The 115,343-nt window shown below is 31.5% G+C and carries 117 protein-coding genes (2 of these 117 running past the window's edge); 81 read left to right on the top strand and 36 right to left on the bottom strand.

Translation table 11 applies throughout. The annotated features are described in order from the left end of the window. The 4 genes from ABGB03_RS04940 to ABGB03_RS04925 form a co-directional block, all read left to right on the top strand. Positions 1–321, top strand: the end of a protein-coding gene (locus ABGB03_RS04940) for an SCO family protein (protein WP_347925342.1). Its footprint begins 321 nt before the window's first position; the window shows 321 of its 642 coding nt (coding positions 322–642); the start codon falls outside the window, past its left edge; it ends in the stop codon at positions 319–321. A 69-nt stretch (positions 322–390) separates the two neighbouring features. Continuing rightward, positions 391–1,713: a DNA recombination protein RmuC gene (gene rmuC / locus ABGB03_RS04935; RefSeq protein ID WP_347925340.1), complete on the top strand. Its 1,323-nt coding sequence runs from the start codon at positions 391–393 to the stop codon at positions 1,711–1,713. Positions 1,714–1,878: 165 nt separating this feature from the next. Next, complete coding sequence (locus ABGB03_RS04930; RefSeq protein WP_347925339.1) at positions 1,879–2,490, top strand: transcriptional regulator; 612 nt, start codon at positions 1,879–1,881, stop codon at positions 2,488–2,490. After that, positions 2,487–3,191 carry a DUF3307 domain-containing protein gene (locus ABGB03_RS04925; protein WP_347925337.1) on the top strand — a complete coding sequence of 235 codons (705 nt, stop codon included), beginning with the start codon at positions 2,487–2,489 and terminating at the stop codon, positions 3,189–3,191. The genes ABGB03_RS04930 and ABGB03_RS04925 overlap by 4 nt, the downstream gene beginning before the upstream one ends. Before the next feature lie 51 nt (positions 3,192–3,242). On the opposite strand, the gene ABGB03_RS04920 is transcribed toward ABGB03_RS04925, so the two are convergent. The 6 genes from ABGB03_RS04920 to rpmH all read right to left on the bottom strand — a co-directional run bounded on the left by ABGB03_RS04920 (position 3,243) and on the right by rpmH (position 9,495). Continuing rightward, on the bottom strand, positions 3,243–3,833 hold the full coding sequence (locus ABGB03_RS04920) for a T9SS type A sorting domain-containing protein (RefSeq protein WP_347925335.1): 591 nt from the start codon (positions 3,831–3,833) through the stop codon (positions 3,243–3,245). Positions 3,834–3,956: 123 nt separating this feature from the next. Further along, positions 3,957–4,808, bottom strand: coding sequence for a T9SS type A sorting domain-containing protein (locus ABGB03_RS04915; protein ID WP_347925333.1), 852 nt, complete (start codon positions 4,806–4,808; stop codon positions 3,957–3,959). A 10-nt stretch (positions 4,809–4,818) separates the two neighbouring features. Continuing rightward, on the bottom strand, positions 4,819–5,337 hold the full coding sequence (locus tag ABGB03_RS04910; RefSeq protein ID WP_347925331.1) for an ankyrin repeat domain-containing protein: 519 nt from the start codon (positions 5,335–5,337) through the stop codon (positions 4,819–4,821). 106 nt (positions 5,338–5,443) lie between these two features. Next, a complete protein-coding gene (locus tag ABGB03_RS04905) occupies positions 5,444–6,292 on the bottom strand; it encodes a T9SS type A sorting domain-containing protein (RefSeq protein WP_347925330.1) in 849 nt (282 codons plus the stop codon). Between the two features lie 79 nt (positions 6,293–6,371). Continuing rightward, on the bottom strand, positions 6,372–9,224 hold the full coding sequence (gene carB, locus ABGB03_RS04900; protein WP_347925328.1) for a carbamoyl-phosphate synthase large subunit: 2,853 nt from the start codon (positions 9,222–9,224) through the stop codon (positions 6,372–6,374). A 109-nt stretch (positions 9,225–9,333) separates the two neighbouring features. After that, entirely contained in the window at positions 9,334–9,495 is a 162-nt protein-coding gene (gene rpmH / locus ABGB03_RS04895; RefSeq protein WP_167610921.1) for a 50S ribosomal protein L34, read from the bottom strand. A gap of 160 nt (positions 9,496–9,655) precedes the next feature. Here rpmH and ABGB03_RS04890 point away from each other — a divergent pair, with 160 nt between their 5' ends. After that, complete coding sequence (locus tag ABGB03_RS04890) at positions 9,656–10,234, top strand: DUF2892 domain-containing protein (RefSeq protein ID WP_347925325.1); 579 nt, start codon at positions 9,656–9,658, stop codon at positions 10,232–10,234. Positions 10,235–10,290: 56 nt separating this feature from the next. Here the strand turns inward: ABGB03_RS04890 and ABGB03_RS04885 are convergent, their stop codons facing one another. Together ABGB03_RS04885 and ABGB03_RS04880 are read right to left on the bottom strand one after the other, a co-directional pair. Next, positions 10,291–11,217, bottom strand: a complete 927-nt coding sequence (locus ABGB03_RS04885; protein WP_347926380.1) for a lytic transglycosylase domain-containing protein — start codon at positions 11,215–11,217, stop codon at positions 10,291–10,293. Between the two features lie 60 nt (positions 11,218–11,277). After that, a complete protein-coding gene (locus ABGB03_RS04880) occupies positions 11,278–11,940 on the bottom strand; it encodes an alpha/beta hydrolase (RefSeq protein WP_347925324.1) in 663 nt (220 codons plus the stop codon). 106 nt (positions 11,941–12,046) lie between these two features. On the opposite strand from ABGB03_RS04880, the gene ABGB03_RS04875 reads away from it, so the two are divergent. After that, the gene (locus ABGB03_RS04875) at positions 12,047–12,343 is read left to right on the top strand and encodes an N-acetyltransferase (protein WP_347925322.1); all 297 of its coding nucleotides are present in this window, start codon (positions 12,047–12,049) and stop codon (positions 12,341–12,343) included. Between the two features lie 35 nt (positions 12,344–12,378). Here the strand turns inward: ABGB03_RS04875 and mtaB are convergent, their stop codons facing one another. After that, entirely contained in the window at positions 12,379–13,704 is a 1,326-nt protein-coding gene (gene mtaB / locus ABGB03_RS04870; protein ID WP_347925321.1) for a tRNA (N(6)-L-threonylcarbamoyladenosine(37)-C(2))-methylthiotransferase MtaB, read from the bottom strand. A 122-nt stretch (positions 13,705–13,826) separates the two neighbouring features. Here mtaB and ABGB03_RS04865 point away from each other — a divergent pair, with 122 nt between their 5' ends. After that, positions 13,827–15,455, top strand: a complete 1,629-nt coding sequence (locus ABGB03_RS04865; RefSeq protein WP_347925319.1) for an ABC transporter substrate-binding protein — start codon at positions 13,827–13,829, stop codon at positions 15,453–15,455. Positions 15,456–15,484: 29 nt separating this feature from the next. On the opposite strand, the gene ABGB03_RS04860 is transcribed toward ABGB03_RS04865, so the two are convergent. The 3 genes from ABGB03_RS04860 to ABGB03_RS04850 form a co-directional block, all read right to left on the bottom strand. After that, positions 15,485–15,910 (bottom strand): hypothetical protein, encoded by a 426-nt coding sequence (locus ABGB03_RS04860; RefSeq protein WP_347925317.1) that lies wholly within the window; start codon positions 15,908–15,910, stop codon positions 15,485–15,487. A 172-nt stretch (positions 15,911–16,082) separates the two neighbouring features. After that, positions 16,083–17,258, bottom strand: a complete 1,176-nt coding sequence (locus ABGB03_RS04855) for a GlmU family protein (RefSeq protein ID WP_347925316.1) — start codon at positions 17,256–17,258, stop codon at positions 16,083–16,085. Between the two features lie 162 nt (positions 17,259–17,420). Next, positions 17,421–17,672, bottom strand: a complete 252-nt coding sequence (locus tag ABGB03_RS04850; protein WP_347925314.1) for a type B 50S ribosomal protein L31 — start codon at positions 17,670–17,672, stop codon at positions 17,421–17,423. A 156-nt stretch (positions 17,673–17,828) separates the two neighbouring features. Between ABGB03_RS04850 and ABGB03_RS04845 the strand changes: the two genes are divergently transcribed. The 7 genes from ABGB03_RS04845 to ABGB03_RS04815 all read left to right on the top strand — a co-directional run bounded on the left by ABGB03_RS04845 (position 17,829) and on the right by ABGB03_RS04815 (position 24,883). Continuing rightward, a complete protein-coding gene (locus ABGB03_RS04845; protein ID WP_347925312.1) occupies positions 17,829–18,356 on the top strand; it encodes a DUF4199 domain-containing protein in 528 nt (175 codons plus the stop codon). 43 nt (positions 18,357–18,399) lie between these two features. After that, entirely contained in the window at positions 18,400–19,347 is a 948-nt protein-coding gene (locus tag ABGB03_RS04840) for a glycosyltransferase family 2 protein (RefSeq protein ID WP_347925310.1), read from the top strand. Positions 19,348–19,414: 67 nt separating this feature from the next. Continuing rightward, a complete protein-coding gene (locus tag ABGB03_RS04835) occupies positions 19,415–21,145 on the top strand; it encodes a phospho-sugar mutase (RefSeq protein WP_347925308.1) in 1,731 nt (576 codons plus the stop codon). Then, a complete protein-coding gene (locus ABGB03_RS04830) occupies positions 21,145–22,968 on the top strand; it encodes an ABC transporter ATP-binding protein (RefSeq protein WP_347925306.1) in 1,824 nt (607 codons plus the stop codon). Before ABGB03_RS04835 ends, ABGB03_RS04830 begins: the two co-directional genes overlap by 1 nt. Positions 22,969–23,276: 308 nt before the next feature. After that, a complete protein-coding gene (locus ABGB03_RS04825) occupies positions 23,277–23,819 on the top strand; it encodes a sigma-70 family RNA polymerase sigma factor (protein ID WP_347925304.1) in 543 nt (180 codons plus the stop codon). A 33-nt stretch (positions 23,820–23,852) separates the two neighbouring features. Then, entirely contained in the window at positions 23,853–24,365 is a 513-nt protein-coding gene (locus ABGB03_RS04820; protein WP_347925302.1) for a hypothetical protein, read from the top strand. A gap of 8 nt (positions 24,366–24,373) precedes the next feature. After that, positions 24,374–24,883 carry a sensor of ECF-type sigma factor gene (locus ABGB03_RS04815; RefSeq protein WP_347925300.1) on the top strand — a complete coding sequence of 170 codons (510 nt, stop codon included), beginning with the start codon at positions 24,374–24,376 and terminating at the stop codon, positions 24,881–24,883. Positions 24,884–24,916: 33 nt separating this feature from the next. Here the strand turns inward: ABGB03_RS04815 and ABGB03_RS04810 are convergent, their stop codons facing one another. After that, complete coding sequence (locus ABGB03_RS04810) at positions 24,917–25,954, bottom strand: oxidoreductase (protein ID WP_347925298.1); 1,038 nt, start codon at positions 25,952–25,954, stop codon at positions 24,917–24,919. Positions 25,955–26,055: 101 nt separating this feature from the next. Here ABGB03_RS04810 and ABGB03_RS04805 point away from each other — a divergent pair, with 101 nt between their 5' ends. The 11 genes from ABGB03_RS04805 (at position 26,056) to ABGB03_RS04755 (ending at position 41,750) form a co-directional block, all read left to right on the top strand. After that, on the top strand, positions 26,056–27,270 hold the full coding sequence (locus ABGB03_RS04805; protein WP_347925296.1) for a methyltransferase domain-containing protein: 1,215 nt from the start codon (positions 26,056–26,058) through the stop codon (positions 27,268–27,270). A 5-nt stretch (positions 27,271–27,275) separates the two neighbouring features. After that, positions 27,276–28,331: an endonuclease gene (locus ABGB03_RS04800; protein WP_347925295.1), complete on the top strand. Its 1,056-nt coding sequence runs from the start codon at positions 27,276–27,278 to the stop codon at positions 28,329–28,331. Positions 28,332–28,480: 149 nt separating this feature from the next. Next, entirely contained in the window at positions 28,481–32,176 is a 3,696-nt protein-coding gene (gene purL / locus ABGB03_RS04795) for a phosphoribosylformylglycinamidine synthase (protein WP_347925293.1), read from the top strand. A gap of 80 nt (positions 32,177–32,256) precedes the next feature. Continuing rightward, positions 32,257–32,994, top strand: a complete 738-nt coding sequence (locus tag ABGB03_RS04790) for a pentapeptide repeat-containing protein (RefSeq protein ID WP_347925291.1) — start codon at positions 32,257–32,259, stop codon at positions 32,992–32,994. 120 nt (positions 32,995–33,114) lie between these two features. Next, on the top strand, positions 33,115–34,887 hold the full coding sequence (locus ABGB03_RS04785) for an AMP-binding protein (protein WP_347925289.1): 1,773 nt from the start codon (positions 33,115–33,117) through the stop codon (positions 34,885–34,887). Between the two features lie 144 nt (positions 34,888–35,031). Continuing rightward, positions 35,032–35,487, top strand: a complete 456-nt coding sequence (locus ABGB03_RS04780) for a MarR family transcriptional regulator (RefSeq protein ID WP_347925288.1) — start codon at positions 35,032–35,034, stop codon at positions 35,485–35,487. Then, positions 35,484–37,892, top strand: a complete 2,409-nt coding sequence (locus tag ABGB03_RS04775) for a 3-hydroxyacyl-CoA dehydrogenase NAD-binding domain-containing protein (protein WP_347925286.1) — start codon at positions 35,484–35,486, stop codon at positions 37,890–37,892. Before ABGB03_RS04780 ends, ABGB03_RS04775 begins: the two co-directional genes overlap by 4 nt. Positions 37,893–37,937: 45 nt before the next feature. After that, positions 37,938–38,297 (top strand): four helix bundle protein, encoded by a 360-nt coding sequence (locus ABGB03_RS04770; protein ID WP_347925284.1) that lies wholly within the window; start codon positions 37,938–37,940, stop codon positions 38,295–38,297. Positions 38,298–38,324: 27 nt separating this feature from the next. Continuing rightward, positions 38,325–39,515: an acetyl-CoA C-acyltransferase gene (locus tag ABGB03_RS04765; protein ID WP_347925283.1), complete on the top strand. Its 1,191-nt coding sequence runs from the start codon at positions 38,325–38,327 to the stop codon at positions 39,513–39,515. 36 nt (positions 39,516–39,551) lie between these two features. Next, entirely contained in the window at positions 39,552–39,905 is a 354-nt protein-coding gene (locus ABGB03_RS04760; protein ID WP_347925281.1) for a four helix bundle protein, read from the top strand. 42 nt (positions 39,906–39,947) lie between these two features. Then, entirely contained in the window at positions 39,948–41,750 is a 1,803-nt protein-coding gene (locus ABGB03_RS04755) for an acyl-CoA dehydrogenase family protein (protein ID WP_347925280.1), read from the top strand. Between the two features lie 53 nt (positions 41,751–41,803). Here ABGB03_RS04755 and ABGB03_RS04750 read toward each other — a convergent pair whose 3' ends face one another. The 4 genes from ABGB03_RS04750 to ABGB03_RS04735 are packed head-to-tail and all read right to left on the bottom strand — an operon-like array spanning position 41,804 to position 45,482. Further along, positions 41,804–42,217 carry a nuclear transport factor 2 family protein gene (locus tag ABGB03_RS04750; protein WP_347925279.1) on the bottom strand — a complete coding sequence of 138 codons (414 nt, stop codon included), beginning with the start codon at positions 42,215–42,217 and terminating at the stop codon, positions 41,804–41,806. Positions 42,218–42,247: 30 nt separating this feature from the next. Further along, positions 42,248–44,428, bottom strand: coding sequence for a DUF5916 domain-containing protein (locus ABGB03_RS04745; RefSeq protein ID WP_347925277.1), 2,181 nt, complete (start codon positions 44,426–44,428; stop codon positions 42,248–42,250). Continuing rightward, positions 44,412–44,996, bottom strand: coding sequence for a nuclear transport factor 2 family protein (locus ABGB03_RS04740; RefSeq protein ID WP_347925276.1), 585 nt, complete (start codon positions 44,994–44,996; stop codon positions 44,412–44,414). Before ABGB03_RS04740 ends, ABGB03_RS04745 begins: the two co-directional genes overlap by 17 nt. Before the next feature lie 33 nt (positions 44,997–45,029). Beyond that, the gene (locus ABGB03_RS04735) at positions 45,030–45,482 is read right to left on the bottom strand and encodes a hypothetical protein (RefSeq protein ID WP_347925274.1); all 453 of its coding nucleotides are present in this window, start codon (positions 45,480–45,482) and stop codon (positions 45,030–45,032) included. A gap of 503 nt (positions 45,483–45,985) precedes the next feature. Here ABGB03_RS04735 and ABGB03_RS04730 point away from each other — a divergent pair. From ABGB03_RS04730 to ABGB03_RS04680, 11 genes are all read left to right on the top strand, one after another. Continuing rightward, positions 45,986–46,762, top strand: coding sequence for a histidine kinase (locus tag ABGB03_RS04730; RefSeq protein WP_347925272.1), 777 nt, complete (start codon positions 45,986–45,988; stop codon positions 46,760–46,762). Beyond that, positions 46,762–47,466: a LytTR family DNA-binding domain-containing protein gene (locus ABGB03_RS04725; protein WP_347925270.1), complete on the top strand. Its 705-nt coding sequence runs from the start codon at positions 46,762–46,764 to the stop codon at positions 47,464–47,466. Before ABGB03_RS04730 ends, ABGB03_RS04725 begins: the two co-directional genes overlap by 1 nt. Before the next feature lie 114 nt (positions 47,467–47,580). Then, positions 47,581–48,834 (top strand): nuclear transport factor 2 family protein, encoded by a 1,254-nt coding sequence (locus tag ABGB03_RS04720; RefSeq protein ID WP_347925269.1) that lies wholly within the window; start codon positions 47,581–47,583, stop codon positions 48,832–48,834. Between the two features lie 83 nt (positions 48,835–48,917). Further along, the gene (locus tag ABGB03_RS04715) at positions 48,918–49,403 is read left to right on the top strand and encodes a DUF6265 family protein (RefSeq protein WP_347925267.1); all 486 of its coding nucleotides are present in this window, start codon (positions 48,918–48,920) and stop codon (positions 49,401–49,403) included. Continuing rightward, positions 49,403–50,038: a TMEM175 family protein gene (locus tag ABGB03_RS04710; protein WP_347925265.1), complete on the top strand. Its 636-nt coding sequence runs from the start codon at positions 49,403–49,405 to the stop codon at positions 50,036–50,038. The genes ABGB03_RS04715 and ABGB03_RS04710 overlap by 1 nt, the downstream gene beginning before the upstream one ends. Positions 50,039–50,040: 2 nt before the next feature. Further along, on the top strand, positions 50,041–51,372 hold the full coding sequence (locus tag ABGB03_RS04705; protein ID WP_347925263.1) for a M28 family metallopeptidase: 1,332 nt from the start codon (positions 50,041–50,043) through the stop codon (positions 51,370–51,372). A 7-nt stretch (positions 51,373–51,379) separates the two neighbouring features. Next, positions 51,380–53,026, top strand: coding sequence for a M1 family metallopeptidase (locus tag ABGB03_RS04700; protein WP_347925261.1), 1,647 nt, complete (start codon positions 51,380–51,382; stop codon positions 53,024–53,026). Between the two features lie 5 nt (positions 53,027–53,031). After that, positions 53,032–53,598, top strand: coding sequence for a YdeI/OmpD-associated family protein (locus tag ABGB03_RS04695; RefSeq protein WP_347925259.1), 567 nt, complete (start codon positions 53,032–53,034; stop codon positions 53,596–53,598). A 40-nt stretch (positions 53,599–53,638) separates the two neighbouring features. Continuing rightward, positions 53,639–55,009: a kelch repeat-containing protein gene (locus ABGB03_RS04690; RefSeq protein ID WP_347925257.1), complete on the top strand. Its 1,371-nt coding sequence runs from the start codon at positions 53,639–53,641 to the stop codon at positions 55,007–55,009. 80 nt (positions 55,010–55,089) lie between these two features. Beyond that, positions 55,090–55,644 (top strand): PepSY-associated TM helix domain-containing protein, encoded by a 555-nt coding sequence (locus ABGB03_RS04685; protein ID WP_347925255.1) that lies wholly within the window; start codon positions 55,090–55,092, stop codon positions 55,642–55,644. A 69-nt stretch (positions 55,645–55,713) separates the two neighbouring features. After that, entirely contained in the window at positions 55,714–58,956 is a 3,243-nt protein-coding gene (locus ABGB03_RS04680; protein WP_347925254.1) for a hypothetical protein, read from the top strand. Positions 58,957–59,031: 75 nt separating this feature from the next. Here ABGB03_RS04680 and ABGB03_RS04675 read toward each other — a convergent pair whose 3' ends face one another. Then, positions 59,032–59,709, bottom strand: coding sequence for a Crp/Fnr family transcriptional regulator (locus ABGB03_RS04675; protein WP_347925252.1), 678 nt, complete (start codon positions 59,707–59,709; stop codon positions 59,032–59,034). Positions 59,710–59,903: 194 nt separating this feature from the next. On the opposite strand from ABGB03_RS04675, the gene ABGB03_RS04670 reads away from it, so the two are divergent. From ABGB03_RS04670 to ABGB03_RS04630, 9 genes are all read left to right on the top strand, one after another. Then, a complete protein-coding gene (locus ABGB03_RS04670; RefSeq protein ID WP_347925250.1) occupies positions 59,904–62,279 on the top strand; it encodes a heavy metal translocating P-type ATPase metal-binding domain-containing protein in 2,376 nt (791 codons plus the stop codon). A gap of 71 nt (positions 62,280–62,350) precedes the next feature. Next, a complete protein-coding gene (gene ccoS / locus ABGB03_RS04665; RefSeq protein WP_347925249.1) occupies positions 62,351–62,515 on the top strand; it encodes a cbb3-type cytochrome oxidase assembly protein CcoS in 165 nt (54 codons plus the stop codon). Positions 62,516–62,547: 32 nt separating this feature from the next. Further along, entirely contained in the window at positions 62,548–64,743 is a 2,196-nt protein-coding gene (gene ccoN / locus ABGB03_RS04660) for a cytochrome-c oxidase, cbb3-type subunit I (RefSeq protein WP_347925248.1), read from the top strand. A 15-nt stretch (positions 64,744–64,758) separates the two neighbouring features. Next, the gene (locus tag ABGB03_RS04655; RefSeq protein ID WP_347925246.1) at positions 64,759–64,944 is read left to right on the top strand and encodes a CcoQ/FixQ family Cbb3-type cytochrome c oxidase assembly chaperone; all 186 of its coding nucleotides are present in this window, start codon (positions 64,759–64,761) and stop codon (positions 64,942–64,944) included. Then, the gene (locus tag ABGB03_RS04650; protein WP_347925244.1) at positions 64,941–65,840 is read left to right on the top strand and encodes a cbb3-type cytochrome c oxidase N-terminal domain-containing protein; all 900 of its coding nucleotides are present in this window, start codon (positions 64,941–64,943) and stop codon (positions 65,838–65,840) included. The genes ABGB03_RS04655 and ABGB03_RS04650 overlap by 4 nt, the downstream gene beginning before the upstream one ends. Positions 65,841–65,852: 12 nt before the next feature. Then, on the top strand, positions 65,853–67,277 hold the full coding sequence (gene ccoG, locus ABGB03_RS04645) for a cytochrome c oxidase accessory protein CcoG (RefSeq protein WP_347925243.1): 1,425 nt from the start codon (positions 65,853–65,855) through the stop codon (positions 67,275–67,277). Between the two features lie 15 nt (positions 67,278–67,292). Further along, positions 67,293–67,739: a FixH family protein gene (locus ABGB03_RS04640; RefSeq protein ID WP_347925242.1), complete on the top strand. Its 447-nt coding sequence runs from the start codon at positions 67,293–67,295 to the stop codon at positions 67,737–67,739. A 1-nt stretch (position 67,740) separates the two neighbouring features. Continuing rightward, on the top strand, positions 67,741–68,448 hold the full coding sequence (locus ABGB03_RS04635; RefSeq protein WP_347925240.1) for a sulfite exporter TauE/SafE family protein: 708 nt from the start codon (positions 67,741–67,743) through the stop codon (positions 68,446–68,448). 142 nt (positions 68,449–68,590) lie between these two features. Further along, positions 68,591–70,879, top strand: a complete 2,289-nt coding sequence (locus tag ABGB03_RS04630) for a sigma 54-interacting transcriptional regulator (RefSeq protein ID WP_347925239.1) — start codon at positions 68,591–68,593, stop codon at positions 70,877–70,879. Between the two features lie 321 nt (positions 70,880–71,200). On the opposite strand, the gene ABGB03_RS04625 is transcribed toward ABGB03_RS04630, so the two are convergent. Both ABGB03_RS04625 and hemN read right to left on the bottom strand, forming a co-directional pair. Next, positions 71,201–72,034: a universal stress protein gene (locus ABGB03_RS04625; RefSeq protein WP_347925237.1), complete on the bottom strand. Its 834-nt coding sequence runs from the start codon at positions 72,032–72,034 to the stop codon at positions 71,201–71,203. A 21-nt stretch (positions 72,035–72,055) separates the two neighbouring features. Then, positions 72,056–73,420: an oxygen-independent coproporphyrinogen III oxidase gene (gene hemN, locus ABGB03_RS04620; RefSeq protein ID WP_347925235.1), complete on the bottom strand. Its 1,365-nt coding sequence runs from the start codon at positions 73,418–73,420 to the stop codon at positions 72,056–72,058. Positions 73,421–73,547: 127 nt separating this feature from the next. On the opposite strand from hemN, the gene ABGB03_RS04615 reads away from it, so the two are divergent. The 8 genes from ABGB03_RS04615 to ABGB03_RS04580 all read left to right on the top strand — a co-directional run bounded on the left by ABGB03_RS04615 (position 73,548) and on the right by ABGB03_RS04580 (position 79,507). Further along, positions 73,548–74,147, top strand: coding sequence for a superoxide dismutase family protein (locus tag ABGB03_RS04615; RefSeq protein WP_347925234.1), 600 nt, complete (start codon positions 73,548–73,550; stop codon positions 74,145–74,147). 69 nt (positions 74,148–74,216) lie between these two features. Beyond that, on the top strand, positions 74,217–75,392 hold the full coding sequence (locus ABGB03_RS04610) for an LETM1-related biofilm-associated protein (RefSeq protein ID WP_347925233.1): 1,176 nt from the start codon (positions 74,217–74,219) through the stop codon (positions 75,390–75,392). 31 nt (positions 75,393–75,423) lie between these two features. Then, positions 75,424–75,678 carry a DUF1456 family protein gene (locus ABGB03_RS04605; protein ID WP_347925231.1) on the top strand — a complete coding sequence of 85 codons (255 nt, stop codon included), beginning with the start codon at positions 75,424–75,426 and terminating at the stop codon, positions 75,676–75,678. A gap of 11 nt (positions 75,679–75,689) precedes the next feature. Continuing rightward, positions 75,690–77,138, top strand: coding sequence for an aminotransferase class V-fold PLP-dependent enzyme (locus ABGB03_RS04600; RefSeq protein ID WP_347925229.1), 1,449 nt, complete (start codon positions 75,690–75,692; stop codon positions 77,136–77,138). A gap of 16 nt (positions 77,139–77,154) precedes the next feature. Next, positions 77,155–77,619, top strand: a complete 465-nt coding sequence (locus ABGB03_RS04595) for a DUF2867 domain-containing protein (protein WP_347925228.1) — start codon at positions 77,155–77,157, stop codon at positions 77,617–77,619. A 312-nt stretch (positions 77,620–77,931) separates the two neighbouring features. Continuing rightward, positions 77,932–78,618: a hypothetical protein gene (locus ABGB03_RS04590; RefSeq protein WP_347925226.1), complete on the top strand. Its 687-nt coding sequence runs from the start codon at positions 77,932–77,934 to the stop codon at positions 78,616–78,618. 74 nt (positions 78,619–78,692) lie between these two features. Beyond that, on the top strand, positions 78,693–79,028 hold the full coding sequence (locus ABGB03_RS04585; RefSeq protein ID WP_347925225.1) for a n-acetylglutamate synthase: 336 nt from the start codon (positions 78,693–78,695) through the stop codon (positions 79,026–79,028). 47 nt (positions 79,029–79,075) lie between these two features. Beyond that, entirely contained in the window at positions 79,076–79,507 is a 432-nt protein-coding gene (locus ABGB03_RS04580; protein ID WP_347925223.1) for a DoxX family protein, read from the top strand. Between the two features lie 37 nt (positions 79,508–79,544). Here ABGB03_RS04580 and ABGB03_RS04575 read toward each other — a convergent pair whose 3' ends face one another. The 8 genes from ABGB03_RS04575 to ABGB03_RS04540 are packed head-to-tail and all read right to left on the bottom strand — an operon-like array spanning position 79,545 to position 84,196. Further along, entirely contained in the window at positions 79,545–80,300 is a 756-nt protein-coding gene (locus ABGB03_RS04575; RefSeq protein ID WP_347925221.1) for a LytTR family DNA-binding domain-containing protein, read from the bottom strand. Beyond that, positions 80,300–80,770 carry a DUF2306 domain-containing protein gene (locus ABGB03_RS04570; RefSeq protein WP_347925219.1) on the bottom strand — a complete coding sequence of 157 codons (471 nt, stop codon included), beginning with the start codon at positions 80,768–80,770 and terminating at the stop codon, positions 80,300–80,302. The genes ABGB03_RS04575 and ABGB03_RS04570 overlap by 1 nt, the downstream gene beginning before the upstream one ends. A 2-nt stretch (positions 80,771–80,772) precedes the next feature. Beyond that, on the bottom strand, positions 80,773–81,063 hold the full coding sequence (locus tag ABGB03_RS04565; RefSeq protein ID WP_347925217.1) for a 2TM domain-containing protein: 291 nt from the start codon (positions 81,061–81,063) through the stop codon (positions 80,773–80,775). A gap of 5 nt (positions 81,064–81,068) precedes the next feature. Further along, positions 81,069–81,428, bottom strand: coding sequence for a 2TM domain-containing protein (locus tag ABGB03_RS04560; protein WP_347925215.1), 360 nt, complete (start codon positions 81,426–81,428; stop codon positions 81,069–81,071). A 5-nt stretch (positions 81,429–81,433) separates the two neighbouring features. After that, a complete protein-coding gene (locus ABGB03_RS04555; protein ID WP_347925213.1) occupies positions 81,434–81,760 on the bottom strand; it encodes a 2TM domain-containing protein in 327 nt (108 codons plus the stop codon). Between the two features lie 11 nt (positions 81,761–81,771). Next, the gene (locus ABGB03_RS04550) at positions 81,772–83,121 is read right to left on the bottom strand and encodes a histidine kinase (protein WP_347925211.1); all 1,350 of its coding nucleotides are present in this window, start codon (positions 83,119–83,121) and stop codon (positions 81,772–81,774) included. 24 nt (positions 83,122–83,145) lie between these two features. Continuing rightward, entirely contained in the window at positions 83,146–83,766 is a 621-nt protein-coding gene (locus ABGB03_RS04545) for a hypothetical protein (RefSeq protein WP_347925209.1), read from the bottom strand. A gap of 4 nt (positions 83,767–83,770) precedes the next feature. After that, a complete protein-coding gene (locus tag ABGB03_RS04540; RefSeq protein WP_347925207.1) occupies positions 83,771–84,196 on the bottom strand; it encodes a DUF2141 domain-containing protein in 426 nt (141 codons plus the stop codon). A 178-nt stretch (positions 84,197–84,374) separates the two neighbouring features. Between ABGB03_RS04540 and ABGB03_RS04535 the strand changes: the two genes are divergently transcribed. The 5 genes from ABGB03_RS04535 (at position 84,375) to ABGB03_RS04515 (ending at position 89,434) form a co-directional block, all read left to right on the top strand. Further along, entirely contained in the window at positions 84,375–86,174 is a 1,800-nt protein-coding gene (locus tag ABGB03_RS04535) for a serine hydrolase (protein ID WP_347925205.1), read from the top strand. Between the two features lie 126 nt (positions 86,175–86,300). After that, complete coding sequence (locus ABGB03_RS04530) at positions 86,301–86,855, top strand: RNA polymerase sigma factor (RefSeq protein WP_347925203.1); 555 nt, start codon at positions 86,301–86,303, stop codon at positions 86,853–86,855. Beyond that, positions 86,827–87,429 (top strand): HEAT repeat domain-containing protein, encoded by a 603-nt coding sequence (locus ABGB03_RS04525; RefSeq protein WP_347925202.1) that lies wholly within the window; start codon positions 86,827–86,829, stop codon positions 87,427–87,429. Before ABGB03_RS04530 ends, ABGB03_RS04525 begins: the two co-directional genes overlap by 29 nt. Positions 87,430–87,432: 3 nt before the next feature. Beyond that, a complete protein-coding gene (locus tag ABGB03_RS04520) occupies positions 87,433–88,410 on the top strand; it encodes a hypothetical protein (protein WP_347925200.1) in 978 nt (325 codons plus the stop codon). A 25-nt stretch (positions 88,411–88,435) separates the two neighbouring features. Next, entirely contained in the window at positions 88,436–89,434 is a 999-nt protein-coding gene (locus ABGB03_RS04515; RefSeq protein ID WP_347925198.1) for an AhpC/TSA family protein, read from the top strand. A gap of 21 nt (positions 89,435–89,455) precedes the next feature. Here the strand turns inward: ABGB03_RS04515 and ABGB03_RS04510 are convergent, their stop codons facing one another. Beyond that, entirely contained in the window at positions 89,456–90,004 is a 549-nt protein-coding gene (locus ABGB03_RS04510) for an rRNA adenine N-6-methyltransferase family protein (protein WP_347925196.1), read from the bottom strand. Between the two features lie 148 nt (positions 90,005–90,152). On the opposite strand from ABGB03_RS04510, the gene ABGB03_RS04505 reads away from it, so the two are divergent. Then, positions 90,153–91,034 (top strand): DUF1684 domain-containing protein, encoded by an 882-nt coding sequence (locus ABGB03_RS04505; RefSeq protein WP_347925194.1) that lies wholly within the window; start codon positions 90,153–90,155, stop codon positions 91,032–91,034. Here the strand turns inward: ABGB03_RS04505 and ABGB03_RS04500 are convergent. Further along, positions 91,031–91,756 (bottom strand): energy transducer TonB, encoded by a 726-nt coding sequence (locus ABGB03_RS04500; protein WP_347925193.1) that lies wholly within the window; start codon positions 91,754–91,756, stop codon positions 91,031–91,033. The genes ABGB03_RS04505 and ABGB03_RS04500 overlap by 4 nt on opposite strands. A gap of 160 nt (positions 91,757–91,916) precedes the next feature. Here ABGB03_RS04500 and ABGB03_RS04495 point away from each other — a divergent pair, with 160 nt between their 5' ends. Genes ABGB03_RS04495 through ABGB03_RS04480 form a run of 4 tightly spaced genes read left to right on the top strand, consistent with a single transcriptional unit; the run spans position 91,917 to position 95,923 of the window. Beyond that, a complete protein-coding gene (locus ABGB03_RS04495) occupies positions 91,917–93,485 on the top strand; it encodes a M28 family peptidase (RefSeq protein WP_347925191.1) in 1,569 nt (522 codons plus the stop codon). Positions 93,486–93,538: 53 nt separating this feature from the next. Next, positions 93,539–94,090, top strand: coding sequence for a RidA family protein (locus ABGB03_RS04490; protein WP_347925189.1), 552 nt, complete (start codon positions 93,539–93,541; stop codon positions 94,088–94,090). Between the two features lie 4 nt (positions 94,091–94,094). Beyond that, complete coding sequence (locus ABGB03_RS04485; protein WP_347925188.1) at positions 94,095–94,997, top strand: peptidylprolyl isomerase; 903 nt, start codon at positions 94,095–94,097, stop codon at positions 94,995–94,997. Positions 94,998–95,002: 5 nt separating this feature from the next. Beyond that, positions 95,003–95,923, top strand: a complete 921-nt coding sequence (locus ABGB03_RS04480) for a carbon-nitrogen hydrolase family protein (RefSeq protein ID WP_347925186.1) — start codon at positions 95,003–95,005, stop codon at positions 95,921–95,923. Positions 95,924–96,032: 109 nt separating this feature from the next. Here the strand turns inward: ABGB03_RS04480 and ABGB03_RS04475 are convergent, their stop codons facing one another. Further along, positions 96,033–98,186 (bottom strand): TonB-dependent receptor, encoded by a 2,154-nt coding sequence (locus ABGB03_RS04475; RefSeq protein WP_347925184.1) that lies wholly within the window; start codon positions 98,184–98,186, stop codon positions 96,033–96,035. Positions 98,187–98,313: 127 nt separating this feature from the next. Between ABGB03_RS04475 and ABGB03_RS04470 the strand changes: the two genes are divergently transcribed. From ABGB03_RS04470 to ABGB03_RS04440, 7 genes are all read left to right on the top strand, one after another. Beyond that, positions 98,314–98,988, top strand: a complete 675-nt coding sequence (locus ABGB03_RS04470; protein WP_347925183.1) for a lysoplasmalogenase — start codon at positions 98,314–98,316, stop codon at positions 98,986–98,988. Positions 98,989–99,096: 108 nt separating this feature from the next. Next, positions 99,097–99,948, top strand: coding sequence for an ABC transporter ATP-binding protein (locus ABGB03_RS04465; RefSeq protein ID WP_347925182.1), 852 nt, complete (start codon positions 99,097–99,099; stop codon positions 99,946–99,948). Continuing rightward, positions 99,932–100,687 (top strand): hypothetical protein, encoded by a 756-nt coding sequence (locus ABGB03_RS04460; RefSeq protein ID WP_347925181.1) that lies wholly within the window; start codon positions 99,932–99,934, stop codon positions 100,685–100,687. The genes ABGB03_RS04465 and ABGB03_RS04460 overlap by 17 nt, the downstream gene beginning before the upstream one ends. 3 nt (positions 100,688–100,690) lie before the next feature. Then, positions 100,691–101,071 carry a GntR family transcriptional regulator gene (locus ABGB03_RS04455; RefSeq protein ID WP_347925180.1) on the top strand — a complete coding sequence of 127 codons (381 nt, stop codon included), beginning with the start codon at positions 100,691–100,693 and terminating at the stop codon, positions 101,069–101,071. Next, positions 101,058–101,603: a DUF2807 domain-containing protein gene (locus ABGB03_RS04450; protein ID WP_347925178.1), complete on the top strand. Its 546-nt coding sequence runs from the start codon at positions 101,058–101,060 to the stop codon at positions 101,601–101,603. Before ABGB03_RS04455 ends, ABGB03_RS04450 begins: the two co-directional genes overlap by 14 nt. Positions 101,604–101,670: 67 nt before the next feature. Then, positions 101,671–102,141 (top strand): hypothetical protein, encoded by a 471-nt coding sequence (locus tag ABGB03_RS04445; RefSeq protein WP_347925176.1) that lies wholly within the window; start codon positions 101,671–101,673, stop codon positions 102,139–102,141. A gap of 22 nt (positions 102,142–102,163) precedes the next feature. Next, positions 102,164–102,835: a DUF4395 domain-containing protein gene (locus ABGB03_RS04440; protein WP_347925174.1), complete on the top strand. Its 672-nt coding sequence runs from the start codon at positions 102,164–102,166 to the stop codon at positions 102,833–102,835. A 131-nt stretch (positions 102,836–102,966) separates the two neighbouring features. Here the strand turns inward: ABGB03_RS04440 and ABGB03_RS04435 are convergent, their stop codons facing one another. Beyond that, positions 102,967–104,238, bottom strand: coding sequence for an NAD(P)/FAD-dependent oxidoreductase (locus tag ABGB03_RS04435; protein WP_347925172.1), 1,272 nt, complete (start codon positions 104,236–104,238; stop codon positions 102,967–102,969). Positions 104,239–104,370: 132 nt separating this feature from the next. On the opposite strand from ABGB03_RS04435, the gene ABGB03_RS04430 reads away from it, so the two are divergent. Genes ABGB03_RS04430 through ABGB03_RS04420 form a run of 3 tightly spaced genes read left to right on the top strand, consistent with a single transcriptional unit; the run spans position 104,371 to position 105,696 of the window. Beyond that, positions 104,371–104,865, top strand: coding sequence for an RNA polymerase sigma factor (locus ABGB03_RS04430; RefSeq protein WP_347925170.1), 495 nt, complete (start codon positions 104,371–104,373; stop codon positions 104,863–104,865). A gap of 4 nt (positions 104,866–104,869) precedes the next feature. Further along, positions 104,870–105,520 (top strand): hypothetical protein, encoded by a 651-nt coding sequence (locus ABGB03_RS04425; protein WP_347925169.1) that lies wholly within the window; start codon positions 104,870–104,872, stop codon positions 105,518–105,520. Between the two features lie 2 nt (positions 105,521–105,522). Continuing rightward, positions 105,523–105,696, top strand: coding sequence for a hypothetical protein (locus ABGB03_RS04420; RefSeq protein ID WP_347925167.1), 174 nt, complete (start codon positions 105,523–105,525; stop codon positions 105,694–105,696). Position 105,697: 1 nt separating this feature from the next. Here ABGB03_RS04420 and ABGB03_RS04415 read toward each other — a convergent pair whose 3' ends face one another. Next, positions 105,698–106,495: a lysophospholipid acyltransferase family protein gene (locus tag ABGB03_RS04415; protein WP_347925165.1), complete on the bottom strand. Its 798-nt coding sequence runs from the start codon at positions 106,493–106,495 to the stop codon at positions 105,698–105,700. Between the two features lie 113 nt (positions 106,496–106,608). Continuing rightward, a complete protein-coding gene (locus ABGB03_RS04410) occupies positions 106,609–107,250 on the bottom strand; it encodes a CoA pyrophosphatase (protein WP_347925163.1) in 642 nt (213 codons plus the stop codon). 2 nt (positions 107,251–107,252) lie between these two features. On the opposite strand from ABGB03_RS04410, the gene ABGB03_RS04405 reads away from it, so the two are divergent. Next, positions 107,253–107,960, top strand: a complete 708-nt coding sequence (locus tag ABGB03_RS04405) for a peptidylprolyl isomerase (protein ID WP_347925161.1) — start codon at positions 107,253–107,255, stop codon at positions 107,958–107,960. Here the strand turns inward: ABGB03_RS04405 and ABGB03_RS04400 are convergent, their stop codons facing one another. Next, positions 107,961–108,563, bottom strand: coding sequence for a trimeric intracellular cation channel family protein (locus ABGB03_RS04400; RefSeq protein WP_347925159.1), 603 nt, complete (start codon positions 108,561–108,563; stop codon positions 107,961–107,963). Positions 108,564–108,653: 90 nt separating this feature from the next. Beyond that, positions 108,654–109,400 (bottom strand): RDD family protein, encoded by a 747-nt coding sequence (locus ABGB03_RS04395; RefSeq protein WP_347925157.1) that lies wholly within the window; start codon positions 109,398–109,400, stop codon positions 108,654–108,656. Positions 109,401–109,423: 23 nt separating this feature from the next. On the opposite strand from ABGB03_RS04395, the gene ABGB03_RS04390 reads away from it, so the two are divergent. The 7 genes from ABGB03_RS04390 to ABGB03_RS04360 all read left to right on the top strand — a co-directional run. After that, the gene (locus ABGB03_RS04390) at positions 109,424–110,401 is read left to right on the top strand and encodes a stage II sporulation protein M (protein WP_347925156.1); all 978 of its coding nucleotides are present in this window, start codon (positions 109,424–109,426) and stop codon (positions 110,399–110,401) included. After that, positions 110,388–111,332: a hypothetical protein gene (locus tag ABGB03_RS04385; RefSeq protein WP_347925155.1), complete on the top strand. Its 945-nt coding sequence runs from the start codon at positions 110,388–110,390 to the stop codon at positions 111,330–111,332. Before ABGB03_RS04390 ends, ABGB03_RS04385 begins: the two co-directional genes overlap by 14 nt. After that, positions 111,325–112,089, top strand: a complete 765-nt coding sequence (locus ABGB03_RS04380; protein WP_347925153.1) for a DUF4129 domain-containing protein — start codon at positions 111,325–111,327, stop codon at positions 112,087–112,089. The genes ABGB03_RS04385 and ABGB03_RS04380 overlap by 8 nt, the downstream gene beginning before the upstream one ends. Beyond that, positions 112,086–113,282 (top strand): DUF4350 domain-containing protein, encoded by a 1,197-nt coding sequence (locus tag ABGB03_RS04375; protein WP_347925151.1) that lies wholly within the window; start codon positions 112,086–112,088, stop codon positions 113,280–113,282. The genes ABGB03_RS04380 and ABGB03_RS04375 overlap by 4 nt, the downstream gene beginning before the upstream one ends. A 66-nt stretch (positions 113,283–113,348) precedes the next feature. After that, positions 113,349–114,365: a MoxR family ATPase gene (locus tag ABGB03_RS04370; protein ID WP_347926378.1), complete on the top strand. Its 1,017-nt coding sequence runs from the start codon at positions 113,349–113,351 to the stop codon at positions 114,363–114,365. Positions 114,366–114,380: 15 nt separating this feature from the next. Beyond that, positions 114,381–114,731, top strand: a complete 351-nt coding sequence (locus ABGB03_RS04365) for a DUF805 domain-containing protein (RefSeq protein ID WP_347925149.1) — start codon at positions 114,381–114,383, stop codon at positions 114,729–114,731. After that, positions 114,731–115,343: the start of a DUF58 domain-containing protein gene (locus ABGB03_RS04360; protein WP_347925147.1), read on the top strand. 719 nt of this gene lie beyond the right edge of the window; 613 of the gene's 1,332 nt are visible here — the first part of the coding sequence; the start codon lies at positions 114,731–114,733; its stop codon lies off the right edge, out of view. Before ABGB03_RS04365 ends, ABGB03_RS04360 begins: the two co-directional genes overlap by 1 nt.

The following is a 115,343-nucleotide window of genomic DNA, read 5'->3' as shown; positions in this document are numbered from 1 at the left end:
GATAGCGACGTAATGTTATTATCATTATCAGTTACACCAGATATAGACACTATTTCTGTGTTGCGTGAGTATGCAACAAATAAAGGCGTTATAGATAGTAAGTGGAATATCACTACTGGCTCTAAAAAACATATTTATGAATTAGCTCGTAAAAGTTACTTTGCTGTTGTAGAGCAAGGTGATGGAGGCTTACAAGATTTTATACATACTCCAAACTTTATATTAGTTGATAAGAAAAAACAAATACGTGGTATTTATGATGGTACAAATAATCAAGAGATTGAGCGTATTATAAGCGACATGAAAGTTTTAAAAAATTAGATATATCTTTTTGTTACATTTTTCACTTTTTAAGTAAAAGAAGTATCTTTGGTTAAACTTCTATTTTAAATGAACGACAGCCTCCTCTTAATTATTTCAATACTTTTTTCAGCTGCAATTGGAGCCTATATTGGCATGCTAATAACTAAATTAAAAAGCAAAGGAGAGAAAAGCACTTTAGAAGAACGTCAAAACCAAATGAGTTCAACTATTGAGGAACTGAAGCTAAACTTGGGTAAAATTGAAAACGAACGAGAAGAGATAAGACGAGAAAAAGAGTTTTTAAATTCTGAATTAACTAGAAAAAATACCGAATACGAAAATCTCCAGCAACAAAATTTAAAACGAGATGAAGAACTTGCTAAACAGCAAGAGCAACTTAGAAAAGATTTTGAGTTGTTAGCGAATAATATTCTTGAAAAGAAATCAGAAAAATTTACAATTCAAAATGAAAAAAATATAAAAGAACTTCTTAATCCTTTACAAGATAAAATAAAAACTTTTGAAGATAAAGTAGATAAAACCCATAAAGAAAGTATTGATTATCATGCTGCTTTAAGGCAACAGATTATTGGATTGAAAGAACTAAATAATCAAATGAGTAAAGAAGCGATAAACCTTACAAGGGCCTTAAAAGGTGACAGTAAGACACAAGGTGATTGGGGTGAAACCCAACTGGAGGTTTTGTTGGAAAAATCTCGATTAAAAAAAGGTATACATTTTACTACCCAAGGAGGTTTTAGAGATGAAGATGGAAGATTAAAAAAACCTGATTTCATAATTAATTTACCAGATAATAGACATTTAGTTATTGATTCCAAAGTTTCTCTAACTGCTTATGAAGCCTATTATAATTCTGAAGATGAGATTGTTAAATCTGATAGTTTAAAAAAGCATATTGATAGTATAAAAAAACATATCCGAGATTTAGGAGAGAAAAAATACTCTGCCCTTTATGAAATAAACACTCCTGATTATGTTTTAATGTTTGTTCCAATTGAAAATGCATTATTAATTGCTCTAAATGAAAATAATAAATTATACCTTGAGGCACTTGACAAGAATGTTGTATTGGTGTCCACTTCTACATTATTAGCGACCTTAAGTACAGTCGCTTCAATTTGGAAACAAGAAGATCAAAAAAGAAATGTTATTGAAATTGCAAGATTAGCCAGTAGGCTTTATGATCAATTTGTGAATTTAACAAATGATTTGTTAAAAGTAGGAAAGCAACTAAATACAGTTAAAGGGTCTTACAATGATACAATGAAGAAGTTAACAGGAAAAGGAAATCTAATAACTAAAGTTGAAAAAATGAGGAAACTTGGTGTTTCATCCAATAAGTATATCAATCAAGAGCTTTTGAATCGTGCACAAGATGAAGAAGAATAATCATTCTTTTTTCTTACTTAAAAGTAAGTTTTTTTTCATAAAGTAGCTTTTTTTAAGCCTATTTCTCAACAAAAAAACATTTTAACTTATTCCTTTAAAAAGGAATATATTTGTTTATTCCATAAATAAGGCATATATTTGTTTATTCCATAAATAAGGAATGTTATGACAAGTGTAATTACAGGAGATATTATACGTTCAACAAAACACGTTAATCCAAATATTTGGTTAAACTCTTTAAAAGGTGCATTAAGTATGCTAGAGTCCAAATCAAATAAATGGGAGATTTATCGTGGCGATAGCTTTCAAATAGAAATAACCAATCCAAATAATAGTTTTATAGACGCTATATATATAAAAGCTTGTATAAAAATGATTAAGAATTTAGACGTAAGGCTTGCAATAGGTATTGGTGATAAAACATACCAAGGTAAAAAGGTAAGCGAATCAAACGGAGAAGCTTTTGTATTTTCAGGAGAAACCTTAGAAAACCTAAAGAAAGACAAGCAAAATTTACGTATTAAAACGATAAATAATAAAATAGACGAAGAGCTAAATCTTTATTTTAAATTAGCTTTGACTTTTATGGATAGTTGGACGGTAAATTCAGCAGAGATAGTAAAACTAAGCATAGAAAATCCTGATGCTTTACAACATGAACTTGCAGCTATTATAGGAACAAAACAAGACGCAATTAGCAAACGTCAAAAACGTGCTGGTTTAGAACATATATTAGAACTAGACAAAATGTACAGACATAAAATAAGTCAATTATGATACTACTTATTAAGCTTTTATTAGCGCATATTATTGGAGATTTTTTTCTTCAACCTATACATTGGGTTAAAGAAAAGGAAAAGAAGAAACTGAAATCTCCAAAATTATATCTTCATATAGCTATACACTTTGCATTGTTATTTTTGATACTTTGGGATATATCACTTTGGCCAATAATTCTAGTTGTTGGCTTTTCACATCTTATTATAGACGCTATTAAACTGATTATTCAAAAGAAAAAAACAAAACGACTTTGGTTCTTTATAGATCAAATATCACATCTTTTAGTAATTATAATTGTCTACTATGTGTTTACTGATAATTCGTTTTCTATTGAACAATTATTAACCGAAAACAACCTCCTATTACTAGTTTGTTTATTGTTTCTTACTCTACCAACTTCCATAATAATGAAAACTATTTTTTCAAAATGGAACATCTCAAAACTTACTGAAAACAATGAATCTCTAAAAGATGCAGGAAAATACATTGGTATACTGGAACGTATCTTAGTTTTTATATTTATCATTTTTGATCATTGGGAAGCTGTTGGATTTTTAATTACTGCGAAATCTGTTTTTAGATTTGGTGATTTGAAAGAATCTAAGCATCGAAAATTGACAGAATACATACTAATTGGCACACTTATTAGCTTTGGAATTGCAATTGCTGTAGGACTACTATTTAAATTACTCATATAAAAAACCACCCGTTAAAAACTGATGGTTTTTTTATATTTATTTTTTAGTAAGTTATTGCTTTACAAAACGTTTAGTTTGTGTACCTGAATCGGTTGTCAATCTTACCAAATAAACACCGTTATTCCATTTCGACACATCAATTGTCTTAGTGATTATATTAACTCTATTTGTGTATATTCTTTTTCCTAATACATCAAAAACCTCAACAGCTGCACTATTATCAAGGCTCGATAATTTTAAGTTCAATTTATCTCTTCCAGGGTTTGGAGAAATTGAAAAGCTATTTTTTTCTAAATCTTCCAATCCAAGGTTGTTTACAACAGTAATAGTCCCTGACATATTTCCTGCACCATGAATACCGCAAAAATAATCATTTACACCTTCCACCGTAAATGTATAAGAAAAGGTTTGACCTAAACCAGTAAGCGTACCACTATTAAAATTTTCAACAGAACTTCCTACTGAATTCTGAACTGTATGGGAGAAAGCATCAGTCCAAGTCCATCTTACTGTATCTCCAATATCAATAGTCAAATCTGAATCAGGACTTTGAAAAAACCGCTCCCAAATAAGATCATGTGTTGTTTGTGCTATTACACTTGATGCACATAAACAAGTTAAAATAAGTAGTTTTATTTTCATATTTCTTTTTCTTAAAGATAATGAAAATAATTTAGTTATTTGATTTTAAGATTCTTAGAAAAAGTATAATCTATAAAAAAGCCATTGGTGAAACCAATAGTCTTTTTATTATTTTTTGGTAAATTATTGCTTTACAAAACGTTTAGTTTGCGTACTAGTTTCAGTTGTTAATCTCACTAGGTATACACCGTTATTCCATTGTGACACATTTACAGACTTATTATTTTTTTCCATTTTATCTACATATATTTTTTTACCTAATACGTCAAAAACCTCTACAGTAACTATAGCATTATTTAACTTTTCTAGTCTTAAATTCAACTTATCTCTTCCAGGGTTTGGAGAAATCGAAAAAGTATTAACTTTATATTCATTTAATCCTAATGTATGGAAAGCCGCCATTGTGATTCCTCTATTAGCTGGGAAATGCCATCCCAAGTCAAATGTAGATCCACTGCTTCTTGCCCAAACCAGATCCACTGAGGTATCCGAAGTACTAAAAACATAATCATGAACTTCTCCAGTATCTAGCAATCGAGTAGCAACAAGAGTTCTAACATCAGGCTCGGTTGGGTTTGAATGAGTTTCTGTTGTATTTGATATTATAGTCCAATTCTGTATAGCATCTACAGCAGGTATAATCCCTCTCCCATCATCTCCGGGCGGATCTCCAGGAAGTCCAAAATATCTATCACTAAGTACAGTACCATTTGTTGTTACCAATACAACATCATTGCCATTTACCATACCATATTCAGGAGTACCAGCTTGAGGACCAAAACCTAGACCAAGCCATCTATCCGCAGGACCAACTAAAGTTAATGTAACTAAATTACTACTAACATCTATCTTTACTGAGAATTCTAAACCGGTCGTATTAGACAAATCAAAAGTTCCAGTAGTAATCGTCTGAGAAGAAGAATTTAATGTTATTAATAAAAATACTCCTAATAGAGCAATAGTAGTTTTTTTCATGATGCTTTCTTTAATTAAATAATTCTATTATAGCTTTTTTTTTAGTCATTAAAGCATAATCCTTTGCTGTTAAATTTCTATTATCCTTAAGTGATAAATCAGATTTTGCTTTAATTAATAAATCAATAATTTTTTCATTTCTCATTATAACGGCATAATGCAAAGCTGTTGTTCCATTTGGGTCAGCTTTGTTAGGGTTTGCATTTAAATTCAAAAGCATTTCGACTAAATTATCACGGTTTTTATATACAGCAGCCATTAGCGGGGTTCCGTGATCACTATCTCCATTAATATCATAAACATTTTTAGCCAAAAATTCAGCAACATCATCATTTCCACTATAACATGCTAAAACCAGAGGAGAATAACCAGATTTTTCAATGCTATTAATAGTATCTGCATTAATACTCATTAAATGCTTAATATCTTCTACAGTTCCAGATCGTGCTGCATCAAAAATACTTTGTTGACAAAAAATATAGCTAGAAGCAAACAAGCAACATATTATAAATGGGGTCTTAATATTCATTCTTAATTTCAAATAATCAAGTTATTGATCAATAGCAATTAAATTATATCACTCTTAATAATTCTTACTGTTATTAATACTAAAATAAAATTTATAGATTTAAAGCTTATTGTTTTACAAAACGCTTAGTTTGTGTACCAGAGTCGGTTGTTAATCTCACCAAATAAACACCGTTATTCCATTGCGATGCATCTACCGTTTTAGTGATTGTATTAACTCTATTTGCATATATCCTTTTTCCTAATACATCAAAAACTTCAATAGTAGCATTACTATTTAGTTTTGATAGTTTTAAGTTCAATCTGTTTCTTCCAGGGTTTGGAGAAATTGAAAAAGCATTTACCAATTTATTATCTTTTGTACTTAAAAATGAAGTTTTAGCTGTAATATTATCTAAAGACAAAGTAGAAGCTATTGTTTCTCCCTGCCAAGCAGGTGTTGGACTACTTAACAATCTAACTTCATATACATTTAATAAAGTAGCAGCTACATTGCTACCACCACTCACTAGCGAAAAGTCTCCTACTTCTACAGGTATTTCTACTAATTGCCATCCTGATCCAGCAGCAATAAACAACGGATTAGTAGATGATATTCTTCCTCCATCTCCATTAAAGGCAACTCTTAAATTCAAATCATTAGTTTCTACCTTTACATGAAATCTAATTGCTTTTATTCCTTGACCTGTATAATTTCCAATCCATTGGTCAGTGTTAATAATAATCATCTTACTCGCAACTGTTCCCGTTCCTGTTGAAACATATTGAAGGTAACTAGTCCCTCCAGGCCCCCCAGTTGCAACATTTGTTGGTCCAGATGCACCACCTGCACCTCCAATTCTCCAACCTTGTGTGGTAGTATCCTCAAAATCATCAATTTGACCAGCGGTAACTTGCCCACTAACTGAAGCAGATATTAACAATGAAAAGAATAAGTAAAGTAATTTTTGTTTCATAGTAAACTCGAGATTTATATAAGCGTAAAAATAATAATTTCAGTTAATTAGCATTAATAAATTCGGCAAAATGATGTATTTACTTACTTAAATACATTTTACGTCTCGAATACAAGTCATAAAACTCATCATCTTTTAAACTATCAATAAATAAAATACTCTCTCCTGTACTCTTCATTTCTGGTCCAAGTTGTTTATTAACATTAGGAAACTTATTAAATGAAAATACAGGTTGTTTAATAGCATAACCTTCCAAATGCGGTTTGAAATCGAAATCGGTTACCTTCTTTTTCCCTAACATGACCTTAGTAGCGTAATTTACATAAGGCTCTCCATAGGCTTTTGCAATAAAAGGAACTGTTCTAGAAGCTCTAGGATTGGCTTCAATTATGTATACCATATCGTCTTTTATAGCAAATTGAATATTGATTAAACCGACTGTATTCAATGCTAATGCAATTTTTTTAGTATGGTCTTTTATTTGTTGCATTACCAAATCTCCTAGATTAAAAGGAGGTAGTGTTGCATTACTATCACCAGAATGGATTCCACAAGGTTCAATATGTTCCATAATTCCAATAATGTAAACATTTTCGCCATCACATATAGCATCTGCTTCTGCTTCAATTGCTCCTTCCAAATAGTGATCTAAAAGCAGTTGATTTCCAGGCATCATTCTTAACAATCCAACAACATGTTCTTCTAATTCCTCTTTATTAATAACAATTTTCATTCCTTGTCCACCTAATACATAAGATGGTCTAACCAAAATTGGGAAATCTAACACATCAGCTATTGCTGCTGCTTCATCTGCAGTTGTAGCTATATCAAACTTAGGATAAGGAATATCCAACTTCTTTAATAAGCTTGAAAAATGACCTCTATCTTCAGCTAAATCTAAGGCTTGATAGCTTGTTCCTAGTATTTTTATACCGTAACGATCAAGTTTTTCGGCAAGCTTCAATGCTGTTTGACCTCCTAATTGAACAATGACACCTTCTGGTTTTTCATGTCTAATTATATCGTAAATATGCTCCCAAAATACTGGTTCAAAGTATAACTTATCTGCTGTATCAAAATCTGTTGAAACAGTTTCAGGATTACAGTTAATCATAATCGTTTCGTAGCCACACTCAGCAGCAGCTAACACCCCATGAACACAGCAATAATCAAACTCAATACCTTGTCCAATTCTATTTGGTCCAGATCCAAGAACTACAATTTTTTTCTTGTCTGTAACAATACTTTCATTGTCTGAATATCTTTTACCATCAGCAGTTTCTACTTCGCCTTCAAAAGTTGAGTAATAATATGGGGTTTTGGCCTCAAATTCAGCAGCACAAGTATCCACTAATTTATACACACGATTAATATTCATTTCATCACGTTTGTTATAAACTTGACTCTCTAAACAACCTAACATGTGTGCTATTTGTCTATCACCATAACCTTTCTGCTTAGCTTCAAGTAACAACTCACGTTCTATCGTATCTATAGTGAATGTTGAAATTTCTTTTTCAAGAAAATATAGCTCTTCATATTGCTTTAAAAACCACATATCTATTTTAGTAATTTCATGTATTCTACTTAATGGAATTCCCATTTGAATAGCGTCATAAATCACAAATACACGATCCCAACTTGCAAATTTTAGTTTACTTATAATTTGGTCATAATCTTTATAACCCTTACCATCTGCACCAAGTCCATTTCTTTTAATTTCTAATGATTGAGTTGCTTTATGGAGAGCTTCTTGAAACGAGCGTCCAATTCCCATTACTTCTCCAACAGACTTCATTTGAAGTCCTAAAGTTCTATCACTTCCTTCAAATTTATCAAAATTCCAACGTGGTATTTTTACAATAACATAGTCTAAGGTTGGTTCAAATAAGGCTGAAGTTGATTTAGTAATTTGATTTTGAAGTTCATCTAAATGATAACCAATAGCTAGTTTTGCTGCAATCTTAGCTATGGGATAACCGGTGGCTTTACTTGCTAACGCAGACGAACGAGATACACGAGGGTTAATTTCGATAGCAATAATATCTTCTTTATCGTCAGGGCTTACAGCAAATTGCACATTACATCCTCCAGCAAAATCACCAATACTTCGCATCATGTGAATTGCCATATCACGCATTCTTTGATATGTTCTATCACTCAATGTCATTGCTGGAGCCACAGTTATAGAATCTCCTGTATGAATCCCCATTGGATCCATATTTTCTATAGAACAGATAATTACCACATTATCGTTAGCATCACGCAATAATTCAAGTTCATATTCTTTCCAGCCAATAAGCGCCTTATCTATCATCACTTCATGGATTGGAGAAATTTCTAATCCGCGAGTTAACAATTCGTCAAAGTCTTCTTCTTTATAAACTATAGATGCGCCAGCACCTCCAAGTGTAAATGAAGCTCTAATAACTAAAGGAAATCCATACTCTTGGGCTATTTCTTTTCCTTTTAAATATGATGTAGCAGTAGCTTGAGGTGCCATAGGAATTCCTATTTTAAGCATCAACTCTCTAAATTGCTCTCTATCTTCTGTAATGTTTATAGCATCTATATCTACTCCAATAATTACAACACCAAAATCTTCCCAAATCCCTTTTTCATCAGCTTCAATACAAAGATTTAATGCCGTTTGTCCTCCCATAGTTGGTAATACAGCATCAATTTGGGGATGTTCTTTAAGGATTTTAATAATAGATTTCGTGTTCAAAGGCAACAAATAGACATGATCAGCCATTGAAGGGTCTGTCATGATTGTAGCTGGATTAGAATTTATTAAAATAGTTTCTATTCCATCCTCTCGAAGAGAACGAAGTGCTTGAGTTCCTGAATAATCAAATTCACAAGCTTGACCTATAATAATTGGTCCTGAACCTATAATTAAAATGGAGTTTAAATCTTTTCTTTTCGGCATTATTTATACTATTATTTATTTAAAAATTTTTCAAAAATACTTAACCACAGGATATAAAAAAAGGCGTTACGACCAGTAACACCTTTAATATATTAACAATTGTTAATCATTATTTTTTATGCTTTAATTCAGAAGACACAGATAACTTCTTTCTTCCCTTTGCTCTTCTACGTGCAAGGACTTTTCTACCATTAGCAGAAGCCATTCTTTCTCTAAAACCATGCTTGTTTTTTCTCTTTCTCTTCGATGGTTGAAACGTTCTTTTTGGCATTATCTTATATTTTTATAAACTAAATATTCTTTTTATAAGTTGAGAGCTCTCTCAAAACTGGGTGCAAATATACAAAGCCTTTTTTATTTGACAAGCCTAAAATTAAAAATATTTTTAATTGTTTTTACTACCTTTGCAATCTTAAATTTAAACAAGTAAAATGTACAATAAAATTATCAAGTTAATTCTTGCCCTTTTAATCTTTGCATATGCAATATACCAATTCGCTGAAGGCTTTATTGGTAACGGAATTATGTATGTGTTACTCTCTTCAATTTTTGTTTTTCTTTATTTTAAAAATGAATTTATTCTATTAGCTTTTTTAAAATTAAGGAAACAAGATTTTGATGGTGCAAAAAAATGGCTAGATAAAATTAAGCATCCAAATTCTGCATTAACTAAAAAGCAGCAGGGATATTATAATTATTTAAATGGTATTATGGTCTCGCAAACTAATATGAATGAAGCTGAGAAGTATTTTAAAAATGCAGTTGCTTTAGGGTTATCCATGGATCATGATATGGCAATGGCTAAATTAAACTTGGCAGGAATAGCATTTAGCAAACGTCGTAAGCAAGAAGCTCAAAAACTTTTGAGTGAAGCTCAAAAACTTGATAAGCGTAATATGTTAGCTGATCAAATAAAAATGATGAAACAGCAAATGAAAAAAGCATCCATACCAAATCAACATTATGGAAGTCCAACATCTTCAAGACAGAATAGAAAAAGCAGACGATAACTAACAAAAAAAGCACTGATTTAATCAGTGCTTTTTTTGTTTTAAAATTTCAATTACTAAGGTACTGAATAATGTCCTTTTTCTGGAATTTCTATAAAATATTTTTTTCGAGATTTATTATTAAGATGTGGCTCACGTAACCAAGGATTATGTAATTTTAATATTTTATAATTAATTCCGTACTTCTCTGAAAATTTTACAAAATCTGTCACAGCTGTGTCTACAGCAACTCTATAAGTTGGAATAGGTTTGTACAAATCTTTATGTCTAAAATTGAAACCATACTTATCTGGATGATTCAATATCTCTTTTAAAGCCACAATTCTAAACATATAACGTCCTGTTTCTTCTCCAAGCAATAAATCGTAATAATCAGATACGTTTTGCTCTTTTAAACGTCTAGCTACTCCAGCTTTTCCAGCATTATAAGAAGCTGCAGCTAATGTCCAGCTACCAAAACGTTCTTTGGCTTCGAGTAAATACTTACAAGCAACCTCTGTTGATTTTTCAAGGTTATAACGTTCATCTACATTGTCATTAATTTCCAAACCATTTTCTCTTCCTGTAGCTTTCATTATTTGCCATACTCCTCTTGCTCCAGCAGGGGACACAGCATTTGTTAATCCACTTTCTATGACTGCCAAATACTTAAAATCGTTCGGTATACCATGTTTTTCAAGAATTGGTTCTATGATAGGAAAATACTTGTTTGCTCTTTTAAACATTAACAGAGCATTAGATTGCCAATAGGTGTTTACCAATAATTCACGATCCATGCGTTCTAAAATATCAGGATTACTTAAAGGCAAGTCTTCTCCGGCAAAATCCAAATTTTCTGGAACGTTTAATGCGTAAACATTATAATCGTTAATAATTTTCTTTTCTAAATTTTCATCACTTGGAGCATCTTGAACTGCAAAAATCAACAGTCCAGATAAACTTAATAATCCAAGACATGCAAAAATATTTTTTATTGTCTTTATCATTTTAAAAAGTTTATTATGCACTAAAAATAAAGGAAAAAACTGAAATAGTAATAGATTTTAACTAAGAATCAATTCTGGAAGGTGTTTATTAAACCATTTATATTTATTAATAATCATAACATGAGTGCCTCCTTTTACTGTGATACAATCGGAAATGTTTTTAATAGGAAATACTGGATCTTTATCACCATGAATATGAATTATATTTGATATAACCTCATCTCGCTCCCAACACACCATATTTTGGAGTGCCCAATCTAGATAGGTTTTATCACTTACAGATAAATATTTTCTATACAACTTAACACGCTTTTTTATGGTTTCTCCAAATGCATATTTTGCAAACGATTCAAAATTACCCACAAACTGAGTTGGCAACAATTTATAGGCTTTAGTAACTCTTGCTAGCTTCATTCTTTTAGGTAGTTCATGCTTAGTTTTAACACTAGAAACTATAATGAGTTTTTTAAGTTTAAGAAATTTACTCATTTCCTGAACCAATACACCACCAAATGATACACCTACCAACACAGCATTTTTATGTTCCACTCTACTTGACATACGTTTGGCGTATAGCTCAATGGTTTCATAAGGTTCTGGGATAATCCATTCTAGAAAATGCAGCTTAAATATGTCCTCTGGCAGTTCTATATATTCGAAAATTGAAGGATTAGCTGCCATTCCTGGCATAAAGTAAACATGTATTAGCTCTTTGTTCATAAGTAATTAAGTCCCTGTTTATAAGGTTTGTAATGATTTTTTTAGTACCTTTGCGTGACAAAACTATATAAAATAGTTCTTTCTCCATTGAATAAACAGACTAATTATGATAGATGCAGCTGAACTTATTGACAATGCCTTTTTAAGACAATTTCAACTTGAAGTTGAAGGTAATTTAGCAACTATTGAATATTCCCTTCAAGATCGAAAGATTTTTTTAACAAAACTTGTTGTTCCTGAATGTGTTACGGACGAGGTATTTGTTGAAGATTTTTTAAAACTTGTAATGGAAAATATTCAAGACAGAAACATTAGTGTGGTGCCAACGAGCCCTCCAATTGCAAAGTTTATCCGTAGAAACAGACGCTACAAAAGTATGCTTCCTGTTGGCGTAAGAATTTAATTGAAGACCGAGACCGAAACAAAAGTTTCGGTTTTTTATGCATATTCTTTTAGAAATTCAAAACGAACCAATCCATCATCATCTATTTCAGAAAGTTCTACTTCGTGAAGTGTATTGACAAATTCAGGGTTCCAAGGCGTTTTTACTTTTACATAGTTTTCGGTAAATCCATGAATATAGCCTTCTTTATTCTCGCTTTCGAACAAAACAATTCTTTTACTTTTTAATTGACTTTCATAAAAAGCACGACGCTTTTTAACCGACAAGCCTCTTAGCATTTTACTACGTTTAGAACGTACATTTTTGGGTACTACATCTTCCATTTCAGCAGCTAAAGTATTATCTCTTTCAGAATAGGTAAATACATGTAAGTAAGAAATATCTAATTCTGCTAAAAAATTATAGGTTTCTAAAAAACGCTTGTCAGTTTCGCCAGGAAACCCAACAATAATGTCTACTCCAATACATGCATGTGGCATCACCTCTTTTATCTTATTTACACGATCTACATACAGCTCACATAAATAACGACGCCGCATTAATTTAAGTAAATCGTTACTACCACTTTGCAATGGAATATGAAAATGAGGTACAAAAGCCTTACTCTTTGAAACAAAATCTATAGTTTCATTTTTAAGTAAATTAGGTTCTATAGACGAAATTCGTAAACGCTCTATACCTTCTACTTCATCCAATGCTTGGACTAACTCATAAAAGGTGTGTTCATGCTTTTTGTTTCCAAATTCACCTTTACCATAGTCACCAATATTAACTCCAGTAAGAACAATTTCCTTAATGTTTTGCTCCGAAATTTCTTTGGCATTATTTAAGACATTTGCTAAAGTATCGCTTCTAGAAATTCCTCTTGCTAAAGGAATTGTACAATAAGTACACTTATAATCGCATCCATCTTGCACTTTTAAAAATGCCCGAGTACGATCACCAATAGAATAACTTCCAACATAGAAATCTGCATCTTCAATTTCACATGAATGTACTTCACCAAAGTCGTTTTTGGTTAAATCGTTTAAATAATCGGTGATTTTGAATTTCTCAGTAGCCCCAAGAACTAAATCTACACCATTTACGTCTGCTAAAGCTTCTGGTTTTAGCTGAGCATAACACCCAATTGCTGCCACAAATGCTTCGGAATTTACTTTTTGTGCTTGCTTTACAATAGTTTTAAAACGTTTATCAGCATTTTCGGTAACAGAGCATGTATTAATTACATAAATATCCGCAGCTTCGTTAAAATCTACACGGTCAAATCCTTCACTTTTAAAACTTCTGGCAATAGTAGAAGTTTCAGAGAAGTTAAGTTTACAACCCAATGTGTAAAATGCGACTTTTTTTCGTTCCATATTTTGTCATCCTGAATTTGTTTCAGGATCTTTTAAAATTTATATTTACACAACAATGAGTTTCCTGCCTACGCAAGAATGACAAATTTTTGTAGCGTGCAAATTTACAATTTATAAGCCAAATGATAAAACCAATTGCCCTCACCTCAAAATTCTTTAAAGCATATAAATGGTTTTTTTGTATTTCTATTGTTTTTTGCTCTTGCACATCCAAAAATAAATCTACTAACGATTCTCAAGTATTTAGATACAATGAACACAAAAATATCGGCTCTTTAGATCCTGCTTTTGCAAAAGATTTATCAGATATTTGGGCTGCAAATCAACTATTCAATGGTTTGGTCCAAATGGACGATAGCTTGAACGTTCAGCCAAGTATTGCTAAAACATGGCGTATTTCTCAAGATGCTTTGTCTTATGTATTTACATTGAGAGATGATGTCTATTTTCATAAGCATCATTTATTTGGAAGTGATTCTACTAGAACTGTTACTGCTGAGGATTTTGAATACAGTTTTAATCGATTAAAAGACACACAAGTAGCTTCTCCAGGAAGTTGGGTTTTAGGAAAGGTAGAAAATTTTAAAGCTGTTAATGACAGTACTTTTAATATTCAATTAAATCAGCCTTTTCCAGCGTTTTTAGGGTTATTAACCATAAAGTATTGCTCTGTAGTTCCAAAAGAAATTGTAGAACATTATGGTAGCGATTTTAGGTCTAATCCGATTGGTACAGGGCCTTTTAAATTTAAACGTTGGGAAGAAAATTTAAAATTGGTTTTTAGAAAGAACCATAATTATTTTGAAAAAGATGCTCAAGGAAACTCATTACCATATTTAGAAGCAATCGCGATTACCTTTTTACCTGACAAACAAAGTGAATTTTTACAGTTTGCTCAAGGGAATATTGACTTTATCTCTGGATTGGACGCATCCTATAAGGACGAAATATTAACTGCAAAGGGTGAAATGCGTGAGTTTTATACTAATGATGTAAACATGATTCGTGGGCCATATTTGAACACAGAATATTTAGCGTTTTATATGAATTCCAATGTTCCCGAAATACAATCAGATTTGTTAAGAAAAGCTGTTAACTATGGCTTTGACAGACAAAAAATGATGACCTATTTACGCAATGGTATTGGTATTCCTGCTAATGGTGGTTTTATTCCAAAAGGCTTACCTGGTTTTAACGGTAAAGCAGGATTTAATTACCAACCTGAAAAAGCAAAATCTTTAGTTGCACAATACATCAACGAAACTGGTAATGAAAATCCCGAAATTACAATTACAACCACAAGCAATTATTTAAGTTTTTGCGAATATATACAACGTGAATTACAAAAACACGGACTCATGGTTAATGTGGATGTAATTCCTCCTTCTACACTTAAAGAAGCAAAAGCCAACGGGAAATTAGATATGTTTAGAGCAAGTTGGATTGCCGATTATCCTGATGCCGAAAACTATTTATCACTATATTATAGTAAGAATTTTGCACCCAATGGTCCAAATTATACGTATTTTAAAAATGATCAATTTGATGAATGGTATGAACAAGCATTTACTGAAACCAATACAAAAAAGCGTGAGCTTTTATATGCGAAAATGGATTCTTTAGTTATGGATAAGACACCTGTAGTAAATATGTTTTATGATGAAGTTGTCCGCTTCACTAGAAAAGAAGTAAGTGGTTTGGGTATTAACCCTATTAACTTATTGAAGTTAAAAAGAGTTATAAAAAAATAATTCTTAATCGAACTATCCAATAATTTGTTTTATAAACCACCTCCCAAGGCAACCACAAATAAAATCGCACCTGCACCCACTATAAGTAATACTCCAATATACCCTATACCTAATATTCCAACAATATTTGATTTACTTTTGCTATATAGATGGATTTCGTTAACCAAATCATCAGTAAGTAGAATTTTTACATTTTTATCCAATTTGTTTTCATTAACAATATTATCGTTATAAACTTGCTTAGATTTACTAGATTGTCTCTTAGCAATACCATATAATTGGGTTTCCTCTTCAAATAATTTTTCAAACCTATAACTTACATTAGTAGTAGATTTGACTTTAACCCTATTTTCAGATAGAATTGCATCTTCTTTTGTTGATGTCTTAGAATTATAAATTCTACAGCTTTGAAACAAGATGACAAAAGTTAATACAAAAGGAAGTGATTTTTTCATAATTAAATGGTTTAGTTAGTAATTCTTTTCTTAAACAATAATAGAGAACAAAAACTAATTGGGAATTAGAAAAAATTCTTTAGGCAATCCGATAAGGCGTTAGTAAATAAACAAGTAGTAACTACAACCTTAATAAGGCTAATATAAACTATTTAATTAAATATATTGGAGATTATGAAGGTCTATATTCTTTTGTTATTTCAAACACATGTTCTAAAATAGTCGCATCTTTTTCTGTAAACTCTACATTCTTTCTACTCATTACAACTTTAGCAACCTCAAATGCTTTTTTTGTTAAGTATGTAGTAAAACCACTATTACCTCCCCAACTAAAGCTTGGAACAAAATTACGCGGAAAGCCACTTCCAAAAATATTAGCACTTACCCCAACAACAGTTCCTGTATTAAACATGGTATTAATACCACATTTACTATGGTCTCCCATCATCAATCCACAAAACTGTAATCCTGTTCTGGCAAAGCCTTCGGTTTCATAATCCCAAAGTCTTACCTCAGCATAATTATTTTTAAGATTTGAGTTGTTAGTATCTGCTCCTAAATTACACCACTCACCTAAAACAGAATTTCCTAAAAAACCATCATGTCCTTTATTAGAATACCCGAAAAGTACTGAGTTATTAACTTCTCCTCCTACTTTACTATGTGGTCCAACTGTTGTAGGCCCATAAATTTTAGCACCTAGTTTAACAGTTGCCTGTTCACATAATGCAAAAGGACCTCTAATAATACTCCCTTCCATGATTTCTGCATTTTTGCCAATATAAATTGGGCCAAAACTTGCGTTAAGTGTTGTAAATTCTAATTTTGCTCCTTCTTCAATAAAAATATTGCTAGCCTCAATTAAATTATTACTTTTTGGTACAGGTTGTGATTTTCGATCATTGGTTAATAGTTTAAAATCATTTTGGATTGCTTCTCCATTTTTTGAAAAAATATCCCAAGTATTTTCTATACATAAAATCTCTCTTTCAAACTCAATAGCCTCGTATTCATCAAAATTGACCTCGTCTTGATTTTCTTTAGTAAAAAATGCAATAACATCTTCGTCTTTAAAAATGGCTTGCTTTTCTGTTAACGACTTAATTAGTTCTACAAGCTCTCCATTAGGTAAGTAAGACGCATTTATCATGATATTTTCTTCTAGTTCTACCATCGGAAATTTTTCAGTTAAATATTCCTCAGTAACAGTAGAAGTAGTATAACCTAGATATTTTTCCCATTTTTCACGAATGGTTAAAATCCCTACTCTTATGTCTGCAACTGGTCGTGTATAGGTAAATGGCAGTAATTTATTTCTAGAAGGACCATCAAAAAGAATATAGTTCATGAAAGTTAGAAGTTAGAAGTTAGAAGTTAGAAGTTAGAAGTTAGAAGTTTTGTCTCTAACAACTACTTATATTAATAGTTTATCAAAAATAACTTAATTGTATAAAACTAAAAAGCCTTCTAGAAAATTCTGAAGGCTTTTATTATTATATTTTGGCTGAAATTACTTCTTAAATTTCGCGTATTTGTTTTTAAATTTATCAATACGTCCAGCAGTATCAACTAATTTAGACTTACCTGTATAATAAGGATGCGACGTTCTTGAAATTTCCATTTTTACTAATGGATATTCAACACCATCAACCTCTATTGTTTCGTTAGTATCTGCAGTAGATTTGGTTAAAAACACATCGTCATTAGACATATCTTTAAACGCTACTAATCTATAATTTTCTGGATGTATACCTTTTTTCATCACTTAAACTTTAAAATCGTTTCTTTTTTCGAGCTGCAAATTTAAGAATTTTTCATAAAACAACAAGATATTATTTATTTTTTTATTCTTCTTATATTTATTGTAACGTTTGTACTAATAATGATACAAATACATTATTAACCATAAAAAAACATCATGGAAAACTCAATTAAATCGAGTGCAATTAATTACGGCCTATATTTAGGTGGTATTTTATCTTTAATTACTGTGGCCATTTGGTTCATAAACATTAACTTAATGGCTAACATGTGGCTTGGTATAAGCTTGTTATTAGCCATAATAGCTTTTGGAGTAGTCTCTACAGCTAAATCTAAAAGTATACAAGAAGGGTTTTTAACTTTCAAAGAAGCCTTCTCGTCATATTTTATTACTGTTGCTATTGGAATTGCTGTCAGCTTATTAGTAAGCATGATTCTTTTTAATTTTATAGATCCAGAAGCTGCAAAAGAAATACAACAAATTACTGTTGAGAGAACAATTAGCATGATGGAAGGATTTGGAGCCCCAGCTGAAGCAATTGCTGAAGCGGTTGAAAAAATTGAAAATCAAAATCAATATAGTGTTGTTAATACTCTTAAGGGATTAGCATGGGCTTGTTTGTTTCAAGCCATAATTGGACTAATTGTAGCTGCAATAATGAAAAAATCTAACCCAGATGCTTAAATAATTTCTTTATTTTTGACAAAGAATTAAGAAATTACTTAAAATGGATATATCAGTAGTTATTCCACTACTTAACGAGAAAGACTCATTAAACGAATTACATGATTGGATTGCAAATGTTATGCAGTCCAATCATTTTTTGTATGAGATTATTTTTATAGACGATGGTAGTACTGATGGGTCTTGGGAAACAATAGAAACGTTATCAAAAAAAAATAATGCTGTAAAAGGTATTCGATTTTTAAAAAACTACGGAAAATCTCAGGCACTTCATGCAGGTTTCTTAGAAACAAAAGGTAATGCTATAATTACCATGGATGCCGATTTACAAGACAATCCTGAAGAAATTCCAGAGCTCTACAAAATGATAATCAATAATGGTTACGACTTGGTTTCTGGCTGGAAAAAGAAACGTTACGACTCGGTTATAGCAAAAAACATTCCTTCAAAACTTTTTAATTGGGCTGCCAGAAAAACTTCTGGAGTAAAACTAAACGACTTTAATTGTGGTTTAAAAGCTTATAATAAAGAGGTCGTAAAAAATATAAATGTTTATGGTGAAATGCATCGCTACATTCCAGTATTAGCTAAAAATGAAGGTTTTAATAATATAGGTGAAAAAGTAGTACAACATCAAGCACGTAAATACGGTAAAACAAAATTTGGTATGGAACGATTTATTAATGGATTTTTAGATTTAATAAGTATTTGGTTTTTATCTAAATTCGGCAAACGACCAATGCACTTTTTTGGAGCTCTTGGAGCTCTCATGTTTTTTATAGGCTTTTGTTTTGCACTATATTTAGGTGTTGATAAGCTTTTTATTAATCCTACTGGGCGATTAATAACCCAAAGACCTCAGTTTTATATATCCTTAGTCACTATGATTATTGGTACGCAGTTTTTTGTTGCAGGATTTTTAGGTGAAATTATTTTACGCAATAAAGATGACAAAGAGCGATACAAAATTGACAAAAAAATGAATTTATAAGTTGTTAACCTTACTACAACAACGTTACCTAAGTTAATTCGCTATTTTTGTATATAAAATTTAATTAATGATTCATATAGAACCTCAAATTCTAGAAAAAGTAAATGCGTGGTTAACGTCAACTTTTGATACAGATACACAAGATGAAATAAAGGAGTTAATTGCTTCAAAACCAAAACAATTAAAAGAGAGTTTTTATAAAAACTTAGAATTTGGCACTGGTGGAATGCGTGGTGTAATGGGAGTTGGCACCAACCGTATGAATAAATACACTATTGGTAAAAACACACAAGGCTTAAGTAATTATCTACAACAATCGTTTCCAAATGAGCAATTAAAAATTGCTATTGCTTACGATTGTAGGCATAATAGCAAAGCGTTTGCAAAAATTGTAGCTGATGTGTTTTCAGCAAATAATATAAAAGTATATCTATTTGAAGATTTACGCCCTACACCTGAGCTTTCCTTTACTCTAAAACATTTAAATTGCCATTGCGGAATTGTATTGACAGCATCTCATAATCCCCCAGAATATAATGGCTACAAAGTGTATTGGCAAGACGGAGGACAAATAGTACCACCACAAGATGCCGAAATTATTGCTGAAATAAATACACTAGATTATTCTGAAATTAATTTCAATTCTAATGAATCACTTATTCAATATATTGGAAAAGATATAGACGAAGTTTTTATTAGCGCCTCTGTAAAAAATGGAAGTTTTAATGCTTCTGAAGATGCAAAAAAGAACTTAAGTGTAGTATTTACATCGTTGCATGGTACTTCTATTACCATTATTCCAGAAACACTAAAAAGAGCAGGTTATACAAATGTAAATTTAGTAAAAGAGCAAGAAGTGCCTAATGGTGATTTCCCAACAGTAGATTCACCAAATCCTGAAGAACCAGCTGCATTAAAAATGGCATTGGAATTGGCTAAAAAAGTAGATGGAGATATTGTAATTGGTACAGATCCTGATAGTGATAGAGTTGGCATTGCAGTAAGAGATTTAGATGGCGAGTTAAAACTACTTAACGGTAATCAAGCTATGGTCCTAATGACCGAATTCCTTCTAAAACAATGGAAAAATGAAAATAAAATTCTAGGTAAAGAGTTTATTGGGTCTACGATTGTATCTACACCTATGATGGAAAATCTAGCAGCACATTACAATGTACAATGCAAAATTGGACTTACTGGGTTTAAGTGGATTGCAAAAATGATTAAGGATTTTCCTCAATTAGATTTTATTGGAGGTGGAGAAGAAAGCTTTGGTTTTATGGTTGGTGATTTTGTGAGAGATAAAGATGCTGTTACCGCTACGCTTTTGGCTTGCGAAATTGCTGCTCAAGCAAAAGAAAAAGGCAGTACTCTCTTTAAAGAACTTATTAAATTGTATCTAGAATATGGCTTTTATAAAGAGTGTTTAATTTCAATTACTAAAAAAGGAATTGAAGGCGCTGAACAAATTAAACAAATGATGATTAATGCTAGAGAAAATCCTTTAAATCAAGTAAATGGCAGTAAAGTTATAAAAATAGAAGACTATCTATTATCTATTTCAAAAAACACAATAACTGGAGAGGAAAACAATATAGAAATTCCAAAATCCAATGTCCTTATTTATTATACTGAAGATGGAAGTAAGATTGCGCTAAGACCAAGTGGTACAGAACCAAAAATTAAATTTTATATTAGCGTAAATGCTACACTAGACAATGTGGCAGCATTTAAGGCTACGGAACAACATTTGGATGCAAAGATTGATGCTATTATTAAAGATATGAAACTTAATTAATGAACTACTTCAAGCAAATATTACGATTTGCAAAACCGTATAAAATTTATGCTGTTTTAAATATTATATCAAACATATTTTATGCGTTGTTTGGAACCTTATCTATGATATCGCTGTTTCCAATGCTAAAAGTACTTTTTGGAGATACTAAAGAAGTATCAACAAAACCTGTTTGGGAAGGCATTGGTAAAATTACTTCTTATGGAGAAAGCTACCTTAACTATTTTGTTACTGAAAAAAAAGCAGAAGGTAATGAAGATGTTTTAATTTTTATGGTGATTTTGGTAGTTAGCACCTTTTTGTTAAAAAATATATTTAGCTATTTGGCAATGTATTTCATTACATTTTTACGAAATGGAGTACTTAAAGATATGAGAAATGAGCTCTATGAAAAAATAACTTCTTTACCCCTATCCTTTTATTCTGAAAAACGAAAAGGTGATACCATGTCTAGAATTTCAACTGATGTTTTAGAAATTCAGCATTCATTTTTATCTATTTTAGAGTTAATTGTTAGAGAACCATTGATGATTTTATTCACAATTATATCAATGTTCTTAATAAGCTCAAAACTTACATTATTTGTTTTCGTTTTTATTCCAGTATCTGGCTTCTTAATCTCTTTAGTAGGAAAATCATTAAAACGAAAATCTAATAAAGTACAAAAAGAACAAGGATTATTCTTATCTATTGTTGATGAAACTCTTTCTGGACTTAAGGTTATTAAGGGATTTAATGGCGAGAAGATATTTGGAGGGAAATTTCAAGAATCTACTAATCGTTTTTATAAATTTTCAAACTCACTTTTAAATAGACAAAATTTAGCTGGTCCAACTAGTGAGTTTTTAGGAATTACCGTTATAGCTGTATTATTATGGTATGGAGGGCAAATGGTATTAACAGATAAATCGCTAGACCCAGGATTATTTTTAGTCTATATGGGACTAGCATATAATATTCTTACGCCAGCAAAAGCAATTAGTAAAGCTAGCTATAAAGTTAAAAAAGGAAATGCTGCAGCTGAGCGTGTTTTAGAAATTTTAAATACTGAATCTAGTTTAAAAGATAAGCCAAATGCTATTAAAAAAGAAGATTTTGCGAATAGTATTTCACTAAAAAACGTATCATTTAAATACGACGAAGAACTAGTCCTTAAAAATTTTAGCATTAATGTTCCTAAAGGAAAAACAGTAGCGCTAGTAGGACAATCTGGAAGTGGAAAAAGTACTATCGCCAACTTGGTGACACGTTTTTATGATGTTACCGATGGACAAATAATAATTGACGGAATAGATATTAGAGAGCTCACAAAACATTCACTAAGAAATCTCATGGGTTTAGTCACTCAAGATTCAATTTTATTTAACGATTCTGTAAAAAACAATATTATTTTGGGTGATGAAAACGCATCAGACGAGCAAGTTATTGATGCCTTAAAAATTGCCAATGCATGGGAATTTATTAAAGACCTTCCGGAAGGTATACATACAAATATTGGAGATTCAGGAAACAAATTATCTGGAGGTCAAAAACAGCGTTTAAGTATAGCAAGAGCAGTTTTAAAAAACCCTCCAATTATGATTCTGGATGAAGCTACCTCAGCACTCGATACCGAAAGTGAGCGTTTAGTACAAGTCGCTCTAGAAAACATGATGAAAAATAGAACATCAATCGTTATTGCGCATCGTTTATCTACCATACAAAATGCTGACGAGATTATAGTAATGCAAAAAGGTGAAATTGTAGAACAAGGCAAACACCAAGAACTTCTTGATAAAAAAGGTGTTTATAGTAATTTAATTGCTATGCAATCCTTTCAATAAATCTAAAAACAGGAAACTTATAAAAATAAGAAAAGGATGTAATTTGGGTAACATCCTTTTCTCTTTATTACCAATCTTGGGGGAAATGGTAATACTTAGTAGGTTAAGACAGTGTAAACATATAACATATTTTGGGACTGACCAAAAAAAAATTACACTTTATCGATATTATTTTACACTTTATCGATGATTTTCGCATTAACTATCTGTTTTTTAAAAAGTTATGATTCTAAAAAAAATAAAAAATTTAAATTATAAAGTCATTAAACTTTTTATAAATTGATGAGTCTAAAAAGAAACCTATTTTTTTGAATAACGAAGATCTTTTATTATCTCAACTTAAATCACCATCGACAAGAGAGAAAGCCTTTAGAGACTTAATTGCCCTCTACAAAGAGCGTTTATATTGGCATATACGTAAAATTGTAATATCTCATGATGATACTGATGATGTATTACAAAATACTTTTGTTAAAGTATTTAGAAGCATCGATAAGTTTAAAGGAGATAGTAAACTATTTTCATGGATGTATCGTATTGCTACAAACGAAGCCATTACTTTTATAAATAAAAATGCCAAACGTCTACAAACTAGTAATGAAGATATACAATCAAAAGCTGTTAACAGTTTAACTTCTGATGTTTATTTTGATGGTAATGACATTCAATTAAAGCTTCAAAAAGCAATTGCTAGCTTGCCACAAAAACAGCAATTGGTTTTTAATATGAAATACTTTGATGATTTAAAATATAAAGATATGTCTGACATTCTAGAGACTAGTGAAGGTGCTTTAAAAGCATCATACCATATAGCTGTAAAAAAAATTGAAGCATATTTAACTGAAGATTAAACCTTTTAAAGAAATTAGAGTCTAACTATTAACATGAAAAACAATTTAAATAACATAAAAAACGCTGGCTTCAAAGCTCCTAAGGATTACTTCCAAAATCTGGAGGATCAAATAATGGACAATATCAAGCTGGATGTTGCCCTTCAAAACACTGATGATGGTACAGGTTATAAAATGCCTGAAGGTTATTTAGATACTTTAGAAGATGTTATATTTAGTAAAGTAACTAAAACAACCAATTCTAGAGTAATTTCTCTATTTAATAAGCAAACACTTATTTATATTTCAGGAGTGGCAGCAGCTGTACTTATTATGTTAAACGTTTTTTGGAATAGCTCAGAAATATCAATAGACTCTATTGATAATGAACTTGTAGAAAATTATATTATTAATGAAGGTATAAATACTTACGAAATTGCATCTTTACTAACCGGTAATGATGACATAAATTTAGACATAGAAATTTTTGATGATACTTTTAATGATGATTCTCTTAAAGATTATTTATTAGAGAATGTTAACTTAGAAGATATCATTGACCAATAACAATTAAAATGAAAAAACTGAAAAATTTTCACGAATACTTAATCAATAAGAATTTAGTGAGTAAGCGAATAATTATTCCTTTTTTCTTTTTTCTAATTTGCCTTTCTAGTTTTGCACAAGGAGGAAGAAAAGAAATACAGGAAAAAATTAAAGCTCAAAAAGTGGCTTTTATTACCGATAAGTTAGATTTAACTTCAAATGAAGCTCAAAAATTTTGGCCAGTATATAATGCTTTTGAAGATAAAACAAATCAAATACGTAGATCTGAGTTATACAAAATTAGATCTGCTATGAAAAAAGAAAACCTTACAGAAAAAGAAGCTCAAGATATTTTAGATAAATTCATGGCAGTTGAAGATAAAATGCACAATGCCAAACAACAATTAATTAAGGATCTTAAAAAAGTAATTCCTGCGCAAAAAATTATTAAGCTAAAATCTGCTGAAGATGCTTTTAACAGAAAGTTAATGGAGTCTTATAGAAAAAGGCATAGTCAGCGTTCTAAAAATAGACCATAAATAAAAAAAGAGAAGCATTCTGCTCCTCTTTTTTTATTTAAATACTATCTTACTAATACGACCACTTCCAGCTGCATAAGCTGTTGTTTCATCAATAAACCTTATTGTAAAAAAGCCTTCATTACTAACAGTTTTCCAAGTCTCTCCTCCATCATTACTAAAATCGATTCCTTTAAATCCAACAGCAACAAGCTCCATTCCATTTCTATTAGGTATGTATTGCACGCAACTTCTATAATTTGGTGTTCGTCCATCAGCAACTAACTGCCAAGTTTTTCCACCATCAACAGTTTTAATTTTGTTTCCTTTATTACCATCTGGCTTTGTATAATCACCACCAATAGCAAAACCATTTAGTTCATCATAAAAATCTATAGAGTAAATACCTTCAGTATCTTTTTCACTAATCATTGGAGTATTTATTAATTCCCATGTTTCTCCTTTATCTTCAGAGTAATAAATTCTTCCTGCTGTTGTAGCAACCCAAGTTTTATCTTCAACAATAGCAATATTAGTATTACTAGCAGCAAAAGCACCCTCACCTTCCTCAGCAAGAGGTAATTGGTCACAAGGTAATTTAGTCCAAGTTGTTCCTCCATCTCGTGTAATAATTATAGATAAACAACCATCTATACTATCGCCAATTGCGATGCCTTCATTATCATTCCAAAAATTCATAGCATCATAAAATACATTTTCATGGTCTTCCCTATATACTAATTGCATTCCAGCACTTGTAGTTTTATATAATAGTGCAGGATTAGCAACAGTTAACATAAAAAAATCGGTAGTTGTATGTCCAATAGACCTAAAACTAAACTTGAGTGTATCTTGTTTTTGTTTAGAAATATTCCAGGCTCTTTTAGCTGGATTGTACAGTCCAAAAGAATTATTATTGGCTGCAAAAGCTAAATTGCCATCATTTAAAACATCAATAGCTCGAATACTTAAAAGCGAATCCTCAAGAATATGCTCAATTTCAACAGAGTTAAAATCTCTAGGAATAAATTTTTCTTCAGTTTTACAAGAAAACAAAGAGATTAATAGAAATACAATTATTATTTGTTTCATCATTTAAAGTTTTTATAAAAATAGAAAACTCATTGAATAAACATACAAACGATTCAACAAATAAACTTTTTAAACTACCTTTGCATGCTTAAATTATTGAGATGCGTTTACACAGAAATTTATGTTTTGCCGTTATTGATGGACTTATTCAAATATTCAACGAAGGAGATTATGCTGATAAAGTAGTCCAACATCTTTTAAAACGTGACAAGCGTTGGGGAAGTCGTGATCGTGGATTTGTTGCAGAAACCACATATGAAATTGTTCGATGGAAACGCTTATATGCTGAAATTGCTGATGTAAAAGAACCTTTTAGTCGTGATGATGTATGGCGTTTATTTGCAGTTTGGGCGACGCTAAAAGGAATTAGTCTTCCAGATTGGAAATACTTTGAAAATACACCAACTCGTAAAATTAAAGGGCGTTTTGATGAGCTCTCAAAAATTAGAAAATTCAAAGAATCTATCCCAGATTGGATGGATGAACTGGGAATTAAAGAGCTTGGAGAAAGTAAATGGACTAAAGAACTTGCTGCCCAAAACCTACAAGCTGAAGTTGTTTTACGTGTTAACACACTTAAAACCAATAAAAAAGACTTACAGCTAAAGCTACAATCTGAAGATATTGAAACCGAGTTCTTACCAAATCATCCTTCAGCACTAAAATTGATTCAACGAACTAATGTTTTTAAGACAGAGGCCTTTAAAGATGGGTGGTTTGAAGTTCAAGATGCTTCCTCTCAATTAGTGGCTGATTTTCTAGATGTAAAACCAGGTATGAAAGTTGTTGACACCTGTGCTGGAGCTGGAGGAAAAACACTTCATTTAGCCTCTTTAATGGAAAACAAAGGACAAATTATCGCCATGGATATTTACGAAAGTAAATTGAAAAAACTTAAAATTAGAGCTAGAAGAAATGGTGTTCATAATATTGAAATGAAAGTAATTGACTCCACTAAACCAATTAAAAAGCTCTATAATAAAGCAGATAGGATTTTAATTGATGCTCCTTGTTCTGGTTTAGGGGTTTTACGAAGAAACCCTGATGCCAAATGGAAATTAGAGCCTGAGTTTATTGACAATATAAAGCAAACGCAGCAGCAAGTATTACAACAGTACTCCAAAATGCTGAAACCTGGAGGTAAAATGGTATATGCAACATGTTCAATTCTTCCTTCTGAAAACCAAAAACAGGTTGATGAATTTTTAGTATCGGAATCAGGAAAAGATTTTACATTTGTAAAAGACAAAAAAGTATTCGCCCACGAATCTGGATATGATGGATTCTATATGGCGTTATTAGAAAGAAAAAAATAATATTTATGAGGAAGTTTTACTTTTTAGCCCTTATAGTCACTATAAATATTAGTGTCTTTGCACAACAATCATATTACGACGATGTGAATTTAACTCTTACAGGTGTTGCACTAAAAAATGAGTTAGCTAATAAAGTAACAACAACGCACACCAATGTATTATCCTATGGATGGGATGCAACAAAAGCAACCGATTTAAATCCGAGTAATTTTTCAAACGTATTATTAATTTACGGATATGAAGACGGTACAGATTCAGATTGCACCAATGACCTCGAAAGAAGTGTTAATTCAAATGGAGGATCAAATTGTGATTTTAATAGAGAGCATGTATTTCCAAAATCTTTAGGAACTCCTAGTTTTACAAGTAATAGTATTCCTGGAGCAGATGGACACCATATTAGAGCTTCAGATGTTCAAAGAAACGGTCAAAGAGGTAACCAAAAATTCGCTGATGGTTCAGGTGATTCAAAAAACGTTACTGGCGGATGGTATCCTGGTGATGAATGGAAAGGTGATGCAGCTCGTATTATTATGTATATGTACATTAGATATGGTAACCAATGCTTACCTACAAATGTTGGTGTTGGAAGTCCTGCAAGTACTCCAGATGATATGATTGACCTATTTCTTAAATGGAACTCTGAAGACCCTGTTTCAACTTATGAAGATAATAGAAATTCGTACCACACAAGTGGAGCAACATACTCACAGGGTAATAGAAACCCTTTTATAGACGAACCCTATTTAGCAAATCTTATTTGGGGAACACCAGCAGGTCAAGTAGCAGCAGCTGATAGATGGGGATTATTTTTGAATACTCAAGAAGAATTAGTCTCGTCTGTAAAAATCTTTCCAAATCCTGTAAAAGACAATACTATTTATTTTAGTACTGATAAAACTTTAGATATTAAGATTTATGATGTACTTGGTAAATTGGTTGTTTCAAAAGCAATAATGAATAATAACTATATTGATATTTCTAACATTAGCAAAGGTGTTTATTTAGTTAGAATTTCTAATAACAATCAGAGTATTACTAAAAAACTCATTAGGCAGTAAAGACTATATTTTAAAGTGAGCTAATTAGCTCACTTTTTTTATGTTTAAAACCTCGTGAATAACTATCAAATTAAGATTAATTTTTAGCAAAGAATTACAAGTAAAAAAATTAAATTTGCACTTTACTAAAAATAACAAACTAAGACATAATGATTCATTTCTTCGGAAACCAAAACAGTAAAGTATTTGCTGTTCAAGCAACAAAAGAATTATCAACTGAAACCACTTCGAAATTAACTTGGTTATTTGGCAACCAACCTAAACTAGAACAAGCATCATTGGATGCTTTTTTTATTGGTCCTAGAGCTGCTATGATAACACCTTGGAGTACCAATGCTGTTGAAATAACCCAGAATATGGGAATTGAAGGTATACTAAGAATTGAAGAATTCAAAGCTGTTGCTAAAGATTTTAAAGATTACGATCCTATGATTTCTGAAAAATTCGACGGATTGAATCAAGAATCATTTACAATTAATATTAAACCAGAACCCATTCTTAATATTGAAGATATTGCTGCTTACAATCAACAAGAAGGACTATCATTAAGTGATGAAGAAGTTGAGTATTTAGAAGGTGTTTCAAAGAAAATAAATCGACCATTAACCGACTCGGAAGTTTTTGGTTTCTCACAAGTTAATTCAGAGCATTGTCGCCACAAAATATTCAATGGAGCTTTTGTAATTGATGGTGAAGAAAAACCAACATCGCTTTTCAAATTAATAAAAGAAACATCGAAACAACATCCAAACGATATTGTTTCGGCATATAAAGACAATGTGGCTTTTATAAAAGGTCCAAAAGTGGAGCAATTTGCACCTAAACGTGCCGATGTTCCAGATTACTATACAACAGAAGAATTTGACTCTGTAATTTCTTTAAAAGCTGAAACGCATAACTTCCCAACAACTGTAGAGCCTTTTAATGGTGCCGCAACAGGTTCAGGCGGAGAAATTAGAGATAGACTTGCTGGAGGAAAAGGTTCGTTGCCATTAGCAGGAACAGCAGTTTATATGACATCGTATTCTCGCTTGGAAGAAAACAGACCTTGGGAGCAAAAATTTGAAGCCCGTAAATGGTTATACCAAACACCAATTGATATTTTAATAAAAGCATCGAATGGTGCGTCAGATTTTGGAAACAAATTCGGCCAACCACTTATTTGTGGTTCAGTATTAACTTTTGAACATGACGAGAGTAGCGATGTCACCCTGAGCGCAGTCGAAGGGTCTCAACCACGTAAACTTGGTTTCGATAAAGTTATTATGCAAGCTGGAGGTATTGGTTACGGAAAAGTTGATCAAGCTTTAAAAGACACACCTAAAGAAGGTGATAAAATTGTGATTCTTGGTGGTGAAAATTACCGTATTGGTATGGGTGGTGCTGCTGTGTCATCTGCAGATACTGGAGAATTTGAATCAGGAATCGAGCTTAATGCTGTACAACGTTCTAACCCAGAAATGCAAAAACGTGCAGCAAACGCTATTCGTGGCATGGTAGAAAGTGAAGAAAACTTCATTGTTTCAATTCATGACCATGGGGCTGGTGGACATTTAAATTGCTTGTCGGAACTAGTTGAAGATACAGGCGGAAAAATAGATCTAGATAAATTACCAGTAGGAGACCCTACATTGTCTGATAAAGAAATAATTGGTAACGAGTCTCAAGAACGAATGGGGTTAGTTATTTCTGAAAAACATATTGATACATTACAAAAAATAGCTGAACGTGAGCGTTCACCAATGTATACCGTTGGTGATGTTACAGGAGACGACCGCTTTACATTTCAATCTAAAATCAAAGGCAACAAACCTATGGATTTAGCTATGGAAGATATGTTTGGAAGCTCTCCTAAAACTGTTATGTTTGACAAAACTGTTAAAAGAAATTATGAAAATGTTTCGTATAACTCAGATAATTTCTACGAGTATTTAGATCAAGTTTTACAGTTAGAAGCAGTAGCTTGTAAAGACTGGCTAACCAATAAAGTAGACCGTTGTGTCGGTGGAAAAGTAGCTAAACAACAATGTGCTGGACCATTACAATTACCTCTTAACAATGTTGGTGTAATGGCTTTAGATTACAAAGGAAAAGAAGGAATTGCAACCTCAATTGGGCACTCTCCTATCTCTGGTCTTATTAATCCAGAAGCTGGAAGTAGAAATTCCATTACAGAGGCCTTGACCAATATTATTTGGGCACCTTTAAAAGATGGGTTAAAGTCAGTTTCTCTATCTGCAAACTGGATGTGGCCTTGTAAGAATGAAGGTGAAGATGCTAGATTATATGAAGCGGTTCAAGCGATTTCAGAATTCGCTATTGATTTGGGTATTAATGTGCCAACAGGAAAGGATTCCTTGTCGATGAAACAAAAATATCCAAATGAAGAAGTAATTGCACCAGGAACTGTGGTTATTTCTGCTGCTGCAAATTGTAATGATATTACAAAAGTTGTGGAGCCTGTTTTTCAAAAAAACGCAGGGGCTATTTATTATATTAATTTATCTCAGGACGATTTTAAGTTAGGTGGAAGCTCGTTTGCTCAAATACTTAATAAAATTGGAAATGATGCGCCAAATGTTGCCAATGCCTCTTATGTAAAAAAAGTTTTTAACACGATTCAACAGTTAATCAAAGATGAGCAAATTGTTGCTGGACACGATGTAGCTTCTGGTGGTTTGATTACTACGTTACTTGAAATGTGCTTTGCTGACACTAATTTAGGTGCTGAATTAGATTTAAGTGTTTTAGATGAAAAAGATTCTTTTAAAATCTTATTTGCAGAAAATTCAGGAGTTGTGTTTCAAGCAAAAGATGCTTCAGTAGAAACAGTTTTATCAGAAGCAAATATTGAGTATTTCAATATTGGAAAAGTAACCGAATCTGATGTACTAAGTGTTATTAATCAAGCTGAAGTATTCACTATGACGGTATCGAGATTAAGAGATGTCTGGTATAAAACCTCTTTCCTACTCGACCAAAAACAAACCGCGAAGAATTTAGCTGAAGATAGATTCAACAATTACAAAAATCAACCTTTACAATATACCTTCCCTAAACATTTCACTGGAAAATTACCTGTCATAGGAAATACAAGGCCTAAAGCAGCTATCCTTCGTGAAAAAGGAAGCAACTCTGAACGTGAAATGGCAAATGCTATGTATTTAGCTGGTTTTGATGTAAAAGACGTGCACATGACCGATTTAATTTCTGGTCGTGAAACTTTAGAAGATATTCAATTTATTGGAGCCGTTGGTGGCTTTAGTAATTCTGATGTTTTAGGTTCAGCTAAGGGTTGGGCTGGTGCTTTTAAGTATAATGAAAAAGCAAATTCTGCTTTAAAGAACTTTTTTGATAGAGATGATACGCTATCTGTTGGCATTTGTAATGGTGCGCAACTTTGGATGGAATTAGATTTAGTAAATCCTGAACATGAAACTCATGGAAAACTAACGCATAATGAGTCACATAAACACGAAAGTTCATTTACTTCTGTAAAAATACAAGAGAATGATTCTGTAATGTTATCAACCCTTGCTGGAACAACTTTAGGTGTTTGGATTTCTCATGGAGAAGGCAAATTTAGCTTGCCATATACTGAAGATAAATACAATATCGTTGCTAAATATGGCTATAAAGACTATCCTCACAATCCTAATGGTTCAGATTTCAATACTGCCATGATGTGTGATAAAACTGGTCGTCATTTAGTAACTATGCCACATATTGAACGTTCAACATTTCAATGGAATTGGGCTCACTATCCTGAAGGTAGAAAAGACGAAGTTTCACCATGGTTAGAAGCGTTTGTGAATGCTAGAAAGTGGATTGAAAACCACAAATAATTCCAGTTGTATTACTTTTTTGATTAGAAACTGTAACATTCAATAAAAAGTATAGTCTATAATACTATAAACTTTATATTATGACAATCAATCACTCAATCAAAAAACGAACAGTTGTATCTCTAATTTTATTTGCATTTATTTTCTCAACTAATGCCTTTGCTCAGCAAACAGTAAAAGCAAGTGATATTATGAGAGCTATTAAAATGGGCAAAACAGTCTCTTATGATAATGTTTCCATTACTGGAACATTAGACATGACTTTTATGAATGAGAAACTTCCTGACTTACCAAAAAGAAAAAAATGGTGGAAAAATGGTGGAAGTAATTCTGTGAAAGAACAAATTGAAAGCTCAGTATCTTTTACCAATTGTACATTTGAAGATAATGTGTATGCTTATTATCATGATGAAGACTCTGAATACACCTTTGTAGCAAACTTTGAAAATGATGTAAAATTTACTAATTGTACTTTTAAGGGTGAAGCCTTATTTAAGTATTCCGATTTTGAACGTAATGCAGATTTTAGTGGCTCAAAATTCAGTGATATAACAACGTTTAAGTATGCTAAATTTGACCAAAATGTAAGCTTTGCAAATACTACTTTTGATGAAGACGCGATATTTAAATATTCACAATTTAGAGATGGTGTTTCCTTTAATAATGCTAAATTTCAAGATGACCTTGACATAAAATATACCAAAGTAAGTGGCGAATTTGATATTAAGAACATGACGGTTGCTGATAATATTGATTCTAAGTATACTAAAATTAATGGTAAAGGTTTTAGTAAGTACCTCTTAGACAGTAAAAATTAACATCAATCAAAAAAATCAAAAAAAAGGAATCGAAAACCTATCGATTCCTTTTTTTTATGTCTTTACTTTAAAATCTTGTTTAATTTTTATACATTTCCATACTTCTAAATTATTAAAAGCATGTCAATACAAATATCAAGGATTTTTGATTTTCCATATTATCAACTAGAAACTTATAATTTAGAAAGAGCATTTACTACAAAATATGACGGTAAATGGAAATCGACTTCTACACAAGAATATATTGATTTAGCAAATACTATAAGTAGAGGCTTACTAAAATTAGGTGTAAAACCAAATGATAAAATTGCAGTAATTTCTTCAACCAATAGAACTGAATGGAATGTTGTAGACATAGGTATTCTACAAGTTGGAGCTCAAAACGTACCAATTTATCCTACCATTGGCAAAGAAGATTATGAATATATATTAAATCATTCCGAAGCTATTTATTGTTTTGTTTCAGATAAAGAAATTATTGATAAATTAAATGCCATAAAAGGAAATACTAAGTTAAAAGAGGTATTTACCTTTGATGATATTAAAGGTGAAAAAAACTGGAAAGAAGTTCTAAAGATTGGAAAGGATGTAAGCAACCAAGATGAAGTAGAAAACAGAAAAAACAATGTAACTCCAGATGATTTAGCAACACTCATTTATACCTCAGGAACCACAGGAAAACCAAAGGGTGTCATGCTATCACATAATAATTTAGTATCAAACGTTTTAGATAGTGAAAAGAGAGTCCCTTTTGATTATGGGCAATCAAAATCCCTAAGTTTCCTCCCTGTATGTCATGTATTTGAACGTATGATTCTCTACTTATACCAATACTGTGGCGTTGAAGTATATTTTGCTGAATCTATAGAACAAATGAGTGACAATTTAAAAGAAATAAAACCAAATGTGATGACAGCTGTTCCTAGACTTTATGAAAAAGTCTATGATAAAATTATAGCTAAAGGAACGGATCTATCTGGAATAAAAAAAGCACTATTCTTTTGGGCTGTAAAAGTAGGTTTGAGGTATGAGCCTTATGGTGCAAATGGTTGGTTTTACGAAAAGAAGTTAGCATTAGCTAGAAAACTAATATTTAGCAAATGGAAAGAAGGCTTAGGAGGTAATTTAGACTTAATGGTCTCTGGTAGTGCAGCTTTACAACCAAGACTAACAAGAATTTTTGCTGCAGCTGGAATGCCAATTATGGAAGGGTATGGCTTAACTGAAACTTCTCCTGTTGTTTCAGTAAATGATCAACGAAATGGAGGCTTTAGAGTTGGTACAGTAGGAAGAGTGATTCACAACGTAGAAGTGAAAATTGCTGAAGATGGTGAAATTTTAGTAAAAGGACCAAACGTAATGCAAGGCTATTACAAAGATCAAGAAAAAACCAACGAAGTCATGTCTGGAGAGTATTTCCACACTGGAGATATTGGTGAAATTTGTGAAGATGGTTTCCTAAAAATTACAGACCGTAAAAAAGAAATGTTTAAAACCTCAGGTGGAAAATATGTGGCTCCTGCACTTATAGAAAATCAATTTAAACAATCACGTTTTATAGAACAGATTATGGTTATCGGAGAAGGCGAAAAAATGCCAGCTGCGTTAATTCAACCAAATTTTGAATTTATTGAAGAATGGGCAAAACGTCATGATATTACTTTTAATTCTAAAGAAGATGTTGCAGCTAATCAAAAGTTGCGAGATAGAATACAAGAGGAAATTGACTATGCAAACACCAAATTTGGCAAATGGGAACAGATTAAAAAGTTTGAATTAACTCCAGAAATTTGGTCTATAGATGAAGGTCATCTTACTCCTACTATGAAAATGAAACGAAAGGTGATTAAAGAAAAATACGGACACCTTATCGAAAAAATATACCGCTCTTAATTAATAAAAGCTCCTTTTTATCGGAACTTTTTATTTCCAATTGATAAACTTTAGTAATATATTTTACTATGCATGCATAATTTTTTAATAATTTACTATGCATGCATAGTATTATTTATTATATTTGGTCTTTCACTATTTAATATGAAAGAAAAAACAATAGATTACGTATTAAGAACCACTTGGTTAGCTGTTCAAAAAATGTACAACGAAGAGGCATCAAAATTTGATGCAACCATGGCAATAGCGTTCACACTTCTAAGTATAGACCCTATCAGTGGTACACCATCTACTGCTTTAGGACCAAAAATGGGAATGGAAGCAACAAGTTTGTCGAGAATTTTAAAAAATATGGAAGGACGTGGTGTTATAGAGCGAAGACCCAACCCACAAGATGGACGTGGTGTTCTAATTCACCTTACCGAGTTTGGTCGTGAGAAAAGAGAATATTCTCGTGAACGTGTGCTTACATTTAATAATACTATTAGAGACCAAGTATCCGAAGAGAAAATGAAACACTTTTATGAAGTCGCAGAAATCATAAATGAAATGATTTCAAATAAAAGAATATATAATCAAAAAGAAGATATCCTAAAATGAGTAAACGTAGAATAAAAAAAGTAGCCGTCATTGGTTCTGGTATTATGGGAAGTGGTATTGCTTGCCACTTTGCCAATATTGGTGTTGATGTTTTACTGCTCGATATTGTTCCTAGAGAACTTACGGAAGCAGAAAAATCAAAAGGATTAACTCTTGAAAATAAAATAGTTAGAAATCGTTTAGTGAACGATTCATTAAACTCTTCTTTAAAATCTAAACCATCTCCTATTTATCATCAAAAATTTGCGAGTCGTATTACTACTGGAAATTTAGAAGACGATGTAGCGAAAGTAAAAGATGTCGATTGGATTATCGAAGTAGTTGTAGAGCGTTTAGATATTAAGAAATTAGTATTTGAAAATTTGGACAAACACAGAGCTCCAGGAACGCTAATTACATCAAACACTTCTGGTATTCCTATTAAGTTTATGAGTGAAGGACGAAGTGAAGATTTCCAAAAACACTTTTGTGGAACACACTTTTTCAATCCTGCTCGCTATTTAAAATTATTCGAAATCATACCAGGCCCAAAAACCTCTAATGAAGTATTAGAGTTCTTAAATGAATATGGTGAAAAATTCCTAGGTAAAACATCAGTAGTTGCCAAAGACACTCCTGCTTTTATTGGAAATAGAATTGGAATCTTCGGAATACAATCACTATTCCATCAAGTAAAGGAGTTAGGATTAACAGTTGAGGAAGTTGATAAATTAACAGGTCCTGTTATTGGTCGTCCAAAATCGGCAACCTTCAGAACTGTTGATGTTGTTGGATTAGATACTTTAGTTCATGTTGCTAACGGTATTTACGACAACTGTCCAGATGATGAAGCTCATGAGCTGTTCAAACTGCCTGAATTTATCAACACAATTATGGAAAATAAATGGTTAGGGAGTAAAACTGGTCAAGGGTTCTACAAAAAAGTAAAAGGAGATAGTGGTAAAAGTGAAATCTTGTCTTTAGATTTAGACACATTAGAATATCGTTCTAAAAAAAGAGCTTCTTTCGCTACTTTAGAACTTACTAAAACAGTCGATAAAGTTATTGACCGTTTTCCAATTTTAGTTTCAGGAAAAGATAAAGCTGGTGAATTCTATAGAAAAAACTTTGCTGCTATGTTTGAATATGTATCGAACAGAATTCCTGAAATCACTGACGAGTTATACAAAATTGATGATGCCATGAAAGCTGGATTTGGTTGGGAACACGGACCTTTCCAGATTTGGGATGCTATTGGAGTTGAAAAAGGGATCGAAATTATGAAAGCTGAAGGTAAAAAACCTGCAGCCTGGGTAGATGGTATGTTAGCATCAGGAAACTCTTCATTCTATACAGTAAAAGATGGTGCAACTTATGCTTATGCTATTCCGAAAAAATCTCAAGAAAAAATTCCTGGACAAGATGCATTCATTATTCTAGATAATATCAGAAAATCGAATGAAGTATTTAAAAACTCGGGAGTTGTTATTGAAGATTTAGGCGATGGAATCTTAAACTGCGAATTCCAATCTAAAATGAATACCATTGGAGGTGATGTTCTTGCAGGATTGAACAAAGCGGTTGATTTAGCAGAAAAAGACTTCGATGGCTTGGTCATTGGAAATCAAGGTGCAAACTTCTCAGTTGGAGCCAATATTGGTATGATTTTCATGATGGCTGTAGAGCAAGAATACGATGAGTTAAATATGGCTATCAAATATTTTCAAGATACCATGATGCGTATGCGCTACTCCTCTATTCCAACTATTGCTGCACCACATGGAATGGCATTAGGTGGTGGATGCGAACTATCAATGCATGCAGATAAAGTTGTCGCGGCTGCCGAAACTTATATTGGTCTTGTAGAGTTTGGAGTAGGAGTCATTCCTGGTGGTGGTGGTTCAAAAGAAATGGCATTACGAGCTCAAGACACCTTTAGAAAAGGAGATGTAGAATTAAACATCCTACAAGAATATTTTTTAACAATTGGTATGGCAAAAGTAGCTACATCAGCCTATGAAGCCTTTGATATGGGTGTTTTACAAAAAGGAAAAGATGTAGTGGTAGTTAATAAGGACAGACAAATTGCTACAGCTAAAGCTCATGCAAGATTATTAGCTGACGCTGGATATACACAACCTGTAAAACGTAAAGATATTAAAGTCCTTGGAAAACAAGCTCTTGGTATGTTTTTAGTAGGAACGGATTCTATGGAAGCTGCAAATTACATTAGTGAACATGACCAAAAAATTGCCAATAAACTCGCTTATGTAATGGCTGGAGGAGATTTATCTGAACCTACATTAGTTAGCGAGCAATACTTATTAGATATAGAACGTGAAGCCTTTCTATCACTTTGTACAGAGCGAAAAACATTGGAACGTATTCAGCACATGTTAAAAACTGGTAAACCGCTTCGCAACTAATTAGTTGCTAGTATTGAGATTTTAGAATTGAGTATTTAGAAAGTTATGCACAAAGTAGAAGATTTAAAAATATGGAGAAAGTCAATCGAATTGACTAAAGCTGTATATATTCTTGCTACAGATTTACCTTCTGATGAAAAATTTGGCTTAACATCTCAAATAAAACGAAGTGCTACTTCTATTCCTTCAAATATTGCTGAAGGAGCTGGAAGAAATTCTCAAAAAGAATTTAAGCATTTTTTAAGCATTGCAAATGGTTCAGCTTATGAACTTCAAACTCAACTCATCTTATTAATAGAATTAAATTTAATAGCAAAAGAAAAAATACAACCAGTAATTGATGTATGTATTGAGATTCAGAAAATGAATTATTCATTTCAACAGAAATTAAAACCTCAATACTAAAACCTCATTACTCAATACTATAATTAAATGAAACAAGCATATATAGTAAAAGCATATAGAACTGCCGTTGGCAAAGCACCAAAAGGTGTGTTCCGTTTTAAAAGAACCGATGAATTAGCAGCTGAAACCATTCAGCACATGATGAAGGAATTACCAGATTTCGATAAAACCAGGATTGATGACGTTATTGTTGGTAACGCAATGCCTGAAGGTTCCCAAGGATTAAATATGGCACGATTTATTTCATTAATCGGATTAAATAGTGTTGATGTTCCTGGAGTTACCGTTAATCGATTTTGTGCTTCAGGCATAGAAACCATTGGTATTGCAACTGCAAAAATTCAAGCAGGAATGGCAGATTGTATTATTGCTGGAGGTGCAGAAAGTATGAGTGCTGTACCAATGACAGGGTTTAAACCAGAATTAAATTATGATACAGTAAAAGCAGGTCACGAAGATTATTATTGGGGAATGGGAAATACTGCTGAAGCAGTTGCTAATCAATTTAAAGTGTCTCGTGAAGACCAAGATGAGTTTGCTTTTAATTCACACATGAAAGCCTTAAAAGCGCAGGCGGAAAACCGTTTTCAAGACCAAATTGTTCCTATTGATGTAGAGCAAATATACATAGATGATAACGGAAAGAAAGCAACAAAAAAATACACGGTGACTAAAGATGAAGGGCCTCGTAAAGGAACAAATCTTGAAGCCTTGGCTAAACTTCGTCCTGTATTTGCTCAAGGAGGTAGTGTAACAGCTGGAAACTCTTCTCAAATGAGCGATGGCGCTGCTTTTGTAATGATAATGAGTGAAGACATGGTAAAGGAATTTAACCTTGAACCAATTGCTCGCTTAGTAAACTATGCTGCTGCTGGTGTTGAACCTCGTATCATGGGAATTGGACCTGTAAAGGCCATCCCAAAAGCACTTAAACAAGCTGGATTACAACAAGATGATTTAGAATTAATAGAGTTAAATGAAGCCTTTGCTTCTCAGTCTCTAGCCGTAATTAGAGAACTTAATCTTAATCCTGATATTATTAATGTAAATGGTGGAGCGATTGCTCTCGGTCATCCTCTTGGTTGTACTGGAGCAAAATTATCTGTTCAGTTATTTGATGAAATGAGAAAGCGCAATATGAAAGGTAAATATGGTGCTGTAACCATGTGTGTGGGAACTGGGCAAGGTGCTTGCGGAATATTTGAATTTCTTAATTAAGAACAAGGACAATAAGAACCAAGAGACAAGACTTAAATGCATAATTTCAAAAAACTAAAAATATGGATTGTTAGTATGGAGTTAGTTTCAGAATCTTATAAACTAACACGAACTTTTCCAGATTTTGAAAAATTTGGATTATCAACTCAAATGAATCGATGTGCAGTTTCAATTCCTTCAAATATAGCTGAAGGTTCTAGTAAAAGCACAGACAAACATTTCAATAAATATCTTGAAGATAGTTTAGGTTCTGCTTTTGAATGGGAAACCCAATTAATAATTGCATTTAATGAAGGTTATCTATCAGAAGAAAAATTCAAAGAATTAGAAGAAAAAATAAAACAAATACAAAAAATGATTTCAGGTTTTCAATCTGGACTTAAACTATAAGTCTTGAATCTTGATTCTTGAATCTATTAATCTTAAAATAGAATGGAAGAAAAAGAATTATTAAGAGGAGGTCAGTTTCTAGTAAAAGAAACTAATTGTGAAGACGTTTTTACTCCTGAAGACTTTTCAGAAGAACAAAACATGATGAAAGAAGCGGTTATAGAATTTAACGACCGTGAAATTATTCCTCATAAAGCACGATTTGAAGCTAAAGATTATGCATTGACTGAAGAATGTATGCAAAAAGCTGGAGAACTTGGATTTCTTAGTGTAGCAGTCCCTGAAGCCTATGGTGGCTTAGGAATGGGATTTGTATCTACATGCTTAACCTGTGATTATATATCATCTGGTACTGGTTCATTTAGTACAGCATTTGGTGCACACACTGGAATAGGAACTTTACCAATTACATTATATGGTACCGAAGAGCAAAAACAAAAATATGTGCCAAAATTAGCTTCTGGTGAATGGTTTGGGGCTTATTGCTTAACAGAACCTGGAGCAGGTAGTGATGCCAATTCTGGTAAAACAACTGCAACGCTTTCTGAAGATGGAAAATCTTATAAGATTAACGGACAGAAAATGTGGATTTCAAACGCAGGATTCTGTCGTTTAATGATTGTGTTTGCAAGAATTAAGGATGACAAAAATATTACAGGTTTCATTGTAGAGTATGATAAAGATAATCCCAACGGTATTACGCTAGGTGAAGAAGAACATAAATTAGGTATTCGTGCTTCATCAACTAGACAAGTATTTTTTAACGATACTATAGTTCCTGTTGAAAACATGCTATCTGAAAGAGGAAATGGCTTTAAAATAGCTATGAATGCTCTAAATGTTGGTCGTATAAAATTAGCTGCTGCTTGTTTAGATTCTCAAAGACGCATCACATCATTAGGTGTACAATATGCCAATGAACGTAAGCAATTCAAAACACCAATATCTGAGTTTGGTGCTATTAAAGTAAAAATAGCAGAAATGGCTACAAGTGCTTATGCAGGTGAATCTGCAACATATAGAGCTGCAAAAAATATTGAAGATAGAATAGCATTACGTGAAGCTGCTGGCAACTCACATCAAGAAGCAGAGTTAAAAGGTGTTGAAGAATATGCTATTGAATGTTCTATCTTAAAAGTTGCTGTTTCTGAAGATGTACAAAACTGTGCAGACGAAGGTATACAAATTTACGGAGGTATGGGATTCTCTGAGGAAACGCCAATGGAAGCTGCTTGGAGAGATGCGCGTATAGCACGTATTTACGAGGGAACGAATGAAATTAACAGAATGCTTTGTGTTGGTATGTTGGTTAAAAAAGCTATGAAAGGTCATGTTGACTTACTAAGTCCTGCACAATCTGTTCAAGAAGAATTAATGGGAATACCATCTTTTGATACACCAGATTATTCTGAACTATTTTCAGAAGAAAAAGAGATGATTAAGAAACTTAAAAAAACCTTCTTAATGGTTGCTGGTGGTGCTGTGCAAAAATTTGGTCCAGACCTAGAAGCACATCAACAATTATTGATTGCAGCAGCAGATATCTTAATTGAAATTTACATGGCCGAATCTGCAATTTTAAGAACAGAAAAGAACGCAAAACGTTTTGGAAAAGAAGCTCAATCTGTACAAATAGCAATGTCTAAATTATACTTATACCACGCTGTGGATATAATAGAAGAAAAAGGAAAAGAAAGCATTATCTCATTTGCTGAAGGTGACGAACAAAGAATGTTGCTTATGGGATTGAAGCGATTTACTAAGTATACAAACTATCCTGATATAGTGGATTTACGTAACGAAATTGCTGAAAAAGTTAAAGCTGAAAACAAATATTGTTTTTAGACTTTTGGTTGGTTGGATAAAAACGCCTCTTAATTGAGGCGTTTTTTATTGTTTTAGTATTCTACAAATGTAAAAGATTTATGAATAATCTTCCATTCTCCTTTTACATTTAATAACATTAGATAATCTGTATAAAGACGTTTTCTATCTGGCATATCTATTTCAATTTTTGCAATAGCTGCATCATTTTCGTAATCTACAGATACTATTTTTCCAATACGATTGCTTTTCTTTCCTTGTTTTACATTAGAGATGTATCCTTTACCAGACCATATATTAACAGAGTCATTTTTTACAAAATACAAATTAAAATCTGGATGAAAAGCACGTTTCAATCTATCTGGTTCTCCATTGGCTGTTCCTTCAATATAATCCATTAAAGGTTTGTTTATTTTTTCAGTTTCTGTTTGTGCATTTGCTGATAATATTCCTAAAAAAATTGCGAGAAGTAATAAAGTTTTTTTCATTTTAATTGATGTTTATTTTCCCTAAAGTTATTAAAAATCTAATCGATAGTTCATTTTAAAAGCAATTCCCCAATCTTTTCTATGAATATTTTTACTAAAGTTATCTGTTATTACAAAATAGACATAAGATAATGGCTTATACTCCCACTGTAAACGACTGCTAATGTTAAAATTGTCTCGCTGTGTATTGTATTGTACATAAGTAGTCCAATTTAATCGATTATTAAAAAACACTTCTCCTGTAAAGCGAGTTAAATGAAATGCTTCTTTACCCAATAAGTTTAAATCAATTTTATTGACATCGTAATTTAATTGAAGATTTGCATAAGGCAATAATTGATAGTTTAAATATGCTCCAGCTGCTACTCTACTTCCTCCATAATAATTACCTTTTTGTGCATTGACTTGATAACGAAATTTTTGATTATTTGCTGAGTTATATCCTACTTTTAAAATTCCAAAATTATACTCTCCTGGAGCTAAAGCATTACCATTTCTTAATGGGTTAAAACTATATTTTAAGTCTACATAATCTTGGGTATACACATAATAGATAGATGACAAGTCCTTAAAAAACACTGCTCCATTAAAAAAATGTGATGATTGGCTTATAGTACCACTTTTATCAAAATAGGTGTTATTATTATAATTTAGATATCTAACAGAGTTAAGCGTTTTAGATTTTTCATAAAACTTTTCATGACTAGCTCCTACAGTAGTTTGTGTATAACCTTCTCTAATTACGATATCATTTATTGCATCATAATTATACAAGCGTGGTGTAAAGCCAACATCAGTAATGTAATTTTTACCTACATTTTTTATTGCTGCATTCCAATTTAAGCCTCTTTTATTAAACCAAATTCCAGCATTGTAAAAACTATTATCTACTGAAATTCCGTCATTAAAGCTTTTACCAAAATTTGCTAGACCAATCCATTTATTATTGTCTGATTTGTAGTTCACATTTAGTCCTGTAACTCTATTGTAATCATTCTTAAACTCAAAACCATCAGTTTCTTGTCGATTTATTAAATATCCTATGGCTGTAAAATTTTTAGAAATTTGTTGTTCTGCAACTAAAGCTCCATAATTTTGAGAAACAACCATGTTTTCTGTATCAGTTTGCACGTTTAAAATACCAATTCTTGTTTTTGGTGATATATTTCCTGACAGTTTTAATCCAAATTCAATTGGATTATTCGCTCCAATACGTCTAGAGTAAAACGGATTTACACCATCAACACCTAAATTGGAAAATAAATCGGCATTTTCTAGAAAAAAGTTACGCCTTTCAGGAAAAAAAATAGAAAATCGAGTTAAATTAGTTACTTGTTGGTCAACATCAACCTGCGAAAAATCTGGGTTAATAGTTGTATCTAATTTTAATGATGACGTTATATTATATTGTACATCTAAACTAGGTTTAAAATCAGTGGTACTTGTATTATTTTTAACATCATTTTGGTAATTAACCGTTAAAGATGGAGTTGCTGTAAAACGTGAAGTTGATATTTCTGGTAAATTTTCAACTGTAAACTTTTCTGTAAAACGTAAGTCAAAGAGACGGTAATTACGTTTTACGTTTTTTAAGATAGTCCACGAGTTCGTTTTAATATTTCTTACATAAAACTGAACTCCAAAAACAGTATTGTTTTTATTAAAGTTTAAAGATTTTAACGGAATAGCTATTTCATATTGTTTTCTTGAACCATTTAAAAAAGCCTTAGCTTTCCATATTGTGCTCCAACTCGTACTAAAGTCATACCCTTCATTAATACGCTCTACAATACCATCTATTTGTGTACTATAACTATTTACTGAAAAATAATAGGCATTTTGCTCTTGATTTTGTGTGTCTAAAACCATAGCAAATCCATCACTCAATCCAATAGGTACATCTCGTTTTAAAGAACTAACTTGGGTTTTTACTGTAGTATCATTATAAATTAGACTAACATATAAATATTCCCCATTGTGAAATAGTTTTACTGAGGTTTGATTTTCTGCCAAACCAATATCCGTTGGTGCATAATTATAAAAACCAGAGTGTTCTTGTATTTGCTTCCAAACGGCTTCATTTAATTTTCCATCTACTTCAATTTTAGTATCTGCATAAGTAATAGTGGGTGTTTGTGCAAATACACTTGTTGTTATAAAAAACACATTAAAAAGAAGTGCTATTTTAAATTTATTAATCTTCTTTCTCATCAATTCTAGTTGCTGTTTTACTAATTATTTTCCAATCATTCTCAAATTTTTTCAGTAGAAATAAATCAATATAAATCATTTTCCTTTCTGGTATTGAAATTTCAACTTTAGCAGTTGCAATATCTTTTACTACCTCTATCGACAGTACTTTTCCATAGCGACCATTAAATTCACCTACTTTATTTTCTTTAAAAAAAGCAACATATTCTTTTGGCGTATATCTTTTAAAACCATCTTTTCCTGTTAAATACAATGTGGCATTTTTTGTAAATGCACTTTCTAACTGTTCAAGATTATTGTAGGAACTGCCTTTGATATAATTTTTAAGTGTAAACTCAATTTTTTCTTTATCGGATAATGGTGTGAGACTCTTTTTACCTAAACTTTCGTGAAAAAATTTAGATTCACTTATAAAGCTTTTATCATAGTTAATGACTTTTTTAGAATTTTTATTTCCATAAATATCAATAAGCAATTGTTGTTCATCTAGTTTGTCATTACTTTTACTAGTTTGCGAAAAGACTGATAAAAATGACAACAAAGACATTATATAAAGCAAGGGTTTCATAGTATTATTTTCTATTTTTAATTGTTATTTATCTTACTGCTTGATTCCGTAACCCCAATTAATGCTAGTGATTTTCCATTCGTCATTAACCTTATGAAGTATCATTAATTTATATTCAGGAATTTTAGAGTGAAATTGATCTAGCCGAAGTCTGGCAAAGGCAATTTTATCGTAAATTTCGATACTCAATAGCTCTTCTTTGTAATTTAGATCTGCATTACTTGAATCTAATTGAAATTTACTTTCTACATATTCCCCTTCTTTATTTACATATCTGTAAGCCCCTTTTTCATGCATGGAAAGTTTTTTATGTTTTATACTTCCTGTATGATCCCCTATATAAAAATTTTTAATGGTCGCAATTATGGCTTGACGATCTGAAAAATCTGTCTCTATAATTTGTTTCTCAGAACTTATATCAGTTTTCTGTGCAAAAGCAGCTATTGAAATAAGACTTAATAGTAAAGTAAAAGTTAAATTCTTCATATTTAAGAGTATTTTGGTTCAAAAGTATTAGTGATACATATATCATTTTAGATAAATAGACGAGTAATTGATGAATACCAATAGAAAGGGTGTTTTAGGCAATTATACAATTAATCATCATAGGAGTTCTGTTCGGCATCATAAATAGCTATTTTAGCGACTATTGAACACTAATAGACTGTATAATTGTATTTTAGCTATTTCATATGAATCGTTTTAGGATAAAATATAATCTCTATAAGGCTACATTTCTTAAGCAATTTTTGTTTTGGGTGTGCGTTTTTCTATACTTTATGTTTTCTTCAAATATTACCAATTTTGAAGGGGGCTATCTCCAGTTATTTCATTCTACTTGTAAAATTATAATCCCGCAAATAATCACGGCTTATATTTGTTTATATGTGTTGATTCCAAAATTTTTAGATACCAAAAAAAACATTCAATTTATATTTTGGTTAACCATTTTATTGGTTGTTATGTTTTTTTTATATGTTACGCTACACATGTATTTCTACGAACCAAAATATATTCAGTACTATGATGAACTGGCAAAAAAATATGCTGAAGATTCATTTTGGGAAAGACTTACTTCTTTTTCTGTTTTTTTAAGTAAGTCCATTAAATTTTTAACGCCAACAGCTTTACTATTAATGGCTCGTTTTTATAATAATCAACAGAGGCTTTTAAAAGTAAATGAACAGAAGAAAACAGCAGAGTTAACTGCTTTAAAACATCAATTAAATCCACATTTTTTATTTAATACCTTAAATAACATTTATGCGTTAGCTATTAAAAAATCAGATCAAACTCCAGAAGTAATTGATAAATTATCTGATATTTTAGATTATATGTTATATCGATGCAATGATACTTACGTTTCACTTCAAAAAGAAATTGAACTTATTGAAAACTATCTTTCTTTAGAAAAAGTCAGATATGGAAAACGCGTTCAGATTTCTTTTGAAAAAGATATTCAACAAGATGTAAAAATTGCCCCTTTATTATTATTAACCTTTATTGAAAATGCTTTTAAACATGGTGTAAGTCAGGAATTAAAAGAAGCTTTTATAACAATAAAAATTAGCCTTGAAGGAAAACAAATTATTTTTTATATAGAAAACTCGAAATCAAAAACTAAAGTAGATAAAAACACTAAAGATTGTATTGGTCTAAAAAATGTAAAAAAACAACTAGATTTATTATACTTAAATAATTATTTTTTGGATATTGAAAACACTAAGGAATTCTATAAAGTAACTTTAAAATTACTAGCTAAATAATGATTTACAAATGTTTAATTATTGATGATGAAGAATTAGCTAGAGAATTAATAGAAACTCACCTATCTCAATTAACTGATTTTGAATTAGTAGCCTCTTGTGGAAGTGCTATTGAAGCAAGTTCTATTCTACAACAACAAACTATAGATTTACTCTTTTTAGATATTGAAATGCCAGTACTAAGCGGCACTGAATTCTTTAAAAATCTAATTCAAAAGCCTAAAGTAATTTTTACAACTGCGTATCGAGATTATGCTTTGGATGGCTTTGAACTAAATGCTGTAGATTACTTACTTAAGCCTATTAATTTTTCTCGTTTTTTTAGAGCTATTGAAAAATTTAAAGATCAACAAGATACAGTTACTAAAGAATTTACTATAACTTCAACTAACCTTGAGGAAAATTATATTTTTGTAACTAAAAATAGAAAAAAAATAAAAATTGTTTTTAGCGATATTTTATACATAGAAAGCTTAAAAGATTATGTGAAAATTCATTTAGCTAATGAATCTCATACTGTAAAATTTAGTATTTCTGCTTTCGAAAAAGAATTAGACAATCGCTTCATACGTATTCATCGTTCTTACATAATAAACCGCAATAAAATTACAGCATATACAAAGAATGATATTGAGATTAATGCTATAGAAATTCCGTTAGGAGAAAGCTATAAAACCAATATTAGAAAAATGCTTGAAATCTAAACGATGATAATTTATACTCTTATTGCTAAATCTAGATTGAAATTAGTATAAACACTTAACAAGCTTATTTACTAAGTCTTTTTTATTAATTTAGAGGAAAATTAAAATATTCACATGCATAAACTATTTTCTACACTACTATTGTTAACTGTATTTGTAACTTATTCTCAATCTAATACAGATGTTTTTTTATTTGATTTAAAGATCTCAAACAACTCAATAGAATTATTAAACCATAGAAATATTTCATCAAATGATGGTTATGATAATCAACCATCTTTTCTTGATGATAATACAATTTTATATGCGGGAACAAGAAATGGTCAAACAGACATTGTAAAATATAGTATTAACTACGATTCCAAAATCTTTGTAAATCATACCGAAGGAGGTGAATATTCACCGCTTAAAATTCCAAACAAAAGAGAAGTATCTGCTGTACGATTAGATAAAGATGGGAAACAACGTTTGTATGCATACAATCTACGTAATGGAGAATCTGTAGAACTTATTCAAGATCTTGTAGTAGCCTATTATACTTGGTTTGATGCTAATACAATTGTTGCAGCTGTTATAGAAGAAGATGGTTTAAACCTGTTTGTAATTAATGTAAAAGATGGCACTAGCAAAAAGTACCAAAGTAAAGTTGGAAGATCATTTCATAAAATTCCTAATTCCAATCTTGTAAGTTTTATTTCAAAAGAAAATGATGTTTGGCAAATTAAATCCTTAAACCCAAAAAATGGAGCAACAAAAGTTATTGCTAATACTATAAAAGGTATTGAAGATATATGTTGGCTGAATAGTAAAACTATTCTTTCAGGAAAAGAAAGTACTTTATACAAACTAACTTTACAAAAAGACAATAATTGGAAACAGGTAGAAGATTTAAGTTCAAAAGGAATCTCAAAAATTACGCGTTTAGCAACAAATCCTGAAGCTACCATGCTACTAATTGCTGGAGATATTAATGAAAATGAAAAAGTAGAAGAAGAAAAAAAGGAAACTAAAAATAATGAAGCTAAGGCCTCAAACGAAATGTCTGAAGCTGAAGGCATAGTGCAAAAACAACTAGATGCATACAATAATAGAGATATTGATGCCTTTATGGCAACTTATACAAAAGATATAAAACTTTATAATTATCCAAACCAACTACAAACTGACGGTCAAGAACAAATGCGAAAAAGCTACGAACAATGGTTTAAACAAACTCCAGATTTAAGAGCTTTTATTAAAAAACGTATCGTAATTGGCAATAAAGTTATTGATGAAGAGCAAGTCACTGCAAATGGACAAGTTTTTAATGCAGTTGCTATTTATGAAGTTGAAAATGGTTTAATCAAAAAGGTAACTTTTATCCAATAAAGGTTCTCTTAAAATTTAAAAAATGTCCCCTATTTCTATAATGCAAACGTTATAATGTTATAAACATAAATAAAATTATAGTAATGAAACATCTTTGTATTATAGTATTTTTCTTTGGTTTATTTGTATCAGCTCAAACTAAAGAAAGAATAGCTAAAGAAAACTCTTTAGAACCTAAACTTAAAAATATAGCATGGATTTCTGGGACTTGGCATGGAGAAGCCTTTGGGGGAATAACAGAAGAAATTTGGAGTAAACCCTCCGGAGGTTCAATGATGGCTTCATTTAAGCTTATTAATGATGGAAAAGTAACCTTTTATGAGATTGAGATTATTAGAGAAGTTGAAAATTCACTCATTCTTCAACTAAAACATTTTGGTTCGGACTTAAAAGGTTGGGAAACCAAAGACGAAACGGTAGACTTTCCGTTAATAGAAATAACACCAAATAAAGTAGTGTTTGAAGGAATGACCTTTGAAAAGGTAAACAATAATGAAATGAATGTCTATGTAGATATTAAAGAAAATGGAACAATAGAAACGGTAAAATTTAATTATAAAAAGAACTAATGTTAAAGCTAAACCATAGTATAAGCAGGATAGAAGCATTTAGTGATGCTGTTTTTGCATTTTCTGCTACACTAATGGTTGTGTCATTAGGTTCAGGAGATAGTTTTTTAGAACTCAAAAACAATTTTAAAAACTTTATAAGTTTTGGAGTTAGCTTTTTTGTTTTAATTGCTTTATGGAAACTTCATTATAATTATTTTAGAAGGAATAGTTATATAGACAATCTTATAATTACTTATAACTCTATTTTATTATTCGTAGTTCTATACTTTGTATTTCCGCTTAAATCAATGACTAGTACATTATTAAGACAAGTAGGGATTTCTATTGAAGATTTAGCCTCCTTATTTGTTTTGTATAGCTTAGGTTTTTTATTAATCTTCTTGTGCTTTTCACTAATGTATAAAAGAGCTTATAAAAACTCCAAAACAAATAATGTATCCCTTTTATTCTATTCTAGGCATTTTTTTATTTTCGTTTTAGTATCCATAATTTCCATAATACTTGCAATTTTTAAAATTGGTGTCACATTTGGACTACCAGGTTTTGTTTATGCAATACTTGGTCCTTTATGTTATTTTCATTCAGTAAAATTTCAAGCAAAGTATGGGAATATCCAACCAAATAAATTATAATTATGAAGTATTTTACCCTGTTAATTGCATTAAGTTTATCTATTACACTAAGTGCTCAAACTGACCAAAAAATCTACGACATCATTGATGCTGTCTCAGCAGAACGTATTAAAAAGGATGTAAAAACCCTTGTTGATTTTGGTACTCGAAACACGTTTAGTGATACCCTTTCCAATACCAGAGGTATTGGTGCAGCGAGACGCTGGATTAAATCTGAATTTGAATCTATCTCGAAAGAATGTAATAGCTGTTTAGAGGTTTTCTATCAGAAAGATTTAGTAACTAAAGAAGGTAATCGTCGCGTACCACATGATGCTTGGATAGTAAATGTAGTAGCCATACAAAAAGGCACAAAATATCCAAACCGTTATATCATTATGAGTGGTGATATTGATTCTAGATCAAGTAATACTATGGATTTCACAATTGATGCTCCTGGAGCTAACGACAATGCCTCAGGAATGGCTGGAACCATTGAAGCAGCTCGTGTATTAAGTAACTATCAATTTGAAAATAGTATTATTTATGTTGGGTTATCTGGTGAGGAACAAGGCTTATTTGGTGGTGCTGGATTAGCAAAATATGCCAAAGAAAAAGATTGGGATCTTATAGGCATTCTCAATAATGATATGATTGGAAATATTAAAGGTGTTGATGGTGTTATTGACAATAGAACCTTTAGAATTTTTTCCGAACCTGTTCCTCCAACCGAAACTGAGCAACAAAGACGTGCCAGACGTTTTTATGGAGGCGAAGTAGACGGTATTTCACGTCAATTAGCAAGATATGTACATAAAAATGTAAAAACGTATATGCCAGAAATGAATCCAATAATGGTGTATCGTTTAGACCGATTTGGTCGTGGTGGACATCATCGTCCGTTTAATGATTTAGGTTTTGCAGGTATTAGAATTATGGAAGCTCACGAAAACTACACACAACAGCATCAAGATATTCGTACCGAAAATGGTATAAATTATGGTGATACGTTTGAGCATGTTAACTTTCCGTATGCAAAAAAACTAACAGCAGTAAACGCTATTAATTTAGCTAGTTTAGCAAGTGCTCCTCCTGCTCCAATAGATGTTGAAATAGGTGGAACTGTACAGCCTTCAGCTAAATTTAGATGGAAAAAAGTAGATGGTGCAATTGGATATAAAATTTATTGGAGAGATACCACTTCCCCAACTTGGGATAATAGTCGTTTTGTAGGTGACGTTACTGAATTTACATTAAATGGTATTGTTGTAGACAACTTCTTTTTTGGTGTAGCATCAGTTGGAAAAGATGGTTACGAAAGCCCTGTTGTATTTCCTAATAAAACATTTAGATAATAATATTATGAATAGAAATTCTATCTCACTTATAGTAATTATATTACTTACAACTATACCTGTAATTAATGCACAAGGATTACTTGAAGAAAAAAACAACTTCACAAGGCAAGACACGTTACGAGGTACAATTACTCCTGAAAGAATATGGTGGGATGTAACGTATTATCACTTAGATATTAAAGTGGATCCAGACAACAAATACATTTCTGGTAAGAATACAGTAAAGTATAAAGTATTAAACTCACATAACCTTTTACAGATTGACCTACAAGCTCCATTAGAGATTACCAAAGTAACTCAAAACGGTAAGGAATTAAAAGTGAAGCACGATGGCAATGCGCACTTTATTACTTTAAAAGAGAAACAAACAGTTGGTGATATTAACACTCTTGAGGTACATTATAAAGGCAATCCTCAAGTAGCAAAAAGAGCGCCTTGGGATGGGGGATTTTCATGGAAAAAGGATGAAAATGGAAAGCATTTTGTAGCAACATCCTGCCAAGGTTTAGGAGCTAGTGTGTGGTGGCCAAATAAGGATCATATGTACGATGAAGTAGATAGTATGCTAATTAGTGTTAATATACCTAAAGGACTATCCAATGTTTCAAATGGTCGTCTTCGTAGTATCGAAGAGCATGATAACAATACAGTTACATCTCATTGGTTTGTAAATAACCCAATAAATAACTATGGCGTAAATGTAAATATTGGAGATTATGTTCATTTTTCAGAAGTTTTTAAAGGTGAGAATGGCAATTTAGATTTAGACTATTATGTATTGCGAGACAACCTAGAAAAAGCCAAAGAACATTTTAAAGACACGCCTAAAATGATGACAGCTTTTGAACATTGGTTTGGACCTTACCCTTTTTATGAGGATGGTTTTAAACTCGTGGAAGTGCCATATTTAGGTATGGAACACCAAAGCTCTATTACTTATGGTAATAAATACAAGAAAGGTTATTTAGGTAGAGATTTGTCGAATACTGGTTGGGGATTAAAATTTGATTTCATTATTATCCACGAAGCTGGACATGAATGGTTTGCTAATAACATAACCTATAAAGATATTGCAGACATGTGGATTCATGAAGGATTTACAGCATATTCTGAAGGCCTATACCTAGAGTATCACTACAGTAAACAAGCTGGTGACGAATATACAGTTGGCAAAGGAAAAGATATTAATAACGACAGGGCAATTATTGGCTATTATAATGTGAATAAAGAAGGTTCTGGTGATATGTACAATAAAGGTGCATATATGCTCCACACCTTAAGACAGCTTATTGAAGATGATGAAAAATGGCGAATGATATTAAGAGGTTTAAACAAAACCTTTTACCATCAAACAGTCACAACCAAACAAATTGAAGATTATTTAAGTAAAACATCTGGAATAGATTTAACCGAGTTTTTTAATCAGTATTTACGTGATGTTCGTATTCCTACTTTAGAGTATAAAATTGAAAACAATGTGTTAAAGTATCGCTATACTAACATCATAGAAAACTTTGATATGCCTTTTATAGCAACTATAGATGATAAGAAACAATGGTTATTCCCAAAAGCAGAATGGAAAACAATGAACATTAAAAGCGATGATATAAAAATTGATAAGAACTTCTTAGTCTATTCAAGCAAATTATAAAACTTATGGATTATCCTGAGTTATTTTTTGAACGCAATGTAGATTGGTACGACTGGTTACTACAAAATCATGAAACAGCAAATGGTGTCTATCTCATATTTTACAAATTAGAAATGAACGTTCCAACTATGCGTTGGGAAGAAGCGGTTAAAGTAGCATTATGTTTTGGCTGGATAGATTCTACGGTAAAAAGTTTAGGTAACGGAAAACGACGACAGTATTTTACTCAAAGAAATCCAAAAAGTGTTTGGAGTGCTTTAAACAAGCGCTATATCATCGAGCTTGAAAAAGATAATTTAATTCAACAAAGTGGTTACCATAAAATAAACATAGCTAAACAAAATGGTATGTGGACGTTTTTGGATGATGTTGAAAATTTAATCATCCCTAAAGATTTACAAAAAGCATTTAACTCAAATAAAAGAGCGCTAGAGAACTATCAAAACTTTGCTCCTGGATATAGAAAGTCATACTTGTATTGGTTAAAACAAGCCAAACGAGAAGTAACACGACAAAACAGAATTGAAAAAATTATTGAGTTTTGTGAGCAGAATAAGAAATCTAGAGAATAAAGGAACAATTTTTGATGCATAAAAAACAAACCTAACCAACATGCAAAAAATTTACGTTTCCGTTTTACTAGTTTTAGTATCCTATACATTACAAGCTCAACAAGTAGTTACAATTTTAGATAGTGATACAAAACAAATTATTTCCGATGTCAATATTAAAATAAAAGAGACAGATAAAGGCTTTGCCACCAACAATAAGGGTGTATTTACAATTAATAGTACAGATAATTTAAAAAACTCCGATATACTTATAATTTCTCATATCAATTACTATCCAGAAAAAATTACTTTTAACAAAATAAAAGAGCTTAATTACACCATTTACCTATTGAAAAACTATTCCTCTCTTGATGAAATTGTTGTAAGCGCCAAAGAGAAAAGAATACGTAGACGAGAACAACTTATAAAATTCAGAAAGGTAACAACTATGCCTAAAGGCCTTTTTGCTTTTGGAGCTTCACAAAAAGATGGAAAGGTTATAATAACTGGTGGCGAAAAATCTATTGTGACTAATTCTTTTGGTGAAATTACTTCAAAAGACAAAGTTAATGAGTTTGGAACTAGTATGGAAAAAATGCTTGAAAGTATGATTATTAAAGCAAATTGGAAAAATTATAGTTCAAAAGTTCACGTATATGATTTAAATAAAAATATGTGGAGCGATATAAATAAAAAAAATATTAAAAGAGCTTTCCATAATAGTCATATTTATGATAATAAACTTTATGTCGTAGGTGGTAAACGTGTATCTAACCTTAAAGGTAAAGAGTATCTGGAAAATAGAATTGAAATATTAAATTTAGATAAAAACACTAAAACCATAGATGACGTCAATCCACATAAGGCAGTAAATTTTGCATCGTTTATTTACAAAGACAATCTTATAGTTTTGGGTGGCTCTATAAAATCAACTATTGGAGATATTAAAACATTTTCAAAAGAAGTGCATGCACTCAACCTTCAAACTGGGCTATGGTATAACATTGGAAATATGCCAATACCCAAAGAAACCCAAGGTGTGCTAATTGAAGATACGATATTCTTAATTGGAGGCTATAATAATGACCCTACCAATAATATTGAAACATTTAATTTAAAAACAGGAAGATGGACTAAAGAAGGTGAGCTATTTCAAAGTATGATTAATCCTGGTGTATTCGCTATTGAGAATATGATTTATATTTTTAATGATGGTACTTTTTTTACTTATAATATAAAAACAAAAAGACTAAGTGAATATAAAATTAAATTAGACCTTCATTCCCCAAAAATCTTTTTAAACAACAATAAACTATATTTATTTGGTGGTTTTAGTGTAGATGATTTCTCAGTAATACCATCAAATAGTGTTTTTTCAATTGAATTAAGTGAATTTGAAAACTTTAAAATCATTAAAAGCAAAATATTGTAACTACGTATCATTTCCTATTAACAACTCTTTAAGAATAATTCCGCCTAAATTTCCTATTTTCGACCTCAAATAAATTGCCTTTGAGTAAAACAACTAGAGCACTCGCAAAAGAAACACGATGGTACAGACGTTTACATAAAACGATAGCCATTCCGTTGGTCGTTTTTTTATTTTTAGTTGGCGTGACAGGATTACTTCTAACATGGAAAGATGAACTAAAATTAAAACCGCCTTCGCAAGAAGTTATTCAAAAACAACACCTTATTGGACTAAAATCTATTGAAGACATTGCTACAAATTATTCCGATTCCTTAAATTTGAATAGCACTATAAATCGTATAGATTATAGGCCATCTAAAGGGATTGCTAAAGTGCGTTTTGAGTATCATTTCACAGAACTGCAAATAGATTGCTTTACTGGAGATATTATTTCTACAAAACAACGAACATCTGATGTTATTGAAATGATTCATGATGGAAGTATTATAGATTATCTTTTCAAATCAGACTCTCATTACGCCAAACTTATCTACTCTACAATCACATCTTTAGGTTTAATTTTATTATCGATTAGTGGATTTATAATGTGGTTACGTCCAAAACAAATTAAAGCTCTAAAACGGAAAAAGCGTTAACATCTTGTTAAGAAAAAACCTTCTAGATTTACTTATCTTTAAAGCTTACAATTCTAACCAATAATTAAAATGAAAAAATTCTTTTCTCTGGTAATGCTATTATGCGTTACCCTACTTTCCGCACAGGAATTTTCAATGGACTTAGTAAAAAACATGAAACCGCGTAACATTGGTCCAGGTGGCATGTCTGGTCGTGTTACGGCTATTGATGTTGTTACGAGTAATCCAGATGTGATGTATGTCGGTACAGCTTCTGGAGGTTTATGGAAATCTACCTCAGCAGGAATTAAATGGGAGCCAATCTTCGATAAAGAAGTAACCGCTTCTATTGGTGCAGTAGCGATTCAACAATCTAATCCAAGTGTTATTTGGGTTGGAACAGGTGAAGGAAATCCACGTAATAGTTTAAATGGCGGTTATGGTGTCTATAAATCACTTGATGGTGGTAAAAGCTGGAAAGCAATGGGATTACAAAAAACGCGTCACATTCATCGTGTAATTATTGACCCAACAAATCCCGATATAGTATATGTTGGAGCTATTGGCTCACCTTGGGGAGAGCATCCTGAACGCGGTGTTTTTAAAACAACTGATGGAGGTAAAACATGGAATAAAATTCTATTTGCTAATAATAAAACTGGTGTTGCCGATTTAATCATGGATCCAACAAATCCTAATAAATTAATTGCAGCCATGTGGGAACATAAGCGTGAGCCATGGTTTTTTAATTCTGGTGGTGAAGGTTCTGGGTTACACATAACTCATGATGGTGGTAACACTTGGAAAAAATTAACGGATGAAGATGGTTTGCCTAAAGGCAATTTAGGTAGAATTGGTATTGCCATAGCAGCAAACAAACCAAACATTATTTATGCGCTAATTGAATCTAAAAAAAATGCACTATATAAGAGTGATGATGGCGGTTTTAAATGGAAAAAAGTAAACGATAATGTGGGTCAAATTGGAGGTAGACCATTTTACTATTCAGAAATTTATGTAGATCCAGAAAATGAAAATCGCGTATTTTCAATTTTTACATATGTTAATGTAAGTGAAGATGGTGGAAAAAGCTTCTCATCTCTAATGCCAGCTTATGGTGTAAATAATGGTGTACATCCAGATCATCATGCTTGGTGGATTCATCCAAATGATGGGAGCTTCATGATTGATGGAAACGATGGAGGCTTAAATATTACAAGAGATGGTGGAAAAACATGGCGCTTTATAGGTAACTTACCTGTAGCTCAGTTTTATCATATAAATGTAGATAATGAATTTCCATACAATGTGTATGGCGGAATGCAAGATAATGGTTCTTGGAGAGGTCCAGCGTATGTATGGAAAGCCCAAGGTATACGAAACTCGTATTGGCAAGAAATATCGTTTGGTGATGGTTTTGATGTCGTTCCAGATAGAGATGATTCTCGTTACGGATTTACCATGAGTCAACAAGGTTCTGTTAGTCGTTACGATTGGCAAACTGGAAATAATTATAGCATTAGACCAACACATCCAGATCCAAATGTAAAGTTAAGATTTAACTGGAACTCTGCTATAAATATTGATCCTTTCGATAATAACACTATCTATTTTGGGAGCCAATTCGTACACAAATCTACGGATAAAGGGTTAACCTGGACTGCTATTTCTCCTGATTTAACAACCAACGATCCTGAAAAACAAAAGCAACACGAAAGTGGTGGGCTATCAATGGATGCAACTGGAGCCGAGAATCACTGTACAATTTTAGTAATTGAACCTTCTCCTGTCGAAAAAGATATGATTTGGTCTGGTAGTGATGATGGTCGTGTACACTATACCCTAAATGGAGGTGCTACATGGGTTGAAGTAACTCAAAATATTAAAGGATTACCTTCTGGAAGTTGGATTCCTCAAATTAAAGCATCTAATAAAAATAAAGGGGAAGCTCTTTTAGTAGCAAATGATTATAGACGTTTTAACTATACGCCTTACGTATATAGAACCAAAGATTATGGAAAAACTTGGACTAGAATTGTAGACAGTAATGATGTTGAAAGTTATGCACTTGCAATTATTGAAGATTTAGAAGAACCAAACCTGATGTTTTTAGGAACTGATGATGGTTTATATGTATCAATAGATGCAGGAAATAAATGGACTAAATGGACTGAAGGTTTTCCAACAACATCAGTTAAAGATCTTGTAATTCATCCTCGTGAACATGATTTAGTTATTGGTACGTTTGGTAGAGCTGCTTGGATAATTGATGATATTCGTCCATTACGTGAGATAGCCAGAAACAAATCGGTTTTAAATAATAAACTTACTTTGTTCAACCCTCCTACTGCTTATCAAGCAGCATATCAACAACCAACTGGAAGTCGTTTTGGAGCAGATGCATTGTATCAAGGTGATAACCGAGGTGGTGGTGCAATTATGTCATATTTTGTGAAAATTGATGACAAGAAAAAAGAAATGCCTAAGACTGATGATTCTAAGAAAAAGAAAAAAAGTAAGAAAGATAAAGACGTAGTGGCTGAAAAACCAGCTGAAAAAGCCGAAAGTAAAGTGAAATGGGACTCCATACACATAAATATTTATGACGGTGACCGTTTAATAAGAACATTAAAACGTAAAGCTCCAAAAGAAAGCGGCTTACATAAATGGACTTGGGGAATGAGAGAAAAAGGAGGAGACAGACCATCAAGAACAATTCGTCCTCGTCGTGGTGAACCAGGCGGAGTTGGTGTAAAACCTGGAACATACAAAGTAGTCATGAGCTTTGGTGACCAAATTTCAGAAACAAACATCACTGTTGCGTCAGACCCAAGATTAGATGTTGATATGAATTCTATTAATGAAGTTTATAATGCTTCAAAAGAAGTAGAGAAAATCACTCAAGTAGCGGCCGATGCTGTAAAGCAATTAGTAGAAAGCAAGAACATTGCAACAGAGTATAGCAAAATGCTAGCTAAACTTGACAAAGAAGCTAACAAAGATAATATCAAAGCTTCTAAAGATATTGCGAAACGTATTGATGAAATTTTAGAAATTTACTTAGGAAAAGTAGATGAACGTCAAGGTATTACAAGCGATCCTAATGTAAATGTGATGCAACGTGTTTTTGGAGCAGCATCATATATTAGATCTAGAAAAAGTGGTATTACTTCTACTGAACGTACATTAATGAAAAATGCAAAAGATGCTTTAAATAGTGCGCTAGAGAAAACCAATACGTTTTTTAATGAAGAATGGAAGCCTTTTAAAGCTTCAATGGAAAACTTAAGTTTATCTCCTTTTAAAGAGGTTGAATCTTTTAAGCTAGATTAATTTAAAATTATTAGTCATAATAAAAAAACGCTCTGAAAATTTTAGAGCGTTTTTTATTTTTTATGTAATTAAAATTTATTCAATACGTCTCAAACCTTCAAGGTCTTCAATTTTAATATACTTCCCTATAGTTGAAATAAGTTTTTCTTTTTTAAATTGAGACAACACTCTAATAGCTGATTCTGTTGCAGTTCCAACAATGCTAGCAAAATCCTCTCGCGATAAAAGCACACTTAAAGTTCCATCTGGATTAGTCCCAAAATTATCATTGATATCCAATAAGGCCTCAGCTAAACGCTGTCTAACAGATTTTTGGGCCATATTAACAATAACGTCATCAGCTTCCCTTAAATCATCAGCCATTTCTTTTAAAATATCCATGGTAAAATTATTATTCTTTTTTAAATCATTAATAATTTCCGTCTTAGGAATAAAACATAATTCCATGTCGTTTAATGCAGTCGCTCTTAAGTTTGTTCGTTCATCACTAATTAATGAACGCTGACCAAGAATCTGGCCTTTCTCAACCAATTTTACAATTTGGTCTTTTCCATTAGCACTTAACTTTGTAAGCTTACAAACTCCATCTTTTATACAAAATATACCGTTTAGTGATTCTCCTTCTTCAAAAATCACTTCGCCTTTTTTTATAATTCTAGAAGTTTTACAAGCAGAAATTCTAATTAATTCATCTTTGGTCAAAGCCTTAAGAGAATTAAATTGCCTAATTATACATTGTTCACACTTACTCATACCTTGTCTCGAAGTTAAGCAAAAATAACTAAAACATGACAATTATCATATTTTAATTTTTATTAACTTAACATCTTTGCATTAGGTATTTTTGAGCAAATTTTATGAAATGAATCAACTTTTAATTTTGATTCCGCCACAGCATTCTATTAACGAATTGTATCTGTCAAATTATAAGCAAATAAAATCATCAGATGAAACATAAAACATGTTTTCACTGTGGTTTAGATGCTTCTAAATCAGGAATCACATTCGATGAAAAAGCATTTTGTTGTAATGGTTGTAAAACTGTTTATGAGATTTTTTCTGTAAACGATTTAAACTGCTATTACGATTTGCAAGCAGCTCCTGGTGCTACGCCAAAAGAAATTGGAGGCAAGTATGATTTTCTTGATAATGAAAAAATTGCAGACAAGCTTTTTGAATTTAACGATGGAGAGATTAGAATTGTATCATTATACATTCCACATATTCACTGTAGTTCTTGTATTTGGATTCTTGAAAACTTAAACAAATTATTACCCGAAGTAAGCAGTTCAATGGTGAACTTTGGTGAAAAAACTGTTCGTATCACTTTTAATGGTGATAAGTTATCTCTTAAAGACTTAGTTAATCTTTTATGCCGAATTGGTTATGAACCCTATATAAGTCTGGAAAATTATGAGTCTAGAAAAAAGACTATTGACCGAGCCATAATTTACAAACTTGGCTTAGCAGGTTTTGCTTTTGGTTATGTGATGTTTTTATCATTTCCAGAGTATCTACAAGTAGAAGGCATTTGGTTAGAAAAGTATAAGAATGTTTTTAGATGGTTAATGTTTGCCTTTTCAGTTCCAGTAGTTTTTTATGCTGCTCAAGATTATTTTATTTCTGCCTATAAAGGGCTACGATCAAAATTATTAAACATAGATGTTCCAATTGCTTTAGGAATTTCGGTTTTGTTTATAAGAAGTACTGCCGAAATTGTTTTGGATATAGGCACAGGTTTTTTTGATAGCTTAACTGGGCTTGTTTTCTTTTTATTGCTCGGTAAGTTTTTTCAACAAAAAACATATGCTTTTTTGTCTTTTGAAAGAGATTATAAGTCGTATTTCCCTATTGGAGTTACTAAAATTTTTCCTGATAAAAAGGAATCTTCCATTCAAGTATATGATATTGAAAAAGGAGATCGCTTACTTATAAGAAATGAAGAGCTCATTCCAGTAGATTGTGTTTTAATGACTGGTCATGCGAGAATTGATTATAGTTTTGTAACTGGAGAATCCGAACCTGTTTCCAAAAAATCCGGAGACAAACTATATGCTGGAGGAAAACAACTAGATGGCATTATTGAGGTAGAAGTTTTAAAATCGGTAGAGCAAAGTTACTTGACACAACTTTGGAGTAACGATGTGTTTAAAAATAATAAAGAAGCTGCATTTACAACACTTACAAATAGAATAAGTAAACACTTTACAATCGCTATATTATTAGTTGCTTTTGTAGCCACCTCGTTTTGGCTCATTAATGATTCTAGCAAAGCTCTAAACGTATTTACAGCTGTACTAATCATTGCTTGTCCATGTGCAATTGCACTATCAGCACCTTTTACTTTAGGAAATCTATTACGCATTTTAGGAAAAAAGAAATTCTATTTAAAAAATGCAAGTGTTATAGAGCAATTAGCAAAAGTAAACACCATTATTTTTGATAAAACTGGTACAATCACTGCAAACAAAAGTTTAAAAATAACTTATGAAGGAGAGGTATTATCTCTAGAAGAAGAAAGCTTATTAAAAAACACACTTAGAGGATCCAATCATCCTTTAAGTAGAGCTTTATATGATATTCTAAATGAGCATAAAATTGTCGCTCTAGATAATTATAAAGAGCATTTAGGAAAAGGGATTGAAGCTTCATATGAAACTCAAAATATCAAAGTTGGCTCAGCTCCTTTTGTTGGGCATACTAGTGATTTAGCAACAGTAAACACAGCTGTCCATGTAAGCACAAATAGTAATTACAAAGGTAAATTCACATTTTACAACGATTATAGAAAAGGAATTTCAAAACTTTTTAAACAGCTGAAAAAAGATTATGATCTTGCAATAATTTCTGGCGATAATGAAGGTGAAAAAAGTAACTTAACAAAATTGTTACCTACTAAAACAAAATTACTCTTTAATCAAAAACCAAATGACAAACTAGAATACATTAAATATCATCAAAGCGAAGGTGCAAAAGTATTGATGGTAGGTGATGGGCTAAATGATGCTGGAGCCTTAGCACAGAGTGATGTTGGTATCGCAATTTCAGAAAATGTAAACGTATTTTCTCCAGCTTGTGATGCAATTTTGGATGCATCAAAGTTTAACCAACTATATAATTATATAACAGCTTCGAAAGGAGCTATAAAAATTATAAAATGGAGTTTTGTTCTTTCGTTTTTTTATAATCTTATCGGATTATATTTTGCGGTAACTGGACAATTGGCTCCTGTCATTGCAGCTATACTAATGCCATTGAGTTCTATTAGTATAGTCGTTTTTACAACCATAGCAACTAACTTTATAGGGAGAAAACTAAATTGATATATGAAACATGACAATTATCATTTTTTTAGTAGCCATATGAAATTACTTTTGAAAATTAATCTCAAGGTATGAGTGTCATTTATATTTTATTAGCTATAAGTATTGCAGTAGCTGTGGTTTTTTTTATTGCTTTTATTGTTGCAGTAAAGAAAGGACAGTATGACGATTCTTATACCCATTCGGTAAGAATGTTGTTTGAAGACGAAATTATTAAAGAAAAAAAGAAAAAATAATACTAACCAATTTAGAATAACACAAATTAATTATGGAAATGCAACAGTTTCATTATGATAACAAAATCGTTACCAAATTCCTTTATGCTACAATAATTTTTGGAGTTGTAGGGATGCTTGTAGGGCTCATAGTAGCCTTATTGTTTTTGTTCCCTAACATGACCAATGGTGTATCATGGCTAAGTTTTGGTCGTCTAAGACCCTTACATACTAATGCTGTAATTTTTGCCTTTGTTGGTAATGCCATGTTTGCTGGTATTTACTATTCGCTTCAACGCTTATTAAAAACGCGTATGGCGAGTGACCTTTTAAGTAATATTAACTTTTGGGGATGGCAATTAATAATTGTTGCAGCCGCAATTACATTACCAATGGGGTTAACAACCTCAAAAGAATACGCAGAATTAGAATGGCCAATAGATATTGCTATTGCACTAGTTTGGGTAGTATTTGGTATAAATATGATTTGGACTATTCTAAAAAGAAGACAACGCCATTTATATGTTGCAATTTGGTTTTATCTAGCAACCTTTGTTACTGTTGCTGTTCTACACATATTTAATAGTTTAGAGCTACCTGTTTCTGCAATGAAGAGTTATTCGGTATATGCTGGAGTTCAAGATGCGCTTGTACAATGGTGGTATGGTCATAACGCAGTCGCATTTTTCTTAACAACACCTTTCTTAGGATTAATGTATTATTTCGTGCCAAAAGCTGCTAACAGACCTGTGTATTCATATAGATTATCTATAGTACACTTCTGGTCATTAATATTCTTATACATTTGGGCTGGACCACATCATTTATTATATACTGCCTTACCAGATTGGGCACAAAATTTAGGTGTTGTATTTTCTGTGATGCTTTTAATGCCTTCTTGGGGTGGTATGATTAATGGTTTATTAACGTTAAGAGGAGCATGGGATAAAGTTAGAACAGACCCTGTTTTAAAATTCATGGTAGTCGCTATTACTGGTTATGGTATGGCAACATTTGAGGGACCAACATTATCACTTAAAAATGTAAACGCTATTGCCCATTATACAGACTGGATTATTGCTCACGTTCACGTTGGTGCTCTTGCTTGGAACGGCTTTATGGCATTTGGTATTATTTATTACTTAATTCCTAAACTATTCAAAACAAAGTTATTTTCTAATGGTTTAGCTAATTTACACTTTTGGTTAGGTACTCTTGGTATCATTATTTACGCATTACCAATGTATGTTGCAGGGTTTACGCAAGCAAGTATGTGGAAACAATTTAATCCTGATGGAACCTTAGTATATGGTAACTTCTTAGAAACTGTAACCGAAATTATGCCAATGTATTGGATGAGAGCTATTGGTGGTACTCTGTACTTAGTTGGTACTTTAATTTTAGTTTATAATATTATTTTAACTGTTAGAAAATCCGGAAATAAAGTTCAAGATGAATTAGCTGAAGCTCCTGCTTTAACTAGAGTATCTAAAAAACGTACTGCTGGTGAAGGGTGGCATACATGGATTGAAAGAAAACCTGTTCAATTAACACTTTTAGCTACAGTAACTATTTTAATTGGTGGTATTGTACAAATTGTACCAACTATTATGGTAAAATCTAACATTCCAACTATAAGTAGTGTACAACCTTATACACCTCTAGAATTAGAAGGTAGAGATATTTACATAAGAGAAGGTTGTAATACCTGTCACTCACAAATGATTCGCCCTTTTAGAAGTGAAGTAGAACGTTATGGAGAATATTCTAAAGCTGGAGAGTTTGTATACGATCACCCATTCCTTTGGGGAAGTAAACGTACTGGGCCAGATTTAGCGAGAGAAGGAGTCGGAGGAAAAACAATTGGTGGTAGGCCAGATTCTTGGCACTTTAAACACATGTATGACCCACAAAGCACCTCATCTGGTTCAATCATGCCACGCTATCAGTGGATAACAAGAGATGAACTAGATAAATCACTTACTGAAAAGAAAATGTCAGCCATGGTAACACTAGGTGTTCCATATACTGAAGAAGATATTGCTAATGCACAAGAAAACATGCTTATGCAAGGAAAGTTAATTGAGCAAAATTTATTAACTGATCCCGATTTAGCAACTTCATTTAGTGATGACAGAGCTAAAAAAGGAGACGAGTTTATAGAAGTTCATAATAGGGAAATTGTCGCCTTAATTGCTTATTTACAGCGTTTAGGAACTGATATTAAAGTAAAAGCAGATCAACAATAATCAAAATTTAGAGTTATGCTAAAATATATAAAAGACCATATGGAGAGCATCACAGGAATAGAAATCTATCCTATTATCTCCCTACTAATATTTTTTACCTTTTTTATGATTCTTTTTTGGTGGGTGATTTCTGCTAAAAAAGACTATATACAAACTGTTAGTAACATTCCATTAGACAACCAAAACAACGACATATTATGAGACATCTAATTCCTTCATACATAAGAATTCCAGTTATATTCTTTATAATTTTTGGAATTGTAGAATACATGATAGATTCTGGAGAAAAACCAGCATTTATAGAATATCCAGCTGTTTCGCTGTTCTTATTCTTAGTCCTATTAATACTAATAGCCATTGAAGCTATTATTGGAGCGTTAGAGAATGTCATGCTTCAAAAAATGGACAAAGAGGCAAAAGCACGATTTTTAGCAGAAAAAAATAATGCCTTTGAGTTTAAATGGGTTAAAAAAACATACAAGAAACTATTAGGTAGTAAACCTATTGAAGAAGAAGGAGAAATTATTCTTGACCATAACTATGATGGTATAAAGGAATTAGATAATTCTTTACCACCATGGTGGGTTTACTCTTTCTACATATCTATAGTATTTGCAGCAGTATATTTACTAAGATATCATGTTTTTGATGGACCAACTCAAATAGAGGAATTTGAAGCAAAAATGGTTCAAGCAAAAGCTGATGTAGAAGAATACAAAAAAACTGCAAAAAATTTAGTAGATGTAAATACTGTAACAATGTTAACTGATGATGCCGATTTAAGTGCAGGTAAAGCTATTTGGGATACTAATTGTGTTGCCTGTCATTTAGCCGATGGTGGTGGTAGTATTGGACCAAACATGGCAGATGAATATTGGATACTTGGTGGTGGTATAAAAAATGTATTCCAAACCATTTCTGAAGGAGGTAGAGACGGTAAAGGTATGATTGCTTGGAAACAACAATTAAAACCATTAGAAATGGCACAAGTAGCAAGTTATGTATTAACACTACAAGGTACAACACCAGCAACTCCGAAAGCCCCAGAGGGCGAAATATGGGTTGATAATAGTGCGCAAACTGAAGACAACAACTAATTATAGATTACATTGGAAGCACCCAAAAACGAAACCTTTCGAGATTCCATAGGCACCATCACAAAAGATGGTAAACGCGCTTGGGTGTTTCCAAAAAAGCCTAGTGGTCGCTTTTATAATTACCGTAAATATGTTAGTTATTTTCTATTATTATTTCTAATATCTTCGCCATTTATAAAGGTTAATGGAAATCAATTCCTAATGTTTAACATTATGGAAAGACGTTTCAATATTTTTGGCTTTCCTTTTTGGCCACAAGATTTTCATCTCTTTGTAATCTCAATGATAATTGGTGTAGTATTTATTACACTTTTTACTGTTGTTTTTGGTCGTATTTTTTGCGGATGGATTTGTCCTCAAACCATTTTTATGGAAATGGTTTTTAGACGTATTGAATATTGGATTGAAGGAGACAGAGGAAAGCAAATTAGGCTTAAAAAACAGCCTTGGACCAAAGAAAAAATTAGAAAACGTGGACTAAAGCTCATCGTTTTTTTAATCATTTCCTTTTTAATTGCTAACGTGTTTTTAGCATATTTAATTGGCAGCGATAGTCTTATTCAATACATTGTTGACGGCCCATCATCCCATTTAAATACACTTATATCATTAATTATTTTTACAGGTGTTTTCTATTTTGTTTTTGCTTGGTTTAGAGAGCAAGTATGTGTTATCGCTTGTCCTTATGGAAGATTACAAGGTGTATTATTAGATACAAAATCAATTGTGGTCGCTTATGATCATAAAAGAGGTGAAGGAGAAAATGGTAGAAAAAAATTTAGAAAAAATGAGGATCGAGCTGCTCTTGGTCATGGAGATTGTATAGATTGTATGCAATGTGTACATGTCTGCCCAACAGGAATAGATATTAGAAATGGCACACAGCTAGAATGTGTAAACTGTACAGCTTGTATAGATGAATGCGACCATATTATGGATAGTATAAACCTCCCAAAAGGATTAATTCGTTATACAAGTGAAGAAAGTATAGAGAACAAGACAAAGTTTAAACTTACAGCAAGAGTTAAGGGTTATATTGCTGTATTATTCATATTAACTGGTGTCCTTATAGGTATGTTATTCTTAAGAAATGATGTAGAAGCTAGAGTCCTTAGGCTTCCTGGTCAGTTATATGAGCGTAAGGATAATAACATTATAAGCAATGTGTTTACCTATAAGCTCGTAAACAAAACAACTGAGGAGATTAAAAATGTCAACCTAAAGTTGATGTCGCATGATGGTACTATCAAGCTAGTGTCAACGCATGATGTATTTGTAGTTCCAGCACAAGGAATGACTGAAGGAACCATATTTATAGAAATTGATAATTCCAAATTATCTGGAGATAGAAATACTATTAAAATTGGCGTTTATGCCAATGATAAGCTTATTGAAACAACAAGTGCTAACTTCTTAGGACCCAGAAGTTATAATTAAAAAGACTAAAGAACTATGAAACTAAATTGGGGAACAGGAATTGTAATAGCTTTCATTTGCTTTATAGCTTTTATACTATACTTTGTAGTTAACATGATTACTAATGATAAATACAATCATGATTTAGTTACCGAAGATTATTATAAAGCTGAGCTAGAATATCAACAAGATATTGATAAGGAAAATAATTCAAAAACTTTAACTAAAAATATTACCTACAAAAAAACCAATGAAGGATTGGTTGTGTATTTCCCAGAAGACTTGCAGCCAGAAAAAATTAAAGGAAAATTGTTCCTATATAGACCATCTAACAAACAATTAGATTTTGAAACTACACTTTCATTGTCTAAATCAAATTTGCTCATACCTGACAAGCGTTTGGTAGATGGTCGTTGGAACATTAAAATAGATTGGCAATATAACGGAAAATCTTATTTATTTAAAGAAGACTTAGTTTATTAATATGTTACTTTCGGCTTTAGCATTAGGACTATTAGGAAGTTTTCACTGTGTTGGCATGTGTGGACCCATAGCTTTTATGCTACCTGTTGATCGAACAAATTCTACTAAAAAGCTATCTCAAATTGCTATCTATCATTTTGGTAGACTTTTATCTTATGGTATTATAGGTTTAATTTTTGGTCTAGTAGGTAAAGGGCTTTACATATTTGGTATCCAACAGCAATTATCTATTGCTATTGGAGTATTAATGATTTTAGTTGTCTTGATTCCTTATAAAACTTTTAATAAGTATAATTTCTCAAAACCTATTTATAAGCTTATTTCTAAAGTGAAAAATGCTTTAGGAAAAGAGTTACAAAAGAAAACTCCAGACACATTTCTAACCATTGGATTTTTAAATGGTTTTTTACCTTGCGGTCTAGTCTACATGGCAGTTTTTGCAGCGATTGCATCTGGAAATGCGCTCCAAGGCAGTTTGTATATGCTTGTTTTTGGTCTTGGCACAATTCCTTTAATGACAACTGCTATATACTTTAGTCAGTTTTTAAAAGGTAATATTAGGCAACGTATTCAAAAAGTAATACCAGTTTTTGTAGTTATTATAGGTATGTTATTTATCCTTAGAGGTCTTGGTCTTGGAATTCCTTACCTCTCTCCTGCTCCTATGCAGGATATGGCTAATACAGCAATGGATTGCTATATCCAATAGCGTTCTATTGCTACGATAAAAAATTAATTATAACAAATTTAGCTCTTCTTTAAAAAATAACTTAACTTTATTAATCTCTCTTCAACTAAAATAATTGTGTTCATTCACTTAGAATGTGTATGTTTTTGGTAAAATAGAGAGTATGAAAAGAACTATAATAATTGAACAATTCTTGAAAGAAATTGAAAGCTTAAATAACAAAGTAGATAAACTTAAAGTATTTGAAACTAATGCACGCGACAAAACTAAAACTTTAGATGTATCTGAATTAAAAAGTTTTTCTTGGTTAGAAAACTCCCCCGTTTGCACTAAAATTGTTGATTTAGATTTTAATCTACAATACATGAGTCGATCTGGAATAGACAAGCTTAAAATAGGTGATATCTCTCCTTATTATGGAAAACCGTACCCATTGAGTTTTTATTCAGATTCTTTCAAAATTCCAATGCAGGAATGTCTTCATACTGTAAAAAAAACCAAAGCCCCAATTACGCAAGAAGCATCAATTTTAGATTCTGATGGAAACGAACTTTGGTTTCAGTCTACATTAATTCCAATTAAAAACATTCAAAATAATATAGACTACTTCATGATTGTCTCGCTTGACATAACCGAAAGAAAAAAAGTTGAGCAATCAATTATCAAGACCAAAGAATTTAATGAAGCTTTACTAAATACAACTCCAGATATAGTATATGTTTATGATTTGATTGATCATAAAAATGTTTATAGTAATGATGGAAATATGAAAATTTTAGGTTATTCCCAACAAGAAGTTCTTGATTTTGGAAAAAATCATCTTTCCAATCTAATGCATCCTGAAGATTCTGAAGTCTATAAAAACGAAATATTGCCTCAATATCAATCAGCTAAAGATGGGGCTATTATTGTATTTGAATATAGAGTAAAACATAAAAATGGTAATTGGCACTGGTTACAATCCAGAGAATCGGTTTTTAATCGTAATAAAGGAAAAGTGACTCAAATTATTGGAGTTGCGGACGATATAACTAAACGAAAAAAAGCAGAAGAAAAATTAAAAACAACTAAAGAACGCTTAAAAAGTACGTTCAATTTATCGCCAAGTATTATAGCATCAGTTAATATAAAAACGGGGTATTTTACTGATGCAAGTGCAGCAGTAACTAGAATTTTGGGGTATACAGTTGATGAATTCACTTCAATACCTTTTATAAAACTTATTCATCAAGAAGATATTGAAAAAACTAAACATGCTGTATCAGAAAAACTAAAAGGAAATGATGTTGCTTCATTTGAAAATAGGTATTTATGTAAAAATGGTACATACAAATGGATAGCATGGCAAGGAACAAAACCAGATGAAAACGGTATAATAACTGCTATTGGTTCAGATTTAAGCGATAAAAAGCAAGTTGAAGAAGATTTAAAAAAGAGTATTGAAGAGCTAGAAAAATATCGTCAACAACTAGAAACCGAAAATGTACTACTAAAAAAAGAAATCTCTCTTTCCTTTAACTATGAAGATATGGTTTATAGTAGCGAAGAGATTAGTAATGTTTTAAATCAAGTAGAACAAGTGGCTAAAACTGATGCTACAGTACTTATATTAGGGGAAACTGGAACAGGAAAAGAGTTAATTGCAAAAGCAATACACAAAACAAGTTCACGCAAAAACAACTCATTAATTCGTGTAAATTGTGCCGCAATACCATCTGAACTTATTGAAAGTGAGTTGTTTGGACATACAAAAGGGTCGTTTACTGGTGCTATTGAGAACAGAATAGGCAAATTTGAATTAGCAGACGGTGGTACAATATTTTTAGATGAAATAGGAGAATTACCGTTAGCATTACAACCAAAACTTTTGAGAGCCATTCAAGAAGGTGAAATTGAACCTATAGGAAGTTCCAAAATTCGAAAACTAGATGTTAGAATTATTGCAGCTACCAACAAAGATTTAAAAAAAGAAACTGAAGATAAAAGCTTTAGAGAAGATTTATACTTTAGATTAAATGTCTTTCCAATAACTATCCCTCCTCTACGAAATAGAATTGAAGATATTCCTGTATTAATAGATCACTTTGTAAATAAATACTCCAAAAAGCATGGAAAAGTAATAAAATATATTACAGATTTAACCTTACAACAAATGAAATCCTATGCTTGGCCTGGAAACATTAGAGAATTAGAAAATGTTATAGAACGTGCAGTAATAGTTTCTAATCAAGACCTATTAATAATTCAAGAATTTGATAATTCATCTAGTAATATAGCCGCCATTAAAAATCATACTGCCTCACTAGATGAAGTACAACGTAATCATATTATTAAAGTTCTAAATGAAACTCAATGGACAATTGATGGTCATCAAGGAGCTGCTATAGTATTAGGACTAAAACCGAGTACATTAAGAGATCGAATGAAGAAACTTGGTATTAAAAGACTTTAGTAACATCCACGAAATACCGTGACTTTACAAATTTTATAACTTTAATCACGGTATTTCGTGGATATGTGTTTTTGTAGTAAAAAATGCACACTGCTGTTTACCAGTTTCTTAACTAAAATATGCTATCAAAAAACACCTTTGGCATTCAATTTGCTTTACGATAAAGGTAAAAGAACCTATTTTATACAATTTGTTGGATTAATATCAATTGACAACGTATTAAAAATCCCTAACAAATTAATTAAAACGAAAAAGTGAGTATGTAGATACTCACTTTTCTTTTTTTGCGAAATATAAATTATTATATCTAGGCTAATAATATCAAATCATAAATGTTATCACTGGTAGTGGTGAATGATTTGCAATATCTTCTCCTATACTTCCTGCAAAGAAATGAGAAATACCCTTTCGGCCATGAGTTGGAATTGCTATAATATCTGCACCTACTTTATTAGCATAATTCATTACACCTTGTTCCACTGTGTAATCAGCTTGATAAGCAACATCATTAAGTCTATCTAAGTTGCCGTCGGCTGTCAATAAAAATTCAGCGATTTTTTTCTCAATCTCAACAGAGCTTTTAAAATGTTCATTTGGCAAGTTCACATACAATAACAATAGTTTTGCTCCTAATGCTTCAAACATACTTGTAGCATTTAAATAAGGACGTATGTTTTCTTCTTCAAAATTTGTAGCAAATATTGCTGAGCTAAAATTCACATCTTTTATCTCGTTTTTTATAACTAATACAGGAATATCCGAATTTCTAACCACTCGCTCTGTGTTAGAGCCTACAAAAAATTCTGTAAAACCACTTGTTCCATGAGAGCCCATTACAATAAGACTAGCATTATGCTCTTTAGCTACATCATTTACCTCACTAAACACTTTGTAGTGCTTAACAATTGGAGTTACATTAACATCATTTAAATAATCTTTATTTAAGAACGTTTCAAATTTTTGTTCAACTATTTTTAAAAAGAAAACTGCCTTTTGTTGTTGTTCGGAATCACTTTTTGTAAGAATAACATCCGACATTTCTAACATGTGCAATACCAAAAGTTCTGAATTGGTTTTCTTTGCGAGTTTTGCAGCTGTTTTTAAAGCATACTCTGAGTGTTTTGAAAAATCTATGGGTACGATAATTTTTTTCATAATAGTTTTTTTAGTGTTTTGTTAAATTGTCATCGAAAATAATTGCGTTTCTGGTTTTTTACGCTGCAACAATACGTCAAAAGCCATACAAATATTTCTAACAAACGGATAGCCTTTCTTTGTCACAGTAATACTAGTATCACTAATATTTAATAAACCATCCCTTTCCATTTCTTTCAACTTTATAATTACTTCTGGAAGTTCATTAAAATAAAGATACTTATTTTTCCAAGAGGTATTAAATTGACACATAAGGTTTAAAATATGTTCTCTAATAATGAGATCCTCTTTATTTAAAATATGCCCTCTATAAACTGGTATAATATCTTCTGAAATTAAATGATAATATTCTTCTATTCCTTTTACATTTTGCGCAAAGCCATACCAACTATCACTTATAGATGACACACCCAAACCAATCATAGTTTGAGTTTTACTAGCTGTGTAGCCCATAAAGTTTCTATGTAAGTTTCCTTCAATCATAGATTGATATAAACTATCAGAAGGCAATGCAAAGTGATCCATTCCTATTTCATTATAACCAACTTCACTTAATAACACTTTACCAACTTCATATTGTTCACGTTTTAAATCAGCATTTGGCAAATCATTATCTTTAAAACCACGTTGTCCATTTCCTTTTATCCAAGGCACATGCGCATAGCTATAAAATGCGAGACGATCTGGTAATAATTCTTTAGTTTTTAAAATAGTATGCTTTACATGATCTAAAGTTTGAAAAGGTAGTCCAAAAATTATATCGTGTCCAATAGATGTATAACCAATTTCTCTAGCTAATTCTGTAGCTCGTTTTACATTTTCGAATGGCTGAATTCTATGAATTGCCTTTTGTACTATTGGATTGTAATCTTGGACACCATAACTAACACGTCTAAATCCAACATCGTAAAGAGCTTGTAAATGCTCTTTTGTTGTGTTATTAGGGTGACCTTCAAAACTAAATTCATAACCATCTGCGAGAATCCCTTTTTTTAAAATGCCATTAATCAATACTTGGAGATTTTGCGGACTAAAAAATGTTGGCGTACCTCCACCAAGATGAAGTTCTTTAATTTTGGGTTTACTACCTAACAAATCACAATATAACTGCCACTCTTTTAAAACTGCAGTAATATATGGTGACTCTACTTCATGCCTTTTGGTGATACGTTTATTACATCCACAAAAAGTACAAAGACTCTCGCAGAATGGTAAATGAACATATAGGCTTATACCTTCACTATCATTACTTTCATTAAACGACTTAATTAAAGATTGTTTCCAATTTAACAATGAAAATGTGCTAATATCCCAATATGGAACCGTAGGATAACTTGTATACCTTGGTCCAGCCACATTATACTTTTTTACTAATTCACTATGCATACCTAACTTTTGTTAAAAACAAATTTAAAGTAACCAAGTACTATAAAATATGATATATGTCATATCGCATATTTGCAAATAGATAAATATTACTTAACTTTCGCTTTTAAATAAAAACCTATTTACCATGAAAAAATTATCTGTTTTTACTTTAGCACTTACTATAGCTTTTGCTACAGCTTGTAAATCTGACAAAAAAGAAACAAATGCTACTGAAACTGAAGTAGAAAACACTGATAAAACAGAAGAAACTACCAATCAAAAACCATATGATGGTGGCGATTTATGGGTAACCCTTAATGCAAAAAGTGGAAGTTCAGTAAAAGGTACTGCCGTTTTTGAAAACAAAGGAGAAAGTGTAAGTATGCTATTAACAGTAAGTGGTTTAGAACCTGGTGAACACGCAGTTCATTTACATGAAAAAAGTGATTGTTCAGCTGAAGATGGTACTTCAACTGGTGGACACTGGAATCCTACTGGACAACCACATGGAAAATGGGGAGCAGCCGAAGGATATCACAAAGGAGACATAGGGAATTTTACTGCAAGCGAGAATGGAAAAGCAACATATACATTTTCAACTGACGAATGGTGTATTGGTTGTGGTGATGAGACCAAAGACATTCTAGGAAAAGGTATTATTATTCATCAAGGAACTGACGATTTTACTACGCAACCAACAGGTGCTGCAGGTGGAAGAATAAGTTGCGGTGGTGTAATTCAATAAATTTAAACCAGTTTATAAAAGAAGCTGCTTTTGCAGCTTTTTTTATCTCTAAACCTAAAAAGAAACTTAATGAACCCTTCTGCTAATGGATGGATATTAAAATTGCAAACTATAATTTCTGAAAATTCGGATTTCCTAAATTATAGATCAGCAGATTTTTACTGTAGTTTAAAATCTGCTGGTTTTATATATGGTAGTAATATTAGTGCTGTAAAAAATATTGTAGAAAAAAAGGATCTTTCTAACGAAGAACTAAGCAAGATTAATCTATTCCTTACTTTGCAACATGTATATATAAAAAGTGGAACTACAGTCCCTATTCTAGAAAGTCTTATAAACTTCTACAAAAAAATCAAAGTATATAAACTGTCCTTTTTTGGCAGTTTGGTAAACAGTAAATATTCATTAAATACTCTTGAAAGAATTATACATAAACGTGTTCAAATTGACGATAATATTCTTACCAAAAATTTCAACTATTTTATAATAAACGCATTACTATTTGTAGATGCGTTAGCATATCATGAGTATCTAACTCGTGGCGTAGTTTCAAGTGATTATATAAAAAAGTTAGAAGCTTCAATTGAAACAATTATACTAGAAGTTTTAAATACTAAAACATATAAAACGAAGCATGACAAGAGTTTAATAAAGCTAGTTGAAGCTTCATTACGCTTCGGTGATAGCGCAAACATTTCGTATGAAGAAGCTATAAATAATCTCATCACAAACTATGAAAAATGGTATTTACTAGACATAGCATGTATGGCTACTTGGAGTGATAAAATTATTGATCCAAAAGAGCAACAGTTTTTATATAAACTAGGAAATGATTTAAAATTAAAGACTAAAATAGTTAATAACTCTATTACTACTGTAAACAATTTTTATACAAAAAACAAAGGTGATATTACCCTTTTAAGCTCTAGCAACATAGTTAAGAATTTCTATGATAATTCTAGTAAAATGGTTTCAAAACTTATATCACGTAATAAAAAGCGCTTACAAAAAGAACTCGTTCAGAGCAAAGAACTTGTAAAACTCATTGGGCAATCTACTGTAAGAGATTTAAGTAAAACTGAACAAAAGCAGTTACAAGAACAATTAATTGATATCATTAAATCTATACCTAGTCTTGCAATTTTTATGCTTCCAGGTGGCGCATTATTATTACCTTTATTTATAAAATTTATTCCAAAATTATTACCTTCTTCTTTTGATGATAATAGGATTGAAGAATCTTAATTTTTTATATTAAAACGTGTACCTTTACTTAATGGGACTTACAAACAATGACATTTTCAAAAAACTTCGAGTGGCGCATAAACTGCGTGATGACGATATTGTAAAAATTTGTGCTTTAAAAGATTTTAAAGTCACAAAAAGTGAATTAGGAGCCATTTTTAGAAATGAAAATCATCCAAAATACATGGAATGTGGCGATCAATTTTTGCGTAATTTTCTTGATGGACTCATCATACATTTACGAGGTCCAATGCCTTCTAAAGAAGAAAATAAATCAAACAAATAGCCTTTTAAAATATGGATAAGCATACAGATGGTTTTGAAACTCTTGATCCTCAAGATTGGGAACAATCAAAAGCCTTAATGCATCAAATGGTTGAAGATGCTTTTGACTATGTTAAAAACATTAGAGATCGAAAAATTTGGCAAGAAATGCCTGATGATGTTCTTAAAACGTTTGAGTCTCAAATACCTCAGCAACCAAGTGATGCAGAAAGCGTGTATCAAGATTTACAAAAAAACGTACTACCCTATCCCATGGGAAATGTGCATCCGCGTTTTTGGGCTTGGTATATGGGAAATGGAACTATTTCTGGCGTTATGGGAGATTTTTGGGCATCTATTATTAATCCAAACCTTGGAGGTGGAAATCATGCAGGACACAAAGTTGAAGAGCAAGTTGTAAATTGGATTAAAGAAATAATTGAATTCCCAAAATCGTCCAGTGGACTTCTGGTAAGTGGTGGTTCTATGGCTAATTACGCTGCTCTATCTGTAGCAAGAAATGTTAAAGCTGGTTACGATATTCGCTCAGAAGGGTTAAGAGAAAATAATTTAGTCTTTTATGCATCAACCGAAGTTCATAGTTGTAATACGAAAGCTGTTGAACTTTTAGGTTTAGGAACTAAAGGGCTTAAAAAAATTGCTGTTAATGATGATTATACAATTAACATTAAAGCTCTTAAAAATCAAATAGCTGAAGATAAAGCTAACGGATTGCAACCTATTTGCATTATTGCTACTTCTGGTACTGTAAACACTGGAGCTATTGACGATTTAAATGCCATTGCTGATATATGTGAAAAAGAAAATCTTTGGTTTCATGTAGATGGTGCTATTGGTGCCATAGCAATGCTTTCAGATACACTTAAACCACAACTTAAGGGTATTGAGCGTGCAGATTCTGTAGCCTTAGATTTGCACAAATGGCTACACATGCCTTTTGAAGCTGGTTGCGTAATTATTAAGGATAACGAGGCACATAAAAAAACCTTCTCACTAATTCCAGAATATTTAGCCAAAAACACACGTGGTTTAGCATCAGGAGACAATTGGTTTAGTGAATATGGCTTACAGCTCTCAAGACGATTTAGAGCTTTAAAGATTTGGATGTCACTTAAAGAGCATGGTAGTAAACGTTTTGGCAGAATGATAACTCGTAATGTTCAACAAGCTTACTATTTAGGAGGTTTAGTTAATAAGCATACAGATTTAGAACTCCTTGCTCCCATTGGTATGGACATAGTCTGTTTTAGATATAATCCTGGAGGAAAAACGCTAGATGAGTTAAACGCCATTAATAAAGAGATTAAATTACAACTGGAAGAACAGGCCATTGCATTACCAGGTTATACAACGCTAAATGGTGCGTATTGTATCCGTTGCGCTATTTCTAGCCATCGCGTTACTAATGAAGATTTTAATGTACTTGTAGAGAATGTTTTAAGATTGGGAAAGGAATTGTAATGGTTAATTAAAAACTATGAAGGTAAAAGTGGAAAGAACACCAAAAACCGAAGGGATTAAATATGCACTTCCACAAGTAAACTTTACTGATACTTTTTCAACTACAAATCATCTTGACAGTTTAAGCATAATATCAAAATTGGTTTTTGGAACAATGCCAAAATGGGTTGGATTTTTGATGAAGATTAGAAATAATATTGTCAAAGTATTTGGTTTAAAAACAGAAAAACCCGAAGATTATCATCCAGAATTTAAAGTTGGTGGCTATGTTGGTTTTTTTCAAATTTTTAGCATCCAGCATAACGAAATAATACTTGGAGCTGATGATAAACATTTGAATTTTAGAGTAAGTATATATAATTCTAACGAAAATCAATTCAATATTAAAGTCACTACTTTAGTTGAATATAACAATCGCTTCGGAAAAATTTATATGTTTATCGTAAAGCCTTTTCATCACTTTATTGTAAAAAAATGGTGAAACAAGCCTATAAATCAGGTTTATGAATGGCTAAGTAGAATAACAAAAATGACTGCACAAAACTGTATAAAATTGATTGCTCGAGCAAGTTAACTTTGGAAAATCTGCAAGGATTTTGTATTCGGTTTGTATTTGCTAAATTAGATGTTTAATCCAAGTAACTAACCTTATACAAATACGTTACCAGCAATTAAAACCAACACTCTAAAAACAAAATAAATGGGATTATTTGACAAAATATTTGGAAAAAGTAATACAATAAGAGTTCAATTCATTGATTTGTCAAATGGAAATGTTATTGGAGTTTGAGAAATGCCCCCAGAACAACTTCCTGAGACATTTGAAATTCAAACAACAATACACTTAAATGATGAGGATTGGTCAATTGAAGAAGCAATTCCTGCACACTCAAAAGAATTCCTTCAATCAAAGAACTTAACTTTAAAAATGAATAAAGTTGAGAAAATGAATCCAAAAGATATTTGGTATACAACACCAACTATTTCTAATGAATTTCCTCAAACAATTAAAAAAACAAAAGAAACAGAAAACGACATATTAATTCACGAAGACGATTATCAACAGAAAGAATTTTTAAACGTGAATTCATTATCACAAATTAAAGAAGATATTAACGCTATTAAAGATATTTGGGTAAATCACAGCAAAAAGAGCGAAGAACACACATTGTTTAAGAATTGTCATCTCAGAAAAACAATCAGTTCACCTAATTTGTCAATAAGTTTCAATGAACTGAAAAATTTATTAAAATTCGATTCATTTGGACAAGTAATTATCAATGGAGAAATTCTTGTAAATGGTTTTGCATTTAAAACAGAAAACACTGTTTATTTTGGAACATTTAATGACGACAAGGTAATTCAACTTTGTGTTTCACAATGGAATGATAATACGAAAAATGAAATTTTAAAGATTAATAAAGAATTCAATTTACTATTTGTGGATTGGTTTAATTGCAACTTAATTGAAAATGATTAGCGAAAAATAACAAATACCAGTGCGCGTTTTAACCCAACTATCAAAAAATCATACAACCTAAAATAGCCTAATTTATGAATTACCACGGAAAATCCTTTGCTCCCATAACAAATTCTGAAAATGGAGAAACATCCAAAGAAACTATTTTTAAATACCAACAAATAGGCAATATTTTAACCTCTGAATACTCTGGTGGAAAAATAAAGCAAGGACATTTAATTGGATTAGTAGATGAAAAAGGCAACATAGAAATGAGGTATCATCAAGTAAATATAAATAACGAATTAATGACTGGAGTTTGCAGCTCTAAGCCAGAAATATTAGCCAATGTAAAAATAAGGCTTCATGAAAATTGGAAATGGACTTCGGGAGATAAATCTGAAGGGAAATCTATAATTGAAGAATTGTAAAAAATATTTAAATTTACAGTTCCAAACTATTAAATAATACCATAAACATGCAACATAAAGCACTAAAAATATTTTTAAGATTAGCCATCGCTCTTAGCTTCTTATCTGCAGTCGCAGATCGATTTGGTTATTGGGCAAAAGATATTTCGGTATGGGGAAATTGGGATAGTTTTTTAGGTTATACCGAACTTATTAATCCGTGGGTACCTAGCAGTATGATATCTTTTGTAGCCATATTTGCAACAGGTGCTGAAGTGTTGTTTGCATTAGCTTTATTATTAGGGTTTAAAACTGAGCTATTTGCCAAACTAAGCGGTTATTTAATGCTCATATTTGCTTTAGCAATAACGTTTTCTACGGGAATTAAAGGTGCTTTTGATTATTCGGTTTTTACGGCTTCAGCTGGAGCATTTGCTTTAAGTACTATGAAAGAAAAATACCTAGAATTAGATTTATTATTTTCTAAGAGTAAGAGCTAAAGCTACAACAAATGAAAGGCTCTTCAAGTAATAAAATTTACTCCAACCAGTCTTTAAAATCTTTTACACGCTCACGTGCTACAATAACCTCTTGTTCGTTATAATTATTGAGTTTTATTTGTAGTCGAGAATTCGTATAACTCACCATATCTTTAATGGCATTTATATTAACGAAGAATTTACGATTAATTCTAAAAAATGTATGTGGTTCTAATTCGTTTTCAAGATTTTCTAAAGTTGTATCTAACAAGTAATTTCTACCTTCAGATGTATGCACATAGGTGCCTTTGTTTTCGCTATACACACACTCAATATCTTCAATATTAATAAGTTTTAAATGTTGTCCAACCTTCACTGAAAAACGCTTCTTGTATTCGCGCTCTATAGGATTTACCAATAGGTTTTTAATATCGTTAAAATCTAAAGTAACTGCTTGTTGTTTTGGCAAACGTTCTTTAAATTTTGAAACAGCTTTTGCTAGATCCTCTTCATCAATAGGTTTTAATAAATAATCTATACTATTAAGCTTAAAGGCTTGTAAAGCATATTCGTCATAAGCTGTGGTGAAAATAACTGCAGATTGAATGTTTATACTCTCAAAAATTTCAAAAGATAATCCATCACTCAACTGTATATCTAAAAAAATAAGGTCTGGATGTGTATTATTCTTAAACCAATCAATAGATTCTTCAACCGAATGTAACATAACTTCAGCTTCGATGTCTAAATTGTTTAACATACGCTGTAAACGTCTTGCTGATGGCTTTTCATCTTCTATAATAATTACTTTCATTATTTTAAGTTTAATTTTTTAGCATTCTTATTAATAATTCTTGCTCCTATTGCTATAGTCATAAATGTTGCTAAAGCAACCATCCACCAGAAATCTTTCATGTTACTCGTAAAACGTGTACCAATTTCTGACCAAAGTGCTGCATACAAACCAACCACAGACCAACTCATAAAATAGTAATGTGCTGTTAACCAATTTTTATATCTTTTCCATGCAGCATACATACCTCCTAAAACAGTAAGCAAACTTACTATAGCAAAGAAATGAAACAGACTAAAACCGCCAAAATTGATAATAAAAAAGGAACTTAAATTTAATGTCAACATCGAAATAACATACACATAGCCTATTCGCTTATGAAACAATGTGCCTTTTACATTTAACACTACAACTGTTCCTGTTATTAAAGACATAACCGCTGTAATAAAATGAAACCAACCAATATTACTATGTATAATGTCGTTGAGCATTGTTATAGATTTTGTTCTTCATTCATAAATTCTTCAATCTTTCTATCTTCATATGCTTTACTAAATAGTATTTTTCCTTTAAAAACAATCCAAGCATGGATAAATACGCCTATGCTCCATGTTATCATAATATTTAGAATTGCCCAAACAAAAATGTTTAAGCTTTCGTCTTTCTCTAACATAATTAGGTTAAACATCAATGCAACATTTACAATTAAAAAGAAAAGCAGATGAATATAAAACCTCCTAAGCGACTTAACTTTTCTCTTTGCCTCTAGATACTTTTTATTCATAATGTTTATTGAAAGCGTTGGTGTTCTTCCTTATCTTTATCCATATACTCTTTAATCTTTTTTTCTTCCCAATTCTTACCAAACATAAATCCTGGTCCAAATACACCCAAGAAGTGGAAGAACAAGCCTATCCCCCAAAAAAATGCTGTTGCAAAAGTACCAAACTCCCATATAGTTTCTCCTTCATCTTTATTTACAACTATAATTATTATTAAAAATGTATTAACAACTATATATGATGCTAAGTGCCAATAAAAGCCCACTAGTTTATCTAGCTTTTTTTTTGCTCTTATATACACTTCTTCTTTTTCAAAATCATACCTTGATTGCTTATCGTTGTATGGTTCTATATTATATTTTTCCATGATCTTTAATTAAAATTATTGTGTTTATCTTCTTCCATGTATTGCTTTATTTTTTCTTCCTCCCAATTATTTCCTAGTATTAATGGTAAAACAAAAACAGCAAAAGCATGCATGGTTAGGGCAACTCCCCAAAACAACCAATTTGCAGAAAAACTAAAATCAAAAAAAGTATCTGCAAATGATTCTCCATTTCTAAGGTTTATAACAATTCTAATTGCAGAAATAAGGCAATTTACTACAATATAAACTCCAAGATGTGAATAAAATGCTCTTAGTTTTTCAACACGCCTTTTTGCACTCAAAAATGCACGTTCTTTATCGGGATAATTCATAATATTCAATTTTAGTTCCAACGGTTTTTCTCTTCTTCTTCACGCATAAACTTTTCAATTTTATTGCGTTCCCAATTGCGTCCTAATACGCCATCGTTTACATATACTTTATAAGCGTGAAATGCGATTCCTATTCCCCAACCAAACATTGGAAACCAAAACCATTGAAAGCCCCAAAATGTCCAGTAATTAATAAATATCAAAAACGGAATTACAACAATGTATGATATGACTCCGTAATAAAACTCTTTTACTTCCTCGACATGTTTACGTGCTCGAACATAACTGTCGTCAAATTGATTATTTGTTCGTGTTCTCATGACTGATATTTGTTTTGTAAGCATTGGTATTGCAACTGCAAAACTATCTGCTTGTTGATTGATGTTTACTTTTTTATCGGTTAATAAATTGTAGCGTTGGCGTATATTATCCAATCCAACACCACTACTCTTCTTTACTATTTGTTTTGTTTGCAAATTGTTTTCAACTACTAACATATTGTTAGATTCATAAATTTTAATATGCAAAGGTTTGCTGGTTGTTACCATGTTGTGCTTTACTGCATTCTCCAATAATAATTGTAACGCTAATGGCACAACCTTAGCTTCTGGGTTTGATGCACTTTCTGGAATTTCAAAAATAATACTGTCTTCAAAACGCATTTTCAATAACGACATATAGGTTTTTGCAAATTCTAATTCTTCATCAACCGTTACCAACGCTTTACTTTTTTGTTCCAATACGTAACGATATACTTTAGATAAAGCAGTAGTGAATTTTTGTGCACTTTCTGGGTTTTCATCAATTAGACTAGTTAATACGTTTAAACTATTGAATAAAAAATGTGGATCTAACTGATTTTTTAAAGCATCAAACTTAGCACTTGCTGTTCCTGCAATAACCTTTTGTTCTTTAATCTTGTTTTTTTGTAATTGCTGATAGAAATACACAGCATGAAAAAACAGTGAAATAACTAGAGTGATTAATAAAGCACTAAAATAAAATTCTGGTCTTTCTGTACTAATGAACTCATCAAAAGTTTCTCCTTCAACAACCATTTCAATAAAAGCTCTAACAAAAAATATGGTAATGAGCGTAATAATTACTGAACCAAAAAAACCAAGAGCTATCCTATATTTTTTATAACGATTCCAAACAACATCTACATTTATATAATCAAAAAAATAGGAGTTAACAATACTTAAAGGAACGGCATACAACATGTAATAAAAAAATGTTCGGTAGAAATCATTATCAATCATTATTTCGTATCCAGAAAAATATCGAATTGTTTGATCTATAAGCATAATAACAATACCTACAATAATTCCAGATGCAATAGTTTTAAATAATTTCTTCATGTTATTCTTTTATTCTTATTTCACTTACTCTTTACAAGAAGCAAGAACTTGTTCAGCTCTCTCTTTTCCCCAACTTGGATAGAATGGAGTTTCTGGTTTAAAGTTAGCAAAAAGTTCTAAGGCTCTTTCAATATCCTTACAAAATGGCGTTGTGTCTTGTCCAAAAAAGCTTGCACTTCCCATATCCCATTCCGCTTTATTTAATAATACTCTTGGGTTACTTGGATCTATCTCTTTAGCCTGCTGATATATAGCTGCTACTTTTGGTGCTAATGTCATACCATAAGTCGCGCCATCATAAGCTACATATACAGTATGTAATAAAGCTTGCATAATCATAATTTCTGGATTATTCTTAGAAATTGCCGTAGCGTCATTAATTAAATCTTGTGCTTTTTTTAATTGAGAATCTAATTTGTCTTTGTCTTTTATTTCAAAGCCTTGTAAAATTAAAACTTGTGCTGCATAATATGGTGGTAACCAATTATCTGTTTCGGCTGCAGCAATGCGTTCAAATAAATTTGAAGCTTCAACTGGGTTTGTTCCCCAAAGTTCAAAGGCTTTTTGCATGCCTTTTTCATAGTTTGATTGTGCAGTTCCTACAGCAGAAACTAATATCAATGTAATTAATAGTAATTTTTTCATGATGTTATAGTTTTATAGTTTGTGTTACTGAATTATTTTTAATTTCAAATTTGGTATTTTCCCACTTTGGTGGCCCCATAAATCCTCTTGCATTATTTGAGCATCCATAGTCTTCTTTTGGAATACCTAAAAAATTGCTATCCATTTTATTATTACCATTCTTATCATGAAATAAAGAAATGGCATAGACTCCATTAGGGACATTTTCAAAGACAACTTCACAACTACTATTTTTTATAGTACTAGTAGTAGATTTATATTTTTTTTCTAAAAACGTTATTTCAGAATCATAAAGCGCTACAAATACTTTTCCTGAATTACCATCAATGTTAGTAATTTTTACAGTTATGCTTTGATTTGTATTGTCTTGTGCATACAATAAAGTTTGGCTCATTAAAAGGGCAATAATAATTTTAACTAATGTGCTCATAATCGTTTATTTTATAATTATGAAACAAATATCTATAGTTACTTGACTTTTTAAAAAACAGAATTACCGAATTGTAATTATTAAATGATGAACTGTATATTTTAAAAAAATCACATAAAAACAGTAACTTTATAAGCCTTTATCATACTAACCTCTATATAACATTAAACCAACCACAATGAAAAAGTTATTCCTTTTTGTATTTAGCATTTGTATTATTGCTTCATCTTTTAGCCAAACAGATAAACGCTTAAAAAAAATTGATGATGATCTTAATAAAATTCTTGAAGCAACACATGCAGCAGGTTTTGCTGTTGCTGTAGTTGAAAAAGATAGAATTATTTATGCAAAAGGATTTGGTTATAGAGATGTAGAAAACAAAATTCCAGCAGATGCTAATACGCTATTTGCAATTGGATCGAGTACGAAAGCTTTTACGTCGGCTATTTTAGGGCAATTGAGAGAAGATGATAAACTATCCTTTAATGATAATCCAAGAAAACATATTCCTGAATTAGAGTTTTTTAATGATGACATGAATAATAATATCATTATTAAAGATTTGATGAGTCATCGTACTGGGCTTCCTCGTCACGATTATTCATGGTACTTATTTCCAACATTTGATAGAGATAGCTTAATACAACGTATAAAACATCAAGAACCTTTTACAGGAATTAGACAACAATGGTATTATAATAATTTTATGTTTTTAGCGCAAGGTGTTATTGCCGAAAAAATTACTGGTAAAAGTTGGGAAGACAATATTAGAGAGCGATTTCTAAAACCATTAGGAATGTCAAGAACTAATGTTACTATTGACGAAATGAAAACCGCCAGTAATGCTGCTTATGGGTATGAAACCAAAAAAGACAATTCTAATTCCAAAATGGATTACTATGATATCGCTGCCATGTCTCCAGCTGGAAGCATTAACAGTAGTGTAAATGATATGTCTAGGTGGCTTGTAACTTGGATTAATAAAGGAAAATTTAATGGTAAAGAAATAATTACTGAAGGTTATATTAACGAGGCCATGAGTTCTCAAATGGTGATTAATGCAAATTTACCTGCCGAAAAACCAGGCTTACACATGTCAAATTACGGCTACGGGTGGATGATGTCTTCCTATAAAGGGCATTATCGTGTGGAACATGGTGGAAATATTGATGGTTTTTCAGCCAATGTAGCATTCTATCCTAGTGATAGTTTGGGTATTGTCGTATTGGCCAATCAAAATGGATCTCGGGTACCAAGTTTAGTAAGAAATACTATCGCAGATCGTATGCTAAAAGTTAATAAAACAGATTGGATTCAAGATTTTGTTGATGCTGTAGAAAAAGCAAAAAAGACAGAAGCTGAAACCAAAGATAAAGTAACATCTACTCGAGTAGAGAATACTAAACCATCTCATATTAAACAAGATTACACTGGTACATATTCTCATCCTGGTTATGGTGAATTCAATGTGAATGTTGAACGTGATTCATTGTTTGCAAGTTTTAAACTAATGAAAATGTGGCTAAAGCATGAACATTATGATGTATTTGAGCCTTTTCAAGTAGAAGAAACTGGTATTGACACAACAGACTCTGGTCCATTACGATTTAAGTTTACAATGAATACAAGTGGAGACATCTCAGGTATGGAAGCTAAAATAGAACCAACTCTACCTGATCCAATTTCTTTTGAGCGCACTCCAAACATCGTGGAGATTGGTGAGGCTACCTTAGAAAAATATATTGGCAAATATGAGTTGCAACCTGGGTTTGTTATTGAAATAACGATAAAAGATGGAAAGATCTTTGCTCAAGCAACAGGTCAAGGTAAAAATCAAATTTTTGCTAAAAAAGAAGATCACTTCTTTTTTAAGGTTATAGAAGCAGAGCTTATATTCTCTAAAGGAGAAGATGGAAAAATTAATATGCTAACCTTACATCAAAATGGAGCCAAAGTTCCTGCAAAAAAAATAGAGTAAATAATTTAAGTGCTTTTTAACAAGTACTTTTTTATTAAAACTCACATAGTGTCGTACTTTTAAAAAAAGTGCGACACTTTTGTTTAATCTACGTTATACTATTGTAGGCCTAACCAAATACCATTTTTGAAAGATAAAGAATTAATTAATAAATGTAAAGCAAATAACTATGCTGCTCAAATGCAAGTATACAATTCGTATAAGCGAATGTTATACAATGCTAGTTGGAGGATTTTTAAAAATAAACAAGACGCTGAGGATGCTGTTCAAGATGCTTTTATAAAAGGATTTCAAAAAATACATCAATTAAAAGACGATGCTAATTTGGGAGCTTGGTTAAAACGTATAATTATTAATCGTTCTTTAGATGTCATTAGAAAACGAACTCAAATTTGGGTTGATGATGTAATTATTGAAGATACAGAAGTTGAAGAGCCTTTTTCTGAAGATGATAGTATTTCTATAGACTTTATAAAAAATTGTATAGATGGCTTGGCTGAAAAATATCGTATAATCCTCATATTATATCTCATTGAAGATTATACACATAGAGAGATAAGTGAGCAACTCAACTTAAAAGAGAGTACGGTAAGAAACCAATATAGAAGAGGAAAAACTCAATTATTAAAATTGATTGAAACACGCAAAACACATGAGTTTAAAACAATACATACAGAATAACAAAAACGACATAGACGATCAGGACATGTCTTTTGAAGTAGATGCTTTATTCGAAAAACGTTTAAAAAATGAGTTTCATAAACCTAACAAAGGAAAGCTCGTTTATTTAAAATACATCTCTATTGCAGCTTGTGTTGGCTTGCTAATAACATTAAGTATTCAATCTCTCAATCATAAAAAAGACAAGACAGAATTACTTGCGAATTTAACTAATGATTCAGCTGGTACTCGTTTAGAAGGCGTCTATCATTTTGATGACTCTTACAAAAAAGAGGATGACCAAATCATTCAAACTCTTGTTAAAATATTACACAACGATACTAATGACAATGTAAAAATTGCCACTATAGAAGCACTTTTTAAATTTCCAGATAATGAAACTATCAGAACCAATTTACTAACAGCTCTGGAAAATGAAAAATCACCATTGGTTCAAATTAAATTAATTAAATCTTTGAGTTTTTTAAGAGAACATCGTGCACAAAAACCTCTCAAAAAAATTATTAAAGACAAACAATCAATTCCCATAGTAGTAAGTAATGCCACTTTAGCTATGAATAATTTAAAACTTTAAATCATGAAAAAATATATTTCACTTTTAACATTTACACTATTTTTACTAACACAAACGACAAGTAAAGCACAAGAAGGTACCAACATACCATTTAATAAAGGCACCCTAAAAATATGCTCTTCTAAAAATTTTATTATTAAAGGTTATGACGGTAATGAAGTCATTATTAAAAGTTTGCATTCCACAAAAAACGAATATCATAAGTTAAGTTCTTTAACTTATACTTCAAGTAACCCTAAAGTCTCTAATATAGCAAGTACTTCAAGTAACTTAAAAATTTCGAAAGCCAATACAATCTACCCAAGTAACATAAAGGTTACAAAAGCTCAATCTTTAGATTCTATTTATGTAAGCTATTTTCCTTCAATTATAGACCTTGAACGAAGTAAAGGTTTAAAAAAGCTTGGAAAAAAAGCTGCAGCCCAAGAAAGTGGAATTTACTTACTAATTGAGCAAAAAGGAGATGAACTCTATATTAAAGATGATGCAAATAATTTATTAATGACTAAGGAAAAATACGAAATTACAATTCCAAATTCTGTAGATCTTAATTGGAATGCTAGCGAATGTGATAAAAACTCATTACTCTTTTATGGTTCTAATCCTTCAGAAATTAAAAACTTTATGGGTGAAATAGAAATATCTTCAGCACTAAGTGATTTAAACTTACTGGATGTTTCTGGGCCAGTATCTATTACAACTCTTGGTGGTAATGTAAATATAAAGTTTGACAAAATAACTCCAAGCAACTTATACTCTATTTATAGTAATAATGGGTTCATTGACATTACATTACCAAAATCAGCTAACATATTGGTTGATGCTACTGCTGCTGAAATTTTAAGTGATCTTGATTTCAATATCCTTTCAGAAGAAAATAAAAACCCAAATCAACAACAAATGAACTTGAAACTTGGTACTGGGAAAGTAAAAATGAAATTGAATGCAGATTTAGGAAACATCTATTTAAGAAAACAATAATCATCAAAAGATACATACTAGACCGATGAAAAAAATAATCCTTGGAATAATTATACTGATGTCTATTTCTTGCAATGAAAAATCTGTGGTAGAATTTTCATTAAAGGGAACCACAAATGAGATTGAAGATGGAACAGTAGTCTATTTAGAAAACCATTTAACAAAAGAATTAATTGACTCTGTAAGTATTCAAAACAATTCTTTCAATTTTAAAACAAAACTAGCAGAGACCCCTTTACAAGTAATTTTAAGAACTAAAGATTTCTCAGAATATCGATTTATATGGCTGGAAAATAGCCCTATGATTTTTGACGCTCGTAAATCGGAATTTAGACATGCAAATATTACAGGGTCAAAATCTGAAAACCTAAGTCAAGCTTTAGATAGAGAGACTGACACACTACCTAGAAAAGAAAAGCTAATAAAAGAAATGGCTTTTGTCGAAAACAATCCAAATAGTATTGTAAGCGCCAATCTTCTCTCAGTTTATTCCACTACATGGGGAAAAGAGAAAACAAAAGAGTTATTTGATCAGTTTTCTAAGAAAAACAAGAATTCAGAATATGGAAATAGAATAGCAAACTATATTGAGTTAAATAAAGAACCAAAAATAGGAGATGAGTTTTTAGATTTTGAAATGATGGACAATAATGATAATCCAAAAAAGCTTTCTGAGGTTAAAGGAAAAACTATTCTTCTCGAGTTTTGGTCCTCTTGGTGTGGCCCATGTCGTATAGAAAACCCTAATCTCGTAAAAACATACGAGAAATTTAATCCAAAAGGATTCGAAATATTTGCAGTCTCTTTGGACGTAAACAAAGAGAGCTGGATAAAGGCCATCGAACAAGACAATTTAAATTGGAGACATGTAAGCGATTTAAAAGGGCAACAAAACAAAGCATCATTAATCTATGGAATTAATGGAATTCCAGACAACTTTCTTATTACCGAAAATGGGATAATAATTGGACGAAATTTAAGAGGAGAAAAGCTAAATGAAATATTAAATGACCTACTAGAGTAATATCTTTAATCCTAAATTTTCTTAAGTGCACCTATAAATAAATGCAGGAGGTAAGTTTATAGGTGTAAAACCTAACTTTACGTTATCAAAAACCGATTTTAAAAACTTATATTTATTTAAACTGTACTGGTATTGTAAAAAACTACCGTCATTAATTAGGTACTGAGGTATTTTCTTAAATAAAATATCCAAATCTACCTTTGGTAAAATAGCAAGTGGTAAACTAGAAACTAGATAATCTACCTTTTCTATCTCTAATTTTTGTAAAAGCAAATCAAAATCGATTGCTGAATGATTATAAATTTCGAAATTGTCATACACCTTAAACTTATTTTCGCAATGTTTTAAGAATGGATCGTTAATTTCTAATGAAATTAATCGAGAATTTGAAGGCATTTTCTTTAATATTTGCTTGGTGATAGCACCATTTCCGCATCCAAATTCCAAGATGACTTGATTCTCTTTAAAATCTATATGCTTAATAATATTATTTGCTAAATATCTAGAACTTGGCGCAATAGCACCAATATGCTTAATTGAATTAACAACCTCCTTGACAAATAATTTCATTTATAACAATAAGTTTAAGTATGAATTAATTCTAATAAGACGACATACTACAGATAAAGTTACTAATATGCGCATTATTTTAGTGAAAACAAATAAATTGATTTCCTTAATTGAAAATTCTTTAACTTTCAAATCTAAATGTATTCTAATGAGATTTTTTCTAATTCTAGTTTTAGCAATAGTTTTTACAGCATGTAAAAATGAAGACAGCAGATTTATAATAGATCAAAATTATCGTTCAGAAATCGATGCTTTTTTCGATGCAAAAATGCAAGAACGACAAGGCGATTATTTACAATTAGTAGCATTGTACAAACTAGACTTGGGGAAAAATACCTTTGGTAAAGGTAGTGACAACCATTTAGTTTTTAATATTGATACCTTACCAGAAACTATTGGAACTATATTAATGCAAGAAGATTCGTTAAGTTTTATTGCTAAAGAAGGAGTTGTTATAAAAACAAAAAATGATTCTATTATAACAAAAACGCCTTTAACACTAAACCAATATGGAAGTTCTATACAATTATTTCACAACCAATTATATTGGCAAATCATTACAAGATCCAAACAACATTACTTAAGAGTATGGGATTCAAAAAATCCTACAATTGAATCATTTAATGGATTCGAAAAATTCGACTTAAATAACAACTTTATTCTTGAAGGTGAGTTTGGCTATTACGACAAAGAAAAATCTGAAGTTGTTAAAGCAAAAGTAGATGGAAAACGAAGCATTAATTTTATTGGCTTCGCTAGTTTTATTTATGAAGGTGAAAACTATATGCTTGAAGTTGGCGCAGACGGTTTTACAATGGTTGGCGATATAACAAATGGTGATTCTACTTATGGTGGTGGTAGATATTTCTATCTTGATTTACCAAAGCAAAACGGATTAGTAAAAATTGACTTTAACAAACTTTACAATCCGCCTTGTGCTTTTAGTGAGTTTACAACTTGTCTATACCCTCCTAGGCAAAACCAATTGCCTTTTAAAGTTTTAGCAGGAGAAACTTTAAAACAACTTTAGTTTTCTAATACAAAGTTAATAGGTAGACTATAAGGAATATTTACTGGCTTTCCTCGCTGTTTACCAGGTTCCATTTTTGGAACTAGCCCGATTATTCTAGAAGCTTCCCCCTCAAGAGTTTTATCTGGTCCTCGTACTTTAATATTAGTAACATACCCATTAGAATCAATAGTAAACATAACAAACACCTTTCCTCGAATATTCAAATCAATTGCTTGTTGTGGATATTTAAAATTTTTAATGACATGTGCATTCATTTTGTCTTGAAAACACTTTTTTAATACTGTATTATCACTTCCAGTACACCCTGGCCAAATTGGCACTTTTTCAACAACAGCAAAAGGTACACTAACTTCTTCTTCTAATTCATCAACTTCTACCTCATCTACCTCAACTCGTTCTTCAATTGCCTCGTCTATACTTGTTTCTGTGCTTTCTATAATAGTTTCTTCAACCTCAACAACATCTTCAACAATTCTTATTATCTCAGGTGAAGCTGGAGGTGGTGGAGGTGGTGGAGGGATATTAATATCCACTATTGGAATATCATCTTCCACTTCTAACTCTCCCATTTGAAGAGCTTCTAGAGCAATATCTTGTTTATCGTAGGTTTTATAATTAAGTAGTCCTTTGGTAACCAATAACATCAAACAAAGACCTATAGCAAAATATAAGCTGCTATTTCTGTTTACATCCACGTTAGGATTTTTCTTTACTTGCATGACTTTTAGTTTTATTATTAGAATATGTCTATGAAATTACTATTAAATAATGTCAAAAAACATGACAAATATCAGTAAGCTATTCAATATTAAATACTTAAAAAAGTTGATGGGTAACTTTAATTCTACTATTTTAGTAATCAACTAAAAACCAACCAAAATGAAATACATTTTTTCACTATTCGTATTTGTATGTTTATCACTTACGTTAACAGCCCAAAATACTACCGATACTGAGAAAAATATAGCAGATGTTATTAAAAAACATGGCATAGAAAATAGCCAAGTTATGGATATTGCTAGCTATATTACTGATGTTCTTGGGCAACGCCTTACCGGTTCTACTGGATTAAAAAATGCTAATGAATGGGCAAAAAACAAGCTAACAAAAATGGGAATGCAAAATTCTCATCTTGAACAGTGGGAATCATTTGGTCGCGGTTGGGATATGACACATTTTGAAATGCATGCCGAAGCACCAACCTATTGGCCAATAATAGCGTACCCAAAAGCATGGTCATCTCCATCCAAAGGATCAGGAGAAGTCATTTATTTAAATGCGACAACACTTGGTGATCTCGATAAGTATAAAGGTAAATTATCAGGAAAGTTTGTAATGATTCAAGATATGCGTGAAGTTAAAGAAGCTTTTGAAGCAACTGCTAAACGACATGATTCTGAGAGCTTGCTCAACTTAGCAAATGCGACAGCACCAGTTCCGAGGCAAGGAGGAAGAAGATTTGGAGGTAATGCTTCAGCTGCTGAACTTCGAGTTGCTACTTGGAAACTTTTAGAAAGCGAAAAACCTCTAGCAATATTAGATAGAAGTAGCAAAGGAGACTTAGGAACTGTATTTGTATCGGGTGCAAGAACTGCAGAAGGTAGTGCTCGCGACAATGATAAATATGTAGTACCACAAATAACAGTTGCCATAGAACATTATAATAGAATTTTTAGAATGCTAGAAAAAGGCATTCCAGTTAAATTAAGTATTGATTCTCAATCTAAATATACCAATCCTGATGGCAATGAAAATAATGTAATTGCTGAAATCCCTGGAACCGATTTGAAAGATGAAGTGGTAATGTTTGGAGCACATTACGATTCTTGGCATGCTGGAACAGGAGCTACAGATAATGGTGCAGGGTCAGCAGTAATGATGGAAGCTGCTAGAATACTTATAGAAACTATAAAAGAAACTGGTATTAAACCAAGACGGACTTTACGAATTGCTCTCTGGACTGGAGAAGAACAAGGCTTACATGGATCGAGAAATTATGTTGCTCAAAATTTTGCCAATACTGGAGAATCTAGTAGAAGTATAGTGTCATTAAAACAAGCACAGAAAAAAGTATCTGGTTATTTTAATATGGATAATGGTACAGGAAAATTACGTGGTGTATATCTTCAAGGTAATCAAGCAGTATCCCCTATTTTTAGAGAATGGTTAAAACCTTTTCACGATATGGGCGCCTCTACTTTAAGTTTAAGTAATACTGGAGGAACAGATCATTTAGCCTTTGATGCTGTTGGAATTCCAGGATTCCAATTTATACAAGAGCCAATTTCTTACTCTACAAAAACACACCATTCAAACATGGATAATTTTGACCATTTAGTTGCTGATGATTTAAAGCAAGCTGCAACTATTATCGCCTATTTTATTTGGCAAACTTCGCAGCGTGACAAAAAATTACCTCGCAAGGAAGCGAATTTAAAATATAACTAATTATTTCAAGCCTGTTCTTAACACTTATAACAGGCTTTTTTATTTCTCTTTTTATGAAACGATTTCTCATTTTATGCTTGATTATCTTATCCGCATGTAAACAAAATACACAGAAGACTGAGCTAGTAGAACCTTTATACGATTACGATGTCGAAGAACGCTTAGAAGAATTAAAAATCACCTTAAGTCCTTCTCCACCACCAGTTGCAAATTATGTAAATGCCGTAAAAACTGGCAACTTACTATTTATGGCTGGTAAAGGCCCTAGTAAATTAGATGGTAGCTATATAACAGGTAAAGTAGGAGTTGATTTAACTATCGAAGAAGGCTACGAAGCGGCTAGATTAACAGGTATTGCTCAACTTTCTGTATTAAAGCATAAAATAGGAGATCTAAACAAAGTAGTCCGTATTGTAAAGGTATTAGGTATGGTAAATGCAGATAGTGCATTTACCCAACATCCCGAAGTTATTAATGGTTTTTCTGACCTTATGGTTGAAGTATTTGGTGACCGAGCAAAACATGCACGTGCAGCTGTAGGTATGGGATCACTACCCCGAAATATAGCAGTTGAAATTGAAATGATTGTAGAAATTCAAGATTAAAATTATGAAAACTTATATAAAATATATTACTAGTTGTTTTCTTTTAGCATTCCTTTTAAGTTGTGATAAAGAGATTGAAGAAGGTGTCATGAAAAGTGACTTATCAAAAGATGTTGAAATGATTACAGACTTAGGCACTATCATTTTACGTTTATCAGACGATACACCGATACATCGAAACAATTTTATTAAACTGGTTAATGAAAAATACTATGATAGTATTGCTTTTCATCGTGTTATAAAGGACTTTGTTATTCAAGCAGGAAACCCAACAAGTAAGCCATCAAAAACATATAATGGTGGTGGTGACACTGAATTGAATTATACTATTGAAGCAGAAATAAAGCCAAATTTATTTCATAAGCGTGGAGCATTAGCTGCTGCAAGGTCTGGAGGCATATCTAACCCTGATCTTTTATCAAGTGGATTACAGTTTTATATTGTACAAAGAGGTACTTATAATGATAGTACTTTAAATATTCAAGAAAAAAGAGTCAATGAACAAATAGCCTATAAAACTATAATTAATAGCCCAAAAATAAGGTCTAAAATAGATGAATACACAAAATTCAGTAAAGAATTAAGACAAAAAGAAAAAAAAAATCTTACTAAGGAAGACACCCTAAAAATAGAAGCTTTAAGGGATAAAATTAATTTGTATAATATTGACTCATTAGTTGATATTGAAGTTCAAAAAATGAAGAAGTACGTATATCCAGAAGCTCATAGAGAAGTATATAAAACTATAGGCGGAACACCACATTTAGATCAAAATTACACAGTTTTTGGTGAGGTTATAGAAGGCATGAGCATAGTAGATAGTATTGCTAAAGTGCAAACTAATAATGGCGGAAAACCCATAAATGATATTCGCATTATTACTGCACGAATGATTAAACGTCAATAGTAAAAATGAAAATTAAAGTAGCCGTTGTTCAAGATGCTCCAGTATTTTTTGATAAGAAAAAAACAATTGAAAAGGTAGAAACCATTACCAAGCAATATGCTAATAATGGTTGCGAATTAATTGTGTTTCCAGAATCATTTATTCCAGGATATCCTCGTGGGTTTTCGTTTGGCGCAACCATTGGTAGCAGAACAGATGAAGGTAGACAACATTATACAGACTACTACAACAATAGTTTTGATTTAGAGAGCGACGATTTAATCCGTTTAGAAAACTTATCAAAAAAACAAAATATTTATATTGTTATTGGAGTAACCGAAAAGCAAAATACCAATGGTAGTTTGTATTGTTCAATGCTATACCTCTCACCTACTAAAGGATTACTTGGTGTGCATCGAAAAATTAAACCCACAGGAACCGAACGTCTAGTTTGGGCTGAAGCAGGAGCGGAATCTTTAGTTACTTTTGATACTAAAATTGGTAAACTTGGAGGACTCATTTGTTGGGAAAACTACATGCCTTTAGCAAGAATGAGTATGTATGTAAAAGGTGTAGAAATTTACATTGCACCAACAGCTGATTCGCGTGAGCAATGGACAGCAACCATGCAACAAATAGCCTTAGAAGGTCGCTGTTTTGTTTTGGGCTGCAATCAGTATATGACCACCTCGATGTATCCTGACAAATACAAAAACGAAATTTCCAATCAGTCAGAAAAATTTTGTTCAGGAGGGAGCATAATTGTATCACCATTAGGGAAAATTATAAATGGACCTTTATTTGATAAAGCTGGTGTTTTAGTTTCTGAATTAGATTTAGAAGACATTAAACGTAGTAAGTTAGATTTTGATGTTATTGGCCACTATGCACGTAACGATATTTTTGAGTTTAATGTAAAAGGGCAACCTGATATTAAAAAGGAATAAGTAATTAGATTACTGAAAGAAATAAAACCATTTACCGTTTCTGCAGAGGCCTAAATCTATTTTTTAAGTATAAAAGTAAATTCTTGACTTCATAAAAACGGCAAAACTTTTACAACTTATCCAACTGATTACTTGTATTATCCTCACTAATTGTCCAAAAGAATCCAATAAAAAAGAACTGGTCTGCTGCTGGTTTTAAGCTTCGTCTAGCAAAATCACCATTCAAATCAGGCGTATTTGCATATTGATAACCATTAATGTTTTTAAATCCAGTAGCATTATTTATTGAAAAATATAGTATTTTTTGTGGACTCAGCAAATACGCCCAATTTAAGCTTATGTTGTTATATCCTTTTGTTTTTTGATTTAAAAACCCATCCATGTTTGGATTAGTATACGTTCTGCCAGATCCAAATGCATAACTAAAACCTACTTGACTTTTCCAGTCTTCAATCCAATATTTTCCTACCACAGATAAGTTATGAGTATTTGCAAAATTTGGCTGAGCTTCAACAGGGAAATTTCTATAGTTACGTTTAGAATCCAAATAAGAATAGCTCACCCAATAATCAGTATTTTTTATACTCTTATTATCTCTCCAAAACAAGTCGATACCTTTTGCAAATCCATAACCTTTATTTGAAAAACTGGTATCAAAATTGGTAAACTCATCATCGTACTTTAATAAATTATCATAGTCTTTATAATAAGCTTCTGCTCTAAATATACGACCTTCAGAATTTAACTGATAATTTAGTATATAATGACTAGTTTCTTGTGATTCAATATTTTGAGTGAATTTTAAAACATTACTTTGCGGGTTTTGATAAAAATTTCCATAGGCAAAAGATAGCTGGCTTTTTGGTGACGTTTTATAAGCCAACGACAAACGTGGTGATATGGTAAATTCTTCCAATAATGATGTATGCTCTAATCTTAATCCTGCTTTTAAAGCAAATGCTTTCGAGAAAATCACATCTGCTTCAGCATAACTTGCAAAGATGTTGTTATTAAATCCGTAATCTGTTTTAGCAACAAAATCAGAAGCGTATTCTTCATTAAAATTTGTTGTAAAATATTCGCTCCCAAAATATAATTTTAATCGATTACTAATTCTGTTTTTAAACTTGAATTTAAAATGCGCCGAGTGTTCTTGGTCACGAATATCATTATCAATAATATTTATGTTTTCATCAGCATATGTATAACTCATCCCTCCAAAAACAGACCAATTATCGTTAAGCATTCCTTGATAGGAACTATTAACATATAAGTTATTATTTTTTAATTTAAAATGCACACCCTCTTCATAGTTAATATCTTCTTGAGTCAACTCAAAATTAGACGTATCAAAAGCAGCGTATAGTTTTAATAACCCATTATCAAACTTCTGTCTAAAAACGGTTTCACCTGAAAGCCCTTCATATGGTTTTTTCCAATCATTTCTATCTGGAAATAATCCAATATAAGGAGCTAAATTAATATAGGAAGCATTGACACTTATAGAGCTTTTGTCCCATTTTTGAGTATTACCAAGCGTAGCTCCAACAGTCATAATACCAATATCCGTTTTTTCCTGGTCTGGTTCGTCTATTGTATTTAAAAGCAATACAGATGATAACGCTTGACCATACTCCGCCGAATAACCTCCTGTTGAAAACGTAATGCCATCAAACAAAAATGGCGAATAACGACCTCTTGTTGGCGTGTTATTTGTGGTTGGCGCATATGGTGTGAAAACGCGAATGCCGTCAATAAAAATTTGTGTCTCTTCGGCTTCACCACCACGAACGAACAAACGACCATCTTCGGCAACAGTTGCAGTTCCTGGTAAGGTTTGTAACGCTCCAACAAAATCACCCAAAGCACTTGCAGTCGTTACTACATCTAAAGGTTTTAACGCATTTACTTTACTGTTATCACCAGCTTCAAACGTTCCTGCAGAAAGTACTACAGCATCAAGAGCACTAACATCTTCACGAAGTTTAATATCTATATTTTGCATGTATGATATATCTCCTACCATAATAAATTTCTCGTAAGAGATAAATGAAACTACTAAGGTTTGTGAACCAGTTTCGGTAGTATTAAAACTAAATTTTCCGTCTTTATTTGAAGTTGTTCCATCATAGGTTCCTTCAAGATACACATTAGCACCTTCAATAGGTACTCCTTTGTTATTGGTGATTTTTCCGCTAACAACTGTTTGAGCAGATATACTAAAACTTAGTAAAATAAATAGTGAGGTGATTAGTGTTCTCATGTTTAAAAATGTTGTTCGTTTTGATTGATGAGACAAAAGTGTAGTATCAACCTTGAAAACAAAACTTATAATGACCGAACTGTAAATTTTTAATGATGAATTGAATATATTTGAAAAAATAGATCATATGCAATTTTCGAAAACTGAAAAATCATTTACTCTTCTTTTTTCAATAATTGTAATTATTGAACTCATTACCTCTAGTATAAGTTCATTACAAACTTTGCATTATGCTGCTAAACCTCTAATTCTAGTTTCTTTAACTCTGTTCTTTTATAAAAATGGAAATCACCTAAATAGAAAAACTTGGATTATAATGTTGTTTGCACTCATATTTTCGTTAGTTGGTGACGTATTATTAATGTTTGTAGATATGTCTGCTAGCTTCTTTCTTGGCGGTTTAGTTGCTTTTTTACTAGCACATATTATGTACATACTTGCCTTTATTGAAAAAAGGAATCGTACTCATAAACCTCTCTCTTTTATTATAATACTTCTCATCTATGCTTCTGGCTTGTTTTATATACTTAAAGATGGTTTAGGAGATATGCTTATTCCTGTAATAGTATATATATTTATTATACTAACAATGGCAATTACTGCATCTTTAAGAAAAAATAGCGTAATGACTATTAGTTATAGTTTAGTGCTAATTGGCGCGCTATTTTTTGTTGCTTCTGATAGTTTGTTAGCGTTAAATAAGTTTTATAGTCCTATTCCTAGTTCCAATATTAGTATAATGCTTACTTATGCCTTGGCTCAATACTGCATTGTTTTAGGAATATTAAAGCAAATAAAATAGCTTTTCCTTTTTATAATTTAACTCTAACTAATACTTTAAATAAAAAACTTTTGTATAATTCTTTAATATAATTATATTTGTAGTGTACTAGTTAACTAATACACTAATATGATACAGATTAATAACCTTAGATTTAACTATCCTAATGGGAAAACAATTCTAAATGACCTTACATTACATTTAGAGTCAGGAAAAATTTATGGGCTTTTTGGAAGAAATGGAGAAGGTAAAAGCACACTAATAAAATTAATGGCTGGCTTACTATTTTCTAAATCAGGAACATGCCTAGTTAAAGGAGAAGATGTTTCTAAGCGATCGGCTAGTGCTCTACAAGACATTTTTGTTATTCCAGAAAATTTCGAATTGTCTGCACTAAAGATTGCAACTTTCGAAAAAGTGAACTCTGTTTTTTATCCAAAATTTTCTCGAGAACAGTTTTATGAATTAATACAAGAGTTTAAACTATTACCAACAGAAAATATCTCAAACCTATCTTTCGGGCAAAAGAAAAAGGTTCTTATAGCTTTTGGAATCTCTGCAAACACTAAATTGCTACTTATGGATGAGCCTACAAATGGGCTAGATATTCCTTCTAAAAGTCAATTTAGAAAAATCCTAGCATCAGTTATTAATGATGAAAAATGCATTGTTATCTCCACGCATCAAGTAAGGGATCTACACAACTTGATAGATCATGTTATTATATTAGATCAAACCAAAGTCTTGTTCGACCAGTCTCTTTCTAAAATATCTGAGCATTTGTGGTTTGGAAAGACATTTCAAAACATTGAAGACTCGTTTATTTATTCTGATGTGTCTTTTGGAGGAAAGGCAATTCATCATCGTAAGGATAAAGATGAAACCGAAGTGGATTTAGAACTTTTGTTTAATGCAGCTTTAAGCAAGACCGAAACAATTAATAATGCTTTAAAAAACTCATACCGTGAAACAACAGTTTAGCATACAACGTATACGCGATTTCATTTACCGAGATATTATACTTCTACGCGGAAGTTTGATAACAGCATTTTCTGTAGCTGCAGCTTTTTTCTTTATTGCTATTTGGGTTAATTTAAGATATGACTACATTATTACTCCAAATGAATTCGCCAATATTTTTGGAATCATTTTCATACCTATAGGTTTGTACTTAACACTTTCAATCTTTAGAGAGGCCAACAACAAGCAACTCAATCTCTTTTATTTTTCACTGCCAATATCTCCCAAAGAAAAACTTCTTGCTACTTGGTTTGCAACAAGTATATTATACGTAGTTATATTTTCAATATTTGCTCAAATTATAGGGCAAATTGCTATAGTTACCGGAAGCATGATGTCAAAAGTAGAGTTGCATATGCTACCCTTCTTCTCTAATAGTTATTGGTCAGTAATAAAATTCTATTTAGTCATTCAACCGTTATTCCTGCTTGGTTCAATTGCTTTTAATAAAAATAGGCTTGGGAAGACCTTATTCTGGATATTGATACTAGTAATTAGTTTAGCTGTTTTGAATGGTATCATGTGTTTTGCTGTAAATGATGGTGCTGTTGACATGTTTTCTAGCGAGCAGTTGACTTCCAATGCTTTTGACCTTGCGTTAAACGATTTTTCAACAATCGGAACATGGTTTTGGGTTATTATATTGGGTCCAGTAATGTTGATTGCAGCTTATTTTAAATTAACCGAAAAAGAAGTATAGGGAATGGACTTTGACAGCGGAAAGCCTATTTATTTGCAAATTGTAGAATTTTTCTATGAGAATATTCTCTTAAGACAATGGCAGGAAGCAGAGCGCATACCTTCGGTAAGAGAAGTAGCTGTTATGGTAGAGGTTAACCCTAATACAGCTATGAGAGCGTTTACATATCTTCAAGAACTTAATGTTATCCATAACAAACGTGGTGTTGGATATTTTGTTTCTGAAAGCGGTTATGAAAAGGTCCTTGAAATAAAAAGAAAAGAATTTAAAGAAGAAGTCCTACCAGATGTATTCAAAAAAATGAAATTACTCGATGTAACCTTTGAAGAAGTTAAAGCATCATTTAATACCTATTTAAAAAACAGTGAAGATGAAAAAAAGTAATCAAATAATCTTAAGTGCACTTGGTGCCATTTTTATTTTTTCTATCGCTTTCCAGCTGAGAGTTAATAGGCATTTACATAGTTCTAAATACAAAAAAGAAACAGTCACTTACTCTACAGAAAAAAGAACTGTTGCTAATTTCAACAAGATTAGTTTAAGTCATGGAATTGAGGTTTATTTTACACAAGACAGTATCTCGCAAATTAAAATAGAAGCCCAAGAAAAGGTCATCCAAGAAGTAATTACAAAAACTAAAAATGAGACATTAATCATAGAAATGGCTAAACAAAAAAGAGAAAATCATATAGTAAAAGTATATATATATAATGATGCTCTTATTTCTTTAAAAGTCGATTCTGGTGCGTATTTTGAAACCCAAGGTAAAGTTACTGGAGACAATCTAGATTTAGAATTCAGTAGTGATACTAGAGCAAATCTAGACTTATCTTTTCAATCTGTTCAGTGCAAAGCTGCCTCAGGTTCTCAAATAAAATTTAAAGGCAACACATCTAACATCGAATTTACCAACTAAAATAATCAATAGTATAAATCAAAAAATCTTCATCAATTAATCAATCATCAATCAAAAAACGAATATTATGAAATCAACACAAAGTAATGTGAACACTTTAAACATTGTACGCTCACATATTAAAAGCCCACCAAAACTTCAATTGTATCTTATGAGAGCAATATACCTCTTGACTTTTATCAGTCTGGCTTTTGATAATTGGTCAACAATCTTCTTTCCTAGTGAACAATTAGATACTCTTAGCGGCGTTGCAATTAGTTTTTGGGCTTCTTATTCTTTATTAATGGGTTTAGGAGTTAGATATCCACTAAAAATGTTACCTCTAATACTTTTACAATTGCTGTATAAATTTGCATGGATTATTGGAGTCTACCTTCCGGCTAAATCTGCAGGCCTTTTAAATTCTAGTTTAGAAGAGTTCTTTAAAATATGCTTAATTGCTGTCATTATAGATTTAATCATAATTCCATGGTCGTATACTTACAAAATTTATATAGCAAACTTCTTCAATTTTAAAAAATCGTCAATCAAAAATTAATAATCAATTAAAAATCGAAAAAATGAAACCAAAAAATAAAACTGTTCAATTTGGTGAACATGTAGAAGGCTACAATATTCCTGTACTAAATGAAAGAGAAATACGAGCTGCAGCAGGAATTCTTTTCTTAATCATGTTTATTTCTATCCTAATGGTTGTTTTTACTAGTGACTTTACTATGCTGAAATATGCAGTTACTATCTTTTTTACTGATATTAGTATACGTGTCTTCATCAACCCAAAGTTTTCTCCATTCTTAATTATTGGTCGTCTAATAGTTAGAAATCAAGTTCCTGAATATGTTGGAGCTCCTCAAAAAAAGTTTGCCTGGGTGATTGGATTTGCATTATCTTTTCTAATATTTATACTCACAAATGTTGTTAACTCTTATGGACCTATAACTGCCTTAATATGTTTGATATGCTTAGTGTTTTTGTTCTGGGAAACAGCTTTTGGTATATGCTTAGGGTGTAAATTCTATGGTATATTCTACAAGGATAAAGTACAATATTGCCCTGGTGAAGTTTGCGAGTTAAAAGATAGACAAGATATACAAAGAACCTCAAAGTTTCAAATCTTGATCATTTTTGCATTTATAGCTTACATATTACTTATTATCTTTCTTTTTAACGAGCCATTTAATGAAAGCCCAAATAATTTATGGGATATAATAAATGGTTCTGTAAGTGAATAGCTCCTTAAAAAGTGTGTTTTTTAGAAACCTATCTTATAATCGTCGATTTTCTAAATAGAAATCGACGATTATTAACCCCTTAATACATTTACAGATGTGTGTTCTAAACATATATCTTCTGCTTAAATATTTTATTTTTTAAAAGGTCTTATAATGAGGCGTGCAGCTTTGTCAAAATTAATATAGTTATACGTCCAATTAAAGAAAGTAATTACACGATTTCTAAAGCCAACCAAAGACATTAAGTGCACAAACATCCAAACAAACCAAGCAAAAAAGCCTGCAAATTTATAATGTTTTAAATCTACAACTGCCTTGTTTCTTCCAATAGTAGCCATAGAGCCTTTATCCTTATATACAAAAGGCTTTAAAGTTTGATTATTTATTAACCTAATCAAATTTTTTCCTAATAATTTTCCTTGCTGTATTGCTGGTTGTGCTACTTGAGGATGTCCTTTTGGATAATCTTTGGTCTCCATATACGCAATATCACCAAGTGCAAAAATAGTATCGTAACCTTCCACCTGATTATACTGATTTACTTTATAGCGATTTAATCTATCTACAAGTGCTTCAGCATTAAGTCCACTAACTGGATCCCCAGTAACACCAGCAGCCCAGATTAAGGTTTCAGATTGTAGTTTTAAATCTGTATTAGTAATCACAGATAAACCATCATACTCTTTAACAAATGTATTACAGTGCACTTGCACACCTAGTTTCTTTAAAAATCGTTCTGCTTTTTTGGAAGCATGCTCACTCATTGGTGGTAACACTCTGCTATTCCCTTCTAATAAATGAATTTGCATATTACTACTGTCTAAGTCTCGATAATCTCTAGGCAGTATATGGTTTTTAAGTTCAGCAATTGCACCTGCAAGCTCTACTCCTGTTGGACCACCTCCAACAATCACAAAATTGAGAAAAGCTTTACGCTTATCTATTGTGTTGGCGATCGTTGCTTTTTCAAAATTTTGTAAAATTAAGCTCCTAATGTTTAACGCTTGGGGTACTTTTTTCATTGGCATACTATTGGCTTCAATAGTTTTATTACCAAAAAAGTTCGTTTTTGTACCTGTAGCAATAACCAAATAATCATATTTTAAATTTCCAATATTGGTTTCTACAATTTGTAATGTGGTATCAATATTATTAACCTCAGCAAGTCTAAAAAAAGAATGTTTATGCCTTTTAATAATTTTTCGAAGTGGATAAGCAATAGAATCTGGTTCTAATCCTGCAGTTGAAACTTGATATAAGAGCGGTTGAAATGTATGGTAATTATCTTTATCTAATAGAACAACTTGGGCTTTTTTATTAGCTAAAGATTTAGCGAGGTTAATTCCTGCAAAGCCACCGCCAATTATTACTATTCTTGGGAATTCTGACTCGGGAATATTCATAAAAATGACTTGAAAATTAAATATTACAAAAATACAATATAAGCCTCTTAAACACTATTTTTGAATATTAATTTAATGCAACTGTAACAAATTAAAATTTAAAGCTACTTACAAAGTAACTAACTTATCAAATTGACCAAAGAATTAGAACATAGTTTTGTTGAATTGCTTGAGAAGCATCAAAACATTATACATAAAGTATGCAGACTGTATACGTATGATTATGATGCGCACAACGATTTATTTCAAGAAATCACTATACAGCTTTGGAAAGCATATCCAAAATTTCGTGGTGATGCAAAATTTAGCACTTGGATGTATCGTGTTGGATTAAATACAGCAATTACGCTCTACAGAAAATCGAAAAGACGAATTAGCACACAGGATTTTAATGACGTGCAGTTTAAAATTTCGGCTGAAGAATATGACGATACCGAGGAGCAGCAACTAAAACTATTATATAATGCTGTAAGGCAGTTAAATGATATTGAAAAAGCATTAGTATTCTTGTATTTAGAAGACAAGAATTATAAAGAAATAAGTGAAACAATGGGAATTAGTGAAGTAAATGCAAGAGTGAAAATGAACCGTGTAAAAACTAAACTTAGAACTATTTTAAATCCGTAATACTATGGATGAATTAGAATTATTAAAAAAGGACTGGAAAAAGGAAGATAATAACTTCCCAAAATTGTCATATAATGAAATATATAAGATGATACTTAAAAAATCATCTTCCATTGTAAAATGGATTTTTATAATAAGTATTTTGGAATTTGTGTTTTGGGTTGCTGTTGCTTTTGCCTTAAAATATTCTGGATATAATGATGAAATGGTAAATATTGATAATATAGAATCCAGTACCATTTTTATAATAATGAGCGTAATTTCATATGTAATTTTAGCTTATTTTTTCTATAGATTTTACATGAATTATAGAAGGATAAATTCTACAGATAATGCAACAACATTAATGGAGAATATTTTAAGAACAAGAAGAACAGTTAAACAATATGTTGGTTTTAATTTAATTGCTATGGTAGTAAGTGTAAGTGTTTTGCTTCCTTACTTTATGAATCAAGATCCAAATACAAGAACAATTATAGACAATGCTACTGCGGATGGTGAATTATTGAAGTTTTACGCAGGTATTATTATAGTCACATTCATTATGCTTGCTTTAGTTATAGGTGTTTTACTATTGTTTTATTGGTTAATTTATGGTATTCTTTTAAAACGCTTAAATAACAATTATCGAGAGCTTAAAAAATTAGAAGTTTAGTTATGGAAATAGGGAAAAAAGAGCAACTAATTATTGGTATTGTATTAATCTTATTATCAAAACTATTTGATTGGTCATTTTTCTTTATGCTAATTGGAATTGTGTTTGTAGTTATAGCTTTATCAAATAACAATGATAAGCAATCAGATGAATCAAAGACTGATAAAGCAAACTAATTTACCACTCACGCTTTTTATTAAGCTCTTCTTTAGCTAATAATTCTTCTTGAGGAATCACTTTTAAAAATGATGGATGTTGCTCAATAGCGTATTCAATTTTCTCGACAATCTCAGCAATAGATTCATTTTCATAATCTATTTGTAAAGGTTCCTTAATCTCAAATGATTGATAGACATTTTTCTTTTTTACACGTAAGCCCTTTTTATCAAATGAACGTCTAAAACCATCAATAACAATTGGTACTACTACAGGTTTATAACGCTTAATGATGTGCGCAGTTCCTTTTCTAATTGGCTTAAAAGGTGTTGTAGTTCCTTGCGGAAATGTAATAACCCAACCATCGTCCAACGCCTTAGCAATATTAGAAATATCACTCATTTTTACCTGTCTATTTACATCTTGTCCTTCCGCTCTCCATGTACGCTCAATACTTACCGAACCTACATAAGCCAAAATTTTTGGAAGCAAACCAGATTTCATAGTTTCTTTGGCAGCAACGTAATAGATGTTAAGCTTTGGGTTCCATAGGTATCCTACATTCTTAATAGAATCATCTCGACCACTCAAACTTGCATTAAACACATGAAACATTGCAATCACGTCAGCAAAATAGGTTTGATGATTTGAGATAAATAACACATTGGTTTCTGGAAGTTCTTTTAAAATTTCTGAACCATCAATTTGTAATTCGTTAAATCCTCTAAATCGTCTGTGAGTAATGGCTCCTAGAATTCTAATCAACCATTTTTTTATAAATAGTATATGCCCAAAAGGATTTTTCTTAAACAATCCCATAAATATTGCGTCAATCTAATAGTTAGTGAATGCAAACGTACATATTTTTTCTGTTTTAGGCAGTGAACAAATTCCTAATTAACAAGCTTGATAAAATCTTCTTATCATAAATATTATAAAACTGCTTTTAATACATCCTTGATTTCACTTAGCATCATGGCTGTTGCTCCCCAAACAATATGTCCGTTAAGCTGGAAAGCAGGAACATCAATCTTTACAGTGTAAGACGTTGCAACAGGTTTAGTTACAACAATAGTTTCATCTAAAAAATGAGTTAAAGGCACTTCTATAATGTCTTCAACTTCTTCATCTTGTTTTACAAATTGAGGCGTTTCAGTAACAATTCCAATATAAGGTTGCACGTAAAAATTACTTGGTGGAATATATATTTCAGTCATTTTTTTAACTACTTCTATTTTATGGTCTAATACGCCTATCTCTTCCCAAGTTTCTCTAACGGCTGTATGCTTCAAGGTTTTATCATCATCTTCGTACTTACCTCCAGGAAAACCAATTTGTGCCGAATGCACACCTTTATAAGTTTTACGCAATATTAAAACTAAATGTGTTTCTTGTAAATTATTTGGATAAAACAATGCTAAAACACCAGCTCGTTTGGCATCTTTCATTTGGTCTTTGTACTCTTTTACAAGTTCTCTTCTAAAAGGTGGCGACATTTTAAATTGTGAAGCTTCGGCTGGCAATGGGATATTTTTTATTTTTGACAGTGAAACTAAAAATTCATCAAAATTCATCTATGCGATTTATATTACTTTTTTGTGCTTGTATTTTATTTCTGAATTGTGAAGATAAACAAAAGCAAAATAAAACAACAACCAAAGCTCCAAGCACAGAACAAAAAACAACTGATGCTAAACCTAAGGTAATAACAAACGAAGATCAAAGAGAATTCCCTAAGCTTAATAGTAAAAATGCTATGGAGTTTTTTTTAGAATATGAAAAACATAATAAAGAAAATAAAGTTAGAATAATTACTGATTTTGGAGATATTGATATTTTGTTATTTGATAAAACCAAATTTCATCGTGCTAACTTTATTTTTCTAACCAAACAAAAGTATTTTGAGAATACCCAGTTTTATAGAGTAATAGATAACTTTATAGTGCAAGCAGGTAACAGTGATAATAGAGCTACTTCTAGAAAGCGAACCAATATAGGTCGTTATTTACTACCAACAGATACAAAAAAAGGTTATACACATGATCGGGGTGTTATAAGTATGCCAAGTAGTGAGATAGAAAATCCTCATAAATTAGCATCACCTTTTGAGTTTTTTATTGTGCAACAACGTGGTGGTGCAAAGTTTTTAGATGGTGACTATACTATTTTTGGAAAAGTAATTAGTGGTATGGAAGTGGTTGACAAAATTGCAGCAGTCGAAACTGATGAATCTGATTGGCCTTTACAGAATGTTTATATTAAAAAAGTTGAAATTATTGAGTAATTAGGCTTTATAAATACTAGGTAACGTAATTTTAAAACGAACAGCTAGCAAACGTACCAAAATAACAATAGCTCCAGAAATCACGAATACATAGTCGCTTTCAATAGGTAATTTACGTATTAAAAAATAGCTTAAACCTCCTAAAATGCAAGCAGTAGCATAAATTTCTTTTCTAAAAATCACAGGAATTTCGTTACATAAAATATCTCTAATTACACCACCAAAACACGCTGATATCGTTCCTAAAGCAATGCATATTACTGGGTGCAAATCAGCAGACAATCCTTTTTCAACTCCAATGATAGTATATAGACCAATTCCTATAGTGTCAAATAAAAACAAGGAAGTTCTTAGGTAATTTATCTTATTTCTTGCTATAACAGCAAATACTGCTGATCCTAAAATAACATAAGTAAAGGTCATGTCTTTCATCCAACTTACTGGAGTTTGCCCAATCAATACATCTCGAAGTGTTCCTCCTCCAACTGCTGTAACAAATGCAATTATTAAAATCCCAAACGGATCCATTTTTTTGTTCATTGCTACCAATACACCAGAAATGGCAAAAGCAATAGTTCCTAAAATGTCGATGATATAAAACATATTTATTTATAATTATATTAAGATGCTTCGACTACGCTCAGCATAAGCGATTCACAACATTTTTCTGAAATAGAAAAATTAGTTCTCTGCTTACATGTTCTGGGTATAGTAGTTATAATCTTTTAAAACAACGTCAATAAACTCATGATCTGTATTATGCTTTACCTCTTTTAATTCAAGCACCTCAACTATTTTAGTTCGCAATTTTATAAGTGTTTTATAATCTTTTGATTTAGCTGCTGTTTTAAAAGTGTCTTTTATAATTCGTGCGTCATTATCAGACAACTTAATAACCATTGGATAGGATGGTACATAATCTTGCTTTAAATCTTCAAGAATTGTATGACTAATGTTTACATTATTCTTCAAGGTAATAACCGAAGTTCCAGCAGTCATATCCCCCAACCTTTGGTTTCTTGGGCTTGTAATGATAGATATTAACGCAACGATACCGCTCATCATATTTAAATCGACTATTCTAAAAATCCAACGAATTATAAAATCGGACAAAGTAGCTTGATAACCGTCAATCTTTACCACTTTAATTTTTAAAATTCGTTTTCCAAGAGTCTGTCCATCCAATAAGGTTTCAAACAACAAAGAATAAAAAATCACAGGCAAATAAAACACTAAAAAAACAGCAGCTTGTGACCAAAAGTCCATGTCTTCAACTAGTTCATCAATTTTAAAAATCTTAAACATTATTTGGTAAGTCACAATAATGTAGGCGATTTTAATCAACCAATCAATTCCCCAAGCTAGTATGCGTTCGCCAACACTTGCTGCGGTAAAATTTATATTTACATTTTGAGTAGTGTTTATTTGTAACTCTACCATTTATTCTGTTAATTTGAAAGTCTATGAGAGAAGTTGCGTTTATCAAACAAAATAAAGAAAAATGGCTGAATTTTGAAAAAGCCATTTTTGGAAAAACTCTTAAAAACCCTGATGAACTAGCGTCTTTGTATATTCATTTGGTAAACGATTTGTCCTATGCACAAACTTATTATCCCAAAAGTAAAACAATTCTTTATTTAAACAACTTAGCTGCTAAAGCTTTTCAGAAAATTTATAAGACCAAGAGAGAAGATACTAATCGTTTTGTTCATTTTTGGAAAGTTGAAGTGCCCCTGATTGTTTATCAATACAGACGTTATGTGCTTTATGCCTTTGTACTTTTTTTATCGTTTGTAGCTATTGGAGCTCTTTCTGCTGCTTACGATGATACGTTTGTAAGGTTGATTTTAGGTGACCATTATGTTAATATGACCTTAGAAAATATTGAATCTGGCGACCCTGTTGCTGTATATAAAAGTGGGAGTAATTGGGGTAGTGCTTTTGGCATTACTTTAAACAATTTATATGTTGGCATAAAGTCCTTTATATTTGGTGTTTTTGGTGGCATAGGCACAGGATTAGTATTACTTTTCAATGGTATTATGGTTGGTGCGTTTCAGTTTTTCTTTTACAAAGAAGGTGTGCTATGGGAAAGCGTAAGAGGTATTTGGATTCATGGCTCAATGGAGATTTTTGCTATTGTTATTGAAGGAGCAGCTGGACTCATTTTAGGAGCAAGTATTCTTTTTCCTAAAACATATTCGCGATTAACCTCTTTTAAAATGGGGATGAAAGATGGTGTTAAGATTTTAATTAGCACCTTTCCGTTTACTATTGCTGCAGGGTTTCTAGAAGGCTATGTAACTCGCTATTCCAATGCGATGCCAAATTGGTTATCGGTTGGCATTATTTTAATTACACTTAGCATAATTTCATACTACTATTTAATTTACCCTCGCCTAGTACATAAAAAACTTAAACAAACGTATGCAGTTATATAAATCAAGAGGGTTTAGTGCCTTCTTTCAAGATACATTTAGCTTTATAAAGCTAAATGGAAAGCATTACTTTAAACACTTCTTTATTGTCAATGGTATTTTCTTATTAATGTTAATGGCTATTGGGTATGTTATATCCAAATTTTACACAGATATTGTTTTTGGTGGTGTTCTACAAGGTAATAGTAACACACAAATTGACGACTATATGAATGAGAATTTTGGAATTTTCATTCTATTAATGATACTCTTTTTAGTTGTAGCACTTGTTGCTGGACTCATCTCTTATTCCTATTCCGCTATCTATTTAAAGTTGTATGCTGAAAATAATGGTAAACATTTTGAAACCAAAGAAATAATTCAGATGTACAAACAAAACTTAGGAAAACTTTTCATTTTTCTATTGTGTGGTATTTTACTTGGAATTCCTTTGATGTTCGTATTAGGTATTGGCGCTTTTGTATTAATGATAACCATTATTGGAATTTTACTATTGCCTTTTTTAGCTGGTGCTTTTTCGTTGTTCTACAACATGACACTTATGGAATACATACGTCAAGAAAGAGGTGTTTGGGATAGTTTTGGGTATGCTTGGACACTTATGACCAAAAAATTCTGGGCTGCAGTAGGTAGTGTTGGAATATTTTATCTCATGGCTTATGTTGTTCAAAATGTTATCACCATGATTCCTTATTTATTTTTTTTAGGTGACATGTTTACGAGCGCACAACAAGGAGAAAACCTAAACCCTGAGGAAGTAGGTGCCTCACTTATGGTGATGATGCTAGTCATATTTTTTATCACTTTTATTGTTGGTATTATTTTAAATAATATTACACAATTAAACCAAGGTATTGTGTTTTACAGTTTAAAAGAAGACAACGAAAATATTAATACTAAAAGTGTAATTGACCAAATAGGCTCAGGTGAATAAATACATTGGTTTACATATAGTCTTCATTATTTTTATTTGCTGTTCATTCCAACAAATAAAAGCGTCAAATTATAATGAATTCAAAATAACGCAAGGTGTAAGTGATACTCTTAAAGTAGATACTTCTGAAATTTCACCACGAAAGTTTGATAACTTAAAAGAAAAATATAGCGAAGACGAGTTTATCTACGAGCGAACTATAGAAAAATCTGGTTGGTGGACACGATTTAAACAATGGCTAAGCGATAAGTTTCAAAGTCTTTTCAATATAAAAAACAAAGGGCAAGCAGCAAGAGCTACGGATTTAGCTATTAAAATTGGAGGTGTATTACTTTTTATTATAGTTGTTTATTTTATTTTTAGAGCTATCGTCAATAAAGAAGGTGCTTGGGTTTTTGGAAAATCGTCCGACAAAAGTATTATACCTGCCACAGATATTGAAGCAAATATTCATGCAACCAATTTTAAAGATTTAATTGCTGAAGCCGAAAGTAATTCCAATTACAGGTTAGCCATTAGATATTACTATTTGTGGTTACTAAAAAAACTAAGTACTGCTGAAATTATTCATTATGATGTTGAAAAAACGAATAACGACTACCAAAACGAAATAAAAACTCCAGAAGTAAAAAAAGAGTTTGCGTATACATCCTATTTATATAATTACATCTGGTATGGTGAGTTCGATGTAAACGATGAGCAGTTTAGTAAAGCAAAACATGCTTTTAATAAATTCTTTAAATCCATAAAAGCATGAACAAAACCATAAAAATATACATTGGGTTGTTAATCTTGCTTTTTATTGGGGCAATTGCCATTGAGTTTTCTAAGCCAAAACCTATAAACTGGACACGAACTTTTAACGAAGTACATACCATACCTTACGGAACTTTTATACTATATAATGAGCTTTCAAATTTATTTCCTGAAAGTGAGGTGCAAGATATTGCTGTATCACCTTATGAATATTTTGATGAATACTATAGTTGGGAAGATTCTACTTATACAACTTCTGGAAACTATATGCTCATTGATGATTATGCTGATGTTGATGAAGTTTCTGCTCAAGAATTGCTAGATTTTGCATCGCATGGAAACACCATTTTTATGTCTAGTAATTATTTGCCACAAAAGTTTTTAGACACCTTGGGGATAGATCTTGAAAATGATTATGCTTTTACTGGTAAAGCACAATTAAGTTTAGCAAATCCAGCTTTTAAAAATGATTCTATTACTATTGATAGAGGTTTAAGCAATATCTATTTCTCAAAATTAGATTCAACCAAAACAACAGTTTTAGGTTATCAAAAATTTAATGACGGAGTACATATTAATTTCGTTAAAATTAATCATGAATTTGGCGAAGTGTTTTTGCATTTACAGCCTGTTGCATTTACCAATTATTCATTATTAAAAAATAACAATAAGAAATATGCTGAAGCTATTTTATCATACTTGCCAGACGATACTTTCTTTTACGATTCTCGTAATAAAAAGCGAACTGAATTAGGTGATTCCCCTTTACGATTTGTATTAAGTCAACCAGCTTTAAAATGGGCTTGGATATTTGGTTTAGTGTCGTTACTCATATTTATACTGTTTAACGCAAAACGGAAGCAACGTATAGTAAAAGTTATCAAGCCTTTAGAGAATTCAACCATTGCATTTACAAAGACAATTGGAAACTTGTACTACGAAACAAAAGACCATAATAACTTAATAGATAAAAAAATCACCTACTTTTTAGAATCTATAAGACGCAAGTATTATCTAGACACACAACTGCTAGACGAAAAATTTATAAAAAATCTAGCTTTAAAATCTGGAAAAGACTTAGACAAAACTAAAAAAACAATGAATCTTATTGTACATTTAAAAGCCAAACAAATGTGCAATGAAGATGATTTAAAAAACCTAAATAAAACAATAGAAGACTTTTATAACAACTAACATATGGAGCATACAAACGACTCTCAAGACGGTAATCTAAATCAAGATAATAAAGAGCAAAAAGCTATGGAGAATGAACAACCACAAGAAGTTCAAGAATCACAAGAAGAAAATCTTAATTTTAAAAATCGTATCGATTTATCCGAACTTCAAGCAGGTGTTGAGCTTATTAAAAATGAAATAAGCAAGGTTATTGTTGGCCAAAAAGGTATGATTGATATGCTTATCGCCTCTATTTTAGCTAATGGACATTCGCTAATCGAGGGTGTGCCAGGAGTTGCTAAAACTATTTCGGCTAAGTTGCTGGCAAAATCATTAGATGTTGGCTTTAGTCGTATTCAATTCACACCCGATTTAATGCCAAGTGATATTCTAGGAACCTCGGTTTTTGATATGAAAACTTCAGAATTTGAATTCAAACAAGGACCCATTTTCTCTAATATGATTCTTATTGACGAAATAAATCGAGCGCCAGCTAAAACACAAGCTGCTTTGTTTGAAGTAATGGAAGAACGCCAAATAACTATCGATGGTCATAAATATCAAATGGATTTACCTTTTATCGTTTTAGCAACTCAAAATCCTGTGGAGCAAGAAGGAACTTACAGACTTCCAGAAGCGCAACTAGATAGATTTTTATTCAAAATTGATATAGATTACCCAAACCTTGATGAAGAAATTGAAATTATTAATCGTGAACATGGACTTCAAGGCGCAAACAAGACAGCAAAAATAACCTCTCATTTAACTAAAGAGCAAGTTGCCAAGTTTCAAGGTTTAGTGAATCAAGTGATTATTGAGTCGCATTTAGTAAAATACATTGCTGATATTATTGTAAACACTAGAAATAATCCATTTTTATATTTAGGTGCTTCACCAAGAGCTTCGATTGCTATTTTAAAAGCAAGTAAGGCCTTTGCTGCTATGAATGGACGTGATTTTGTAACTCCAGAAGACATTAAACAATCTGCCATTCCAGTTCTGCAACATAGAGTCATTGTAACTCCTGAACGTGAAATGGAAGGTGTTACTACAAAGCAAATCATTAATCAAATCATTGAAGCAGTGGAAATTCCGAGATAACTAAAACCATAAGTCATGTTTAAAGACCCATTTTCATTTAAAGGCAGAATTAGACGATTGGAATACCTAATTACAATCGTAATTTACTGTATTGTTTATTTTTCACTCTGGTTTTTAACAAGAGGTACAACGTATGGTGTAGAAGTGTTTTGGTCTATGTTTCTTATTTCGAGTTATATTTTTATTGCTCAAGGCACCAAACGTTGTCATGATATTGGAGTGAATGGTTTTTATCAATTTATTCCATTTTATTTTTTCTGGTTAATTATTGAAGATGGAATTCCGAAGAGAAACAAATATGGATTAAATCCTAAAGGATTAAAAGGTCCTGAAGAAACTGGAAAAATTCGTCAAAACGAAGGCTAATGAAATTACTTAAACCATTTTACATACAAAACCGTTTCTTTTACGCATGCATCACGCTTATGGTATTGTTTGTGTTTAGTTTTGTGTTTCCAAGATGGTTTGTAATTGTAAAGTTATTATTTCTGGTTCTCCTTGTATTTGCTTTATTAGATGTTTTATTACTATTTACTGCAAAAAAAGGAATAAATGGTAATAGAATACTACCTGAAAAGTTTTCAAATGGCGACCAGAATCCAATTAGATTAAGTATAGAAAACTATTACACATTTTCAATATTCATAAATATTATTGATGAAATCCCTGTGCAATTTCAAGTCCGTAATTTTAGTATTGAACGTAAACTTGATGCTACAAGCAAAACAGAATTAGAATACCAATTAAGACCAACAGAGCGTGGCGAGTATCATTTTGGCAAATTAAATATCTATGCAACTTCAGTTTTTGGTTTAATAGCTAGACGCTTTAGTTTTAACGACCAAGCCATGATACCAACGTATCCTAGTTTTATACAATTACGTAAATACGATTTAATTGCAATAAGCAACAATCTACATCAATATGGTATTAAAAAAATTAGAAGAATTGGACACACAATGGAGTTTGAACAAATTA

This window comes from Pontimicrobium sp. SW4 (genome assembly GCF_039954625.1).
Lineage (GTDB): Bacteria > Bacteroidota > Bacteroidia > Flavobacteriales > Flavobacteriaceae > Pontimicrobium.
This window is presented reverse-complemented; position numbering and strand designations above follow the sequence as displayed.

Coding starts and splice junctions, on each gene's coding strand:
- rmuC (WP_347925340.1), top strand. CDS start 391: ATGAACGACAGCCTCCTCTTAATTATTTCAATACTTTTTTCAGCTGCA.
- ABGB03_RS04930 (WP_347925339.1), top strand. CDS start 1,879: ATGACAAGTGTAATTACAGGAGATATTATACGTTCAACAAAACACGTT.
- ABGB03_RS04925 (WP_347925337.1), top strand. CDS start 2,487: ATGATACTACTTATTAAGCTTTTATTAGCGCATATTATTGGAGATTTT.
- ABGB03_RS04920 (WP_347925335.1), bottom strand. CDS start 3,833: ATGAAAATAAAACTACTTATTTTAACTTGTTTATGTGCATCAAGTGTA.
- ABGB03_RS04915 (WP_347925333.1), bottom strand. CDS start 4,808: ATGAAAAAAACTACTATTGCTCTATTAGGAGTATTTTTATTAATAACA.
- ABGB03_RS04910 (WP_347925331.1), bottom strand. CDS start 5,337: ATGAATATTAAGACCCCATTTATAATATGTTGCTTGTTTGCTTCTAGC.
- ABGB03_RS04905 (WP_347925330.1), bottom strand. CDS start 6,292: ATGAAACAAAAATTACTTTACTTATTCTTTTCATTGTTAATATCTGCT.
- carB (WP_347925328.1), bottom strand. CDS start 9,224: ATGCCGAAAAGAAAAGATTTAAACTCCATTTTAATTATAGGTTCAGGA.
- rpmH (WP_167610921.1), bottom strand. CDS start 9,495: ATGCCAAAAAGAACGTTTCAACCATCGAAGAGAAAGAGAAAAAACAAG.
- ABGB03_RS04890 (WP_347925325.1), top strand. CDS start 9,656: ATGTACAATAAAATTATCAAGTTAATTCTTGCCCTTTTAATCTTTGCA.
- ABGB03_RS04880 (WP_347925324.1), bottom strand. CDS start 11,940: ATGAACAAAGAGCTAATACATGTTTACTTTATGCCAGGAATGGCAGCT.
- ABGB03_RS04875 (WP_347925322.1), top strand. CDS start 12,047: ATGATAGATGCAGCTGAACTTATTGACAATGCCTTTTTAAGACAATTT.
- mtaB (WP_347925321.1), bottom strand. CDS start 13,704: ATGGAACGAAAAAAAGTCGCATTTTACACATTGGGTTGTAAACTTAAC.
- ABGB03_RS04865 (WP_347925319.1), top strand. CDS start 13,827: ATGATAAAACCAATTGCCCTCACCTCAAAATTCTTTAAAGCATATAAA.
- ABGB03_RS04860 (WP_347925317.1), bottom strand. CDS start 15,910: ATGAAAAAATCACTTCCTTTTGTATTAACTTTTGTCATCTTGTTTCAA.
- ABGB03_RS04855 (WP_347925316.1), bottom strand. CDS start 17,258: ATGAACTATATTCTTTTTGATGGTCCTTCTAGAAATAAATTACTGCCA.
- ABGB03_RS04850 (WP_347925314.1), bottom strand. CDS start 17,672: ATGAAAAAAGGTATACATCCAGAAAATTATAGATTAGTAGCGTTTAAA.
- ABGB03_RS04845 (WP_347925312.1), top strand. CDS start 17,829: ATGGAAAACTCAATTAAATCGAGTGCAATTAATTACGGCCTATATTTA.
- ABGB03_RS04840 (WP_347925310.1), top strand. CDS start 18,400: ATGGATATATCAGTAGTTATTCCACTACTTAACGAGAAAGACTCATTA.
- ABGB03_RS04835 (WP_347925308.1), top strand. CDS start 19,415: ATGATTCATATAGAACCTCAAATTCTAGAAAAAGTAAATGCGTGGTTA.
- ABGB03_RS04830 (WP_347925306.1), top strand. CDS start 21,145: ATGAACTACTTCAAGCAAATATTACGATTTGCAAAACCGTATAAAATT.
- ABGB03_RS04820 (WP_347925302.1), top strand. CDS start 23,853: ATGAAAAACAATTTAAATAACATAAAAAACGCTGGCTTCAAAGCTCCT.
- ABGB03_RS04815 (WP_347925300.1), top strand. CDS start 24,374: ATGAAAAAACTGAAAAATTTTCACGAATACTTAATCAATAAGAATTTA.
- ABGB03_RS04810 (WP_347925298.1), bottom strand. CDS start 25,954: ATGAAACAAATAATAATTGTATTTCTATTAATCTCTTTGTTTTCTTGT.
- ABGB03_RS04805 (WP_347925296.1), top strand. CDS start 26,056: ATGCGTTTACACAGAAATTTATGTTTTGCCGTTATTGATGGACTTATT.
- ABGB03_RS04800 (WP_347925295.1), top strand. CDS start 27,276: ATGAGGAAGTTTTACTTTTTAGCCCTTATAGTCACTATAAATATTAGT.
- purL (WP_347925293.1), top strand. CDS start 28,481: ATGATTCATTTCTTCGGAAACCAAAACAGTAAAGTATTTGCTGTTCAA.
- ABGB03_RS04790 (WP_347925291.1), top strand. CDS start 32,257: ATGACAATCAATCACTCAATCAAAAAACGAACAGTTGTATCTCTAATT.
- ABGB03_RS04785 (WP_347925289.1), top strand. CDS start 33,115: ATGTCAATACAAATATCAAGGATTTTTGATTTTCCATATTATCAACTA.
- ABGB03_RS04780 (WP_347925288.1), top strand. CDS start 35,032: ATGAAAGAAAAAACAATAGATTACGTATTAAGAACCACTTGGTTAGCT.
- ABGB03_RS04775 (WP_347925286.1), top strand. CDS start 35,484: ATGAGTAAACGTAGAATAAAAAAAGTAGCCGTCATTGGTTCTGGTATT.
- ABGB03_RS04770 (WP_347925284.1), top strand. CDS start 37,938: ATGCACAAAGTAGAAGATTTAAAAATATGGAGAAAGTCAATCGAATTG.
- ABGB03_RS04765 (WP_347925283.1), top strand. CDS start 38,325: ATGAAACAAGCATATATAGTAAAAGCATATAGAACTGCCGTTGGCAAA.
- ABGB03_RS04760 (WP_347925281.1), top strand. CDS start 39,552: ATGCATAATTTCAAAAAACTAAAAATATGGATTGTTAGTATGGAGTTA.
- ABGB03_RS04755 (WP_347925280.1), top strand. CDS start 39,948: ATGGAAGAAAAAGAATTATTAAGAGGAGGTCAGTTTCTAGTAAAAGAA.
- ABGB03_RS04750 (WP_347925279.1), bottom strand. CDS start 42,217: ATGAAAAAAACTTTATTACTTCTCGCAATTTTTTTAGGAATATTATCA.
- ABGB03_RS04745 (WP_347925277.1), bottom strand. CDS start 44,428: ATGAGAAAGAAGATTAATAAATTTAAAATAGCACTTCTTTTTAATGTG.
- ABGB03_RS04740 (WP_347925276.1), bottom strand. CDS start 44,996: ATGAAACCCTTGCTTTATATAATGTCTTTGTTGTCATTTTTATCAGTC.
- ABGB03_RS04735 (WP_347925274.1), bottom strand. CDS start 45,482: ATGAAGAATTTAACTTTTACTTTACTATTAAGTCTTATTTCAATAGCT.
- ABGB03_RS04730 (WP_347925272.1), top strand. CDS start 45,986: ATGTATTTCTACGAACCAAAATATATTCAGTACTATGATGAACTGGCA.
- ABGB03_RS04725 (WP_347925270.1), top strand. CDS start 46,762: ATGATTTACAAATGTTTAATTATTGATGATGAAGAATTAGCTAGAGAA.
- ABGB03_RS04720 (WP_347925269.1), top strand. CDS start 47,581: ATGCATAAACTATTTTCTACACTACTATTGTTAACTGTATTTGTAACT.
- ABGB03_RS04715 (WP_347925267.1), top strand. CDS start 48,918: ATGAAACATCTTTGTATTATAGTATTTTTCTTTGGTTTATTTGTATCA.
- ABGB03_RS04710 (WP_347925265.1), top strand. CDS start 49,403: ATGTTAAAGCTAAACCATAGTATAAGCAGGATAGAAGCATTTAGTGAT.
- ABGB03_RS04705 (WP_347925263.1), top strand. CDS start 50,041: ATGAAGTATTTTACCCTGTTAATTGCATTAAGTTTATCTATTACACTA.
- ABGB03_RS04700 (WP_347925261.1), top strand. CDS start 51,380: ATGAATAGAAATTCTATCTCACTTATAGTAATTATATTACTTACAACT.
- ABGB03_RS04695 (WP_347925259.1), top strand. CDS start 53,032: ATGGATTATCCTGAGTTATTTTTTGAACGCAATGTAGATTGGTACGAC.
- ABGB03_RS04690 (WP_347925257.1), top strand. CDS start 53,639: ATGCAAAAAATTTACGTTTCCGTTTTACTAGTTTTAGTATCCTATACA.
- ABGB03_RS04680 (WP_347925254.1), top strand. CDS start 55,714: ATGAAAAAATTCTTTTCTCTGGTAATGCTATTATGCGTTACCCTACTT.
- ABGB03_RS04675 (WP_347925252.1), bottom strand. CDS start 59,709: ATGAGTAAGTGTGAACAATGTATAATTAGGCAATTTAATTCTCTTAAG.
- ABGB03_RS04670 (WP_347925250.1), top strand. CDS start 59,904: ATGAAACATAAAACATGTTTTCACTGTGGTTTAGATGCTTCTAAATCA.
- ccoS (WP_347925249.1), top strand. CDS start 62,351: ATGAGTGTCATTTATATTTTATTAGCTATAAGTATTGCAGTAGCTGTG.
- ccoN (WP_347925248.1), top strand. CDS start 62,548: ATGGAAATGCAACAGTTTCATTATGATAACAAAATCGTTACCAAATTC.
- ABGB03_RS04655 (WP_347925246.1), top strand. CDS start 64,759: ATGCTAAAATATATAAAAGACCATATGGAGAGCATCACAGGAATAGAA.
- ABGB03_RS04650 (WP_347925244.1), top strand. CDS start 64,941: ATGAGACATCTAATTCCTTCATACATAAGAATTCCAGTTATATTCTTT.
- ABGB03_RS04640 (WP_347925242.1), top strand. CDS start 67,293: ATGAAACTAAATTGGGGAACAGGAATTGTAATAGCTTTCATTTGCTTT.
- ABGB03_RS04635 (WP_347925240.1), top strand. CDS start 67,741: ATGTTACTTTCGGCTTTAGCATTAGGACTATTAGGAAGTTTTCACTGT.
- ABGB03_RS04630 (WP_347925239.1), top strand. CDS start 68,591: ATGAAAAGAACTATAATAATTGAACAATTCTTGAAAGAAATTGAAAGC.
- ABGB03_RS04625 (WP_347925237.1), bottom strand. CDS start 72,034: ATGAAAAAAATTATCGTACCCATAGATTTTTCAAAACACTCAGAGTAT.
- hemN (WP_347925235.1), bottom strand. CDS start 73,420: ATGCATAGTGAATTAGTAAAAAAGTATAATGTGGCTGGACCAAGGTAT.
- ABGB03_RS04615 (WP_347925234.1), top strand. CDS start 73,548: ATGAAAAAATTATCTGTTTTTACTTTAGCACTTACTATAGCTTTTGCT.
- ABGB03_RS04610 (WP_347925233.1), top strand. CDS start 74,217: ATGAACCCTTCTGCTAATGGATGGATATTAAAATTGCAAACTATAATT.
- ABGB03_RS04605 (WP_347925231.1), top strand. CDS start 75,424: ATGGGACTTACAAACAATGACATTTTCAAAAAACTTCGAGTGGCGCAT.
- ABGB03_RS04600 (WP_347925229.1), top strand. CDS start 75,690: ATGGATAAGCATACAGATGGTTTTGAAACTCTTGATCCTCAAGATTGG.
- ABGB03_RS04595 (WP_347925228.1), top strand. CDS start 77,155: ATGAAGGTAAAAGTGGAAAGAACACCAAAAACCGAAGGGATTAAATAT.
- ABGB03_RS04590 (WP_347925226.1), top strand. CDS start 77,932: ATGCCCCCAGAACAACTTCCTGAGACATTTGAAATTCAAACAACAATA.
- ABGB03_RS04585 (WP_347925225.1), top strand. CDS start 78,693: ATGAATTACCACGGAAAATCCTTTGCTCCCATAACAAATTCTGAAAAT.
- ABGB03_RS04580 (WP_347925223.1), top strand. CDS start 79,076: ATGCAACATAAAGCACTAAAAATATTTTTAAGATTAGCCATCGCTCTT.
- ABGB03_RS04575 (WP_347925221.1), bottom strand. CDS start 80,300: ATGAAAGTAATTATTATAGAAGATGAAAAGCCATCAGCAAGACGTTTA.
- ABGB03_RS04570 (WP_347925219.1), bottom strand. CDS start 80,770: ATGCTCAACGACATTATACATAGTAATATTGGTTGGTTTCATTTTATT.
- ABGB03_RS04565 (WP_347925217.1), bottom strand. CDS start 81,063: ATGAATAAAAAGTATCTAGAGGCAAAGAGAAAAGTTAAGTCGCTTAGG.
- ABGB03_RS04560 (WP_347925215.1), bottom strand. CDS start 81,428: ATGGAAAAATATAATATAGAACCATACAACGATAAGCAATCAAGGTAT.
- ABGB03_RS04555 (WP_347925213.1), bottom strand. CDS start 81,760: ATGAATTATCCCGATAAAGAACGTGCATTTTTGAGTGCAAAAAGGCGT.
- ABGB03_RS04550 (WP_347925211.1), bottom strand. CDS start 83,121: ATGAAGAAATTATTTAAAACTATTGCATCTGGAATTATTGTAGGTATT.
- ABGB03_RS04545 (WP_347925209.1), bottom strand. CDS start 83,766: ATGAAAAAATTACTATTAATTACATTGATATTAGTTTCTGCTGTAGGA.
- ABGB03_RS04540 (WP_347925207.1), bottom strand. CDS start 84,196: ATGAGCACATTAGTTAAAATTATTATTGCCCTTTTAATGAGCCAAACT.
- ABGB03_RS04535 (WP_347925205.1), top strand. CDS start 84,375: ATGAAAAAGTTATTCCTTTTTGTATTTAGCATTTGTATTATTGCTTCA.
- ABGB03_RS04525 (WP_347925202.1), top strand. CDS start 86,827: ATGAGTTTAAAACAATACATACAGAATAACAAAAACGACATAGACGAT.
- ABGB03_RS04520 (WP_347925200.1), top strand. CDS start 87,433: ATGAAAAAATATATTTCACTTTTAACATTTACACTATTTTTACTAACA.
- ABGB03_RS04515 (WP_347925198.1), top strand. CDS start 88,436: ATGAAAAAAATAATCCTTGGAATAATTATACTGATGTCTATTTCTTGC.
- ABGB03_RS04510 (WP_347925196.1), bottom strand. CDS start 90,004: ATGAAATTATTTGTCAAGGAGGTTGTTAATTCAATTAAGCATATTGGT.
- ABGB03_RS04505 (WP_347925194.1), top strand. CDS start 90,153: ATGAGATTTTTTCTAATTCTAGTTTTAGCAATAGTTTTTACAGCATGT.
- ABGB03_RS04500 (WP_347925193.1), bottom strand. CDS start 91,756: ATGCAAGTAAAGAAAAATCCTAACGTGGATGTAAACAGAAATAGCAGC.
- ABGB03_RS04495 (WP_347925191.1), top strand. CDS start 91,917: ATGAAATACATTTTTTCACTATTCGTATTTGTATGTTTATCACTTACG.
- ABGB03_RS04490 (WP_347925189.1), top strand. CDS start 93,539: ATGAAACGATTTCTCATTTTATGCTTGATTATCTTATCCGCATGTAAA.
- ABGB03_RS04485 (WP_347925188.1), top strand. CDS start 94,095: ATGAAAACTTATATAAAATATATTACTAGTTGTTTTCTTTTAGCATTC.
- ABGB03_RS04480 (WP_347925186.1), top strand. CDS start 95,003: ATGAAAATTAAAGTAGCCGTTGTTCAAGATGCTCCAGTATTTTTTGAT.
- ABGB03_RS04475 (WP_347925184.1), bottom strand. CDS start 98,186: ATGAGAACACTAATCACCTCACTATTTATTTTACTAAGTTTTAGTATA.
- ABGB03_RS04470 (WP_347925183.1), top strand. CDS start 98,314: ATGCAATTTTCGAAAACTGAAAAATCATTTACTCTTCTTTTTTCAATA.
- ABGB03_RS04465 (WP_347925182.1), top strand. CDS start 99,097: ATGATACAGATTAATAACCTTAGATTTAACTATCCTAATGGGAAAACA.
- ABGB03_RS04455 (WP_347925180.1), top strand. CDS start 100,691: ATGGACTTTGACAGCGGAAAGCCTATTTATTTGCAAATTGTAGAATTT.
- ABGB03_RS04450 (WP_347925178.1), top strand. CDS start 101,058: ATGAAAAAAAGTAATCAAATAATCTTAAGTGCACTTGGTGCCATTTTT.
- ABGB03_RS04445 (WP_347925176.1), top strand. CDS start 101,671: ATGAAATCAACACAAAGTAATGTGAACACTTTAAACATTGTACGCTCA.
- ABGB03_RS04440 (WP_347925174.1), top strand. CDS start 102,164: ATGAAACCAAAAAATAAAACTGTTCAATTTGGTGAACATGTAGAAGGC.
- ABGB03_RS04435 (WP_347925172.1), bottom strand. CDS start 104,238: ATGAATATTCCCGAGTCAGAATTCCCAAGAATAGTAATAATTGGCGGT.
- ABGB03_RS04425 (WP_347925169.1), top strand. CDS start 104,870: ATGGATGAATTAGAATTATTAAAAAAGGACTGGAAAAAGGAAGATAAT.
- ABGB03_RS04420 (WP_347925167.1), top strand. CDS start 105,523: ATGGAAATAGGGAAAAAAGAGCAACTAATTATTGGTATTGTATTAATC.
- ABGB03_RS04415 (WP_347925165.1), bottom strand. CDS start 106,495: ATGGGATTGTTTAAGAAAAATCCTTTTGGGCATATACTATTTATAAAA.
- ABGB03_RS04410 (WP_347925163.1), bottom strand. CDS start 107,250: ATGAATTTTGATGAATTTTTAGTTTCACTGTCAAAAATAAAAAATATC.
- ABGB03_RS04405 (WP_347925161.1), top strand. CDS start 107,253: ATGCGATTTATATTACTTTTTTGTGCTTGTATTTTATTTCTGAATTGT.
- ABGB03_RS04400 (WP_347925159.1), bottom strand. CDS start 108,563: ATGTTTTATATCATCGACATTTTAGGAACTATTGCTTTTGCCATTTCT.
- ABGB03_RS04395 (WP_347925157.1), bottom strand. CDS start 109,400: ATGGTAGAGTTACAAATAAACACTACTCAAAATGTAAATATAAATTTT.
- ABGB03_RS04390 (WP_347925156.1), top strand. CDS start 109,424: ATGAGAGAAGTTGCGTTTATCAAACAAAATAAAGAAAAATGGCTGAAT.
- ABGB03_RS04385 (WP_347925155.1), top strand. CDS start 110,388: ATGCAGTTATATAAATCAAGAGGGTTTAGTGCCTTCTTTCAAGATACA.
- ABGB03_RS04375 (WP_347925151.1), top strand. CDS start 112,086: ATGAACAAAACCATAAAAATATACATTGGGTTGTTAATCTTGCTTTTT.
- ABGB03_RS04370 (WP_347926378.1), top strand. CDS start 113,349: ATGGAGAATGAACAACCACAAGAAGTTCAAGAATCACAAGAAGAAAAT.
- ABGB03_RS04365 (WP_347925149.1), top strand. CDS start 114,381: ATGTTTAAAGACCCATTTTCATTTAAAGGCAGAATTAGACGATTGGAA.